Annotated in this window: 99 protein-coding genes, 1 tRNA gene and 1 other RNA gene (2 of these 101 cut by a window edge); 18 read left to right on the top strand and 83 right to left on the bottom strand. The window is 42.4% G+C overall.

Going from position 1 to position 115,343, the window contains the following annotated elements; genetic code table 11:
* The 8 genes from WKT08_RS07810 to WKT08_RS07775 form a co-directional block, all read right to left on the bottom strand.
* Positions 1–1,524 carry the 5' portion of a BglG family transcription antiterminator gene (locus WKT08_RS07810; RefSeq protein WP_080639548.1) on the bottom strand. Its footprint begins 303 nt before the window's first position, so 1,524 of the gene's 1,827 nt are visible here — the first part of the coding sequence; it begins with the start codon at positions 1,522–1,524; the stop codon falls past the left edge of the window.
* A 62-nt stretch (positions 1,525–1,586) separates the two neighbouring features.
* Positions 1,587–2,387, bottom strand: a complete 801-nt coding sequence (locus WKT08_RS07805; protein WP_001000837.1) for an SDR family oxidoreductase — start codon at positions 2,385–2,387, stop codon at positions 1,587–1,589.
* A 186-nt stretch (positions 2,388–2,573) separates the two neighbouring features.
* Positions 2,574–3,923: a glucose-6-phosphate isomerase gene (locus WKT08_RS07800; protein WP_008808173.1), complete on the bottom strand. Its 1,350-nt coding sequence runs from the start codon at positions 3,921–3,923 to the stop codon at positions 2,574–2,576.
* Between the two features lie 327 nt (positions 3,924–4,250).
* Positions 4,251–4,336: signal recognition particle sRNA small type (ffs, locus tag WKT08_RS07795), an RNA gene on the bottom strand.
* Between the two features lie 41 nt (positions 4,337–4,377).
* Positions 4,378–4,887 (bottom strand): tRNA adenosine(34) deaminase TadA, encoded by a 510-nt coding sequence (tadA, locus tag WKT08_RS07790; RefSeq protein ID WP_195327022.1) that lies wholly within the window; start codon positions 4,885–4,887, stop codon positions 4,378–4,380.
* 302 nt (positions 4,888–5,189) lie between these two features.
* Entirely contained in the window at positions 5,190–6,767 is a 1,578-nt protein-coding gene (locus tag WKT08_RS07785) for an ATP-binding cassette domain-containing protein (protein WP_003016812.1), read from the bottom strand.
* A 396-nt stretch (positions 6,768–7,163) separates the two neighbouring features.
* A complete protein-coding gene (locus WKT08_RS07780) occupies positions 7,164–7,808 on the bottom strand; it encodes an HAD family hydrolase (RefSeq protein ID WP_003002091.1) in 645 nt (214 codons plus the stop codon).
* 209 nt (positions 7,809–8,017) lie between these two features.
* Complete coding sequence (locus tag WKT08_RS07775; protein WP_070587805.1) at positions 8,018–9,310, bottom strand: adenylosuccinate synthase; 1,293 nt, start codon at positions 9,308–9,310, stop codon at positions 8,018–8,020.
* A gap of 319 nt (positions 9,311–9,629) precedes the next feature.
* Here WKT08_RS07775 and hslO point away from each other — a divergent pair, with 319 nt between their 5' ends.
* Together hslO and dusB are read left to right on the top strand one after the other, a co-directional pair.
* On the top strand, positions 9,630–10,502 hold the full coding sequence (gene hslO, locus WKT08_RS07770; protein ID WP_070587802.1) for an Hsp33 family molecular chaperone HslO: 873 nt from the start codon (positions 9,630–9,632) through the stop codon (positions 10,500–10,502).
* The gene (dusB, locus tag WKT08_RS07765; protein WP_003012894.1) at positions 10,489–11,466 is read left to right on the top strand and encodes a tRNA dihydrouridine synthase DusB; all 978 of its coding nucleotides are present in this window, start codon (positions 10,489–10,491) and stop codon (positions 11,464–11,466) included. The genes hslO and dusB overlap by 14 nt, the downstream gene beginning before the upstream one ends.
* Before the next feature lie 37 nt (positions 11,467–11,503).
* Here the strand turns inward: dusB and WKT08_RS07760 are convergent, their stop codons facing one another.
* The 16 genes from WKT08_RS07760 to WKT08_RS07685 form a co-directional block, all read right to left on the bottom strand.
* Entirely contained in the window at positions 11,504–12,190 is a 687-nt protein-coding gene (locus WKT08_RS07760; RefSeq protein WP_070587799.1) for a YoaK family protein, read from the bottom strand.
* A 239-nt stretch (positions 12,191–12,429) separates the two neighbouring features.
* Positions 12,430–12,765: a hypothetical protein gene (locus WKT08_RS07755; RefSeq protein WP_045759986.1), complete on the bottom strand. Its 336-nt coding sequence runs from the start codon at positions 12,763–12,765 to the stop codon at positions 12,430–12,432.
* 10 nt (positions 12,766–12,775) lie between these two features.
* The gene (locus WKT08_RS07750; protein WP_070587796.1) at positions 12,776–13,318 is read right to left on the bottom strand and encodes a DUF6773 family protein; all 543 of its coding nucleotides are present in this window, start codon (positions 13,316–13,318) and stop codon (positions 12,776–12,778) included.
* Positions 13,319–13,335: 17 nt separating this feature from the next.
* Entirely contained in the window at positions 13,336–13,530 is a 195-nt protein-coding gene (locus tag WKT08_RS07745) for a helix-turn-helix transcriptional regulator (RefSeq protein ID WP_021154050.1), read from the bottom strand.
* Between the two features lie 315 nt (positions 13,531–13,845).
* Complete coding sequence (locus WKT08_RS07740; RefSeq protein WP_070587793.1) at positions 13,846–14,622, bottom strand: NUDIX domain-containing protein; 777 nt, start codon at positions 14,620–14,622, stop codon at positions 13,846–13,848.
* Positions 14,623–15,405, bottom strand: coding sequence for a nicotinamide riboside transporter PnuC (pnuC, locus tag WKT08_RS07735; RefSeq protein WP_070587866.1), 783 nt, complete (start codon positions 15,403–15,405; stop codon positions 14,623–14,625).
* 10 nt (positions 15,406–15,415) lie between these two features.
* Positions 15,416–16,477: an AAA family ATPase gene (locus WKT08_RS07730; RefSeq protein WP_070587790.1), complete on the bottom strand. Its 1,062-nt coding sequence runs from the start codon at positions 16,475–16,477 to the stop codon at positions 15,416–15,418.
* 164 nt (positions 16,478–16,641) lie between these two features.
* Complete coding sequence (locus WKT08_RS07725) at positions 16,642–17,376, bottom strand: hypothetical protein (protein ID WP_070587786.1); 735 nt, start codon at positions 17,374–17,376, stop codon at positions 16,642–16,644.
* 318 nt (positions 17,377–17,694) lie between these two features.
* The gene (locus WKT08_RS07720; protein WP_031576755.1) at positions 17,695–18,102 is read right to left on the bottom strand and encodes a DUF4430 domain-containing protein; all 408 of its coding nucleotides are present in this window, start codon (positions 18,100–18,102) and stop codon (positions 17,695–17,697) included.
* A complete protein-coding gene (locus tag WKT08_RS07715; RefSeq protein ID WP_049498182.1) occupies positions 18,080–18,568 on the bottom strand; it encodes a hypothetical protein in 489 nt (162 codons plus the stop codon). The genes WKT08_RS07720 and WKT08_RS07715 overlap by 23 nt, the downstream gene beginning before the upstream one ends.
* A 9-nt stretch (positions 18,569–18,577) precedes the next feature.
* On the bottom strand, positions 18,578–21,007 hold the full coding sequence (locus WKT08_RS07710; RefSeq protein WP_340281218.1) for an ATP-dependent Clp protease ATP-binding subunit: 2,430 nt from the start codon (positions 21,005–21,007) through the stop codon (positions 18,578–18,580).
* Positions 21,008–21,472, bottom strand: coding sequence for a CtsR family transcriptional regulator (locus WKT08_RS07705; RefSeq protein WP_003015828.1), 465 nt, complete (start codon positions 21,470–21,472; stop codon positions 21,008–21,010).
* A gap of 216 nt (positions 21,473–21,688) precedes the next feature.
* Entirely contained in the window at positions 21,689–25,201 is a 3,513-nt protein-coding gene (locus WKT08_RS07700; RefSeq protein WP_340281216.1) for an alpha-L-fucosidase, read from the bottom strand.
* Positions 25,202–25,271: 70 nt separating this feature from the next.
* A complete protein-coding gene (locus WKT08_RS07695) occupies positions 25,272–25,400 on the bottom strand; it encodes a YSIRK-type signal peptide-containing protein (RefSeq protein ID WP_141751792.1) in 129 nt (42 codons plus the stop codon).
* A 104-nt stretch (positions 25,401–25,504) separates the two neighbouring features.
* The gene (locus WKT08_RS07690; RefSeq protein ID WP_340281213.1) at positions 25,505–32,305 is read right to left on the bottom strand and encodes an Ig-like domain-containing protein; all 6,801 of its coding nucleotides are present in this window, start codon (positions 32,303–32,305) and stop codon (positions 25,505–25,507) included.
* A 215-nt stretch (positions 32,306–32,520) separates the two neighbouring features.
* Entirely contained in the window at positions 32,521–33,042 is a 522-nt protein-coding gene (locus WKT08_RS07685) for a Dps family protein (RefSeq protein ID WP_340281211.1), read from the bottom strand.
* Positions 33,043–33,211: 169 nt separating this feature from the next.
* On the opposite strand from WKT08_RS07685, the gene WKT08_RS07680 reads away from it, so the two are divergent.
* Positions 33,212–33,682, top strand: a complete 471-nt coding sequence (locus WKT08_RS07680; RefSeq protein ID WP_003002130.1) for a COG2426 family protein — start codon at positions 33,212–33,214, stop codon at positions 33,680–33,682.
* Positions 33,683–33,809: 127 nt separating this feature from the next.
* On the opposite strand, the gene tsf is transcribed toward WKT08_RS07680, so the two are convergent.
* Positions 33,810–34,850 carry a translation elongation factor Ts gene (gene tsf, locus WKT08_RS07675; RefSeq protein ID WP_003001949.1) on the bottom strand — a complete coding sequence of 347 codons (1,041 nt, stop codon included), beginning with the start codon at positions 34,848–34,850 and terminating at the stop codon, positions 33,810–33,812.
* A gap of 82 nt (positions 34,851–34,932) precedes the next feature.
* Positions 34,933–35,715, bottom strand: coding sequence for a 30S ribosomal protein S2 (rpsB, locus tag WKT08_RS07670; protein WP_340281207.1), 783 nt, complete (start codon positions 35,713–35,715; stop codon positions 34,933–34,935).
* 263 nt (positions 35,716–35,978) lie between these two features.
* Between rpsB and WKT08_RS07665 the strand changes: the two genes are divergently transcribed.
* Both WKT08_RS07665 and WKT08_RS07660 read left to right on the top strand, forming a co-directional pair.
* A tRNA-Cys gene (locus WKT08_RS07665) sits at positions 35,979–36,049 on the top strand.
* Between the two features lie 145 nt (positions 36,050–36,194).
* The gene (locus WKT08_RS07660) at positions 36,195–36,953 is read left to right on the top strand and encodes a hypothetical protein (protein WP_340281205.1); all 759 of its coding nucleotides are present in this window, start codon (positions 36,195–36,197) and stop codon (positions 36,951–36,953) included.
* Positions 36,954–37,003: 50 nt separating this feature from the next.
* On the opposite strand, the gene nusG is transcribed toward WKT08_RS07660, so the two are convergent.
* The 3 genes from nusG to rpmG form a co-directional block, all read right to left on the bottom strand.
* On the bottom strand, positions 37,004–37,540 hold the full coding sequence (nusG, locus tag WKT08_RS07655; RefSeq protein WP_003002077.1) for a transcription termination/antitermination protein NusG: 537 nt from the start codon (positions 37,538–37,540) through the stop codon (positions 37,004–37,006).
* 187 nt (positions 37,541–37,727) lie between these two features.
* On the bottom strand, positions 37,728–37,904 hold the full coding sequence (gene secE / locus WKT08_RS07650) for a preprotein translocase subunit SecE (protein ID WP_003002261.1): 177 nt from the start codon (positions 37,902–37,904) through the stop codon (positions 37,728–37,730).
* 9 nt (positions 37,905–37,913) lie between these two features.
* Positions 37,914–38,066 carry a 50S ribosomal protein L33 gene (gene rpmG / locus WKT08_RS07645; RefSeq protein WP_003009043.1) on the bottom strand — a complete coding sequence of 51 codons (153 nt, stop codon included), beginning with the start codon at positions 38,064–38,066 and terminating at the stop codon, positions 37,914–37,916.
* A gap of 144 nt (positions 38,067–38,210) precedes the next feature.
* Here rpmG and ypfJ point away from each other — a divergent pair, with 144 nt between their 5' ends.
* Positions 38,211–39,125 (top strand): KPN_02809 family neutral zinc metallopeptidase, encoded by a 915-nt coding sequence (gene ypfJ / locus WKT08_RS07640; RefSeq protein ID WP_049472712.1) that lies wholly within the window; start codon positions 38,211–38,213, stop codon positions 39,123–39,125.
* Between the two features lie 40 nt (positions 39,126–39,165).
* Here ypfJ and pbp2a read toward each other — a convergent pair whose 3' ends face one another.
* Entirely contained in the window at positions 39,166–41,400 is a 2,235-nt protein-coding gene (gene pbp2a / locus WKT08_RS07635; protein WP_340281199.1) for a penicillin-binding protein PBP2A, read from the bottom strand.
* 103 nt (positions 41,401–41,503) lie between these two features.
* On the opposite strand from pbp2a, the gene WKT08_RS07630 reads away from it, so the two are divergent.
* Complete coding sequence (locus WKT08_RS07630) at positions 41,504–42,367, top strand: RluA family pseudouridine synthase (protein ID WP_340281197.1); 864 nt, start codon at positions 41,504–41,506, stop codon at positions 42,365–42,367.
* A 269-nt stretch (positions 42,368–42,636) separates the two neighbouring features.
* Here the strand turns inward: WKT08_RS07630 and WKT08_RS07625 are convergent, their stop codons facing one another.
* From WKT08_RS07625 to WKT08_RS07475, 31 genes are all read right to left on the bottom strand, one after another.
* On the bottom strand, positions 42,637–45,408 hold the full coding sequence (locus tag WKT08_RS07625; RefSeq protein WP_340281195.1) for a GBS Bsp-like repeat-containing protein: 2,772 nt from the start codon (positions 45,406–45,408) through the stop codon (positions 42,637–42,639).
* A 217-nt stretch (positions 45,409–45,625) separates the two neighbouring features.
* Positions 45,626–46,732 carry a glycosyltransferase family 4 protein gene (locus tag WKT08_RS07620; RefSeq protein WP_340281193.1) on the bottom strand — a complete coding sequence of 369 codons (1,107 nt, stop codon included), beginning with the start codon at positions 46,730–46,732 and terminating at the stop codon, positions 45,626–45,628.
* Between the two features lies 1 nt (position 46,733).
* The gene (locus WKT08_RS07615) at positions 46,734–48,188 is read right to left on the bottom strand and encodes a flippase (RefSeq protein ID WP_340281191.1); all 1,455 of its coding nucleotides are present in this window, start codon (positions 48,186–48,188) and stop codon (positions 46,734–46,736) included.
* Complete coding sequence (locus tag WKT08_RS07610; protein WP_340281189.1) at positions 48,181–49,422, bottom strand: hypothetical protein; 1,242 nt, start codon at positions 49,420–49,422, stop codon at positions 48,181–48,183. Before WKT08_RS07610 ends, WKT08_RS07615 begins: the two co-directional genes overlap by 8 nt.
* Positions 49,419–50,348 carry a glycosyltransferase family 2 protein gene (locus WKT08_RS07605; RefSeq protein WP_340281188.1) on the bottom strand — a complete coding sequence of 310 codons (930 nt, stop codon included), beginning with the start codon at positions 50,346–50,348 and terminating at the stop codon, positions 49,419–49,421. Before WKT08_RS07605 ends, WKT08_RS07610 begins: the two co-directional genes overlap by 4 nt.
* A 16-nt stretch (positions 50,349–50,364) precedes the next feature.
* Entirely contained in the window at positions 50,365–51,477 is a 1,113-nt protein-coding gene (locus tag WKT08_RS07600) for a glycosyltransferase (RefSeq protein ID WP_340281187.1), read from the bottom strand.
* 29 nt (positions 51,478–51,506) lie between these two features.
* Positions 51,507–52,496, bottom strand: a complete 990-nt coding sequence (locus WKT08_RS07595) for a stealth family protein (RefSeq protein WP_340281186.1) — start codon at positions 52,494–52,496, stop codon at positions 51,507–51,509.
* 190 nt (positions 52,497–52,686) lie between these two features.
* The gene (locus WKT08_RS07590; RefSeq protein WP_340281185.1) at positions 52,687–53,661 is read right to left on the bottom strand and encodes a glycosyltransferase; all 975 of its coding nucleotides are present in this window, start codon (positions 53,659–53,661) and stop codon (positions 52,687–52,689) included.
* Between the two features lie 18 nt (positions 53,662–53,679).
* The gene (locus tag WKT08_RS07585) at positions 53,680–54,318 is read right to left on the bottom strand and encodes a DUF1919 domain-containing protein (RefSeq protein WP_340281184.1); all 639 of its coding nucleotides are present in this window, start codon (positions 54,316–54,318) and stop codon (positions 53,680–53,682) included.
* Position 54,319: 1 nt separating this feature from the next.
* A complete protein-coding gene (locus tag WKT08_RS07580; protein ID WP_340281183.1) occupies positions 54,320–55,468 on the bottom strand; it encodes a glycosyltransferase family 4 protein in 1,149 nt (382 codons plus the stop codon).
* A 2-nt stretch (positions 55,469–55,470) separates the two neighbouring features.
* Positions 55,471–56,643 carry a beta 1-4 rhamnosyltransferase Cps2T gene (gene cps2T / locus WKT08_RS07575; RefSeq protein ID WP_340281182.1) on the bottom strand — a complete coding sequence of 391 codons (1,173 nt, stop codon included), beginning with the start codon at positions 56,641–56,643 and terminating at the stop codon, positions 55,471–55,473.
* 38 nt (positions 56,644–56,681) lie between these two features.
* Positions 56,682–58,058, bottom strand: a complete 1,377-nt coding sequence (locus WKT08_RS07570; protein WP_302692333.1) for a sugar transferase — start codon at positions 58,056–58,058, stop codon at positions 56,682–56,684.
* Between the two features lie 19 nt (positions 58,059–58,077).
* A complete protein-coding gene (locus WKT08_RS07565) occupies positions 58,078–58,770 on the bottom strand; it encodes a tyrosine-protein kinase (RefSeq protein ID WP_150906708.1) in 693 nt (230 codons plus the stop codon).
* A gap of 12 nt (positions 58,771–58,782) precedes the next feature.
* Complete coding sequence (locus WKT08_RS07560) at positions 58,783–59,478, bottom strand: Wzz/FepE/Etk N-terminal domain-containing protein (RefSeq protein ID WP_195529615.1); 696 nt, start codon at positions 59,476–59,478, stop codon at positions 58,783–58,785.
* Between the two features lie 44 nt (positions 59,479–59,522).
* Positions 59,523–60,254 carry a capsular polysaccharide biosynthesis protein Cps4B gene (cps4B, locus tag WKT08_RS07555; RefSeq protein ID WP_031574381.1) on the bottom strand — a complete coding sequence of 244 codons (732 nt, stop codon included), beginning with the start codon at positions 60,252–60,254 and terminating at the stop codon, positions 59,523–59,525.
* A complete protein-coding gene (gene cpsA / locus WKT08_RS07550; RefSeq protein WP_340281176.1) occupies positions 60,251–61,720 on the bottom strand; it encodes an LCP family glycopolymer transferase CpsA in 1,470 nt (489 codons plus the stop codon). The genes cps4B and cpsA overlap by 4 nt, the downstream gene beginning before the upstream one ends.
* A 465-nt stretch (positions 61,721–62,185) precedes the next feature.
* Positions 62,186–62,791 (bottom strand): anaerobic ribonucleoside-triphosphate reductase activating protein, encoded by a 606-nt coding sequence (nrdG, locus tag WKT08_RS07545; RefSeq protein WP_340281174.1) that lies wholly within the window; start codon positions 62,789–62,791, stop codon positions 62,186–62,188.
* A 4-nt stretch (positions 62,792–62,795) separates the two neighbouring features.
* Positions 62,796–63,296, bottom strand: coding sequence for a GNAT family N-acetyltransferase (locus WKT08_RS07540; protein WP_340281172.1), 501 nt, complete (start codon positions 63,294–63,296; stop codon positions 62,796–62,798).
* 39 nt (positions 63,297–63,335) lie between these two features.
* Positions 63,336–63,476, bottom strand: coding sequence for a hypothetical protein (locus WKT08_RS07535; protein WP_141754472.1), 141 nt, complete (start codon positions 63,474–63,476; stop codon positions 63,336–63,338).
* A gap of 11 nt (positions 63,477–63,487) precedes the next feature.
* On the bottom strand, positions 63,488–65,698 hold the full coding sequence (gene nrdD, locus WKT08_RS07530; protein WP_340281256.1) for an anaerobic ribonucleoside-triphosphate reductase: 2,211 nt from the start codon (positions 65,696–65,698) through the stop codon (positions 63,488–63,490).
* Between the two features lie 122 nt (positions 65,699–65,820).
* Positions 65,821–67,659 (bottom strand): MFS transporter, encoded by a 1,839-nt coding sequence (locus WKT08_RS07525; RefSeq protein ID WP_340281169.1) that lies wholly within the window; start codon positions 67,657–67,659, stop codon positions 65,821–65,823.
* Between the two features lie 171 nt (positions 67,660–67,830).
* Entirely contained in the window at positions 67,831–69,366 is a 1,536-nt protein-coding gene (gene cls, locus WKT08_RS07520) for a cardiolipin synthase (RefSeq protein ID WP_340281167.1), read from the bottom strand.
* Between the two features lie 276 nt (positions 69,367–69,642).
* Positions 69,643–70,053 carry an SP_0198 family lipoprotein gene (locus WKT08_RS07515; RefSeq protein ID WP_049515005.1) on the bottom strand — a complete coding sequence of 137 codons (411 nt, stop codon included), beginning with the start codon at positions 70,051–70,053 and terminating at the stop codon, positions 69,643–69,645.
* Positions 70,054–70,129: 76 nt separating this feature from the next.
* Positions 70,130–71,362: a bifunctional folylpolyglutamate synthase/dihydrofolate synthase gene (locus WKT08_RS07510; RefSeq protein ID WP_340281163.1), complete on the bottom strand. Its 1,233-nt coding sequence runs from the start codon at positions 71,360–71,362 to the stop codon at positions 70,130–70,132.
* A gap of 207 nt (positions 71,363–71,569) precedes the next feature.
* Positions 71,570–71,875: a DUF1292 domain-containing protein gene (locus WKT08_RS07505; protein WP_003001941.1), complete on the bottom strand. Its 306-nt coding sequence runs from the start codon at positions 71,873–71,875 to the stop codon at positions 71,570–71,572.
* Between the two features lie 22 nt (positions 71,876–71,897).
* Entirely contained in the window at positions 71,898–72,317 is a 420-nt protein-coding gene (gene ruvX, locus WKT08_RS07500) for a Holliday junction resolvase RuvX (protein ID WP_003014525.1), read from the bottom strand.
* Positions 72,317–72,583, bottom strand: a complete 267-nt coding sequence (locus tag WKT08_RS07495) for an IreB family regulatory phosphoprotein (protein ID WP_003002070.1) — start codon at positions 72,581–72,583, stop codon at positions 72,317–72,319. Before WKT08_RS07495 ends, ruvX begins: the two co-directional genes overlap by 1 nt.
* Before the next feature lie 123 nt (positions 72,584–72,706).
* Positions 72,707–73,303 (bottom strand): SP0191 family lipoprotein, encoded by a 597-nt coding sequence (locus WKT08_RS07490; protein ID WP_118396264.1) that lies wholly within the window; start codon positions 73,301–73,303, stop codon positions 72,707–72,709.
* Positions 73,304–73,438: 135 nt separating this feature from the next.
* Positions 73,439–73,837 carry a transcriptional regulator Spx gene (gene spx / locus WKT08_RS07485; RefSeq protein ID WP_003009108.1) on the bottom strand — a complete coding sequence of 133 codons (399 nt, stop codon included), beginning with the start codon at positions 73,835–73,837 and terminating at the stop codon, positions 73,439–73,441.
* An 87-nt stretch (positions 73,838–73,924) separates the two neighbouring features.
* Positions 73,925–75,070, bottom strand: coding sequence for a recombinase RecA (gene recA, locus WKT08_RS07480; protein ID WP_003002082.1), 1,146 nt, complete (start codon positions 75,068–75,070; stop codon positions 73,925–73,927).
* A gap of 120 nt (positions 75,071–75,190) precedes the next feature.
* Positions 75,191–76,459 (bottom strand): competence/damage-inducible protein A, encoded by a 1,269-nt coding sequence (locus WKT08_RS07475; RefSeq protein ID WP_049507412.1) that lies wholly within the window; start codon positions 76,457–76,459, stop codon positions 75,191–75,193.
* 373 nt (positions 76,460–76,832) lie between these two features.
* Between WKT08_RS07475 and WKT08_RS07470 the strand changes: the two genes are divergently transcribed.
* Positions 76,833–77,864, top strand: a complete 1,032-nt coding sequence (locus WKT08_RS07470; RefSeq protein ID WP_340281155.1) for a S66 family peptidase — start codon at positions 76,833–76,835, stop codon at positions 77,862–77,864.
* Positions 77,865–77,925: 61 nt separating this feature from the next.
* Here the strand turns inward: WKT08_RS07470 and WKT08_RS07465 are convergent, their stop codons facing one another.
* From WKT08_RS07465 to mutL, 3 genes are read right to left on the bottom strand one after another with little or no spacing between them, the layout of a single operon-like run.
* Positions 77,926–78,489: a DNA-3-methyladenine glycosylase I gene (locus tag WKT08_RS07465; RefSeq protein ID WP_340281153.1), complete on the bottom strand. Its 564-nt coding sequence runs from the start codon at positions 78,487–78,489 to the stop codon at positions 77,926–77,928.
* Between the two features lie 9 nt (positions 78,490–78,498).
* Positions 78,499–79,092 carry a Holliday junction branch migration protein RuvA gene (gene ruvA, locus WKT08_RS07460; protein ID WP_013904320.1) on the bottom strand — a complete coding sequence of 198 codons (594 nt, stop codon included), beginning with the start codon at positions 79,090–79,092 and terminating at the stop codon, positions 78,499–78,501.
* 20 nt (positions 79,093–79,112) lie between these two features.
* Positions 79,113–81,056, bottom strand: a complete 1,944-nt coding sequence (mutL, locus tag WKT08_RS07455) for a DNA mismatch repair endonuclease MutL (RefSeq protein ID WP_340281150.1) — start codon at positions 81,054–81,056, stop codon at positions 79,113–79,115.
* Between the two features lie 248 nt (positions 81,057–81,304).
* Between mutL and WKT08_RS07450 the strand changes: the two genes are divergently transcribed.
* Positions 81,305–81,745, top strand: a complete 441-nt coding sequence (locus WKT08_RS07450) for a LytTR family DNA-binding domain-containing protein (protein WP_151191311.1) — start codon at positions 81,305–81,307, stop codon at positions 81,743–81,745.
* Positions 81,739–82,194 carry a DUF3021 domain-containing protein gene (locus WKT08_RS07445; RefSeq protein WP_049496494.1) on the top strand — a complete coding sequence of 152 codons (456 nt, stop codon included), beginning with the start codon at positions 81,739–81,741 and terminating at the stop codon, positions 82,192–82,194. Before WKT08_RS07450 ends, WKT08_RS07445 begins: the two co-directional genes overlap by 7 nt.
* 34 nt (positions 82,195–82,228) lie before the next feature.
* Here the strand turns inward: WKT08_RS07445 and mutS are convergent, their stop codons facing one another.
* Both mutS and argR read right to left on the bottom strand, forming a co-directional pair.
* The gene (mutS, locus tag WKT08_RS07440; protein ID WP_340281146.1) at positions 82,229–84,778 is read right to left on the bottom strand and encodes a DNA mismatch repair protein MutS; all 2,550 of its coding nucleotides are present in this window, start codon (positions 84,776–84,778) and stop codon (positions 82,229–82,231) included.
* 120 nt (positions 84,779–84,898) lie between these two features.
* Complete coding sequence (gene argR, locus WKT08_RS07435) at positions 84,899–85,339, bottom strand: arginine repressor (protein WP_003009125.1); 441 nt, start codon at positions 85,337–85,339, stop codon at positions 84,899–84,901.
* 104 nt (positions 85,340–85,443) lie between these two features.
* Between argR and argS the strand changes: the two genes are divergently transcribed.
* Together argS and WKT08_RS07425 are read left to right on the top strand one after the other, a co-directional pair.
* Positions 85,444–87,132: an arginine--tRNA ligase gene (argS, locus tag WKT08_RS07430; protein ID WP_340281144.1), complete on the top strand. Its 1,689-nt coding sequence runs from the start codon at positions 85,444–85,446 to the stop codon at positions 87,130–87,132.
* Between the two features lie 153 nt (positions 87,133–87,285).
* Positions 87,286–87,531, top strand: coding sequence for a hypothetical protein (locus tag WKT08_RS07425; RefSeq protein ID WP_023919916.1), 246 nt, complete (start codon positions 87,286–87,288; stop codon positions 87,529–87,531).
* Between the two features lie 194 nt (positions 87,532–87,725).
* On the opposite strand, the gene nrdI is transcribed toward WKT08_RS07425, so the two are convergent.
* From nrdI to malQ, 6 genes are all read right to left on the bottom strand, one after another.
* Positions 87,726–88,181, bottom strand: coding sequence for a class Ib ribonucleoside-diphosphate reductase assembly flavoprotein NrdI (nrdI, locus tag WKT08_RS07420; RefSeq protein WP_049474157.1), 456 nt, complete (start codon positions 88,179–88,181; stop codon positions 87,726–87,728).
* 61 nt (positions 88,182–88,242) lie between these two features.
* Positions 88,243–88,758, bottom strand: coding sequence for an ABC transporter permease (locus WKT08_RS07415; RefSeq protein ID WP_049492674.1), 516 nt, complete (start codon positions 88,756–88,758; stop codon positions 88,243–88,245).
* Between the two features lie 426 nt (positions 88,759–89,184).
* Positions 89,185–92,013 carry a GbpC/Spa domain-containing protein gene (locus WKT08_RS07410; protein WP_340281138.1) on the bottom strand — a complete coding sequence of 943 codons (2,829 nt, stop codon included), beginning with the start codon at positions 92,011–92,013 and terminating at the stop codon, positions 89,185–89,187.
* 125 nt (positions 92,014–92,138) lie between these two features.
* Positions 92,139–92,279: a hypothetical protein gene (locus WKT08_RS07405; protein ID WP_254728668.1), complete on the bottom strand. Its 141-nt coding sequence runs from the start codon at positions 92,277–92,279 to the stop codon at positions 92,139–92,141.
* A 422-nt stretch (positions 92,280–92,701) separates the two neighbouring features.
* Entirely contained in the window at positions 92,702–94,960 is a 2,259-nt protein-coding gene (gene glgP, locus WKT08_RS07400) for a glycogen/starch/alpha-glucan family phosphorylase (RefSeq protein WP_049471794.1), read from the bottom strand.
* 44 nt (positions 94,961–95,004) lie between these two features.
* The gene (malQ, locus tag WKT08_RS07395) at positions 95,005–96,534 is read right to left on the bottom strand and encodes a 4-alpha-glucanotransferase (protein WP_049516109.1); all 1,530 of its coding nucleotides are present in this window, start codon (positions 96,532–96,534) and stop codon (positions 95,005–95,007) included.
* Between the two features lie 449 nt (positions 96,535–96,983).
* Here malQ and WKT08_RS07390 point away from each other — a divergent pair, with 449 nt between their 5' ends.
* The 6 genes from WKT08_RS07390 to pulA all read left to right on the top strand — a co-directional run bounded on the left by WKT08_RS07390 (position 96,984) and on the right by pulA (position 104,539).
* Positions 96,984–98,240: an extracellular solute-binding protein gene (locus tag WKT08_RS07390; protein ID WP_049516106.1), complete on the top strand. Its 1,257-nt coding sequence runs from the start codon at positions 96,984–96,986 to the stop codon at positions 98,238–98,240.
* 127 nt (positions 98,241–98,367) lie between these two features.
* On the top strand, positions 98,368–99,663 hold the full coding sequence (locus WKT08_RS07385; protein ID WP_214259698.1) for a carbohydrate ABC transporter permease: 1,296 nt from the start codon (positions 98,368–98,370) through the stop codon (positions 99,661–99,663).
* A 1-nt stretch (position 99,664) separates the two neighbouring features.
* Positions 99,665–100,507, top strand: coding sequence for a sugar ABC transporter permease (locus WKT08_RS07380; RefSeq protein ID WP_021154117.1), 843 nt, complete (start codon positions 99,665–99,667; stop codon positions 100,505–100,507).
* Positions 100,508–100,647: 140 nt separating this feature from the next.
* On the top strand, positions 100,648–101,460 hold the full coding sequence (locus WKT08_RS07375) for a DUF1189 family protein (RefSeq protein WP_045760038.1): 813 nt from the start codon (positions 100,648–100,650) through the stop codon (positions 101,458–101,460).
* Between the two features lie 11 nt (positions 101,461–101,471).
* Positions 101,472–102,455, top strand: coding sequence for a LacI family DNA-binding transcriptional regulator (locus tag WKT08_RS07370; protein ID WP_013904333.1), 984 nt, complete (start codon positions 101,472–101,474; stop codon positions 102,453–102,455).
* A gap of 8 nt (positions 102,456–102,463) precedes the next feature.
* Positions 102,464–104,539 carry a type I pullulanase gene (pulA, locus tag WKT08_RS07365; protein WP_340281125.1) on the top strand — a complete coding sequence of 692 codons (2,076 nt, stop codon included), beginning with the start codon at positions 102,464–102,466 and terminating at the stop codon, positions 104,537–104,539.
* 29 nt (positions 104,540–104,568) lie between these two features.
* Here the strand turns inward: pulA and WKT08_RS07360 are convergent, their stop codons facing one another.
* The 11 genes from WKT08_RS07360 to WKT08_RS07310 all read right to left on the bottom strand — a co-directional run.
* A complete protein-coding gene (locus WKT08_RS07360) occupies positions 104,569–105,510 on the bottom strand; it encodes a YitT family protein (protein WP_151191113.1) in 942 nt (313 codons plus the stop codon).
* A 75-nt stretch (positions 105,511–105,585) separates the two neighbouring features.
* Positions 105,586–107,340, bottom strand: a complete 1,755-nt coding sequence (gene aspS / locus WKT08_RS07355; RefSeq protein WP_340281123.1) for an aspartate--tRNA ligase — start codon at positions 107,338–107,340, stop codon at positions 105,586–105,588.
* 97 nt (positions 107,341–107,437) lie between these two features.
* Complete coding sequence (locus tag WKT08_RS07350; protein WP_021154124.1) at positions 107,438–107,662, bottom strand: hypothetical protein; 225 nt, start codon at positions 107,660–107,662, stop codon at positions 107,438–107,440.
* 251 nt (positions 107,663–107,913) lie between these two features.
* Positions 107,914–109,182, bottom strand: a complete 1,269-nt coding sequence (gene dltD / locus WKT08_RS07345; RefSeq protein ID WP_049516102.1) for a D-alanyl-lipoteichoic acid biosynthesis protein DltD — start codon at positions 109,180–109,182, stop codon at positions 107,914–107,916.
* A complete protein-coding gene (gene dltC / locus WKT08_RS07340) occupies positions 109,175–109,414 on the bottom strand; it encodes a D-alanine--poly(phosphoribitol) ligase subunit DltC (protein ID WP_003002265.1) in 240 nt (79 codons plus the stop codon). Before dltC ends, dltD begins: the two co-directional genes overlap by 8 nt.
* A 15-nt stretch (positions 109,415–109,429) precedes the next feature.
* Entirely contained in the window at positions 109,430–110,683 is a 1,254-nt protein-coding gene (dltB, locus tag WKT08_RS07335; RefSeq protein WP_003017621.1) for a D-alanyl-lipoteichoic acid biosynthesis protein DltB, read from the bottom strand.
* Positions 110,680–112,230, bottom strand: a complete 1,551-nt coding sequence (gene dltA, locus WKT08_RS07330) for a D-alanine--poly(phosphoribitol) ligase subunit DltA (RefSeq protein ID WP_340281118.1) — start codon at positions 112,228–112,230, stop codon at positions 110,680–110,682. The genes dltB and dltA overlap by 4 nt, the downstream gene beginning before the upstream one ends.
* Positions 112,231–112,248: 18 nt before the next feature.
* A complete protein-coding gene (locus WKT08_RS07325) occupies positions 112,249–112,377 on the bottom strand; it encodes a teichoic acid D-Ala incorporation-associated protein DltX (protein WP_003002102.1) in 129 nt (42 codons plus the stop codon).
* A 169-nt stretch (positions 112,378–112,546) separates the two neighbouring features.
* Positions 112,547–113,806, bottom strand: coding sequence for a S41 family peptidase (locus WKT08_RS07320; protein WP_340281116.1), 1,260 nt, complete (start codon positions 113,804–113,806; stop codon positions 112,547–112,549).
* Between the two features lie 92 nt (positions 113,807–113,898).
* Positions 113,899–114,582: a DUF4956 domain-containing protein gene (locus tag WKT08_RS07315; RefSeq protein WP_340281114.1), complete on the bottom strand. Its 684-nt coding sequence runs from the start codon at positions 114,580–114,582 to the stop codon at positions 113,899–113,901.
* Positions 114,575–115,343 carry the 3' portion of a polyphosphate polymerase domain-containing protein gene (locus tag WKT08_RS07310; protein ID WP_201089515.1) on the bottom strand. 11 nt of this gene lie beyond the right edge of the window, so 769 of the gene's 780 nt are visible here — the last part of the coding sequence; its start codon lies beyond the right edge, outside the window — the gene reads right to left on this strand; its stop codon occupies positions 114,575–114,577. Before WKT08_RS07310 ends, WKT08_RS07315 begins: the two co-directional genes overlap by 8 nt.

Here is a 115,343-nt window from a genome sequence, read left to right as displayed (position 1 = left end):
TTTATCCCTATCAATTATCCGATTTCTAAAACCTTCATCAATCATCTGAAGTTTCTCTAACTCTGCAACCATATTTAGCAAGTATTGCTGATAGGTTTTTTGGGGAGTCAAACGAAGAAAACGTAAGCTGACTGTTTCTAGATTTTTTTGATGAAAAGCATTGGCCCTCTGCCATTCTTCCTGCAGCCATTGATCATCAAAAAGATGATTAACTTGAATGACTGGAGATTTAGAATCTTTATATTTTAGAGGAACTGTCGTAAAAATCGCGAAATAGTCCTGATTCAAATCCAGATTAAAATCCTCTTCAGAATACTGAGTAATGTCTACATCATTTCCAAGAATTCGTCTGAGTTGCTGAATAATCATCGCAGCAGTTCCTCTTCCTGTTGTGCAAACTACAGCTATCTGCTTGCGAGAACCATTTACAACAGAGTTTTGCTTTCTTAAAATCATTTCAAAATACAAAGCCAGATATCCGATTTCAGATAATTCCAATTCAGAACCAAAAATTGCAGATAGTTCTTCTCCAGCAATTTTCGCCATTTCAAAAGCAAAAGGATATTGAGTTTGAACCTCGCCATGGAATATATCATTAGCTTGCACATGGAAAATCAGTCGATTGATTAAGGAGCCTAGATGAGACTTGATTTCTTCAAATAATTCTTCATCATCAAAGTTAACCAACATTGTTTCTTTGACTTTCTTGACAATCCCTTGAAAAATGTTTGCAAGCTGTTCAGATTGATAAGACGGCTTGCTTAAAGTGTCAATAAAACGGATATTAAACGGAAAACACAAAAAGTCTATCTCAAACTGACTGAGGGAAATCTTATAAGTCATCTCAATATGATAGATTAATTTTTCAACCAAAGGTGTCTCTGTTAAATCATTCCTATAGTAAGGAATAGGGCAACTCAACACCCTAGATGCATGAATACGCTCCACCATAATTGAAATTGTCTTTCGAAGGAGTTCCTTTGTTTCTTTCGGGATTTTATACTCCTGGAGTAGCGTCTCCAGAAAAGAAGATGTTGCCTCGGTGAGTGTCTTTCCTTCAAAGTAAGGGGCCACTTGGTGAATATAGAGCAAGCGCAAATTCAGCTCGGACCCCAAGACCTCCAGCCCACGGTTGGGCTTTCCTGAAATAGTGATAGAGTAACTCTCTGCCAAAGATTTTACTTGTTTTAAATCCTTATTAAGGGTACTTCTACTAACACCTGCTTCCTCAGCCAAGTCGTCAATAAGAAGAGGGGAGGTTGACTCAATTAAACGTTTTAGTAAATAGGCAATTCTTTTACTGGAAGAATTGAAGTCACTCTCCCGTTTTAAACTACCAGATAAAATCCTTTCCAACTCAGTATAGTCATACACCTCTAACATTAACTGATCATCTTGTGAGATAATCTGGATACTCGGAGCCAAAACATCATTTAATTGTTGGATACTCTTTTGCAAGGTTTGCATACTAATATCCAGCTCTGAGCGCATATCTACCAAGGAATAAGTTGGCTGTGAGACCATTTTTTCTAAAATATTATACCATCGATTTACTATGGTCAACTCTCTTCCTCACCTTCATTTTTTTAACCGCGAGTTTTCCCTCCGGCAATATTTGTAGTGACTCCAGTTATATAGCTAGAACGGTCTGAAATATAGAATGCTACAAGGTCAGCTACTTCCCGTAGTTTACCACTTCGTCCCAAAGGAGTTGTTGAAGTTGAAGCATAACCAGCTCGAATATCTTCTACCGTCTTTCCACGGGTATAAGCAAGAGCTTCCTCATAAGAAAGAGTTCGAAGTCCCGTAGCTTCCATAATTCCTGGAGCAATTCCAACCACACGTACACCATGCTTACCCAGCTCTTTTGCCCATGAACGAGTGTAACTATAGACTGCTGCTTTTGTGGCAGCATAGGCACTTTGTCCTTCAGAACCTTCCAAGCCTGCTTCTGAAGCCATGTTCACAATTACACCTTTTCCATTTTTCACTAAAATACGTCCCACTGCCTGACTAACCAGATACAAACCTTTTTGATTAATCATCGTTACTTTTTCGAACGTCTCATCGTCCAATTCGTAAGGACCTTTAGGATTTTCTGCATCGATTAATAATCTAGGGATATTAATCCCTGCATTATTGACCACTGCATCAATATTGCCAAATCTTTCAACTATTTTGGCAACACCCTCTTCTACTTCAGAGCGAGAAGTTACATCAACTTTTACAAATAATAGATTTGGATGACGCAAATCGTTGTCGCTAAGATCGAAATTCGCTACGTTGACACCTAATTCCAGCAATTCTTCAACGATTGCCTTACCGATCCCAGATGACGCGCCAGTCACAAGAACTGTTTTGCCTTTTATGTTTAACCAATCATTCATTTTGATACCTCTCAAATTTTATTTACAAGGCAATTATACAGCGCTTTCATAAATGAATTAAGACACTCTTTTTTACACAGTTCAAAAAAATAATAAACTAATTAAGAGGCTTGTACTAAAAAATCCACAAGAAATGAACTTGTGGATCTCTTTTTATACTCTAAATGAACTCAAGGCATATAAGAATCAAAGGCGTGCATTCAACTCAGCACCCAGCTCTTCAAAGCCTGGTTTTCCAAGAAGGGCAAACATGTTTTTCTTATAAGCCTCAACTCCAGGCTGGTCAAATGGATTGATACCATTCAGGTAGCCAGAAAGAGCAATAGCCAACTCAAAGAAGTAAATAGTGTAGCCCAAAGTGAACTCATCTTGCTCAGGCAGTGTCACAAACATATTTGGAACTCCACCATCAGTGTGTGCTAACAGCACTCCATCTGTAGCTTTTTTATTGACAAAGTCAACATCTTTTCCTTGCAAGTAGCCAAGACCGTCCAAGTCTTCTGCCAATTCAGGAATCAGCACATTTTTGCGAGGTTTATCTACACGTACAACTGTTTCAAAGAGGATACGGGTACCTTCCTGGATAAATTGTCCCAGAGAGTGCAAGTCTGTTGAGAAGTTGGCTGAAGTTGGGTAAATCCCTTTTTGGTCTTTCCCTTCTGACTCACCAGCCAGTTGCTTCCACCACTCAGAGAAGTATTGTAGAGATGGTTCATAGTTAGCTAAAACTTCTGTCAGATAACCTTTACGGTACAAGATATTGCGTACAACTGCATATTGATATGCTTCATTTTCAGCCAACTTATCAGAAGCATAAGCCTTGCGAGCAGCATTTGCTCCTTCCATTAACTTGCTGATATCAGCCCCTGCAGCTGCGATTGGCAAGAGTCCCACTGCTGTCAATACTGTAAAACGACCACCTACACTATCAGGCACTACAAAAGTATCCCAGCCATTAGCATCTGCTTCAACCTTAACTGCACCTTTAGCGCGGTCTGTAGTTGCATAAATCCGTTTATTTGCTTCTTCCTGACCATACTTCTTAACCAAGAGTTCTTTGAAGACACGGAAAGCAATAGCAGGCTCTGTAGTCGTTCCTGACTTAGAAATAACGTTGACAGAGAAATCTTTGTCTGATACATAGTCTACCAAATCAGCCAAATAGCTTGAAGAAATAGAATTTCCAGCATAGAGGATTTGAGGTGCCTTGCGTTCTTCCTTGCTTTGTAGATTTACAAAAGAATTATTCAAGAAATCAATAGCTGCACGAGCTCCTAAATAGGAACCACCAATACCGATTACGATCAATACCTCACTATCAGATTGGATTTTAGCAGCAGCCTTTTGAATACGAGCAAATTCATCTTTGTCATATTCTTCAGGCAAGTTCAACCAGCCAGTCATTTCTGCCCCAGGACCTGTACCATTTCGCAGAGCAGAATCTGCAGCAGTCACTTGAGGCTGCATATAATCTAGTTCATGTGGTGCTACAAATTTATCTAACACCTTTGAGTAGTCAAATTTAATATGTGACATGTTTATCCTCCAATTGTTCTTTTCTTTTATGATAACGCTTTAAGAAAAAATAAGCAAGTGCTTTCGCTATTTTAAAACGTTTACATTTGTATTCTATACTATTTTTCTAAATAAGCTAACCTTAGGACATAACCGAGAGCAATCGTTTGCGTAAGTCAACAAATTTTAGGCCTATTTAGGCCTATTGAGAAGAACAATTTTGATTGACAAGAAAACAAATATGCTTCTTAAGATTGGATGTCAGCTGAATTCATTTCAGGTCCGTTCAAACTAGATTCGCTGCTCCAATATTCATCTGCACCTTTTAGGCTTGACTCATCAAGAGCAATAGAAAAAGAGCACACAGCTCACTTCGCTTAGGGCTGCTGGATTCCTCCCCTGACCCGCTTCACGCAGAACTGTTGCTCCGATAGGTATTATATCATAAATTGTGGATTTTGCAAAGGTCTGGTTTTTATTCTTGTGTTTCGGCCTTAGCTGCGAGCTTGGCTTGTTTTTTTCGTTCTCGACCTTGGCGGAAGAAGGTCTGCATGATGGCTGCACATTCTGCTTCCAAGATTCCTGTTTCCACTTCCACCCGGTGATTGAGGCGCTCATCTGTCAAAATGTCGTAGAGACTTCCTGCTCCGCCAAACTTCTGATTGGTCGCCCCGTAAATCACCTGGGGAATCCGAGCTAGACCAATGGCACCACTACACATGACACAGGGTTCAATGGTCACAAACAGAGTCGTATCCAGCAAACGCCAGCTCTCTTCATGCTGATTGGCTTCCTCGATCGCCATGATTTCCGCATGCATGACCGCCCGCTGCAGCTCCTCACGCGCATTATGTCCACGCCCGATAATCTGACCATCCTTGACCAAGACACAGCCAATCGGTATTTCATCATTGGCGAGGGCAATCTCCGCCTCCTTCAGGGCTTCCCTCATAAACATCGCTTTTTCCTCTATCGTGTAGTCCATCTCTTCCTTCTTCCTTTTAGTTTCTTTGTTCATTATACCATAGGCAGCTTACGACTCACAAAAAAAGCCGCCGATTGGGCGACTCTTATGGGAGATTATTATGAAAAAGTTTAGGAGGTTTAAACAAAGTTAGGAGGTCTTTGTTTATGCTTCTAGTATAGCTGGCCTATCTTAAATAAAGCTTAAGTTCTCTGAGTATTGATGATTTTGGAAATATCACCACTTAGAATCTCAAAAATATCTGACAAATTGCTGGCTTACTACTATCCGCTTTGTCGCAGAACCAACTATTGTGGCATCGCTCATCCTTTACGTAACTCAAGGATTTGGTCATAGCGCTCTTCTTCATCAATATGATGGGCTATTTCTAGTACCGTGATCGGCAAAGAAAAGATTAGGTCTCTAACCAGACGACTATTTTTTTCGTCCAAAGCTGATGTCACTTCGTCCGCTAATAAAATATCCTTCTCGCGTAAGAGAAAACGAGCCAACTCTAATCTGACACGCTGACCTCCTGAAATGTTTTCACCATTATTATGAATTTCTACATTCAAAATATCCTGAAATTCATCTATTAAGCCAACTCGGTCCAATACCTCCAATAATTCATGGTCCTGAAAAGGCTGACCAAAAGTTAGATTATAGCGGATAGTATCGTTAAACAGGAAGGGATGCTGGCTAATTAAACCGATATTCCCTTGGAAATGACTCGTTATTTGATTTCCATCATACTGAACGAAAATGTCACCCTCATCACATACTTCTTCTCCTAAAATCAAGCGAAAAAGAGTCGTCTTTCCAGACCCGCTCGGTCCTTTGATTAAGACCTTCTGACCTACTGAAATCGTCGCCGTCAAATCAGAAAAAAGCTGACGTTCAGCAAAACTTTTTGAAATATGATTTAAGCGCAACGATTCGAGATTTTCAACAAATTGATCCTTTGTCTCTTCGAAATCAGGTTCTTCCTCGATAATCTTAAACAGGCGGTTCGCAGTCGGCAAGGCACCTTGGAGATTGGCTGCACTGTACATCAGAGTTTGGATCGGTTCTACCAGCATCCCCGCAGCAACATACATAGAGATGAGGCTTGTAATAGAAATAGAATTTCCCTGTAAACTCAAATAAAAGCCTAAAGCAAGAGGAACAACCTGACTAAAAAAGACCATAAATCCATTAAAGAAAAAAATAATATTATGTGTGAAACAAAATCTTTGGATGGCTTTTTGATATTCTCCGTTTAAATCATTCACGCGCTCTTCATTCAGCCTCATGGCCTGATTAATCCGTAAGGTTTGGCTGCCTTGCATACTATCCGAGACAAGCCCATGTAATTTCGTTCTAAGCTTGGACCAGCTGTCTCCCGAATCTTGTAAACGACGATTCATGATGAACTGAGGAATAGGTCTCATAATCGTAAAAATGACAAAAATAAGTCCTAAGAGAAAATTTTGTGAAACAATATAAATGGCTGTAACAAGGGCGACAAATCCCCAACTCACCATAACATTTATATTTTCCAAATAATTATCGCCCACATATTCCATATCTTGAGTTAGCAGACTAACTTTTTCATCATTGGAAAATTTAGGATTCAATATGACTTTCTTAAATAAAAGGGCACGGACACTTTTGTTGATTTCTCTTCGGAATATATTGTGCGAATAGTTTGAAAACAGCATCAGACTATAAATAACAAGATAGACAGACAAACCAAATAAAACAAAATTGAGAATTTTTCCATAAGAAAGGCCGTCTTGATCTAACTTCAAGGCCTTCGTTAAAATCAGAGGTTGCGCCAACACCAAACCACTATTCACAATACGACCTAAAAAAATAGGAAAAAGATACTTCTTATCAATGTACTTATAAATATTTCTCATAATTATCATCCATCAAAATAGAGGGCTAGCACAACCCTCTTCTCTAATTTATTTAAAATCGTGATTATTTACAATCACAATTATAGTTAAATACTCTAGGTTTAGCATTCATTTTGTCATCGAATTTGTTATTCACTTTAACCTTCATGATATCTTCCTTTCTAGTCCACATCTAAAATGTCATTATTCGTAAGAAAAAATGAATGATTGGTTTTAGTATTAAAATACAACGTACCATCATCAGTACTATATTTTAATATATATCGTGACAAATTCATATTATCACCTCTTAATCTGTGTGACTTAACCTACAGTAAGTGTACACCGATAGAAATATTAAATCAAGCAATATTCAGCAGATTAGAAAAGTTCCAACTTTTAATATTTTGGAAAAGGTTATCCTATAAAAGCTGCAATTTCGCCAACTTCTTGAGCAATATAGGTGGCGCCGGCTTCTTCCAATTCTTCCCTGCTTCCAAAGCCATAAAGGACACCGATAGAATCAAGCTTTTGCGCTTGAGCGCCAAGCACATCGTGCTCCCTGTCTCCAATCATGATGGTATGCGCCAAATCTGTAATCCCATTTTGCTCCAAGGCATACTGGATAACATCGCTTTTTTTACTACGTTTTCTATCCATGGTCGCACCAGCGACAAAGTCAAAATAATCATACAAACCAAAGTGTTTGAGAATTTGAATGGAAAATTCTTCAGGCTTTGACGTAGCTACAATCAACTGTTTGCCAGCCTGCTTGAGAGAAGCCAGCAAGTCAGGAACGCCTAGATAGACCTCATTTTCATAAAGGCCTTTTTCGGAAAAATACTCATGATAGTAGTCAATGGCCTTTAAACATTCTTCCTTAGAAAATCCATAAAAGCGCTCAAAAGACTCCTGCAAGGGCGGACCGATGAAAACTCTCAATGCTTTCTTGTCTGGCACTTGAATCCCATATTTTCCTAAGGCATAGGCCACCGAGTTGGTAATCCCTAGTTCTGAATTGGTCAAGGTGCCGTCTAGGTCAAATAAAATCGTTTGATACATTTTTTCCTCTTTCTGCTTTCAAAAAGAGGCTGGGACAAAAGTCCTAGCCTCTCAATTGTCTTTGGATTGTCGAGCAAGACGCAGTGGTTGAGTGGGCTCTACTACGCTGATTTCATCAGCTTTTACAGCCCTACTCAACTGTGCGGAGGTGGGACGATGAAATCGAATTCTAACGAATGACCGATTTCTGTCTCACTCTCTTTTTTAAATTATTTACTTGACCAGACACTTTCAAGGATATTGGTTTGGTCACGATCTGGTCCGACTGAGAAGGTTGAAATGCGCACACCAACCAATTCACCGATCCGGCGGACATAGTTGCGGGCATTTTCTGGAAGCTCATCCAAGTGGCGCACACCGGTGATGTCTTCTGACCAACCTGGCAATTCTTCATAGATTGGTTTGCAACGTTTGAGTTGCTCCAAGCTGGCTGGATAGTGATCAATGCGTTCGCCATCTAAGTCGTAGGCCACACAGATTTTCACTGTATCCAAGCCTGATAGAACGTCGATCGAGTTCAAGCTTAGGTTAGTAATTCCTGAAACACGACGGCTATGGCGCATGACAACTGAGTCAAACCAACCGACACGACGTGGACGACCTGTTGTTGTCCCATACTCATGACCGACTTCACGGATCCGATCCCCCACTTCATCAAAAAGCTCCGTAGGGAATGGTCCATCACCAACACGGCTGGTATAGGCTTTACATACACCGACAACCTTGTCGATCTTACTTGGGCCGACACCTGATCCGATGGTCACCCCACCTGCAACAGGGTTTGATGAAGTAACAAATGGATAAGTTCCTTGGTCGATATCCAACATAACCCCTTGGGCTCCTTCAAAGAGCACGCGCTTGCCGTTATCCAAAGCATCGTTCAAGATGACAGAAGTATCGGTTACATATTGTTTGATTTGTTGACCATATTCATAGTATTCTTCGAAGATATCGTCAAATGAAAGAGCCTCTGCATCATAGAGTTTGGTAAATTGACGGTTCTTTTCTTCCAAGTTGATACGAAGTCGTTCTGCAAAGACGTCACGGTCCAAAAGGTCCGCAATCCGGATTCCCACACGCGCTGCCTTGTCCATGTAGGCTGGGCCAATCCCTTTAATCGTCGTTCCGATCTTGTTGTCTCCTTTAGATTCTTCTTGGAGACGGTCCAATTCGATATGGTAAGGAAGGATAACATGGGCGCGGTCTGAAATGCGCAAACTGTCCGTTGTCACACCTTCTTCATGAAGATAAGCCAACTCTTTGACCAATGATTTAGGGTTGACCACCACGCCGTTTCCGATGACAGAGATCTTTTCAGGGAAGAAGATACCAGAAGGAATCAAGTGCAACTTGAACTTTTTGCCGTCGATTACGATGGTGTGCCCGGCATTGTCCCCACCTTGATAGCGAGCAATGACTTCTGCATTGGCTGATAGGAAGTCTGTAATCTTCCCTTTTCCTTCATCACCCCATTGGGTTCCTACTACAACAACTGATGTCATAATTCTTTTTCATATACCATAGATAGTTGCCTATCTATGCCTTTCTTCAAACTAAGGGCAGGAGTCTCACCTGCAAGTTTGTCTTACACTCTATTATAAGCAATTTTTAATGTTTTTTCAAGATCCACTCAGCTATCGTTTATTTTTCTCCTTCCTTTTTAAACCAACTTCTCTATGAAACTCGTCTTTTACTTGGAAATTGCTTCTTTCTAAAAATAACGTTCGGAATTTTCTTTTCTTCCTGTCCTTCTTCTGAAACGACTGATTTTCGGAATTCTCCTTGTCCCCACTTTGCTTGATTTGTGCTAAAATAGTAGGTATGGACAAAATTATTAAAACTATCTCAGAAAGCGGCGCTTTTCGTGCCTATGTACTAGACAGTACAGAAACTGTACGAACAGCCCAAGAAAAACATCATACACAAGCTAGCTCCACGGTCGCACTTGGCCGTACCCTCATTGCCAGTCAAATCTTGGCAGCAAACGAGAAAGGAGATACTAAAATTACGGTCAAAGTCCTTGGGACTAGCTCACTCGGAGCCATCATCACCGTGGCAGACACCAAGGGAAATGTTAAAGGCTACGTACAAAATCCTGGAGTGGATATCAAGAAGACAGCAACTGGTGAAGTCCTGGTGGGACCATTTGTCGGAAACGGAGAATTCCTGGTCATCACTGACTATGGTACGGGCAATCCTTATAACTCCATGACCCCTCTTGTCACAGGTGAAATCGGAGAAGACCTGGCCTTTTATCTGACGGAAAGCCAACAAACACCTTCTGCAGTTGGACTCAATGTTCTGTTGGATGACGAAGACAAGGTCAAGGTGGCTGGTGGTTTCTTGCTTCAGGTCTTGCCAAATGCCAAGGAAGAAGAAATCGCGCGCTTTGAAAAACGCATCCAAGAAATGCCTGCTATTTCAACACTTTTGGAATCTGAAGATCATATTGAAGCTCTTCTTTCTGCTATCTATGGGGATGAACCTTTCAAACGCCTCTCTGAAGAAGAACTTCGCTTCCAGTGCGACTGCAACCGTGAGCGCTTTTTGAACGCTTTAGCAAGTCTGCCAGCTAGTGATCTAGAAGAGATGAAAGATGAAGATCACGGTGCAGAGATTACCTGCCAATTCTGCCAAACACACTACCACTTTGACGAAAATGACTTGGAGGAACTCATTCGTGACAAATCTTAATACGCCATTTATGATCGGGGATGTCGAAATCCCTAACCGTACCGTCCTAGCCCCAATGGCCGGAGTGACCAACTCAGCTTTCCGGACCATTGCCAAAGAACTGGGGGCAGGGCTCGTTGTGATGGAAATGGTCTCTGACAAGGGAATCCAGTACAACAATGAAAAGACGCTTCACATGCTCCATATCGATGAAGGAGAAAACCCTGTATCGATCCAACTCTTTGGAAGTGACGAAGATAGCCTGGCACGCGCAGCTGAATTTATCCAAGAAAATACCAAGACCGATATCGTCGATATCAACATGGGTTGCCCGGTGAATAAAATCGTCAAGAACGAGGCTGGTGCGATGTGGCTCAAGGACCCAGACAAGATCTACTCCATCATCAATAAGGTTCAATCCGTCCTCGATATCCCCCTCACTGTTAAAATGCGGACGGGTTGGTCGGATCCTTCCCTAGCAGTTGAAAATGCCCTTGCTGCTGAAGCCGCAGGTGTCTCTGCCCTCGCCATGCATGGACGGACTCGAGAGCAAATGTATACGGGTCATGCGGACCTTGAGACCCTTCACAAGGTTGCACAGGCCCTAACTAAGATTCCATTTATCGCGAACGGAGATATCCGTACGGTTCAAGATGCCAAACAACGGATCGAAGAAGTCGGTGCTGATGCGGTCATGATTGGTCGCGCTGCTATGGGCAATCCTTATCTCTTCAACCAAATCAATCACTACTTTGAAACAGGAGAAATTCTGCCTGATTTGACTTTTGAAGACAAGATGAAGATCGCTTACGAACACTTGAAACGCTTGATCGATCTCAAAGGTGAGCACATTGCCGTTCGTGAATTCCGCGGACTTGCCCCTCACTACCTTCGTGGAACCTCTGGCGCAGCCAAACTCCGCGGAGCCATCTCGCAAGCTAGCACTCTAGCAGAGATTGAAGAACTTCTTCAATTAAAAGCATAGGAACACAAAAAACAGGACCTCGCATGAGGTCCTGTTTTTATAGATTATCTGTTTGCAGGCCGAGTTGTTTGACTCTGGCGGTGTAGTAGGTCATGATCAAAAAGAGGTTCACTGTGATCAGCCAGATGGCCCATTGGTGAATGAAATGCATGAGGATGGCGACACTAATAGCTCCCGCAACAAAGCTTCCAACAACAATCCCGTAATTCATCGCCTGTCTGCGATACTCGACCAAATTCCCCTCACCTCGAGCGATTCGGTACAAGGCTGTCAACATCTTGCGGTAATTACCGGAAGTCATAAAGATCACATAAGGGTGGTTTTCAATCAAGCTCCCTGTAAAGGTCAACATCATCATCCCTGTTCCAAAAGCAATAAAGGGGACTTCGATGGGCGGTATAACAGATACCAAGGGAATTAGAAGCGTCACCACAAATAAAGGAAGCAACATCTTGGTCCGCCAAAAGGCTGTCTTGCGATATTCTTTGATATGGAGGGCAACCAGAAAGCCGATCGAGAAAAATATAATAGATGAAAAACGCATGATGGTATTTTCAACACGAGGATCGTGCCAATCAGCGATAAGGAGTAAGAGGTTCCCAGTTTGTGTTGCGACCAAACTCCGGTAGTGCATGTGGCAAAAGACATCGAGACCTCCTCCGATAAAACCAAGCAGAGCCCCCATCAGTCGTGTATTTTGTGGTAAAATTATTTTTTCTTCCATAGTCTTGTCCCTTGTGGTTTCAATTATTTTTATTATACCACTTTGCACCATAGCTGAGTATTGAAAATCAATCACAACCACTCATCAAACAAGTGGTTTACATCAAGATCATCAATAATTAGAGTTTTCCTATCACAGTATAGTGCTAAGAGAATCCTAATTCATAACTTTCGTAGTTCGTGAAAGAAAGTTCAAAATAAGTCCGTTGTCCTATCTTCTTTTTTCATGGTAGTGACCTCTTAAAAACATTGTTTGCCTTCTTTAAAGAGTTGATAGAGAGTATAGATATAAATGAGACTAAAAATAATACAGATGGTTAGAAATAGGAGATATCTCCAATCCATAGAATTCGTTATCAGTTGTGGGAGAGATACGAGGATAAAGCAGAGAGATGCGTTCAAGAAGCGTATTTTTTTTGATGTGATTTTCTGAAATCTTTGTCCCTTATTCAAGACTGGAAGAACTAAAAGGAAAATGATCAGAAAAGGACGCGTAACTTGGCCATAGACTAGGAAAAAGGTAACAAAGATGCTAACTAAAATATGACTGAAGATTAAAGTTTGTAATGATTTCATAAGCTTCCTCCTAATCGTCGTCTTGATCATTTTTGGCTTTTCGAATGCGAAGCCAGACGATAATTTGCATCACCAATCCGAAGAAGAAAGCTGCGAAAAGGATTGATATAAAATGACCTAGATTGAAAAGATAGGTAAAATAGTTCTTGCTATTATCCGTTAAGACATTGAGAAGTGGTATTCCAAAGAACATAAAAACTCCATAGAGCAGACCAGCTTTAAGACCAGGGTAGCGCAATTGTTTGCTTTCTTTTTGGCTCAACATATCAGGATCAATAGCAGTAATACCTGTTTTTTTAGTTTGAGTGCTGACATAGATAGCACAAACCATAGAAACCAGAAGGATAATGATTGGATAACCAAAAGCGACAACCTGAGGATACTTATAAGCAAGGACAAAGGGAATGAGATTGCCAAATATCATCAGGTAAAAGAGGACCATAAAGACCTTATTTCCAATGCGATCTGCCTCGCGTCGTTTGTGTTCATCAAGTGGTCCAGAAATGCCATATGTGCGTTTAATCAGTTTTTCAGTAAAAGTTTCTTGTTTCATTTTCTTTTTCCTTTTTGTTAAAAATCATCTTCCCAAAAGAGACTATTAAGGTCTGTTTGGAGGGTACGAGCGAGATTGAGACAGAGTTCCAGGGTCGGATTGTACTTGTCGTTTTCAATCATGTTGATGGTTTGCCTTGAGACACCGATATCCTTAGCAAGTTCGAGTTGAGACATGCCCAATTCCTTGCGGAATTCTTTCACACGGTTCATGTTTCCTCCTATTCAATGAATGTCGCATATATTTGACTATAGTATAGTATTCTGAATATAAAATGTCAACTATTTTTGACATATTTTTAAATATTTCTTACTAGAACAAAAAAATGAGGCTGGGACAAAAGTCCTAGCCTCTCAATTATTTTTGGATTGTTGAGCAAGACGCAGTGGTTGAGTGGGCTCTACTACGCTGATTTCATCAGCTTTTACAGACCCACTCAACTGTGCGGAGGTGGGACGACGAAATCGAATTCTAACGAATTACCGATTTCTGTCCCACTCTCATTTCCGGAAAGAACGCGACTCTACCTACTGTTTTAAGCGATAGGTCTTGCGCGGTTTTTTCTTAGGTACCCGCTTGACACCCACTTCTTCCACGAATTCTCCGAATTTTACGAGGAAGTTATTGCTAACGATGGGGCGTCCTGGATTGATCAGGTTAACCAACTCCGTCGCTTCATAGACGGTGAAGGGCTCCTCTAACAGATAGAGGAAGGTTGGATTCCAATCCAGACGCCCCTGAATCCGCTTGATCGATTCTTGAATAATCTGGTAGTGGTCAAAGGCAAAATCAGAAGCAGCTAAGGGTTCTCCATCAAGCAAACACTGTGACTGTTTGAAATCGACATCGAGAAAAACGACTTCCTTGGCATCGTCCCCTGCGTGGGCTAAGTCTACTGCTTCTGCTGGCAGATAGACCAGATGGGCAATGGTAATGACCCAGCCTCTGGGGTCCCGCCCAGGGGTGGAAACGGTCATGAGCTGCTCCACCTTATTCACTGGCAGATCGAGCCCAACTTCTTCTCTGACTTCTCGGATGCAGGCATGGGTCGCATCTTCATCCTTGTTCACAAAGCCCCCCACCAAGGCGAGGCGGTGTTGATAAGGGTGGGCCTTGCGGCGAATGGCTAAGAGCTTGAGCTTGCCTTCAACAAAACAGTAAGCTACCATGTCCGCTGTGACACTTGGAGTTTCATAAGTCGGCAGGTCTTGCTCCTTGTACCACTTGAGAAAGTCTGCTTCACTAGCGGCCGTCTCAAAATACTCTTTCTCCGTCATTCCTGCTGGAATTGAGAGACTTGCCATCTAAGCCACCTCCTTCTTGAGGGCTTTGGTCCATTGGTACCAGCCCACTAGACTATTGAGGGTGTAAACCCAGTACATCCCTTGAATGTGAAGACTCTGATCCCACCAGAGATAGATACTAAAGACGTTGGTCGCAATCCAGAAGATCCATTGCTCCCGGTAAAGGCGGGTCATTAGGAGCTGGCCGACCCCATTGGTCGCATCGGTGATACTATCACGGAAAGGGCGAGCGCTATGGATACTCTGATACGCGAAGCCCATACCAATCCAAATCACAGCACACAAGGCCAAGTAGCGCATCCACTCAATCAAGTTCAATTTCTTGGCTTCAAAGTGAGATTCTTCGACCTTACCTTGATCATTGATCCGATTAGAGAGCCAAACATAAAGGCCGATTGGTTGCATGATGAAGAAATAAAGAGTTGTCAGAACTTCCCCGTAGAAGTTCTTATTGAGGGCTAAAACGAGGTAGATCGCTGAATTCACTGCTCCAAAAAGGTAGTTACTCGCACGTCCTTCGGCAACCAGGATAACACAAACAATGCCTGTCCAAGAGGCAAACAGTCCCAGCCAATCATGCTGTCCTGTCCGATTGGTCCATTCTAAGAAGAAGGGAACACTGGAAAGAAGCAGGAGATAGATCCATTGAAAGGCTGTGCGTCCTACAAAAAGGTCCTTCCACAGGAGTTTCATAATATTGACAAAGCCTTGCTTTTTCGCTTCTTGGTGAACATTTCTAAAGTCTTGGCTAAAAGTTGCGAATTTTTCAGATAGGTTTTTCATAAGCTGCTCCTTAGTCGGCTTGGTAGATGGCATCGATCACCTTCTTGGCTTCTTCGTAGTTGCCGAGGTAGTCTGATGCGAGGAAAGTAGTCGGAATGTTTCCTAGGTATTGCTGGCGCAATTGGTCCAGGTAATTTGAAAAGCTGGTGCGGATCTTTTCATCAGCCATGGTCATATCTCGGAAACCATCATTGACATAAGAGCCGATCGGCTGTACAAAGAGGATCAAATCCCATTTTTCTTTGGACAAAATACTAACAAAGAGGTTGTCAAAGGTATCGGTCATGCTGGTATCCTGGCCTTCGACTTCCATGTAGTAGTCGTAGTAACCCTTGGTCACCAGGGAATTGGTATCTGCGATGACTAGGCCTCGATTGGCACTACTATCGATGAGCTTAGAGGTTTGATCATACTGTCCTAAGAGTAGGTAATAGTAATCTTTTGGCGTGAGCTCATCATCTCGAACATTGTTCTTGATCTGGTATTCACGTGCATACTCAAGACTAACAGGTGCATCGTAAAAGCGAGCCAAGTCCTTTGCAAGGGTCGTTTTCCCGTTGCTGGCGCTCCCCATGATCAAGACTTTTTTCGTGAACTGGCGACGGAAGGGCTGGGCAATGTATTTCCAGTATTTGCTTGGATTTTCCCGGATCATGGTAGCAGAGATCCCAAAGCGACGCTCTTCTAAGTGAACTTCAAACCCTCTAGCTTCCAACTCTTCCTTATAGGCTTTCTCCCCTACATAAAAGATCAACTCTTCTGTCTCTGTTTGATACTGGATGGTGTCAAGGGCTGTTTGTAACCAAGGCTCCCAGCCCAAAGGATAACGAGGAAGTTCTGTCTCATCTAGCTTATAGACTTGGGTCAACTCATCATTAGAGAAGGCTTCGCGGATATAACGGAAGCGTTTTTGTAAAGTCAACCCGACTTCTTCGCCACGATCCCCTTCATAACCAGATACGATGACACGAACGCGATCACACTGACGCTTGGCCCGCTGGATCAGGTCAATATGCCCTTGATGAAGAGGCGCAAAGGTTCCAAAAACCAGGGCAATTCTTTCTTTTTTCATATGAACTCCTTTTTATAATTTTTTATAAATAGATTTTCTTTATGTTTTTATTATAAACTATATTTTCCATCTGTCAATAGTTTTTTATAAAAACATATATTTTTCTTCAAACCAACAAAAAAAGATCTGAAAAGAGAAGCTTATCCTTTCAGATCTTTCGAATTTTATTCACGAGTGAGGGAGTGGCTGACACCGTCTTTCAAAACCGTCACACTAGATACAGAGCCATCTTTTCCAACTACGATATCTAGAGTAGCCGCAGACCCATCGCCTGCTGAGAGATTAGCATGGTAATGGCCATCATCCAAGGTATAGTTATAAGCACTGATACCATAGGCTACGGGTTGGCCCCCAGGAAGTTGGATGGTCACTTGACCACCTTGGCCAATAGTGACTCCAGTGTCGCGTTTGTCAGACCAATTCCCAGCTGCTGCAGAGAAATCCCCTGCTGCTACAGAATAGACTCCCTTGTATTGGGCATTCTCCGTAGCAGAAGCTTGCTTCTTAGCATGGGCATGACCGTCTTCTAGACTTGGCAATTTTGCTTTCGCTGGTGTTGCTGGAGTGGCTACTTCTTTTGTTTCTTTTGTTTCTTTTGTTACGGGTGCTGCTGGTGTTGCTTCTTTGGCTGGAGCAGGTGTTTGACTAGCTGCAGCTTGGTTATTTTTGCTACCAACAGTATGACTTTCTTCTGATTTGCTATCAGAGGATGAAGAGGCAATCGGATCTTTACTAGTGATCACTTTTTTCTTAGAAGAAGAACTTGTTTGTTTAACCAGACTGGTCTTTGAACTACTTGCTTCTGTTGTCTTTTCTTCTTTATTCCCGCCACAAGCTCCTAGGAAAAGACTAGCTGTCAAAGCTAGGGCTGCTAGGGAAATGATTTTTTTGTTTTTCATAACAGAACCTCTTTTTGTAACATTTGTAATATTTTGTAACATTATTGTAACACTGTTATATGAGGCTGTCAATAGTTTCTCAAATATTTTTCTAATTTGAAAGAAGTTTTAAGTAAGTTCTAAACTTTAGCAAAAAAGAGGCTGGGACAAAAGTCCTAGCCTCTCAATTATTTTTGGATTGTCGAGCAAGACGCAGTGGTTGAGTGGGCTCTACTACGCTGATTTCATCAGCTTTTACAGCCCTACTCAACTGTGCGGAGGTGGGACGACGAAATCGAATTCTAACGAATTACCGATTTCTGTCCCACTCTCTCCTCATTATTTATACACTTCTTGATAGAATTCGATCTTATCCCCTTTTTTAACGGTGGTTTCAGCAGCACCTTTTGGAGCCATTTCGCCATTGATCTTGTACATCCAGTAAAGACCTTTTGCTTCATCTTGGCTGTGACCGTCAATCGAGGTGATCATGCCATTTTTTTCTTCAATCTTGTAGTTGGCTTTGAGCACTTTCATAAGGTTGCTCTCTTCTGCTACTTTCAAGGTTTTCGATTGCGCTTTTTGACCTTCTGGCGTCACGCTAATCGTAATCGAAATTTCGTTTTTCTTGGCAACTTCTGCGCTAGAAGCAGTTGTTTGATTGTTTGTACTATGAGACGGAGCGCAACTCGCTAAAAGAAGAGCTGCAAGTAAGGTCATCAAGCTAGAAATAGTTTTTTTCAACATAAAATCTCCTAAAGATTTGATAGATAATGGGATAGAAAATGATCGTCGACAGAGCATGGGCAAGGTTAAAACTAAAACCATTGACCAAAGCATAGGTCCACCAAGGAATATGGTATATCAAGGCATAAACACTATCGATCAAGACCCCATAAGCAAAGGACAGTAGGCCCACAAAAAGTATCTGAAGGACAAAGGGCAACCACTTGTAACTGATGCGCCAAATGAGCATCAAACAGCCAAAGGCGACAATCTGAAAGAACACAATCAAGCTCATCCCCAGGAAAAAGGCGGAGACAAACATGGTGATCATCATCACAAGAAAAGCAAAGCTATACCCTTCAAATATCACCAAGAGAAAAAAGATAGCAGAAATCGGTTGGACATTTGGGAAAGGGGCAAAAGCCTGACGTAGAGCGACACAAAGGGCCGCCAAAAGCGAAATACGGGTTAATCGCTGAAGCGTCATGACGTCCTCCTAGACAATCTCGAACTTGATCGTTCCGGCTGTCGTTCCAACCTTGATGGTTTGCCCTTCTTGGGCTTGACCTTTCAGCAATAGCTCTGCTAACTGATCTTCCACTTCGGTCTGCAAGACACGACGCAGTGGGCGAGCTCCCATTTCTGGATTATACCCTTTGGTTGCTAGCAGCTTGAGCGCTGAAGGCTGGAATTTGAGGGTTATGCCTTGTTCTGCCAAGGTCGCAATGAGCGGTTTGACCATGACTTTCACTACCTGTTGCATGTCCTCGCTTGAGAGGCTATGGAAGACCACCTTTTCATCAATCCGGTTGATAAACTCTGGACGATAGGTCTTCTTCAACTCTTCAAATATGCGTTTTTCCATATTGGCTTGGTCAAAGCGGATATCTTTAGCACCAAAGCCAACTGTCTTATCATCCCGAAGGGCTGTAGCTCCCAGGTTTGAGGTCATGATGATAATGGTATTGGAGAAGTCAATCTTCCGGCCTTTACTATCGGTTAAGACTCCGTCATCCAAGACTTGCAAAAGGACATTGAAAATATCTGGATGGGCTTTTTCCACCTCATCAAATAAGAGAACTGAATATGGTTTGTTGCGGACTTTCTCGGTCAACTCGCCTCCTTCTTCGTAGCCCACATAGCCTGGAGGAGCTCCGTTGAGGCGACTCGCCGCGAATTTTTCCATGTACTCACTCATATCAAAACGGATGAGGGCCGATTCATCATCAAACAGAACTTCTGCCAAAGCTTTGGCTAGCTCTGTTTTTCCGACACCGGTAGGTCCTAGGAACATGAAAGAACCGATCGGACGCTTGTTGCTACGGATACCTGATTGATTGCGTCGAATAGCCCGACTGATACTCGAAACGGCTTGGTCTTGACCAATCACGCGCTTGTGCAATTCTGTTTCTAAGTTGAGGTACTTCTTGGCATCGGTTTGGGTCAGTTTTTGAGTTGGAATACCAGATAATTGGCTCAAAGTCACCAAGACATCTTGGTCAGTGACTTCTTTTTTGTAGACAACGGGAGCAGCCTCTACTTCTAGGAGTTGGGCTGCTTTCTTCCACTTGCCATCCATCAAGGCCCGATCCAAGGCGGTCAACTCTTCTTTTACGTGACCGTTGGAATCGCGGTTTTGTACGGTAGCTGCCGCTTCATCCAAGAGATCAATGGCTGAATCTGGCAATTGACGGCTAGTCAAATAGCGGTGGGCATATTTGACAGCTGTTTCGATCGCTTCATCGGTAATGGTCACATGATGGTGGTCCTGGTAGGTTTCTTTCAAGCCTTGGAGAATTTGGATGCTATCTGCAACACTTGGCTCTTCAATGGTGACTTTCGCAAAACGCCGAGAAAGGGCTGCATCTTTTTCGATATGCTTTTGGTACTCATCTTGAGTCGTTGCTCCAACTGTACGCAAGGTTCCCCGTGCCAGGGCTGGTTTTAGAATATTGGCTGCGTCTAAGGTCGAATCAATACCGGATCCTGACCCCATAATAGTATGCAGTTCATCGATAAAGAGAATCACGTGACCGTCTTCTTCGATGTCCTGGATGATATTGTTCATCCGCTCTTCGAAGTCCCCACGGAAGCGCGTCCCTGCAACGACATTCATGAGATCCAATTCTAAGACACGCATTTGCGCGATTTCAGCTGGAACATTGCCACTAGCGACCCGCTGGGCCAGACCTAATGCAAGAGCGGTTTTTCCGACCCCTGCTTCTCCCACCAATACAGGATTGTTCTTGGTCTTGCGGCTGAGGATTTGGATCATGCGTGAAATCTCTACATCCCGACCAATCACAGGCTCAAGCTGGCCTGCACGCGCCATTTCTGTCAAATCACGAGTATAATCTTCAAGACCTCCACTGGTGCTTGGTGGCATGCCCATCATATTTCCCATGGTTTGGCGGTTAGGGTTTTGAGCCCGATAAAGACTCCGAATGGCTTTGATATCATTCTTGTCCCAGCCTGCCTTGTCCTCAAGATTCTTGCGAAGGGAGGCAATAGGAACTCCCTTGTCTTGCTCTGTAAAGGCAAAGCCGGCAAACTCCATGACTTGGCTCGCCAAGGTTCCACGGTCTGCTAGAAGAGAGAGGAGCACATGCTCTGTTCCCAAGGTCTTGGCATGAAGAACCTGGGCAATCTCTCTTGCGTGCTTCATAATGGCTTCCATCCGATAAGAAAATGGGAAGATTTCATACCGATTGTCGCTTTGAAAAGCTTGGCCTGTAATATGCTCCGCTGCATCCTGAAACTCATCGATCTGCATAGGATAATCGTTCAGTACAGAACCTGCCACGCTATAGGGATTATTGGCCATAGCCGTCAGGAGATGCCAAGTATCTAAGGTATGCCCCTGATAGTGGCCTGCTAGTATTTGGGCCGCTTCTATACTTTCTAACAGTGCTGTTGAATAGTTCATCTAGTCGGTATTTCCTTTTCTATCTACTTGTTGAATGATTTTTTTCAGCATCGTTGCTCGTAGGATGAGAGCATCTCGACCTAGGACCTCATCGGAGGTTGTCGCAAGCAAGAGCTGAGTCTCACGTTGTGTCAATAATTTTTCTTCATAGAGCATCTGGAGGATATCATTAAAGACCTGCTGGCTGATGGTCTCTCCAATATTGGCTGCCAAGTCTTGGAGCATCTGATGGTGATCTGAAAACTGGACCTTGCCAATGCGGATATAGCCACCACCACCGCGCTTGCTCTCTACAATATAGCCTCGGCTCTCGGTAAAGCGGGTCTTAATGACATAGTTAATCTGACTGGGTACGACCTGAAAGACATCGGCTAACTCACTTCTTTTGAGCTCCGCCATGCCAGCTTGAGCCAGCAAGGCCTTGATATAAGCTTCAATGCTATCAGATGTGTTCTTATTTGCCATGATGTTCCTTTCTGGCTTGTTTATTTCTAGATGGATGCTCTGTTCTTGGCCCATAAAAAATGGCCTTGGAGTGTTCCTTCTCATCATTGACCTTATTTGACTATTATACAATTTTTACGGCTGTAAATAAAGCAAAGACTCCATGGAAATAGGAATCTCTTAAGAAGGCAAAACAAAAGAGGCTAGTGAGAACTAACCTCTTATGCGAAGAAGGAGCTACTCTTTGCGACGAGCGAATTTGGCGCCTCCACCCAAGAAACCTAGACCAAGAAGGCCTAACCAAGCAAAGAAACCACCTTCTTTTGTACCGGTTTGAGGAAGTTTTCCTTCCGATGGTAGAGAAGGACTTTCAACACCTTCTTTTTCCGGATGGTCTGAAGTCAAAACAGAAACTGCTTCTGAGGTTTTCGGTTGAAAGAGAACTGGTCTTTCTTTTTCTTTTTTGTCTTCAGCTTGAGAAAGAGTCGCAACTTCTGGTTGCACCTTACTTGTAGTTACAGGAGTGGTTGGAGTCGGCATATCAGCTATCAACGGACTTTCTTCCGCTTCCTTCGTTCCGACTTCTGTGATCTGGTCCTGAGCCTCCACTTCGACAAAGGCATCGACTTCTGTCCGAATTTCTTTGCCTTCTTTTTGTCGAACCTCGATCAATTTCAGCCGGCGTCCGACCTTCCCTGCTTGAAGGATCCGGCTCTCGCCCTTGGCCAAATCCTTGTTTTCACGCGTTTGACTCTCAAATGGAATCTCCTCTGCTTCGATGAGAAGTTCTGGCTTTTCAAGAATCAGATCCCGAACACCTTGATCTGGTCGTGTCTGCGTCAGGGGTTCATAATTGTGAGCATCTTCTAAGATGGTTTCAAGGGCTTCCACTTGATTAGCTATAGCAACCAGATCTGGTCTCTCTGGATCCAACAACTGCGTCAAGTCCGTCAATTTTCCTTGAACCGTCGGTTTGAGGTCTGCTTTCAAGCGTTCGAGAGAAGTAGCCTTGATCTTTTCTACTCCTTCTCTGATGATCTGTTGCAGCTCTTCTTGACTGAGCAACTGGCTATCTTTCCCTGAGAGGATAAATCGGTCTACCTGGATGGCTCTGGATGACTGAGGATCATTGAGAGCTGGATCCAGATGCAAGCGTAGCTGGTGGTAGCCTTTTGCTAGACCTTGCAGATTGACCAAACTCTGGTCGAGCTTGCGTTGGTATCCATAGCCACTGAAGTAATGATCGCCGTCGATTTCATAATCATGGCCACGACCTTCTTCGAAGGCCATTTCTTTTCCATCTAGGGTGACGCTGTAGAGACCATGACTTGGGTCGACTACTCCTCGAACCTCCACACCCGTGCCCTTAAAGGTAATGGTCACATCAATGTGTTTCTTGCCTTCCTCATCGGTCACTTGGTTAAAGCTCGACCAAGATTCTGTGCCATTTGAGAAGTTTGGATTGTCTGTCTCGTGGTGCCAACCCTCACTGTAGTGCAGCTTTGGATCTTGGTCATCTACTTCTTTGCGATTTTCTGGAAGCAAGTCCTCGTTCATCACTTGGACTGTCAGTTCTGGAATAAAGCCGACCAAGCTTCCTTGATCCGGATGGAGCAATTTGACCTTAAAGTCATAGACATCGGTCGCTTTTCCTGCAAAATCAAGAGTTGGAACTTGGACTGTTTTTTCCGTCTCTCCATCTGCGAACTCAAGGGTGACGTTGGTATCTTTGTAGACCTTGCCATGAACTCCTGTTCCTGGTTCTGTGATTAATTTCAGACTGGCACTTCCTTTAGAGCCACCTTTTCTCTTGACGACGACTTGCGCTGGGTCGCCTTTCTTAACAGCTAGGGTTGGCTGAGCAAACTCAAAGAGCCCCTTTTCTTGGTTGTTAAGGGCATAAATCCCTTCCGTTGCGATCGCATCTCCCTTGCTATTGACCAAGGTCAAGGTGTGAGATCCTGCTGCCAAATCCGGTGTTTCATAGACCTTTTGGCTGCGTTTGCGGCTTGGACTTTGGGTATTGACGGTCGCTAGCTTTTGGCCATCGACATAGACATCCATTTCCCCATGACCAGGGTCGACAGTTGCGACGACATAGGCCTTGGTGCCTTCAAATTGATAGGTCACCGAAGCTCCCTTTTCTTTGGTCCACATAGAGGTGCCTCGGACGCCTTCTCCCTCTTCATTCCATTGGCCATTGGCCCGCTCAGCAGTCCGGTCAGAATGATAAGTCAAACCAAGCGGATAGCCATCGGTTTCTTCAATGCTGGCTGGCGTCTTATAGACAGAGACTCCGTTCAAGATTGGAGTAGCTTGGGCATCGGTGATGGACACCCGGATATAGCGACTATCAACTGGTTGCCCTTTGATTAATCGGCGGTATCCTACAGTTGAGCCAGCCCCATATGGAACCCATTGGCCATTCACTGCCACATCAATGGTGAAACCAGAAATCCGTTGGCCTTTCTCGATGGTTTCTTTGAGCTCTACCACATCAAAATGCTGTTCTTTTCCAAGATCCAGGACAAAAGAGCCGGTCTTGGCATCATCTGCAGGTGCCCAACTGGTCTTTTCATCGCCATCTGTCAAATGACTGGCCTTGTAGAGAGAGTTGCGTCGTGTCGAGTCAGCTTCTACCAAAGCTCCTGCCGCATAGTTCACACTATAGAGTTGATCCAAGGTCTGACGGAATTCTTTCAAACGGGCCACATCGGCCTCCGCAAATTTCCCATCTTGATTGGGTGGAATATTAAGCAGAAGCGGGGTTCCACGGCCGACCGATTTGAAGTAAATGTCCATCAATTCGCGCAAGGACTTAGGCTCTTGGTTGTCATGGTAGAACCAGCCGGAGCGAATAGAGACATCGGCTTCTCCCACTGAGTATTGCTTCCCTTCCGGATCCCCGTGATTGAGGTAGCTATTCGATGGATTGTTGCGGATCTTATCTGGATTGACCTTTTGCCAAACCGGATCTCCAGCGATTCCCTTTTCATTTCCGATCCAACGAACATTGGTGGGCTCAGCTGAGAAGATGGCAATGTCCCCTTGGGCCTTGCGAATGGCTTCAAACCACTTGTCAAAGGTATAGGTGACCTTTTGAGCTCCATCGCCACGCGCACCATCCATCCAGACTTCTACGAACTTACCCTTGTTCCCATATTTTGGATCTTCAAGGATTTCCTTAAGCTGGTTGAGATAGTATTCATTGTATTGGTCCTCTGTATCCACATGGTAGAGCGGGCTGTGGGCATCCCAAGGAGAGAGATAGACCCCCATGTCCATATCATACTTGCTGGCAGAAGCAGAAACCTCGGCTAGGACATCGCCTTTTCCTTCCTTCCAACCACTTTTGGCAATGGTATGGTCGGTGTATTTGGAAGGGTACAAGAGAAAGCCATCGTGGTGCTTGACGACCATGATCGTCCGTTTAAAGCCAGCATCTTTCAGGGTTTTGATCCACTGATCGGTATCCAGATGCTCTGGATAGAAATAATAAGGATCTTCTTGCCCATCTCCCCACTCACGATCGTAGTAAGTATTCATCCCAAAGTGGATGAAAGCTGCTAGTTCTTCGCGGTGGTATTGCATCTGAGCCTTGCTTGGAAGTGGTCCGTAATCCGCAATCTCAGTCTCCTCGTCTAGAGAAGTGGCAGGTTGAGTGGCTTCTGTCCCTTGGCTGACTGTGCGATTTTCTTTCTCACTAGTAGCTGGTGAGGGCTGTTCTGATTCTTCTTGGTGCTCGTTCACAGTTTTTTCCTCCTTTCCTTGGTGATCGACATCGCTCGTTTCAACCCGTTCTTCACGTGGTTCACTCCTCTCAGCTTGTTCCTCTGCGTAACTGGTAGTAGCTCCTAAAAAAACAAGTCGCTACGACTACCGAGCAGACGCCCACTGAGAGTTTACGAATGCCAAATCGATTTCTCTGATCAACTAATCTTTTTCCCATATTCTATTCCTTTATGTCACCAGGTAAAGAGGGTGGGGCTTCCCCATCCTCCTTCTTTTTACCTGTGAACTTTTCACCGTATTTTGCTAGTTTCTCTAGCTGTTTTACTTGGCCTTATTGGCTCTTTTTTTCTGATCGTCCAGCACAGCACTGGCAAGGCCTGCCGCTAAGATTCCAGCAACGAGGCTTGCGACGCTTTCTTCCGTTCCTGTATTTGGTAATCTTCCTTCGGAAACTGGAGCAGCTGAAACTGCTGGTGTTTGAGCTGTTTTCTCGACTTCCTCTCCTGCTGCATCTGTCCCTTCCTGGCGCACCGCTTTGACCTCAAGAGATGCTTGAGGAGTTGCGGTAGCTACTGGTCCTTCTGAGACATGAGAAGTCTCTGGGTTCGGAAGCGGTTGTGGCTCTGGCTGCGGTTGTGGTTCTGGTTGTGGAGTGTCTGGAAGCACTTCTTTCGTGCCCACCTCTGTGATTTCTGCCACTGGATCTAGCTCTACAAAGGCATCCAGTTCCTTCCGGCTTTCCACACCATTTTCTTGAGAAACTTCCACCAAGCGCAATTTGCGGCCTTTTTGACCTTCTTGAACCACACGTTTCTCACCTTTTGGAAGATCCGCATTTGGACGTTCTAGGCGTTCAAAGCCCATCTCTTCTGGCTCAATCACCAACTCTGGTTTGGTGTGGACCAGATTCTTAACCCCTTCTTCGGGAATGGCTGAGCCTGTAGGTGCTTTTGCGGATAGAGAAAGTTGATATACTTTTTCGAGCTTGCCATCTTCTGAGACAACCTTGACAAGAACCGGAGCATTGGCACTTTTAGCATCGATGACCGTAACGGCTGTTCCATTCTTGCCTTGTGCTGAAACGATTGGACGGTCTCCTTCATACTCTATATGATAATCTGTCACATCTGGTTGAAAGCCTTCTAGGTCTTTGCCATTCACTTGGATGGTGACATCAGTTGTTGCCTGAGCCTCTTCTGTTGGGGCATAGGCGCTCAATTCAATGATTCCGATTCCTTTTAGATGTTCATCACGGACCATTCTTAAACGGATGGCTTTAGTTCTGGTTTCGTTGAAGCTGAGATTAGAGATATAACCAGGTTCAAAGGCATAATCCAAGCTATACGGGATTTCTTCCCAGTTAGAGGCCTGGTTAAATGGATGATCTGGAAGATTCTTCAGATTGCCATAATCATCCGGAACATCAAAGTCTGGACCAATATAGCGTTCAAGAACCGTTTTCGTTGGCAGGCCTGTTTCCTGATCTGCAAAGAAGTCGACTGCTACTTTATTGACCAAACGCTCTGTTACTTGACCATTTTTCTTGAAGATGAGACCAGCAAACACTTCAGTTTGATCAGGCTCTCTCTTCCAGTTGGTCCAACGGTAGTACTCATTGTAGCCACCATCATTGATGTAATCGATATAGTCGATTTGATTTGGATCGAGATCGTTTGTTTCACTAGCAAATGCTCTGGTATCCTCTGCATTGTAGTCACGGTTCACAGAGAGGATTTCTCCTGTCTTTTCTGACACCCGGACGGTCAGCTGAGCTGTCAGATCATAGCCAATGACTTTTCCTTCCAGCGTGAAGCTACCTTCGTGAGAAAGTGCATCAGCTGGTAGAGGCTGCCAGTCCACCGTAAGTTCCTTGCGTTCATAGCCTGTGTCCCCTTGGAAATAAACGCCTACGGTAGATGGTAGAACCAGATCTTGACCGACTTTCACAAAACGTCTGCCTGCTTCTACTGCTACTGGAGCAGCTTGTTTCAGTTTTTCTGCATCACTTGTGAGATGGAGGCGGTATTCTTGTAAGATAGTACCATCTTCTGCTTTATGGATGACACGGATTGGCTCACCTTCATGGACGCTTGGCACAACCGTTGCAAGGCCGTGATGGCTGGCTGTCGCTTCCACTTGTGGATAAGCACGATCACGCGCATCGATGTAGTAATCGGTCACACTTGGGTTGACACCTGGCAATACATCGCCATTGACGCGAATGGTCAACTGGCTCTTTTCTTCTGCCGCCACCTTATTGGCAAAGATCTGAATCTCTGAAATAGAGCTTCCACGCTTGCCTTCTGGCGTCTTCATACGGATCCGAACGGCATAAGTGTCGACCTTATCAAAACTGAAATGATTCATCTTACCAGCTGCTACCGGTTCTTCAACGGTTAGGTTGCTGACTTCTTTCCAGTTAGCTGTATTGTTAAATGGATGGTCTGTTTCGTCTTTGACACGATTTGGATTGCTTGGAACTGTTGGGATTTGTTCCCCTGTATAGTACTCAATCACATATTCACTTGGAGCTCCAACGCCGTGGTCTTCGTGGAAACCAACATGGAGGTTGTCCACTGCTCGCTTGGTCAAGATACCAGAATCCCCAAACAAGATACCGACAGAATCTTCCGCATTGTTACGACCCCAGTTGGTCCAACGGTTAGCTGGAGCATCGGTAAAGGAGATGACTTTATCATTGACCTTAGCAACTGGATCTGCATCGTTAGAGTCACTTGCAAAAGCGAGTGGCAAGACTGAGCCTGTCCATTGTTCTGCTACGTTGGCCCCCTTGACTGTATTTGCAGAAACACGAATATGAAGACGGGTTGGAAGATCCGTTCCTTCTACACGACCGGCTAGGACAACTTCTCCTTCTTTGGCCAAGAGCTGCGGATCGACCGCATCCCAGGCCACCTTAGCAGTATAGGTCTTGCCATTAGAGTGATAGGTCCGTACGCTTTCTGGAAGGGCTGGTTTTTCACCGACTGGCGTTGTCGTGCTGACTTCTTCTACAGCGATAATGCCTTCAACCGTCACTTGGGCTTGAGCTTCTTTCTCCACACCCTCTACATGACCGGTGACTGTAAAGCTATGGTAATCCTTGACTTGGTCTGCTGTCACGGCATCCCAGGTCACGCGTTTTTCTTTAGGGAATCCCTTGTCATACTCGACCAAGACGGTCTCTGGAAGAGCTGGCAAAACGTTTCGATCCGTACTAATCCGTACAGGACGCACCTTGACAACTGTCTTTTCTTCTGGATTTGGCGTGATAGTAAAGCTGACTTCTCCCGTTTGTCCTTGGAAGTTGGCTTCTAAATGAACCAATCCTGCTTCTCGCAATTCCAAACCTTTATTGGTTGCGACGGCTTTTCCTTGGCTACCAGCTCTTGTTTTCACATCGATTTGATCTGCTTTGAGACTTGCCTGGCTACCATCTTGGTAATGGGCAATGACTTCAAGTGGTACCGTCTGGTCTTCCTTGAGTTCCTGTCCTTCTGGCAGACGCAATTCTAGGCGCTCAATCTGTGGACTTTCTTCTTGGAATTGAACCACATAGGTCTGGACAGCTCCCGTATCCTTAGCAGTCACAAAGATTTGGGCTTTCAAACCATTTTCACGGTTAGCTTGTAGAACTGTCACTTGGGCATTTTCTGCACTAGCTGTGACTTGACCTGGCTCTTGACCATAAGCGAGGGAACGGAAAATGGTATGGTTGCCACTACCAAATTTTGGAAGAGCTACTCCATCTAGCTGAACCGTTGGTTTCTTAGCCTTGGCTACATCTCCTCCTGCAACCACTAGCGTCGCTTGGACCGTTTCCCCATTGCCTAGGAGACCTGTCGCCTTCAAGCGAGCACCTGGTGTGGACAACTGATCTTCTTGACCAGCTTCCAAGGTCCATTGATCAACTTCATAGTGAGCAGTGGTCCCATCGGTGAAGACTAATTGCACAGCTTTATCCACTGTCGCTAGATCTGCTCCCTGTGGGATTTGTTTGATGACTGGAAGGACTTGTTCCACGCCGATCACATCGACCAGAGCTTCGACCGTGCGTCCTTGAACATGTCCTGTCACACGGACTTGGCCAGCACGACTATAGTCTGCCGCATCCCATTCAACGGTTTCTTCTTGGGCCTTGCCATCACTATAGACCACATTGACCTTACTTGGTAAGGTTGGTTTTTCTCCTAGATAAGCACTTTGTCGAACAGGTTCCACACCTAATACAGTGCGTTCTGCTTGGTCCTTCTTACCTGTAAAGAGGCTGACTTGGTCTGATTGCAAGCGATCTGAGTCTGCATACAGGGTAAAGGCACCCGCCTGCTCAGTTGATTTGACAATGACCACCCCTTTGCCGTTGAAGGCTTTGCGTTGCCATGAGCCATCTTCCTGCGCTTTGTAGCGTTCACGGCTGGCTTGTTCCCCATTATCGACACCGACAATTTGGCCTTGTCCATGCAAATGGAAATGCACCAAATTATTGGCAGTTGGCACGACACGGCCTTCTTCATCGACGATCTCATAGGTAATATAGGTCAAATCCTTACCGTCCGCTGCGATCGCGTGTTCTTCTTTCAACAAACGAACACCCGCAGGCTTGCCGGCTGTTTCGACTTGATCTTTCGCGATCACTTCTCCTGCTTCGTTGCGCGCAATAGCTTCTACTTTACCTGGTACATAAGGGACCAACCACTCTAGATAGAGTTCATCTGGATTTGCCCCTTCTTGGTAGGTCCGGCCATCAGCTGTGGTCTTCTTGGTAAAGGTCTTCACTCCTTGTGATTCCCCATTGACAATCAATTCCACACTGTGGGCATTGGAGAAGGTCCGAACAGGGATCCGTCCTTCTTCATCCATGACTCGATTGGCTAATTCTGGATTGTCCCAGTTCCAGTGTGGCAAGAGATGGACCATCGGATGTTTCTCGGCCGATACCCATTGACTTTGGTAAAGATAAAAATCATTCTTTGGAAGGCCAGCAGTATCGACAATACCGAAATAAGAACTTTTCACAGGTGTGTCATTTTGGTTGTGCCATGGGGTTGGCTCACCGATATAGTCCGTACCAGTCCAAATAAATTGTCCTGCATAGCCGGCATGATCGCGGTCAAAGGTCCAAGAGGCGGTCGCTGTCCGACCCCAACCAACCCGGTCATTGCCGTAGTCTGATTGTTCATAGTGGCGGTCTTCTTGGTTGCTACCGACCCACTCTCTTTCAGGGTGATAGTAAGAGCCCCGTGTCCGCGTTGCAGAAGAGGTTTCAGAACCATAAATGAGCCAGTTTGGATGTTTAGCGCGTAGGCTTTCATAGTTAGCCTCTGAATAGTTAAATCCAACTGCATCGAGCTCTGCCGCTACCTTTTCATGCCCTCCTGATCCATCACCAAAGCGGAATTTATCAGCTCCCATGGTGACATAACGGGTTGCATCCACTTCCTTGATGGTCTTGACCAACCGACGAACAGTTGCGACAGATTTGTCTGAACCATCTGCTTCACCGACTTCGTTACCGATCGACCACATGACAATGGCTGGATTGTTCTTGCCCCGCTCTACCATGGTCCGTAGATCGTAATCTGACCAAGTATCCCCCTTACGAGCTTCTGGGTGAGTGGCATCCTTTTCAAAGAAACGACCGTAATCGTATTGCTTCTTGCCACCATACCAGGTATCAAAAGCTTCTTCTTGGACCATCAAGCCCAACTCAGCCGCAATGTTTAAGGTTTGTTCACTCGCTGGGTTGTGAGTCGTCCGGATCGCATTGACTCCCATGTCCTTCATCTGTTTGAGACGACGGTATTCAGCCTTGTAATTTTCCTCAGCTCCAAGAGCCCCGTGGTCATGGTGAAGAGATACCCCATGGAATTTCGTCGCCACCCCATTGAGGAAGAAGCCACCTTCTGGCGTCCAGTTCAGATAGCGATAACCAAAGCGTTCCTTTTGAACATCTACTAACTGCGAATCCCGATAAACCCGCGTATACAAGGTATAGAGAGCTGGATGATCCGTTTTCACATCCCAGAGGGTTGGTTTTTCAACATGCAAGGTTTGAGATAGGTTGATCTCTTGACCTGCTAGAACAGCCTGTGTTTCACTGCGCGTTTTTTCGCTCACCACTTGGCCATTTTGATCGACAATTTCATATTCCGCATACACACTATGGGCTTGATCATCCCGGTTGACAATGCGGCTCTTCACCACTGTATCCACTGCCCCATTTTGCTGTTTTTCCAACTGAGGGGTCGTAATCGTAGTCCCATACTGCGCTAAATGAACCTTGTCCGTTACACTCAGCTTAACATCCCGGTAAATCCCACTACCAGAATACCAACGGCTACTTGGTTGTTGATTGACCACATGAACGGCGATGGTATTCTCGCTTCCATCCGCATTCAAATAAGGAGTAATATCATAAGAAAAGGCATTGTAGCCATTTGGATAATGACCAACGAATTGTCCGTTTACATAGACTTTGGAATCCATATAAACCCCGCCAAATTCCAAGCGGACCTTCTTATCTAGATCCTTGTCGTCCAAACGGAAGGTCTTACGATACCAAGCATCCCCACCGTTTAATTGCCCCCCTTCATTTTGAGCAGGAGAGTTGTGATCGAAATCAAAGAAAATAGACCAGTCATGAGGAAGATCTAATTTTTTCCAATCCTTGACATCCACTTGACGCCCTTCTGCACCAGGAGCCGCATTTAATTTAAAATACCAATCTTTATTAAAATCACGTTCTCGATCTTGCACAATATCCTCCGCCACACGATTTTGATTTGGAGCAGCAGTTTCCTCCGTTCCTGTAGCACGCTCAGATGAAGCAGAAACGGGCTGGCCTTCGCCTTGAGGCGCTGGCTTTTCCTCAGCTCTGGTAGGGGTGATGACAGCTGGAGCTTCTGAAACCCTTGCACCAGCTTCAGGAACTTCCGCTTCTGATTTTTCCGTCACAACACTTGGTGTCTCCATCGAAGTCGGTTCACTTTCGAGGCCTGGCTTTTCTTCCGCATAGACCCTTGAAAGACCCAAGGCAGAAATCCCAATCACAACAGAACAAGCTCCAACTGAGAGCTTACGAATACTAAAAACAGGACGCTTTTCAAAAAAAGACTTTCCCATAAAAACCTCCTCTTAGGATTAACAATTTAATTTGTAAGCGCTTTCTTATACCTGCGAACGCTTACAGAAAATCACATATTAACTATACCAAAAAAATAGGAGCGATAGGCCTCGATTTCGCTCCAACTATAGTTAGATTAAGAATTCCTTTAATTAGTGGAAATCTCCTACAAACCAAAAAAATAGAAGCCAACGGCTTCTATTTTTTTATGATCTTATAATCCTGGTTCTTGACCAAGTTCAGCAGCCACCATCCAAATGTTCTTTTCAAGTTCTGCTTTAGCCCCAACAAAGATATCGTTGGTTACATCGTCGCCTTCAGCATCTGTAACATCCAAAGCTTTTTGGTAAAGGCCATCAAGGTAATGGAAGATTTCAAGAATACGTGTCAAGCTTTCTTCTACATTTTTCGTAAATGTTCCACGGCGTTCTTCAATATTGCTGTGTTCCAAAAATTCAGTCATGCTAGAATAAGGAGCTCCACCAAGAGTGATCAAGCGTTCGCTCACTTCATCCAAGGTTGCATCCAAGCTGTCCATGTATTCATCCATTTTTGGATGCCAAACCATAAAGCCACGTCCACGCATATACCAGTGTACTTGGTGAAGGGCAATGTGAGCGACGTAGAGATCTGCTACGACTTGGTTCAAGAGGGCTTTTGTTTCTGGAAGAGTTTCTTTATTAGAAGGTGCAAAAGTTGCTACATCAGTAGCTGCTTCATGTTTCATAGTTGTCATATCGTTTCTCCTTTTTTATAATGATTCTAATTAACTATGTCTTTATTATATGCTTCCTCATTCAGAAAGTCAAGATAAAAGATTTAAAAAGTTCATTCCAAAGCTGGAATAGTTGTCAATTGAAGGAAGATACGATAGAATGAAGAAGACTAATCGAAAGGCTTGACTAATGAAATATATCTTTACCTTCCTGATCTCCATGGTGCCCCTTGTTGAATTGCGCGGGGCCATCCCTTTTGCCATTGCAAATGGTATTCCCTTATGGACAGCGCTCCTGATCGGCGTGATCGGAAATCTTCTCCCTGTCCCTCTGATCTTCTTCTTCGCCCGCCATATTCTTACTTGGGGGGCAAAAAAACCAATTATCGGAGGCTTTTTTAGCTGGTGTCTCAATAAGGGCCATAGAGGCGGACAGAAATTAGAAAAAGCTGCAGGAGACAAGGGAATCTTCTGGGCCTTATTGCTCTTTGTGGGAATTCCTCTTCCGGGAACTGGTGCCTGGACTGGTGCCCTTGCAGCTTCTATCCTTGACTGGGACTTCAAACGCAGTAGCCTCGCAGTCATGCTCGGAGTGATCCTAGCCGGCCTCATCATGGGAACCCTGTCCCTGCTTCTAGGAATCGATACCTTCGCACATTAAGCAAATGAATGACCCCATAATATCAATTCACATAATATTTTCTCTGAATCTTTCCTTAAGTGAGTTATTTAGATGAATTTATATTACAAAAAAGAGGTTTCCTTCGAAACCTCTTATTTTTTTATTCTTAGTTGTTAAGAGCTGCTGCCATTGTAGCTGCAACTTCTGCTTCAAAGTCATTTGAAGCTTTTTCAATACCTTCACCAACTTCAAAACGAACGAATTCGATAACTGAAGCATTTACTGATTCAAGGTAAGCTTCCACTGTCTTGCTGTCATCCATGATGTAGACTTGTGCAAGAAGAGTGTAGGCTTGGTCAACTTTTGTGTTGTCCAAGAAGAAGCGATCCATTTTACCTGGGATGATTTTATCCCAGATTTTTTCTGGTTTACCTTCAGCTGCCAATTCAGCTTTGATATCTTCTTCAGCTTGAGCAACCACTTCGTCAGTCAATTGTGCTTTTGAACCGAATTTCAAGTGTGGAAGAGCTGGTTTACCAACCATTGCACGGCTTTCGTTATCTTGGTCGATGACGTGGTTCAATTGTGCCAATTCATCTTTCACGAATTGTTCATCCAATTCTTTGTATGAAAGAACAGTTGGTTTCATTGCAGCGATGTGCATTGAGATTTGTTTAGCAAGCGCTTCGTCTCCACCTTCGATCACAGAGATAACACCGATACGTCCACCGTTGTGTTGGTAAGCACCGAAGTGTTGTGCATCTGTTTTTTCAAGCAAAGCAAAACGACGGAATGAAATCTTTTCACCGATTGTAGCTGTTGCAGATACGTATGCAGCTTCAAGAGTTTCACCTGAAGGCATTGTCAAAGCAAGAGCTTCTTCGTTGTTAGCTGGTTTACCTTCAGCGATCACTTTCGCTGTTGCGTTTACCAATTCAACGAATTGAGCGTTTTTCGCAACGAAGTCAGTTTCAGCGTTTACTTCAACTACTGCTGCAACGTTACCATTGACATAAACACCAGTCAAACCTTCAGCGGCAACACGGTCAGCTTTCTTAGCTGCTTTAGCCATACCTTTTTCGCGAAGCAATTCGATCGCTTTTTCGATATCACCTTCAACTTCAACCAATGCCTTTTTAGCGTCCATGACACCGGCACCAGATTTTTCACGCAATTCTTTTACAAGCTTAGCTGTAATTTCTGCCATTTTTGTTCTCCTATATTTTTTAATAAAATAAGAGGGTCGGGCCGAGCCCTGCCCTCTTAGGTTCGTTACTTATTGAATGAAATTAAGCGTTGTCGCCTTCTACAACTTCAACGATTTCTTCGATTGAATCAGCTTGACCTTCAGTAGCTACCAATTCAGCTTCTACTGTAGCAACACTGTCTTCACCTTGACGTCCTTCGATAACAGCGTCAGCCATTTTCGCAGTGATCAATTTAACAGCACGGATAGCGTCATCGTTCGCTGGGATGATAACATCGATATCATCTGGGTCAGTGTTTGTGTCGACCATCGCTACAACTGGGATACCCAATTTCTTAGCTTCTTTAACAGCGATTTGTTCTTTATGTGGATCCACAACGTACATTACGTCTGGGATACGAGGCATGTCTTCGATACCGCCCAAGAATTTTTCAAGACGAGCGCGTTGTTTGTTCAACAATGCAACTTCTTTCTTAGGAAGAACTTCAAAAGTTCCATCTTCTTCCATGCGTTTGATTTCTTTCAAACGAGCGATACGTTTTTGGATTGTTCCCCAGTTAGTAAGAGTTCCACCCAACCAACGGTGGTTGATAAAGTATTGACCTGCACGAACAGCTTCTTCTGCAACAGCATCAGCAGCTTGTTTCTTAGTACCTACGAACAAGATAACTGCATCGTTTGCAGCTGCATCACGCATGAAGTCGTATGCTTGGTCTGCATATTTTACAGTTTGTTGCAAGTCGATAACGTGGATTCCGTTACGTTCTGTGAAGATGTACTTAGCCATCTTAGGGTTCCAGCGACGAGTTTGGTGACCGAAGTGTACACCAGCCTCAAGAAGTTGTTTCATTGAAATTACTGCCATGAGTAGTTTCTCCTTTTTTGTTTTTTCTCCTCTCTCAGACGTCAACTTGCAGCACGACCACAAGGGCAACGGTGCCACAATGGATCCGAGATGAGTATTTGCTGTCTTAGACAACTCTATAAGTATAGCAGAAATCACTAGAATTCGCAAGCTATTTGAGAGATTTTTTCAATCCCTACGATGAAATGGTTTTCTAAAGTTGTTTGACGTAAAAAGTTTTTCTTGACCTATCTTGTTTTTTAGGTTACAATATTATATGTTATGGCGGTATAGCCAAGTGGTAAGGCACGGCTCTGCAAAAGCTTGATCGTCGGTTCAAATCCGTCTACCGCCTTGATAATAAAATTTTTTATCATCTTTTATCTTTTAAAAATTCCCCTAGCAATAGGGGGTTTTTTTTGTTGCCATTTGCCCCATTCCTTGATTATTGATATAATAAAACCTCGCCTGATCAGCGAAGCACATTAGAAAGGGTATTTATGAAAAACATTCGTTTCTTTACGATCGGTCTTCTTTCACTAGTGACACTAGCCGCTTGCTCACCCGCCAATTCTGCGCAACCAGCAAAAACAGCTTCTAGCTCCAGAAAACCGATCAAACAATCTTCTACCAAAGCATCATCTAGTAAATCGTCGAGCACTTCTTCAGACAGTAGTAGCTCAGATGATTTTTCAGGCCGCTTCAGTTTGGATCCAGATGATGGCGCATCTCTCCAATATGTGCCAGGAGCTGCATCCATTCCTGAGATCGAAAAGCTCAAGAACCTCCACCCTACCACCGGTTTTGTATTAAGAACCGAAGATGGACAAGAGGTTGGTGGGCCAAAAGAAAGAAGCAGTTACGATGACGTAGTTGCAGCCTTTGGTCACCCCGTAAGTAGTACAGACAGTGCGAATCCTGGCGATGGAGTCAATGTATGGGCAACAGACAATGGCGATATCATGGCTTTCTTCCGCAATAATGTGTTAACAGATATCACCTTCCGACTAAGAGGGGGCGATGCCAACCACCAGTCTACTAGCAGCATTTCCAAATCCGATACACCAAAAACGGCCCTCGAACGTCTCGGAAAACCCTATGCCATTATGCGTTCAGAAAATGGGACCAGCTATGTCTATAAAGATAGCAACGGAGATGAATCTAGCTTTTCTACACAAGGAAATAAGATCTTCAATGTTACGTCTGCTGCAGAAACCAAGCAGTTAAAAAAGATCACAGGCCTGGATAAAAATCAATAACGATCCATACAAAGAACCCTCCAAGTTTTTCTTGGAGGGTTCTATTTTTTTTACAATTCAGCAATTTGGTTCAAATTCACTTCTGCAACCGTATCGTTACCGAACATAGAAATGACCATTTTCACCTTGTTGTTATCAATTTCAGTGATCTTACCAGTATAGTCTGTGAAAGCACCGTCGATGATGCGAACTGTGTCGCCCACCTTGACATCCAAATCAAACTCTTGAACGGTTTGACCCATAGAGAGCAAGATGCTGCGGATTTCTTCTTCCAACAATGGAGTTGGTTTTGAACGGTTCCCGTGGGATCCAACGAAACCAGTAACGTTCGGTGTATTCCGAACGACAAACCAAGCTTCATCTGTCATGACCATTTCTACCAAGACATAACCTGGGAAGCGATTTTCTTCGATTTCTTTTGTTTTACCGTTTTTCTCAACTTGTACGGTTTGAGTCGGAATCTCTACGCGCAAGATGTTTTCTAACATATTGTAAGTTTGCGCACGTTGCAAAAGATTCTCTTTTACCTTGTTTTCATATCCTGAGTAGGTTTGTAGTACAAACCAGCCTTTATCAAAACTGTCCATTTGGGCATCCTTTCTTTCTGTTTAGCCTGCTCGAGCTTTTGTGAACATACTAAAAAAAGCCTCTTGGCTTTCCTTTTCCTAGCTTCATTATACCACATTTTGCAGGAATGCAAAGAGGTTTGCTGATTTATTTTTAAGAAAAAACCGCAAAAAGTGGGACCCTGGGGATCCCACCTGGCTTCTTTTCTTAAAAGAAATTGATCATGTGCAATAGGCCACGTGCAATGACTTTGTCGAACAAATAAATCAATGCAACAAAGAAAGCGGTGTACTCAATCACTGAGATAAAGTTTTTCCATCTTTCCTTGCGATTTGGCCAAGTTGTATCTTTTAGTAAGACGAAAATATCTTTAATGAATTTCACAACTCTCTCCTATCGTGTTTCTTTATGGATGGTATACTTGCTGCAATGCTTGCAGAATTTATTGACTTCTAGACGTGTTGGTTTTGGCGTCCCACTCAACTTAATGGAGTAATTGCGTGACCCACAAACCGTACACGCTAGACTTGCTTTTTTTAATGCCATAACGCCTCCGTTCACCCCATTATAGCAAGTTTTCCACGTTTTGACAAGAACAGAAAATCTCCTGTCAAGAAAAAAGCAAATCTAAAGCGTTATCACTCTGGTTTTCTCCTCATTTTTGGTAAAATAAAACAAAAGGAGACGAATATGAAAAGTGATCATCTAAAAGAAAGTAGAAATATCGAAGACCGCCGAGGGCAAAGCTACTCCCAGTCTTCAGGCAATAGTAATCTTGGCGGAGGCATTTTACAGATCTTACTATCGCCGGGGAGCTTCAAAAGTAAGATCGTCCTCATCCTTCTTCTGGTTCTTCTAGGAGGTGGTGGCGCTAGCCTTGGGGGTCTCTTTGGAAATGGGACTTCTTCTCAACCTTACCAATCCACCCAAGTCACGCGCACCAACAAGACCCATGTCGACGATGCAGATGCCGAGTTCGTCAGCAAGGTCCTTGGAACAACAGAAGATCATTGGCACAAGGTCTTTCAAGCTGAAGGACGTACTTACCATGAGCCCAAACTAGTCTTCTATACCGGACGGACACAGACAGGCTGTGGGGTTGGGCAAGCATCGGCTGGTCCTTTCTACTGTCCAACCGACAAAAAGATTTATTTGGATATGAGCTTCTACAAGGAATTAACAACCAAATACAAGGCTAGCGGTGACTTCGCCATGGCCTACGTGATCGCTCACGAAGTCGGCCACCACGTGCAAAATGAGCTGGGAATCCTTGGCAAATACCATCGGATGCAACAAGGCCTTTCTGAAAAGGAACGAAATGCTATCAGTGTCCGCATCGAGCTACAAGCCGATTACCTAGCCGGTGTCTGGGCCCGCTCCATTCAAGACCGAAACCTTTTGGATATCGGCGATATCGAAGAAGCCATGAATGCAGCTCATGCGGTCGGTGACGACACACTCCAGGAGCAAGCCTACGGCTACTCGGTGCCAGATAGCTTTACCCACGGAACCTCCGAGCAACGCATGCGCTGGTTCAAACGGGGCTACCAGTACGGAGATCTCCAACACGGCGATACCTTTAGCTTGTCAGATAGTGAACTTTAAACAAAAAACGATTCAGAAGAATTTCTGAATCGTTTTTTGATTAGAAACCAAGCCAGCCTTTGAAGGTATCCCAAGCGTTTTTCGCTTTTCCTGGGATATCGGCCTCGTCGATTGCTTTTTTCGCATTATCAACCATATTCGACGCCTTTTCTTTGACATCCTCAAAGAAACCTTTGTCTTCTTTGCTATCTGTTTCTGTCGTTTCTTCTCCGACTGGTGCAATACCGTTTTCAGCATAAGAGTTCTTCACCGAGTCAAACTGGGTACCGTCTGTATAAGGCAGAACACTGTTGGCAACATTGCGGAAGATCTCGGATGCCGTTCCAGCACTACTGTCCGTCAGGTAGTGATTTTCATCGGTCGTTGGGAAACCAAGCCACTGACTGATGACCACATCTGGCGTGTAGCCGATCACCCACTGGTCTCCAGAGAGGTCCTTGTTAAAGCTGGTCTCTGTCGTACCGGTTTTCCCTGCCATGGTATAACCATAAGGCGCAGCGTTCACCCCTGTACCATTACTAAAGGTTCCCAACATCATATTGGTCATCTTATCTGTCGTTGAACCACTGAGCACTCGGGTTGATTTCTGGCTGTGGCTCTTGACCACTTGGCCACTTGCATTTTCAATCTTGGTAATGAGGTGGGCATCATTCATGACACCACCATTGGCAAAGGTTCCATAGGCTTGGGCCATCTGCATCGGATTGGTTGTCACACCAGCTCCCAAGGCAACGGCAAGCGACTTGTCCACCTTGTCCATGTTGAGCCCGAATTTTTTCCCGTACTCAAAGACCGTATCAAGACCCAAATCATTAGCGGTCGCTACGGCTGGAAGGTTAAGGGACTCTGCCAAGGCCTGGTACATCGGTACCGTTGGGCTAGACTGGATTCCCGCGTAGTTATTGACCTCATAGCTTCCATATTGGGTGGTACTATTGTCCAATTCCTTATTGGTCGACCAACCTTCAGCAACAGCTGGGCTATAGACAACCAAAGGTTTGATGGTTGATCCTGGACTTCGAGCAGCCTGGGTCGCATAGTTATAGCTACGGAATCCTGGATTTTGATCGCTTCCGACACGCCCTACGAGAGCCCGAACCCCTCCGGTCTTAGGATCAAGGGCGACACTACCAGATTCCGCGCGCGTGCCGTCTTCCGCTACTGGGAAGAGGGCCGTATTGTCATAGATCACCTGCATGCTTGCTTGGTAATTCTGATCCAGCTCGGTGTAGATCCGGTAGCCATTTTTGACAATGTCTTCTTCGGTCAGGCCGTATTCATTGACCGCCTCATTGATGACCGCATCAAAATAGGATGGGTAGCGGTAATCCTCTGACTTGCCTTCATAGGCATCGACCAGCTGGCCATGGATATCGACAGCAGCAGACTGATCAGCCGTTGCCTGGTCAATATAACCAGCCGCCACCATATTTTGGAGGACCGTATTGCGGCGATTGGTCGCATTCTCTACCGAATAGAGCGGGTTATAGATCTCAGGTCCCTTGAGCATACCGGCGAGAACAGCAGACTGATCCAGGCTTAATTGACTGGCTGAAACCCCAAAATACTTCTTGGAAGCATCCTCAATTCCCCAAACCCCATTTCCAAAATAGGCATTGTTGAGGTACATGGTGAGGATTTCTTTTTTACTGTATTTCTTATTGATTTCAAGCGCTAGGAAGAATTCTTTAGCCTTACGCTCCACCGTCTGGTCCTGAGACAGGTAAGCATTCTTGGCTAACTGCTGGGTGATGGTTGACCCACCACCTGAGCGACCCAGGGTCAAAATCGCTAAGAAGAAGCGACCATAGTTGATCCCGCTATTCTTGTAAAAGCTCCGGTCCTCTGTTGCGACCACGGCATTTTGCAGATTCTCACTAATGGCATCGAGTTCGACATAGGTTCCTTTTTGCCCGGTCAAACTTCCCGCCTGGTCCCCATTCTTATCATAGATAATGGTAGTCGCCTTCAGTGCATTCTGCAAATCCTTGACGTTGGTCGTCTTAGCAAGGTAGAAAAGATAGCCCCCTGTCAAGAGGCTAAAGCCTAGCCCAATGATCAGGAGAATCTTGGTCAAATGGAATCTGCGCCAAAAACGACGGAAGGGATGCTGAGAGAGAGGCTTGCTTCTGTGCTTGCCTGAGCGACTATAGATCGGCTCTACTGTCTCTTCCGGTAGTTCCGTGTCTGGCACTTCTTCTGCCACCGCTTTGGGTGGATGATCCTTTCTAAAAAAAGTGATCAGGTTTTCAAATAATTCTTTTATTCTATTCATACCTGTTATTGTAACACCTTATCCTTGTCCTAGCAAGAAAAGATAGCTCATCCCCTTCTCCCATTTAGTTTTCTTTAAGCTTAGATTTTGCTACAATAGGGTCATGAACTATCAATTTACCATTCCACAATCCTTTCCCCAGATGACTGTGAAAGAGTTGCTTGAGGACTACTTCCTCATTCCCCGTAAGATCCGGCATTTTTTACGAACCAAGAAACACGTCTTGGTCAATGGCGAGACCATCAACTGGCAGAGCCCCGTTCAAAAAGGAGACCAGATCCAGCTGATCTTTGACGCGGACGATTACCCTGAAAAAGAGCTCCCAGCCGGAGACCCGAGTCTGGTCGAAGAACTCTATCAGGATGAGCATGTCATCATCGTCAATAAGCCCGAAGGTATGAAAACCCATGCCAATGAGCCGACAGAAATTGCTCTTCTCAACCATGTTTCCAGCTATGTTGGATCTACCTGCTACGTCGTGCATCGGTTAGACAAGGAAACCAGCGGAGCGATTTTATTTGCCAAAAATCCTTTTATCCTGCCCATTCTCAACCGCATTTTGGAAGATAAAAACATCCAACGCGAGTACTGGGCCTTGATCCAAGGCAGCTTAGCACAAAAGACCATCGTCTACAAGGATAAAATCGGACGCGATCGCCACGATCGGCGCAAGCGCCTGGTCGATCCACGAAAAGGTCAGTACGCAGAAACTCAGGTGACGCAACTGAAAAAAATCGGGCGAAACAGCCTGGTCAAATGCCAGCTCAAGACGGGGCGTACCCATCAGATCCGGGTGCATCTCTCCCATCATGGGCACCCGATTGTCGGGGATCCTCTCTATAACCCTGCACGCGGAGAGCGACTCATGCTCCATGCTCACCGCTTGACCTTCACCAATCCATTAAACCTTGAAACCATCCAAGTCGAGGCCCCTTCCAAGAGTTTCGAAGAAGGGTTGAGAGACTAAAAAAAGAAGCCACAAAAAATAGGCTGGACAAAAACTGTTCAGCCTTTTATATTTGATAGAAATAACTGTATGACGCAGTGGTTGATTGGCATCTTTGTTCTCTTTTTAAGCTCCAAAGATGACCTAATGAGGGAAACAAAGTTTCCTTTATCCACAACCTTCAACAGTCTCCCAGACCGTTGAAGCTATGCAGGGGTGGGAAGATTGAAAAGATTTGGGGAACCTTTTCAACCTTTTTTATATTGGAGTTCTTTCCCACTCCCTTTTTATTATTGATAGCGTGGGGTTGCAAATCCACGGATATTGCCATGTCCGATTCGGTAGGTATTGCGACGGACTTGGTTGTTGGAGTTTCCTTCAATGGTATGAATGATTCCGTTTGAGACGCTTTCGACAATTCCGATGTGATCCGCAAAGCCATTGTTTTGTTGGCTATTTTGATCCCAGTTAAAGGTGATGATGTCCCCTGCTTTTGGTGTAGTGGTACCATCCTCATTCCAAATACCCAAGCGTTTGAAAATCTGGATGTGACGTTCGACTCCACATTCACGGCCAATCAAACCGCTCAAACCTTCCCGCTGGAAGACTGTTGTGACAAAGATATCACACCAGTCATCGGTCGTCTTCACTGCATAACCAACTGGAAGTGGTTTAACACTGTTATAATCATTGATCAATTGTTGGTGAGCTGCAGTGCCGCCACGAACGCCCACTAGACTAGCTGCTGCCCGTAAGACACGGTCCCGTTGTCCATTCGTTACACGAGGACTAAAAGCAGTTTGATCTACTGTCGCACGGGGATGAAGGGCTGTTTGACCAAGGTTAAAGCCTTCAACGCCACCATCGACATAATCCACATAGACGTGAGTGGTATAGTTACCTGATTGGTACTGGTGATTTGCTGCAGAGACCTGCACTTCGGTATGCATACCAGAAGGTGCTGTTGAATACCAGTAGAGATTTTCTTGATGGGCTTGAGACCAAGCAGCAACACGGATATTCTTAATCTGACGACCTTGAGGCGCTTGATCCACCGTTACTGTATAGGTTCCAGCACCAGAATTGACGTTCTTAATAGAAGCTTGCGTCTTGGTCATGGCATTTCGGAACTCCACTTCTGTAGTCGTAGTACCAACACCTACACGAGAACCATCATTTTGGATATAGTAAAGGTGAACATGGTACTTACCAGTAGAATTCTTATGATCGCTCGCTTTGACCGAGACCTTGTAATCTCCGTTCGCTTGACGAGTCGCTTCATACCAGCGGATGTCGTCTTGGCCGTCCTTATCAGACCAAGTAGGAACTTGCACAGTCCGCACACCTTTAGGGCTATAGACATCCTTGATGATGACATCAAAGGTACCCGCATCCTTGTTGTTGTTTTGGATTAAGATTGTACCAGAACGACGGGCTTGACGCACTTCTGTCGTAGTTTCTGTAATATAGTTTCGTTGGTTATTTTGATCTACATAATAAACATGGATATTGTATTTACCATCTTCATTTTTATGGTCTGAGGCTTTGATGGTAGCACGGTAGCTTCCGTCACTTTGACGGACTGCTTTATGCCATACTAGATCATCAGGCCCGTTCGAATCTGACCATGTTGGGATTAGAACTTCTTTCAATCCGTTTGGAGCTACTACATCGCGAACAACTGCTTCAAACGTACCTGTTACAGTATTGTTGTTCTCAATTGTAACAGTACCACTTGGTTTGACTTGTTGAACTTCTGTAATTGTCTCTGTAATGTAGTTTTTCTTATTATTTTGATCTACGTAGTAAATGTGGACATTAAATTTACCTGTGTCATTCTTATGATCAGATGCTTTGATGGTTGCACGGTAGCTTCCATCACTTTGACGTTCAGCCTTATGCCAAACTAAATCGTCCTGACCGTTTTTGTTAGACCAAGTAGGGACTAGGACCTCTTTCAAGCCATATGGTGCGACTACATTGCGAATAACAGCATCAAACGTACCTTTTTCAGTATTGTTATTCTCAATCGTTACTGTGCCACTTGGTTTGACCTGATGAACCTCAACTACTTTTTCAGTCAGATAAAAACGATTATTTGAATCATCTACAATGTAGGCGTCAGCACGATAATTCCCAGTAGAATTCTTATGATCACTCGCTTTAATAGTCACACGATAAGAACCATCCGCTTGACGTGTTGCCTTGTGCCATACTAGGTCATCCTGTCCATTTTCAAGACTCCATGATGGAACTAATACTTCTTTTAGACCAGTTGGGGCAACAATATTGCTTACAACAGCATCAAAGGTACCTGCTACTGGGTTATTGTTTTCAATCTTCAGAACACCACTTGGTCGAACGTAATCAACCGAAACTACTTGTTCCGCGATATAGTGCCGTTCCCCAGAGTTGTCAACGATGTAGGCATCAGCGCGATAGTTTCCTTTATTGCCTTTATGTTCACTTGCCTTAATGGTTACACGATAGCTCCCATCCGTTTGTTTCGTCGCCTTATGCCAAATAAGGTCGTCTTGACCCTTTTCTAAACTCCACGATGGAACTAAAACTTCCTTAACACCACCTGGAGATGTGATATTACTAACAACTGCATCAAATGCACCTGTAGTTTGATCATTGTTTTCAATTGTTAAAGTACCACTTGGCTTCTCTACTTTCTCAACCGGCAAACTATTATCTTCTGATTCTACCACTCGTGCGCGTGCGCCGTATGGAGCGCGACTAGCTACCACGGCAGGTGCTGGTTGCTCTGATACAACCTTGTCACTAGTGCCCTTGTCAGAAGGCTGGTTATTGCTAAGAGTCGGTGTGACAGGTGCTGCCTCTGTTGCAACGGTATTTTCTGTCTGAATACCTTTCTCAACTCCCACTCCTTCGCTTACAGTATTCTGCGCTTCTGATGAAGTTTTTGTTGCAATGATAGCTGATGTATTTTCTGGTGTTTGATCGGACGCATGTTGCTCATCGGCTTTGACTTGTTGTGTCGAAAAAGCTAACAAAACGGCTGTTCCAGCATAAAAAATAAGATCTTTCTTTTTCATGTATCTTCCCTTTATACAAATTTTATACTTTAATCATTTTACCACACGGTTTCAGCAATGAAAAGTTTTATAAGGCATATTTTTAAAATTAGTGATATTTTTAAAAAAACTAAAAAAGAAGTCTTTTTGACTTCTTTTGCTATTAAACTGTTTTTCATATCCCAAATAAATTATTTACTATGATCGGCAGTTGTCAAAAATTTAATTAGAAAAAGAATTACACCTGATCTAAATCCTGTTTCATCACTGAAATCATTCTTTTTGCAACTGTGTCCCACGAATATTCTGCTTTATAATAATCTTGTTTCATCTGAACATTTCTAAAGAAGCTTTCATCTTTTATTAGATTATACATTTTATCAGCTAAAACCTGTGGGTTTTCCTCTTCAGCAGGTATTAATAATCCTGTTTCATTATTTTGAATTAGATTTGGCATTTCCATTAAATTACGTCCAATACATGGTAAACCATAGCAAAGAGCTTCAACAAATACAATTCCAAATGCTTCAAATCGAGAAGGTAAAACAAATACATCACAAAGATTATAATAATATTGCACCTTATCAGCTGGTAGATTCCCTAAAAAATAAACATTCGGATTGTTAAATTCCATCGGAGCATCTGAGGGACCTATAATGTACAACTCTGCCTCTGGCATGAGATTATTTTGCAAATAAACAAAAGCATTATAAACAAGATCTCCACCTTTACGCAAAAAATCTTTGCCAATAAATAAAAATTTATTTCGTCCCTTATGTGAGTGCTCAAGTAATAGGTTGTCCATATTTGTTCCCGCTCCCACGTAATGAACTTTTTCAACTGGAAGCCCTTGTTGAGCTATTAGGTAATCTGAAAACCATTTACTCATAGTAAATATTCCAGTGGCTTGATTATAAAATGTTTCCTGTTTTCTCATTCGACTATCTAGAATATCTGCCGAGACGTTTTGAAAACCACTATATTTGAATGATTGACTATTGCTTTGAGAACTCTCTATCAAATAATGAAGATTCAAGTCTTGATAGATATACACTGGATTATCAGGAAAAGATAAAGGGAACTCATCAAATGTAAGACAAACATCCTTTGGAGAGAGATGAACTTGATTTTCAGCATATTTAATATACGTCATGTTCATATCAGATTTTCTAATACCTAAACGAACAAGCAATTTGTGCACATTCATTCTAAAAGTATAGAAAATATTCTGTTCCTCAACAATTTCGTATTTTGCTAAATACTTTTTAATATTAGTTATTGTACCAGACCAATCCCAGGTCAATTGTTCTTTGTTATGAATAATTCTTGGAATTACAATCTTCAAACTAACCCCTCCTAAATTTATATTTAGCTATATCTAAAATATGATCTAACAATGGATTTTTTAAAAGTTTGAGCTCTAATAAATAGATGATTAAGCTTACTAAAGTAATGCTAAAAATTAAAAGAAGTGAATTAGTTACGAATAACTTAAACCCAAAACCAATGACTATTATTGAAAAGAAACCTAGTAAAGCTTGAACTAAGTTCTGTCTCCAGAGTGCAAAATTAATGTACTTCCCGCTTTCTCTTACAACCAGAAAGTTATATAAAACAATAAAAAATTCTGATGCAATCGTTGCCACTGCAGCACCATTCTGATAAAATACTGGAATTAAAAGAAGACTAATTCCGATATTTACAACAATTCCATATAGAGCTCCTGTTAAGTTTACAGTTTCACGTCCGATAGGTATATTAAGCCCATACGTTAATATCCCACCAAATATGGCTCCAATTAAACTAATTGCTAGTAACTGTAATGTTAAAGTGGCATCGATAAATTTTATTCCACCTAAAAATAAAATAATTTCCCTAGATAGGACAATAAGACCTGCACTCATTGGAATTAAGATTAGAGTTACCACTGAAAGTATTTGAGTATAACTTTTTTTAAATTCGTCAATTTTCTGTTCTCCAAACAAATGTGACAACCTAGGTATTGTGACAGAATAGATTGAAGCTAATAAATTTTTTAATATTGTGTATACTCTGGCTGCAACAGCATACAATCCAACGTAATATGCTCCTTTGAACCACTCTAATATTAGCATATCAGAATTAGCATAGATACTAATTACTAGACCACCAGAAAACAAGACGATAATTGGCTTAAAATGCTTTACTAGATCAAGTCTCCAAACAAGAGAGAGTTTTAAATACTTTCTACAATAGATTAAATTTAAAATACAAGATATCCCTGAACCAATTACTGAGATAAATGTATATAGATATAAATCGCTAGCTGTTTTAACAAGAACAAACATCAATATCAACGATAAGATTTGTATAATGATACTTCTAATCGTAATATAAAGGAAATCCTCAAAAAGAACGTTTATCCAGTCCACTCCGAGTGTTGTAAAAACAATTGTCAAACTTTGAATAAAAATCAGAATTTGATATTCTCTATTCGGAATAAATAAACATACAACTAATACTAACAACAGATAGGATACTATCGTCGATAAAATATTTATAGTGAAAATTTGATTACCTAAATGACTTAATTTCTTAGAATCAGATCTAATACGCCCCCCTTCCCTAATAGCATAAGTAGAGATCCCAAGAGCAGCAACTAAAGAAAAGTAACCTACAATAGAAGCTGTATAATTAATTTTTCCTAAGTTCTCCACACCTAATATTCTACTGATATAGGGATAAGTGATTAAAGGGAATATAATTGAAAGTGCTGTTTTAAATAAATTTAAAGCCGCATTCACTCCCATTTTTTTAGTCATCTATTAACTCTCCATCTCTGTTTAATTTTGCAGATTCATTATTGATAATTACTAGCGTCAATGTCAACGCAATAATCCGGGGTCTGTCAATATATGACATGATTGGAAGGCTCATCAGAAAACTAATCAATAGGCCTGTTATTAATATGTTGGAACTAAGTTTCTTTATCCACGTCATAATTAATTTTATAGTCAAAAGGATATACCACACAAACCCTGGTACCCCTAAAGAACCTAATGTTCCAAATATCCCGATATCATCATAATTAAAGTAACCATCAGGCCCTTTTATAAAATAATATAAAGAAGTGCCCTTTTCCGGAGTATGCAATCCTAAACCAAATGGATAAGTAAAAATTTTATTAAAATAATATTCTATTGCACCTGTTCGAGCAAAAGAGGAGCCGGTGTTATCCGAAATACTATCAGATATTGAACCAAATCTATTTGAAATAATGAATAAACCCGCCGTCCCTAAAATAAGAGTCCATAATAATGAGGATAGAGTTAGTCTACGCTTATTGTATATGAAATACATTGAAAGAATAACTATTAGCACAGTCACCAAATAGTATCTCGACTGATCGACATAAAAAATAGCAACTAACATCAATAATAAACTAACTATATCAAAAAATGATTTTTTAAAATGATTTGCAATAATTTTCCATGCCACTAAAATAACAAATACCCGAACAAGTCCCTCAAAAACACTATAAATACGTAAAGGTACTGTTAAATTATAAAGATAACTTATAGGAATAATCTCTTCAATTTTCAAAAACAATGTTTGCAAGCCATGATATCTGTACACTTGCATAACAAATAATATCGATACTATTGAAATAGTTATCTGACCGATTTTAACAAAAAGCTTATAGTTACTTTCTGTCTTAAATATCTCGCAGAGAGGAAAATAAAGGAGTAAAATTGAATAAGGAAGAACATCCCACAATACTTGCGTAATCGAGTAGTCAAATAAATACATTGATACAAGTGAATTAAAGAACAGAATTAGAAAAAAGATTAGGATATAATTTCCAAAAATACCTAGTTTAAGTTTCCCTTTATTATAGATAAAGTATGCCAAAAATAATATTAAAGAATAGAATGCAACTCCTAATTTATTACTGGCAGCCCCTCCCAGTAAATTCGGCCAACTTACTAAATAAAAACCTCTGAATTCAATCAAGAAAAATAGTAAAAATAGAAAAAGATATTTATTAAATTTCAATGTTTTTTCTCCTTGAAATACGTACCATCCAATATTTTTTTCAATCGATATATCTTTTTACATAAGAAGTAGGACATATCAGATATTTTCAAAGAAAGTTTAGATGCTCCTCTATATTCTCTGTAATAGTATTTTTTTGATACACGGCCAATTCTCTCTGACTCAGGATTATGCGCTCCTCTATGATAATGATAAATTGTCCATTCAGGATAGAAATAAGTCATATATCCCTTATTCCTCATTCTTTCACTTAAAATCATTTCTTCACAATAAAGAAAAATATTTTCATCAAATCCTGATACTGCTTCAAAAGCATTTCTAGAAACAAACATAAAGCTACCACTAACCCATCCAGTCTCACCCTCAGGAGCAGTATAGTCAATATCAATCCATTTATGTATCTTACTATTAAACCACTGCCTATTATAATCCTGAAGGATCATCTCTTCTACAAAATTCATCCGCTTACGAGGACTTTGAATATCTCCTTGAGGAGTGAGAATCTTAGGACCAACTATACCTATTGGATGATCGCTCGTTTCAACGATAGTTTTACACTCATTCAGCTGTATACCATTAGGAAACTCTAAATCATTGTTTGAAAAAACTAGATAGGGTGTATTAAAGTTCTGAATTGCAAATTTTGCACCTAAATTATTGCCTTTAGAGTATCCACCGTTTTCATTAGAATCAATTATATAAATTTTCCTTTGTGATATTTCAAAAGAATAAACTTTTTTCCCATTAAAAGTAGAGGAAGTAAATTCAACTTTAGAATCTTGTAAGAATTGTTTCCCCAATTCTTCCGCACTATTATCTACGATAATGTAATGTACATCATTTCCAACATATATATCAATAAACTTTTTTATATAATCTACTGTATCACTCATTGATTTGTAATCAGTAATAATTAATGAGTACATAGAATCTCCTTTTGTTTTACTTCGCTAATTCCTGATAGATTATTCGTAATTTTTTAGCGCTATCCTCTATATCAAATCCAGCTTCTTTTATTTTTTCTCTAGAACCATATGGAAGGCGTTCATAACTCATAGAGGTGATAAAATCTGACCACTTTTCAACACCATCAGATAATGATAATCTATAAAAGTTTGAATTAACCGATGCTGATTCTGGAACAGCAGAACTTACCACACAAGGTAGACCAGATGCTTGTGCTTCAATATTCACGATTCCAAATCCTTCATAGAAAGAAGGTAACAAAAAAACATCCATTGCTTGTAAATATTGTGCTGGTTGTTCTTGTTTTCCAAGTAATAAAACCCTTCCTAATTTTATTTCTTCGTCTAGCAGCGTTTCTATATTAGCTCGTTCTTCACCATCACCAATCCATATAAAATAAAAATTAGGTACCTTTAGAACAAAAGTATGTATTAGGTCAACTATAAATTCAGGATTTTTTTCATATGACATTCTCCCGACAGTACCTAAAACAATAGCCTCCACTGGAATATTTAGATTCTCTCGTACCTTTTGCCTTAACTCTTCATTATATAAAAAGTCATTGATTACAATACCATTTTTCAGAATCGCCACATCAGACAAATCAGTATCGCCATACAAATAATTCGCTGCTTCAAGTGAACAGGCCAACTTATAATCAACAAGAAACTTAATTATTTTTCTTGCCGTTAACATTTTTAATCTGCCAACAAAACCCTTACCACGACTAGATGAAGTAGTGTGAGCATGAAGTACTATTTTTGCACCTACAAGTTTTGACAGAATAATATTAAATAACCCCTCGATAGCATCATCTGCGTTAATATGAACAATATCGTACTTTTCTTTTTTTAAAATAGAGTAGATATTTCTTATCCTTTTTATTTTACTTGATGCTTCCTTAACATGTTGAACCTGTCCTCCGTTTTCTTCAATTATTCGATGAAAACTAGGGTTCTTCAATTTTCCAATTGCCAAAAAGTCAACTTGAAAGTCGTCTGTTAAGGGACGAGTCAAGTTGTAGGCTATTACAGACCTACCTCCTGCTCCGAAATTGTCTGCCCCCATTTGTAAAATTTTAGTTTTCATCTATCTACTCCAGTAACTAATACGTTGAATCACAATTCAAATTGAGACTTGTCAGGATAACGATTAGACAATATCTTAGAAAATTTCTCCAAGTCATTTTCTGTCATCGCCATATCATCATTAACACAAAGTAATTTTGTCTTTTTTTTCGATAATAATTTAGGAAGCTGATCAACAGCAGTAATTGAAATTGATTTTCCAAAATTCTTACTAGAAGGTTGAAAATCATTACTTTCAATTTGCCAGTAACATAATAGATAATGATTTATATCCGTATTATAGTCTCTAAATTTATGTTTAGATGTTTGAACAAAAATGTCTTCTTCAACATTCCATAAATGAATTAGTGTACTCTTTTTTATTGGAACTGGTGTATGCTGATTATAGTATCCAGTTATCCCCCATGGAAATAACAAGATATTTTTTAAAACCAATTGACCATATTTAAAATTGAAAAACTTAAACGGCGACTGTTTCAAGGCTTTTTTATTTGAAAAATGTCTATATAAAACTTCTACATTATTAAAATAAACTTTTGAAAAAGATGACCACGGAACCAAGGCTTCATAAACAGCCAATAGCCTTGGTTGTCCGTTGACAAAAAAATCATCAGGCTTAACATCTTGAATCAAATACATGTCATCGTTAAAAAAAACAAAGTTCTCTGATAAACCTTCAATGCGGTGTAAATTCAACTCAATTGCAGCCGAATTAAATGTTGGTAAATATTCCTCAGGCATAAAATCACTATGCCGAACCCATTTTAGTTTAGGATGATTTAAATCTAACCATTCCGGTTTTTGACCATTAGTTATAAGATAAATATTATTTACCCACGGCGCATGCTTCTCCACCATCCGGAACCAATAATTGAATGTTCCATAATCTCTATAACGGTGCAGATTATCTCCATCATTACCAACCTGCAAACTATTAGACGTATATTTATTTTTTTCTCTAATGAAGTCAGGATCATTTCCATCAACCCAAAGTACAACAAAATCAATTTTTTCTTCCATGTTAAATCACCCATAAAATAATTGTTTAGCCGGTCTAACTATATAAAACTTTTAGTTAAAAATACATCATTCAGATATAAGAAAAAAGAAAAAGGACCGAAAATATTATGTAATTTTTCTTTATAAAATAGTCCAAACTTCAATTGCTAAACCTTTGGCTGATGAATTCAGAATGTTTTCCAAAATAACATCAAAAAACGTTTTGTATACTGAAGGCTAGCTTTAACACTTTAAATCTAAACAGCACATATTTTAACTTATTTGGTTGGTCTTTCATTTGAGAAATAGAAACACTATTTTTAAGTAATTCCTGTTTCACTTCATTAGTAATGTCTATATATTCTTTATCTAATTTAGATTTATACAAACTTGCTAATAGATGAATCAAACCATTTACATAATACAGTTGTGAGATGCGCAACTCGTCTTGATTTAATTGCGAACGTACAAAATCTGAATAAAACATTTCTTTATAGAACCCAAACATATCTCTAAACTTTTTCTCATTCCAAGACTGTGTAATAGAATCTGGGTTATCGATCAAGTAATGATAGTACTTTTGATTGGTTGCATACACTTTCTTAGCTGAAAGAAACAGTTTGTAATTAGTGCCAAGATCCTCATAGTATTTGCCAATTGGAAACTGGATGTTATGATCAGTAAATAAGGATTTCCGATAGACTTTGTCATTAGCGAAACCAGTAATATAAGTATACTTCAGCATTTGAAGGAAAGCATCTTTACCTTCAAACACTTGAATCACTTCTGGTTCTGAAACTATAGCATCTTCTTTACCCTTCACAAACTCACGGTTAAAAGAAATAATATCAAATTTTCTGGATTCTAGCGCTTCTGCTAGGGCTATAAAGGTATTTGGTTCAATCCAATCATCTGAATCCGGAAAATAAACATATTCTCCCTTAGCATTAGAAATCCCCGTATTACGAGCATCAGAAAGCCCACCATTCTCCTTATGAATGACTGAGATAAAGTCATACGCTCTCACATAGTCATCACAGATTTGAGGAGAACGATCAATACTTCCGTCATCAACAAGTAAGATGTCGTAGTTCTTCCACTCTTGAACGAGTATACTCTCAATACAACGTTTTAAATATTTTTCGACATTATAAACTGGAATAACAACAGTTAAAAGTGGTTCCATAGATTGTTTACCTAATTTTTATGCTAAGTCCTCTCCACCTTTATTCAACCAAGTAACGGCATTAAAATAACGGTGGTACGTTTTCAAATCGATGCCAACGTGTCCTTGCTTTTCAGCTGATTTGAAATGAACTAAGGAAGGCAAATCGCTATAATTCTTCGAAGAGAAGATAACCTTACCTTTGTATGGAAGCTCTTCAAACTCTTTCATCAACTCATAAGTGCAAGCATCATTATCATTGAACTTAAAATACAGATTGTCCCAATGAATTCTTTCTAAACGACGTTGCCATTTTTGAGTCGCTTCTTCTTCATCTGCATAATGCAAAAAATGAAGTTCAATATCGTCAAGAAGTGCAAGAGGATAGGCATTATCGAAATCTTTGATATATTTCGATTCCTTAACGAATTTCAAGGGGATATCTCCACTCAAATAATGTTTTAGATTCTTGAGCATTTTGATGTAATCAGGTGAAAAGACAAACATTCCAACAAACGGTGTTTGATAAGGTAGTCCCAACTCCTGATAAACTTTCCCAGCCCAACAATTATCACAAATGATCGTGAAATTTTTATTCTTGAGTCTACGTCTAGGGATAAAATTGATAATTGGATAAATGATTGGTTTTAATTTATTCTTAATTGTTTCAATATTCATCTTAGTATTTCTTATACAACTCCGAAAAATTCCGAATATAACTTTGTAATGAAAAGAGTTCTTTTTGGCGTTCGACAGAGGCCTTACCAAATTGCTCTCTCTTCTCGGTATTATCAGCCAATTCTTGGATGGCTTTAGACAATTCTGCGGGCTGATTTGGTGTAGCAAGAAGGCCATTTTCACCTTCTTTAACCATTTCACAGACACCACCATGACGGTAACCTACTACAGGTTTGCCACAGGCCATTGATTCCAGAACTACAGTAGGTAGGGGATCTGGATTGGTACTTGGCAAGACAAAGATATCGAACATATTATAGAGCTCTGTCGTCTTGCTATAATAGTCAATTCGCTTGATTTGTCCTGCTACTGGTAAGTCTGAAATAGCTTTTTCCAACTCATCCACGCGCCATTCTTCACCTTCAAAAGCACTTCCTGCTAGAAAGGCTACTGCTTTTGGATTAGTCTTTAAGATTGGAGTCACAACTTCTAAAAAGTCGCCTTGACCTTTCCATGCATTTACTCGCCCAACCATTCCAATAATCAAAGCATCCTGTGCAATACCAAACTGATCACGGACCACACTAGCATCCATCACCTGATAGACGGCATTGTCAACACCATTATAGATGACTTGAACTTGGTCATTTTTTACAAAGCGAGACTGCTTTACGTGGTTGGCTACAGCATTTGAAACGGTCACAATGGTATCCGCATAACGCCCCATCAAAAAGTTGATGAAATCAGAAATTGCTTTTGGTTTGACGATAATTTCATGCACATGCCAAATCAAAGGTAATTTCAACTTACGTTTGAGATAAATCCCCTCAAGTACCGCGGTCGTATTGTTGTGAATGAGAGTAATGCCATTATCCTTAGCATATTTAGCAATTTGCTTTGAATAACGATTATAAGAACCAAAATACTCAAGAATTCCCTTAGGATTAAAATATTTACGGCGCAAAATTGGATAATCGATAACTTTTACCTTAGCTCCAACCTTTTCCAATGCACTCACTAAGACACCATCGTTAGGCAAGATGACATGAGCCTCAAAGGCATCTTTATCCAAACCTTTAATAAGCTCCAATAAAACCTTGTCAGCACCATACATTTCGGCACCAGCGTGAAGATATAAAATTTTCTGCATTTCTATCCTTTAAATACTTTCTCGTAGTCTGTAACAATTTTTTCCCAAGTAAAGGCTTCTGCAATCCGTTGACTTGATTTTTGATTGAGATCTTCGATAGCTTGTTCATCCAATTGCTCAGCTTGATCGATGACACTTGCCAATTGGTCTTTCTTCCAATAGAGCGCCCCATCTTCACCGACTTCACGGTTAAAGCCAACATCCAACAAGAGATTGAGCTTAGTAGACTCAAGAGCCTCAAGAAGAGATGGATTAGTCCCCCCCACCTCATGACCATGGAAGTAAGCAAAGGCATTCTCACGGATGTATTTGAGCAATTCTTGATCATAGACCGTCCCGACAAACTTCACTCGAGGATCTTGATCAAATCCAGTATCTTTACGCAACTGTTCATAGAACTTATTTTGTTCTACATTGGTAATCAGGACAAAATCTTTTTGTGAATTTGACTTCATAAAGCCACGAATCATGGCCTCATAGTTATTCTCCGGTACAAAACGTCCCACGACAAGGTAGTAATTTCCTTCAGATACTTGCTTATCCGCAAACCAAGTCCGTACTTTCTCGTCTTCTTTACTCAGGATGGATTTACTTGTATCCGTTCCATAAGCAATATAGGTCGTCTGAGGCTGATACTTGGCATAATCCTTCTGGATATAGGCTTCGATGTTCTTGCTATCACAAATCAACAGGTCGGCGCGTTTGACCATGAGTTGTTCAGAAAACTTCCAGTATTTGCGGACTGGAAGACTCCACTTCGCGCGAAGCCACTCATGACCATCCGGATTGACCATCAGAGTCCCTCCGATAGCCTTGATTTTCTTTTTAATTTTTGAGATAAAAGGACCAATCCGGCAAGCCAAGACATAGAAGATCGGAGCCTGGTCTTTGTTTTCTTTTGCGATTTCAACGGCCTTGTTGAGGGCTGCAATATCATAAGCAATAGCACGCGCAGGACCGATATTAGGGACATCAATGTTGTAACAGATCGCGCCATTATGTTCGAAAGCATCTGCAGTAATTCCTGATTTTGCTGAATTCTCCCGCATACAAGCTACATAATACTGGATATTTTTATCTTGTTGGAATTCTGTCAACTTCTCAACAAAGGTCTCAAAACCACCATATTTTGCTGGAATACCTTTGGAACCAACGATATAAATTGATTGTGTCATTTTTCTCCTAACATGGAAAGGACGAAGTAGGCAGTTTCCTACTTCGCTCCTTCTTTTCTAAGTACAACCTTCACGGTCTTGAGCAGGATCTGAATATCTCTCCAGATCGTCCAACCATCCATGTATGCAACGTCGAGTTTGACCACTTCGTCAAAATCTGTAATCTCACTGCGTCCGCTCACTTGCCAAAGGCCTGTAATCCCTGGCTTGAAACTGAGTCGGCGTTTTTGGGCTGGCGTATAGTCTTGGTATTCGTCTACCGTTGGAGGACGAGTTCCGACTAGACTCATATCACCGATCAACACATTGTAAAATTGTGGCAATTCATCAAGACTGGTCTTACGGATAAAGCGTCCGATTGGTGTTACCCGTGGATCGTTTTCCATCTTAAACATCCCACCCGTCATGGTGTTTTGCGCCATCAGATCTTTTTTAATCTCTTCGGCGTCCACGCGCATGGAGCGGAATTTATAGAAGTTAAAATACCGTCCGTTCTTTCCGACCCGCTTCTGTACAAAGAAGGCAGGTCCGCCATCTTTGCGGATTAGAGGGACCAAAACGATACTCACTAGTCCACAAATCAAGAGTCCAAAGAGGGCTCCCGCAATATCCAAGAGACGTTTGGCAAATACGTGGCTCGGTTTGTAGAAATTGGTTGAGAAAGTGACGACACTTAGTCCCCCGACTTCTCGAACCCGTTTATTGCCCAAGGAAGCGAAGTTAAAGGCATTGAGATTGACCGATACATCGATCCCCATACTCTCAAACTCCGAGACGAAATCACTAATATTGTAGTCCTCACTTGGCAGATTGATAAACACTTCATCCACCACTTCCTTGGTCACAAAGTTCATCATTTGATCCGGCTGCACCACCCGTACACCCGAATGGGTAAAATCCGTATCATCCATGACAGTGACACCGATCAATTCCCCATGATAGAGGCTAGGCGAATGCAGAATATCAAATACCTTTTCCATCCGACTGGTCGCTGTGATCAGGAAAATCTTTCGCGAACTTTTCCGTCGTGGCGAAACAGACTTCCGGTATCTCTTGAGCAAGAGATCCATGATATAGACGGAAAACGTATTGAAAAGAAAGAAGTAAATCATCCCCCGACGAGAGATGGAAAAGACCCCATCGAGCATAAAAGAGGTAAAGGTGATCCCAACAGCGAAAAATACGTTGTATTTCAAGACCTGAAAGAGCTCATCTAGATAGCCTCTGCTATAAAAACGATAGGCAATATTGCTGATGTAGAAGGATACAAAATGCAAGAGATAGAGAATCGCAATTGTCTGCGATGTGTATTCTGCATCCTTGAAAAGACTCACAATGTAAGCTGAAAATAGGACAGCCAAACTTTGAAAGAGAACAATATTTAGTTTTTCCAGTTCGATTCTTTCTTCTCCCATTTTCCCTCAATCCTATTCTTTACTTTTTCCCGTACTCTCCATAAGATCCATATCCACCATATGAACCATACTCAGCAGCTTTAATGTTAAATTTATTGAGCACTACTCCTAAGAAAGGTGTGCCTGTTTGTTCTAATTGGTCCTTGGCTTTTTGGACAGCCTTGCGTCCATTGGCACCAGATTCTGTGATCAAGACAGTTCCATCACAACGTTGGGCGATAATGGCCGCATCGATCACGACCCCGATTGGAGGCGTATCGACAATGATGTAGTCAAAATGCTCACGAAGTGCATCCATCATCACAGTGAAGTTCTTGCTTTGTAAGAGACCTGTTGGGTTTGGCGCGACCTGCCCAGACTCGATGATATCCAAGTTTGGAAAATCAGTCGCATACAAGATTTGGTCCAATTGGCTACGGCCAGATAAGAAGTCGGTCAAGCCTTGGATCTTAGTACGGCTACGGAAAATCCCTGTCATGACAGAGTTCCGGATATCACAGTCTACCAAAAGGGTCTTGTAACCCGCACGCGCAAAGGCAACGGCCAGGTTGGTTGAAGTGGTTGATTTCCCTTCATTTTCTTGAACAGATGAGATAGCGATGACTTTTAAGTCTACCCCACTCAATTGGATATTCGTCGCAAGGGCATTGAAGTACTCTTCTGCCTTCCGAATTTCTTGTAATTTGTTTTTTGAAATTTCTAACGTATTCATGCGATCCCCAGTCTACAGTTTCTTAATATCTGGCACAATACCAAGCAAGGTTAAGCCCATCAACTCTTCGATATCTTCTGGTCTCTTGACACGATCGTCCAAGACTTCTACTACGACCATGAGAACCACCATCAAACCAGCTCCAGCAATAAAGCCAAGAAGGACATTGCGTCGGATATTTGGTGAAGAAGGTGATTGAGGCACTTCTGCTTCATCCAAGGTCGTAACATCTGACACCTTGGTCACAGCAATGATCTTTTCAGCTGCTACATTCCGAAGGCCATTGGCAATACGAGCTGCTTCTTTTGGATCTCCGTCCTTAGCCGTGATCGAAAGGATACGAGTATCTGTCGGAACAGACACACTGATCTTTTTCGACAACTCACCAGGTGTCATATCGAGTTTCAATTCTTCGATAGCTTGGCTCAAGACATTTTGAGAAAGAATGATCTCACGGTAGTCCTTAACCAAGTAAGAACCAGCCTGCAAATCAGAGTTTGTCAAGGCATTGTTGTCTTGGTTTTGACGACTGACCACATAGATCCGGCTAGTACTTTGGTATTCTTTCTTGGCTAAAAAGGCACTGTAGCCAAATGCTGCAATGGCAAAGACAAGAGCGACCAAAACGATCGAAAACTTGCGTTTCCATAGGGTCTTCAGCATAGCGAAAACATCAATTTCCACTGCTTGATTTTCTTGATTGTTCATTTCCTAATTACTCCTTCGTGTGGATCTCTCCACCTGTTTCCTGGTTAGATTAATTCATCCGCTAACAAGAGTTCTTGATTGCTGACAAAGAGAGCTTGTGCTCGTTGTTCTCCGTATTCTTCCTTGATCAAGCGATAGGCTTCTGCCATATAAGGCGGTCGTTTATCCACATTGTGCATATCACTGGCCACAAAGTGTACCAAGTCTTTTTCTAAGAAGTACCGAGCTCGTTTTTTCAGTTGTTTTTGCTCATCCCCAAAGAGGCGAGGCTTGAGAACACTGGAACTATTGATCTGCATGTAGCAGCCCATGTCAATCATCTCTTGCACGCGCTCCTCATTTTTCTCCAAGCACTTGTAGCGCTCGATATGGGCCACCACCGGTGTCACACCTAGATGGAGCAAACGGTCCAAGGCCGTATGAATCTCCTTGTAAGGTGTTCCCATGCTGAATTCAATCAGCGCAAAGCGCGTATCTGCCAAACGTGGAATGATCTTTTCTTCCAGTTTTTTCAAGACATCATTGGTAAAGTAGATCTCTGCCCCGTAATGAATCGTTAAATCTGGCGCGACCTCTGCCGCAATTTTTTTCACTTCTTGAAAATTTTCAGAAATCTTTTCTTCGGGAGTTTCAAACATCCCCTTGCGACGATGAGAAGTGGAGATAATGGTCCGCACCCCTTGGCGATAGCTTTCTTCCAATAAGGCGCGAGTATCTTCTCTTGTCTTTGGTCCATCATCCACATCAAAGACGATGTGCGAGTGGATATCAATCATTTTTCTTTTCCTTCCATTACTTTTTGAATGGTTTCCTTGGCCTTGGTTAAGCTAGCTTGATCCAACTCCATGACATAGAGGTTGTAACCAGGCATAGCATAAGACGGCAAGTCATTTCGTCCTTGACCAGTAATCGCTTGAGAAGTCACCTCATAAGAACCACCTGTTTCTAACTGGGTATTGATCAAGTTCATCATAGTCGGCAACTGCATATTGGTTTGGACAGAATCTTGGAGGTTTCCGATAATCTCATTGTAGTTGCTTAAGACCTTGGTAGAGGTCAACTTTTTGATAATGGCCGCAATGACTTTTTCTTGGTTTTTCCCACGATCATTGTCGCCACCTTGGAGAGAGTAGCGTTCTCGGACAAAACCGAGTGCTTGCTCTGAATTCAAATGAACCTTCCCAACTGGGAAATGGAACTTGCCATGCAGACTCGTGAATTCTTGGTCATTTTCCACATCGATTCCCCCTAGAAGGTCAATCAACTTGAGGAAGGAGGTGAAATTGAGACGAACATAATAGTTGAGCTTGATATCATAGAGATTCTCAAGAGTATGGATCGAAGCATCCACTCCGTAGATCCCCGCGTGGGTCAACTTATCATTTTGGTTGTTACCACCATCTGCAATCGGTACATAGGCATCCCGTGGTGTCGTTGTCAATAGGACTTGCTTGGTCTTCCGATTGACCGTCATGATGATATTGACATCTGAACGAGAAACCGAGGTTACCGGACCATAGGTATCGATCCCGCTGACATAGATGTTAAAGACATCCGCATTGGCAGACACCTTGCTCGTCGCTGCCACTTCTTTTCGGATCTTGTAGGAATAGATTTTCTTCAACTTCTTCGCATAGTCCGCATCTTCTGCGGCAATGGTATCCTCAAAGGTACTGTTCAATACCATGGCAGTAGCATTACCCTCTTGCAGGCTCTTATAAGCATCTAGATAAGTCGGTGCATCCACTACAGAAATTTCCTGACCCTTGGTCTTTTTGATATTGTCCAAGAGGGCCGTGAGATTGGCTTCATTATTGTTGCCCTTTGGTGCCACCACTTCCTTGATTTCTTTGATGTCTTTGATGTCACTGTCTTTCTTGACATAGACAGCCATCTCAAACTCTGTATAGTTAGAGTGGCCATTGACATTACTCGTCAGATTTAGCAGCTGTTGACTAGCGAACAAAACTCCTGAACTCGCCAATAAGCCGACAAGAAGCAGAACCAAAGTTGTCTTTTTGACCTGATTTTTGATCACAAACCAAGCTGACAAGAGCAAGAGAACAGCTAGTAGTACCATCACGAGAACATTAACATAGCGAAAAGCCAAGATGTTATTGGCCAACATGGTATAGGTCGCCCAACTCGCGGTCATAAGCAAAAAAATAAGCAATACGGAATTAACGATTCGCAATTGCCCCCACTTATGCTCTGAACGACGACTCCGTCTCCTTTGTGACATAAATACCTCCAATTAGTCCTAATCATATTTATTGTAACATATTTTTAGCAAAAAATGCATTAATTATCACTTTTTTGTCCATTATGGACATTCGGAAAGTAAGCGCTTTCTAAAATAAGCAAAATCCCTTGTATACTTATGCAGAGAATCCAAAAAAACCGGGTGAAACACCCGGTTTGAGAATGTAGACAAGCTGTTTTTTACATCAAACAAGTTAATGAATGCCTAACAAATTAAAATGAGATACTTTTTAGTCTTATTCAATCATCTACTGAAACTTTCCGCCGTGATAAAAGCGCTAGATACACTATTGTTTCTAGCGCTCGGGAGTTTTGAAACTTTAGGTTCAAAACTAAGTCATGGAACTTCTTCGAAGTTCGCTGACGTCCGTACTCACCTAAGGGAAGTTTCTAAGATGACTTTGTCTTCAATCTGAACCGAGTGAAAAATCCGGTTTGTGAAGATCTACAAAAGATCATCTCGTTTGACCTGCTCAAAACTTTCCTTGCCATCATTGAGCTTGTCCCAGATGACGACCTTTCCTTCTTTAAGGGATTTTTGAACATCAATAATCCGCTGGTTGGAAGAACCACGGAACTGCAGCATGAGGTTGCGTTTGCTTTTATCATACCGTCCATCGACCAGGATATCAATCAGCGACAAGAGCTCCAGTTTATCAGGCGTTTCTAACATCATTTCTTCCCAGGTGTAGCCGGTCCAAGACCAGATATCTTTGTCAGGCAATTCTCTTTTCACGCGCTTGACCAAGGGCAGCAGGATACCAGTGTTGAGAAAAGGTTCGCCCCCAAGCAGGGTCAAGCCCTGAACATAGGGTTGGGCCAAATCGGCCATGATCTGTTCTTCTAACTCTTTGGTATAGGGAATGCCAGCGTTGAAAGACCAAGTTGCTGCATTATAGCAGCCTTCACAGTGAAACATACAGCCACTGACATAGAGGGAGTTGCGAACGCCTTCGCCATCCACAAAGTTAAAGGCCTTATAGTCAATGATTCGCCCCTTACTCAGCTCCTCACTTTTCCATTCGCCTGGTTTAGGTGTATTCCATGTCATCCTTCTACTCCACCTCTATCCAATAACGCTCCGTTCCATTTCGAACATCTTCAAATTGACCGCCATTAGCTAGAATCACCGCTCGGCTGGCAGGATTTTCCGTGCTACAAGTCACCAGAGCACGATGGATGTTCTTTTCTTTAGCTACTTGCAGACCTTGACGGAGAACCTCCTTGGCATAACCCTTGCCTCTTTCAGAAGGACGGATGGAATAGCCAATATGACCAGCATAATTCAGCAATCCCTCATTTAGTCTCAACCGTAAATTTAAAAAACCTAAAGCATGACCTGATTCATCAAACAATACGAACTGAATTGATGGAACGCGATTTTCAGGCAAGTTTATTCCCATTTCTTTATTAAGGTTAGTTTCTAGCCACTCCTCATAATCAAAGTTCTCAGCATCCCAAAAGCCGCCGTCGTGGGCCGACTGGGTCTCTTCGAACTCTGCCATCATGTTTAGAATGGTTTCTTTATCTGCTAAAGTTGGTCTACGTAGTTCCATCTTTACCTCCCCCCATAAGAGAAAAGCGAGAGCGGACTCTCACTTTTTCTTGTTCTTGTTTAAAAATTGCTCTCTTAGGCTTGCTACTCGGTCTTTTTTATTGACTCCACCTGTTGAATGCTTCTCGTGGAATCGTTGCACCTGAGCCTTGCCCTTATCATCTAATTGGTATTTTCCCATAATGTCCTTTTCTAATCTGTCACTTGGTGTCCAGATGATTTGATAGTGGATCCATTCATGTGTTTGACACGCGCAGCGATTTCCTTGTGACGGCCATTGACCATGGGGCGAGCTTGAGGGTTCCCTAGATAACCACAGGTCCGTTTGACAACATCGACCGTTTTCGGATCGCTATTGCCACAGTTTGGACAAGCAAATCCGCGCTCAGTCGGCGTGAAATCTCCTTCAAAATCACACTTGTAACAACGGTCAATCGGCGTATTGGTTCCGAGATAACCGACCCGGTCATAGGCATAATCCCAAACCGCCTCAAGGGCTTTTGGATTTTGTTGGAGCACAGGGTATTCACAATAGTGGATAAAGCCACCAGAAGCCCCAGCTTCAGGATAAACTTTTTCAAAATCCAACTTTTCAAATGGCGTTGGGTTCTTACGAACATCGTAGTGGAAACTATTGGTGTAGTATTCCTTGTCTGTGATATCTGGGACCTTCCCAAATTTCTCCGTATCTAGGCGACAGAAGCGGTCTGTCAAGCTTTCTGACGGTGTCGAATAGATGGAGAAGTGGTAATCATACTGGTCAGACCATTCTTCCACGCGCGCTTTCATATCCTTGATGATATCGATCGTGAATTGTTTGGCTTCTGGATTGTGTTCCCAATTTGGACCATAAAAGACGGTTGCGACTTCATAGAGTCCGATATAGCCAAGAGAAACGGTCGCTCTGCGATGACGGAAGAGCTGATCTACCTGGTCATACTTGCCCAAGCGTTTCCCGAAAGCCCCATATTGGTAGAGAATCGGCGCATTGGCTGGTGTCGCTTCTTTGGTACGTTCCACGCGGTAAACCAAGGCATCTTCAGCAATGTTCATCCGTTCATTAAAGATTTGCCAGAACTTCTCCTTGTCTCCGCCTGATTCCAAGGCAATCCGAGGCAAATTGACTGTCACAACCCCAAGATTCATCCGGCCAGAATTGACTTCTACGCCATTCTCATCCTTCCAACCTTGAAGGAAAGAACGACATCCCATCGGCACCTTGAAAGAGCCTGTCAACTCGACAATCTTGTCATAAGACAAAACGTCTGGGTACATGCGCTTCGTTGCACATTCCAAGGCCAATTGTTTGATATCATAGTTAGGAGTTCCAGGTTCTAGGTTGAGCCCCCGCTTGAGGGTAAAGATCAGCTTTGGAAAGATAGCGGTCCGATGTTCCGATCCAAGTCCCTTGATTCTAATTTCCAAAATCGCCTTTTGGATTTCCCGCTCGAAGCGATTGGTTCCAAGACCAAAGCCAAGCGAAGTAAAGGGAGTTTGTCCGTTTGAAGTAAAGAGGGTATTGATCTCATATTCTAGCGATTGCATGGCATCATAGATGTCTTTTTGAGTCTTACTCCAAGCATAGTCCTCTTGCTTTTCAGGAAGCACCCACTCTTTGGCATCTGCCAAGTGTTTTTGGTAGTTCTTTTCTGCATAAGGGGCCAAGACTTCATCGATCCGGTCTGCTGAACAGCCACCATACTGACTAGAGGCCACATTGGCAATAATCTGCGAGATTTGTGCCGTTGCAGTTTGGATAGACTTAGGGCTTTCGACTTCTGCATTCCCAATCTTAAAGCCATTTCTGAGCATGCCTTCAAAATCGATCAAACAGCAGTTGGTCATCGGTGTATAAGGGCTATAGTCCAAATCATGGTAGTGGATGTCCCCTTTTTGGTGAGCATTGGCTACGTGTTTGGGCAACATTTTAAGACCAATAGACTTACCAACGATCCCTGCCGTCAAGTCCCGTTGCGTGTTAAAGACATCACTGTCCTTATTGGCGTTTTCATTGACGACGGCTTGGTCCTTATTGAGGAGTTTACCAATCGTAAAGTTGATATCCGTCGCTTTTGAGCGCTCAAAATCCCGCTGGGTGCGATAAGTAATGTAGCTCTCTGCAATCGCATATTCATTAGCTTGAAGCAATTCATGCTCGACGACATTTTGAATCTCATAGATCTTCACGCCTTTTGGAAAACGTTCCAAAATCTCTGCGATCACACGATCGACAATGGCTTCTAGTTTGGCTTCCATCACGGGAGTGAGAGAAGTCACTTCTTCTGTCGCCTTCAACAAGGCTTTATAAATTTTTTCAACATCGAATGGAACACGACGGCCATCTCGTTTTTCAACAAAAATATCCGGGGCCATTCTCAGTTTTTCTTCTCTCAAGGTGATCATACCAAACATGCCTCTCTTCATTTATTTACATACAAGTTGTATTATACCACTCCAAAAATAAAAATCAATATCTTGTGGAAAATTTTATAAAAAACTTTCTAAAGCACAAGATATTGATTTTCTTAAGAGCGTTGATAGAGTTTGAAATGACGGTATTTCTTCTCAACGAGACGATAATTTTCTTTGAGCAAGTCCTTCATTTTGGAGGTCAATTCTACCTGATTGTTGACCACAATATACTTGGGTTCAGACCGATCGATTTGTTGGGTTACATTTGTCCGGTTTTCATTAATCCCCAGATAAGAAGTCGGGGTCAATAAGGCAGAAGCTGCCAAACGATCACTTTCTTGATAGAGAATAGCTGTCGTATCCCAAGCATAGATGGTATCTTTCGACTTGGTGTGATTTTTAATGTAGCTGGCAATAGCACTCCGTTCACTCGATTGACCAGACTGAAGCACGACATCTTGAACCACTGGATTCGCCAAGAGATAGACGAGGGCTACTAGCGGTAAGAAAACTTGGCTCGTAAAGTAAGCGGCCCAAACTTCCTTGTTTTTCTTCTTCCGACCACGACGTTCGATCCCATCGTTTTCTTCCCCATCTCGTGAGAACCAGATCGCAAACAAAGGAAGAACAAATGGCAACATCGGTAACAATTGGTAAGCTCCCTGTTCAGGAAGACCAATCGACACGACGAGGACTACCAGGCTACCTGCCCATCCCATAAAGCGGAAGATCCGGCGAGCACTGCTATTTTGCTTCGTAAAGGACATCAAAAAGGCAGAGACCAGACCAAAGGCCAGCGCCAATAGTCCATAATAAATGGCATTACTGAAGGTCTGTCCATTGCTAAAATTCAAGGCATTAAAGACATAGGTCACTTGGTTAATGGCATAACCAAAAGTCTGATTCAAAACGGTGATATAGCCAATTGGATAAAAGACGAGTGAAAAACCAAGGAGAGCTGCCAGCAGTTGATAAAAGCCACGCGCCCATCTCTTTTGCTTGATATTAAAGGCTGTTAATCCAAGGAAGGCCAACAAATAAAACAGGGCACTGGTCATCGGATCAATCAAGAAAGCCACAGCTGCAATCGCACCATAAAGGATAAAGCCTTCATCCTTACGATGTCCAATCAAATAAGCCAAAATGAAATTCATGCTGGCAAATAGGATTGGAAGGCTAAAGAGAGTCACATAAGTCCCTCCAAAACCAAGGCCTAACACCAAGAAATAAAAGAGTAACTGGACATTCTTCGCTGTATCTTTATCAGACACCAGCAAGCGCACAACCCGATAGAGATAGGTACCCGCAAAGAAGAGGGCAATCGCTTGGAGAATCATCAAGATCCAATGTCCACCAGCCAAGCTTCCCAACCAGTTGATTGCATAATAGAGCAGACCATTGGTTCCGTAAAAATCACCAAACGGTACTTGACCCTTGGTCATTGCCCAGCCAGCATACAAGTTTTGCGATTGTTGATTGGTGGCAAAACGGGTTAAAAATGGCACCCCGACATGCAGCAAACTAATCAAGAGACTCAACACAAAAGGAATCGCTAGGGGCACTGGACGCTTGGATTGACGACGGATCGGCTCAACTGCCACATCTGCTTCTAGCTCTTCCGTATTCTCTTCTACCTTAGATGCTTCCGCTTTTGCCGCTTCAACTCCCGCCTTACGCGAACGACGACTCATCCGACTGAGCGGTTGCTCCGCTTCCTGTTCAGATTCTTGTGTAGGTTCTGCTACTGCTTCTGGCTTGGCATCACGAATTTCCTCTGATGCCTCCATTGCAACCGGCTCCTCCAAGACTTCTGCCTGTTGGCTATGAGTCGGCTCTTCTTCACGAAAGACTGACTTATCTAGCACTTCGCGAATTTCACGTGTATCCTGAAAGCTATCTCCCACGTGAAGCCCTAACTTTTTCGAAGTCATTTCTTGCTCTTTTTCGCTCATTCTTTTTCCTTTTCTTCGCTATTCCTCTGCTCTTTCCTTTTAGAAAAAAGCCCATTATTTTCTCTAGTATACCAAATTCTGCCGACCATGTCAGCCTCTTGCCACATAGTCCTATGGAAAAAGAGTCAGATCTCTCAGCTTCTGACTCTTTCTTCTGTATTCCCACACCTATTACAACATCGGTGCGAACAATTGCATAATTTCCTTGATTAAGCTTTGGTGCCATGTAAAGCGGAAGGTATCTTCCGTGATTTCTTGGGATACTTCAAAGATGTGGTCAAAATCCGCCCGAATCTCTTTCAGAGCAGGCGTCCGATACATCCAAACCGCATTTTCATAGTGATGGACCAGACTGCGGTAATCAAAGTTAATCGACCCTACAACCGCCATTTCATCATCGGCAAGAACTTGCTTACTGTGGACAAAACCAGGCGTGTACTCATAGATTTTCACACCAGCATCCATCAGATCCAAGTAAGCCCCACGCGTAACAATTTGGATCAATTTTTTATCCGGAATATGCGGGGTCACGATGCGAACATCCACCCCACGAAGGGCCGCATTGCGGATATCTTCTGTCAAATCATAATCGATGATCAAGTAAGGAGTCGTGATATAGACGTAATCCGTCGCCTGGTTAATCATATTTTGATAGACTGTCTTTCCAACCTGCGACTTGTAAATCGGTTTTGGTCCACTCCCATAGGGAATGTAGAGCCCTTCTCCTTCGACCGCCTTATTTTCAATATGGTAGCGGTCAAAATCCTCGATTTCCCCACGGTTGATGTACCAGTTCATGAGGAAGAGTCGCGTTAAGGCCTTAACAGCTCGTCCATCTAAACGAATGGCACTGTCCTTCCAGTGACCAAACCGCTCAATGTGGTTGATGTACTCGTCTGCCAAATTGACACCACCCGTATAGCCGATCTGGCCATCAATGACCAAGATCTTACGGTGGTCTCGGTTGTTATAAGCCACTGTTAGACGGGGGATCACCTTGTTAAACTTATGGGCATCAATCCCCATCTTTCGCAATCGTTTGGTATAGTTCCCAGCCAAGGTTGCCATACAGCCGATGTCGTCATAAAGGAGTTTGACTTCGACCCCCTCTTTCACTTTCTGCTCTAAAATCTCTAGGATACTGTTCCACATCAAGCCCTCATCAATGATGTAAAACTCGATGAAGATAAATTTTTTCGCCGCTCTCAGATCCTCTAGTAGTTGCTCATACATCTCCTCCCCTAGAGGGTAAAAGGTTGATGCCGTCCCATTGTAGAGATCCGCATTGTGATCCATGGATAAAATCGACTTGACCAAGCCATAAACCGCCTTGCTTTCTTGCTTGAGCTCCTTACGCAACTGATGACTATTGTCCTCTCGAAACTTCATGGACTCCATATTTTTCAGCTGGATCATTTCCTTTTTGGACAAACGTCGCTCTCCAAACATGAGGTATAAAAGCGATCCAAAGACAGGAATGACGGCAATCAAGAGCCAGGTCACCTTATTTTCAGGCGGGGTATTTCGATTAACAATAGCTAAGATTGTCGACACATATAAGAGCCCAATGACTGCAACAGATAGCCAATGAGGGAACCATCTATTGAGCCAGAAGAAGGCCGCAAAGGATGCCCATAGTTCAAAGCCCATAAACAAAATACTAAATCCATATTTGGACATTAATAGACGTAATTTTCGAAAGGTCACAGCATCCTCCTTTTTTCTTTCTACTAGTATACCAATTCTTTTTACCCGTTGCAACGACCAACCAAGCCCCTTCTAGACAAACAAAAAGAGAGTGGGACAAAAGTCCTAGCCTCTCAATTATTTTTGGATTGTCGAGCAAGACGCAGTGGTTGAGCGGGCTCTACTACGCTGATTTCGTCAGCTTTTTCAACCCTACTCAACTTTGCGGAGGTAGGACGACGAAATCGAATTCTAACGAATTACCGATTTCTGTCCCACTCTCTCTTGTCTCGTCCCTTATTGCTTGGTCAGGACAATAATCCCTTGATCATCCTCTGCTTGTTCCAAGTCTTCTAGCGACAACTGATTTCCTTCGATCCGATAGCGATAAGGCTCATCTCCGATACGCATGGATTGATTGACCGGATCAATACTAACCTCTTTGGCCTCTTCTTCTCCATCAGCATCTTGCACCGTAAACGTGCCTTTTCGACCCGTCACCACCAAGAGGATCGTATTTTCCTCGTCCTGTCCACGATAACTGCCATCTATGGACACCCCTTCTTTCTGTTCTTCACTCGCTGACGTCACAGTCTGTGATGAAGCAGACGTCTGTTTGCTCGAAGTCTGTGTCGCTTTTTCTTGCTGGCTACAAGCAGTCAGGAAAAGGGCTACTGCCAAGGTCATTATAGACATGATTTTTTTCATTAAGATCGACTCCTTTCGCCATAACCGTATACCATCTACCACCAGTATACGCTAAGAAAGTCTCTAGGTCAATTGTTTACCCCTCTAATAAAAATGCCCTTACTTCCGCAATAAAATACAAGGATCCTGTCACAAATAAGACTTCATCTGAAGGACTCTGATCCATAAATTCTTTGATATAGGCCTTGTAGTCCGCTACATAGGGCAGGTCTTGTCGGTCGCCTTGTGCCACCACTTCCCCGTAATGGAAGGTCGTCAAAATCAATTCAGCTTCCGGCAATCCCGCTTGAAGCGTTTGGAGCATCCCGCTATAATCTTTTCGCTTGAGGGCTCCAAATAAAATCTTCACGCGCTTTCCTGCTAAGCTATTGGCAAACTCGATCAAGCGCAACATAGCATGAGGATTATGGGCGCCATCCAGATACACCTGGTCGCCAAACAACTCTAGACGTCCCGGCCACCGCGTCTCTTGTAAGGCCAGCTTGACCTGATCCATATCCACTTCTTGATCTTGGCCTTCCATATAGAGGAAAAAGGCTTCTAGAGCTACTGCAGCATTTTCCCGTTGGTAATCACCCTTCAAACCCAGAGACGGCAAGACAAGTTCCACGCTTTCATTCCAAAAACGGTCCTGCTCTAACCCAAAATCTTTCTGGAAGGCGTGGAGAGCCACAGCCAATTGCTCCGCTTTTTCTTGACAAACAGCTATAGCATCATCCGACAAGGGACCCACAACAGCTGTCTTGCCCTTCTTAAAGATTCCTGCCTTTTGCTGGGCGATTTCCGCAATCGTCCCTCCCAGTGTTTCCTGGTGATCCAGGCCAACCGAAGTGATCACTGCGATCTCTCCCGTCACTACATTGGTCGTATCTAGAAGCCCTCCGATACCAACTTCCAGCAGGACCACGTCTACTCCTTGTTCCTTAAAATACAAGAGGGCCATGAGGCAGATAATCTCAAAATAAGAGAGTTGATCCTGAGTTTGGAGTAGGGTCTGCTCCATCTGCTGCACCTCTTGACCGATCCGAGTAAAATCTTCATCCAAAATTGGCTGATCCCCAATACAAATCCGATCATGGATACTGATCATATGAGGAGAAGTAAAGGTTCCAACTTTCTTCCCATGAGCCATCAACAATTGGCGCAGAAAGGCGATCGTCGATCCCTTCCCATTGGTTCCTGTCACATGAAGGATCGGGTAAGCCTTATCCGGCCTCCCTAAAAGGCTCACTGCCTGCTCCATACGATCCAGTCCCGATCGAAAATTCAGACCGATCCGACTATTCATCCATTGCTCAATCTTATTCACATCTTCCTCCTAAAAGAAAAAAGCGACAAAACCTCTTCTGACGTTTGCGCTCCTTTCTTTTGTAGTTATTTCTTTCTCATTTTTACAGCAGGTCCATCGGACTTCCTGCTTTTTCTTGCTTCTTAAAGCAGGGCTAAAAACATCCACCGGATGTTTCAACTCTTTCTAGTTTCTAGGAGTTGGGCTAAAAACGTCCCCCGGACGTTTTTACTCCTCCATAAAGCTGTTGAAGACTTCTTCGATCATATCCCATTCTGCATCTGAGTCTTCTGGGATTGGTTGAAGGTCGCCTTCTGTTCCGTCTTCGTTTTCTGTAAATGAATAAGCTTGGATTTCAACTTCGCCGTTTTCATCTTCTTCTGCATTTGCAGGGATCAAAAGGACATAGTTCTTTCCAAATTCTTCTTTGCCATCAATGGTCAAAAGAATTTCAAACAAGGTTTCATTTCCTTGTTCATCCACCAATGTAATTAATTCACGTTCTTCATGGTCGTGGTTATGATCATGCGCCATACTATTCTTCCTCGTTTTCTTTCTAAAAATTGCGATCTAAATAATTTTGTAAAATAAGCTGCGCTGCTAACTTATCAATAACTTTTTTACGTTTGCTACGGCTAATATCTGCTTGCTCAATCAACATCCGCTCTGCAGCAACTGTTGTCAACCGTTCATCTTGGTAGTCGACTGGCAAGCCAAACTTTTCAGCAATCATCGTGCCGTAAGCCTGACTGGCTTCCACACGTGGTCCGCTGGTATTGTTCATGTTTTTCGGCAAGCCCACAACAAAACGGTCCACCTTGTATTGAGCTACTAATTCGGCCAAGCGCTCCAAACCGAATTCTTTTTTGTCTTCATCGATTTGGATGATTTCAAGACCCTGAGCTGTAAAACCGAGAGGATCACTCACAGCAACCCCGACGGTCTTTGAGCCAACATCCAATCCCATAATTCTCATTAGAGGTCTATTCCTTGCCCTTTCAAATAATAACGTACCAATTCTTCCACGATCTCATCTCGTTCATATTTACGAATTTGGTTCCGTGCATTATTATAACGAGGTACATAGGCAGGATCACCACTGAGTACGTATCCTACGATTTGATTAATTGGATTGTAGCCTTTTTCATCCAGTGACAAGTAAACATCTTTCAAGGTCTCGCTAATTTCCTTACGATTTGAATCATCAAGATTAAAACGTACTGTTTCATCTGTAAATCCCACAAAAACACCCTCTTTCCTTAGAATATTACTATTATACCATAATCAAGAGTTTTCCACAACGGTCAAGCCCTTGATTTTACAGCTTTTTCAAGCATTTTTGAGCTATTTTAGCTAAACTGTTTTTTATTTTTGCTCACTTGCTCCAGCATTGATAAGATTGTCCGCAAATTGACTCGGTGTCAACTTCAACAACTCTGGTAAGTGATTATTTTTGAAGTAGGTCATACCTTCGGCCTTCTTCACATCCATCGCTTCAAAGTCATAGGTGATCGTCACCTTATATTCATTCTCATTTTCCAAGGTCAAATCAGCTGTGAAACCTGGTACTGTCAAAGCTTCCTTAAAGGCATCATCCTTGTTAAAGGATTCTCTCAACTGCTTTTGTGCTTCCTCTACTCCAACCTGTTGGATCCCTTTTTTCATCTCCTCATCGGTTGCCGTCACATTGATGGTCTCCAATTTTTTAAAGGTATTCCCCACATAGGTGACGATTTGCGTCTGTTGTGTCCCCTTGTCATCTTTTGGAAAGACAAAGGTTCTAGTGATGACTTTATTTTCTTCAGCTTTTTGCAGGATACTCTTATTATCCTTTTGCAGTTGCTCTGCTTTTGCTTGGATTGCCTTTTGTTCACTTGAATTTGGCGTTTTCGCTTGTTTTTTTTGACCACATCCCGTCAAACACAAGGTAAGCGCACCCAATAAGAAGATTTTCCTTTTCATTTTCCATTCCTTACTAGTTATTGTTTTCTAAAATATTGTATCATAGATTTGGTAAAATGGCGCAGTAAACTGCTTTTCATTCCGATTTTTAACAAGAAAAAATCAGAAACAAATTGTTTCTGATTTTCAATCACTTTAAAGAGCTGCACGCATCCGCGCTTCTGCATTTTCTACATTTCGAACTGATCGTGGCAAGAAGGCACGAATATCGTCTTCTTTGTAGCCCACTTGGAGACGTTTGTCATCTACCAAGATCGGACTTTTAAGAATACGAGGTGTTTCCATGATGATGTCAATGACTTCATTGACACTCAAGTCTTCGATGTCCACTCCTAGATTTTTAGCGTATCGATTTTTTGAAGAGACAATACTTGCCACTCCATTTTCAGTCTTTGTAAGGATATCCAATAATTCTTCTTTGGTGATCCCTTCCTTACCGAGGTTTTGTTCTTTATAAGTTAGCTGGTGAGCGTTGAGCCAAGTCTTTGCTTTTTTACAGCTGGTGCAACTTGACACTGTATAAATTTTAATCATGCATGCACTCCTTTCGCCACACGATAATACTATCGTATTAAATTATAACACAAAAACCATCAGTCTAGCGACCTATTTTGAAAAAAATTAATCTTCAATTTCAATCGCATCATCTAAATCTAGAGTTACTTCTTCTACGACAGGAGCTGCTTCTTCAGTTTTATCAAGGGTTTTCACTGCTTCGTCTTCTTCGATCAAACCAAAATGAACCCGAACCTTATGGTCGATTTCGTCAAAAATTTCTGGGTGGTCAGCCAAGAATTTCTTAGCATTTTCAGATCCTTGACCAATTTTTTCGCCGTTATATGAGTACCACGCACCCGCTTTTTGGATGATATCCAAATCTGTTGCAATCTTCACCAATTCACCTGTACGTGAAATTCCTTCTCCGTACATGATTTCAACCATGGCTTCTTTGAACGGTGGAGCTACCTTGTTCTTCACAACCTTGATCTTGGTTTCCTTACCAACGTTGGTATCTTTTTGGTCCCCAGTCCCCTTGATTTGAGTATTTCCACGAACATCTAGACGGACAGAAGCGTAGAATTTCAGGGCACGACCACCAGGTGTGGTTTCAGGGTTCCCAAACATGACCCCAACTTTTTCACGCAATTGGTTGATAAAGATAGCAATGGTCTTGGTCTTGTTAATAGAAGCTCCAAGCTTACGCATCGCTTGGCTCATCATCCGAGCTTGCAAACCAACGTGGCTATCCCCGATATCTCCATCGATTTCCGCACGAGGTACCAAGGCCGCAACAGAGTCGACAACCACCAAATCAACCGCACCAGAGTCGATCAATTTACCAGCAATTTCAAGTCCTTGTTCCCCTGAGTCTGGTTGAGACAAGAGAAGTTCGTCGATATTGACTCCGAGAGCTGCTGCATAAGATGGATCCAAGGCATGCTCCGCATCGATAAAGGCAGCAATGCCTCCTTCTTTCTGTGCTTGCGCTACTGCATGGAGGGCAACGGTTGTTTTACCAGATGATTCTGGACCATAGATTTCGATGATCCGACCTTTTGGATAACCACCAGCACCCAAGGCAATATCAAGCGCCAAGGAACCAGAGCTCATGACTTGTACTTTTTGCTCTGCACGTTCGCCCAAACGCATGATCGATCCCTTACCAAAGTCTTTTTCGATCAATTTCAGGGCATCATTGAGCGCTTTTTCACGCTCATCTCCAAATTTCTTAGAGATATCATCTAATTTTTTCTGTTTTTTCGCCATTCTTTTCTCCTATGTTTTTACTATACAGGAAATGCATGCAACTCACCGACGTTTTCCGTCATTTGAAAGGCACATTTCCCATCCATTTTTAGAATTATTCTTCATTTGGCACAAGCTTCATTATACCAAATTTTCACCATTTAATACAGCCAAGCGCACCAAATTAAAGGCATGAAGGACTGCAATTTCGCGGACATCCGCCCGGCTACGTCCAGCGATATTGACTTGGACACTATCCACTCCATTTGGAGTCGCAAGTCCGATAAAGACTGTCCCTGCTGGATGCCCTTCTAGACTATCTGGCCCCGCAACTCCGGTTAGGCTAACACCATAATCGGATCCTGTTAACTTACGGGCCTGTGAAGCCATGGCTTGAGCTGTAAAGTGAGACACCACTCCATGTTGCTCTAACTCTTGAGCTGGAATAGACAACATCTTGCTTTTTTCTTCCAGACTATAGGTGACAAAACCACCTGCAAAGATGCTGGACGCCCCTGAAAAATCTGCCAGAGTCGCTTGGAAAAGGCCAGCCGTCAGGCTTTCTGCAGCTGTAATGGTCTTACCAGTCCGTTTCAAGAGATCAAAGGCCACCTTGGCCATCGAATTATCATCCCCATAACCATAAAACAACTTATGCAAGGGTTGATGGTCCAGGGTATGGCGTGATAAGATTTCCTTTTCTAAGACATCGAGCTTAGCATCCGCTGAGGCTTGATCCTTCGCCTTTGTAGACAGACGCAAGGTTACTTCTCCCGTCTTGGCATAAGGAGCCACCGTCGGATCACTCTGCTTTTCAATGATATCGGCTAGGATCGTAACCAGCTGGCTTTCCCCAATCCCAAAGAAGCGCAAGACTCTTGAAAAGAGCTCTTCCCCTGTCGTCAAATGAGGCACCAATTGTTCATTGACCATGGGTTTTAACTCACTTGGTGGGCCAGGTAGAACGACATAGGTCACACCATCAACTTCAATCAAACCTCCAACCGCGAGACCTGTACGGTTTTGAAGGGGGATTGATCCGGCAATCAATTGTGCTTGTCGCTCATTATTGGGCGTCCGGACATAATCAGGGCGACTAGCAAAGAAAGTGTCGAGTTTAGCAAGCGCTGTTGGATCAAAAACCAGTTCTTTCCCTAAGAACTTAGCAAGGGTTTGCTTGGTCAAATCATCCTCTGTTGGCCCAAGTCCACCACATAAAATCACCAAATCACTGCGTTTTGAAGCTGTCTCAATGGTCGAGAAGAGACGACCTTCATTGTCTCCTACCGCCACATGATAATAGACATCAATTCCTAAACTAGCCAATTTTTCAGACAAGAATTGAGCATTGGTGTTCACAATTTGTCCTGTTAGAATTTCTGTTCCAACTGCAATAATTTCCGCCTTCATGGTGCCTCCTACTTATACTATTCGTAATTTTCATTTCATTTTAACACAATTTCCTAAATTATTTAAAAAACAGATTGAAGATAAAGTCCATTTTGGACAACTTTCTTCAATCTTTTTCTTTTTATAAAGTAAAAAATTCTTAGAAACACTATTACATCAGCATATCTAAGAGTTTTAACTATGTGGCAATCAACTTCTAAAGGGCTATTTTCTATTGTTGATAGAGCTAATCTATATTCTGAAGCAACCACATCGAGTGGTTGCTTTCTTACTACTTTCTTGATCTAAAAGCCTTTTTCTGATTCTAATTCTTGTTGTTTCCCCTCTTCTTTTGTGATACAATAGCATCAATTTATTTCTAGGAGGATGAGATATGATTTCTACTATTGGTATTGTTAGTTTGTCTAGTGGCATTATCGGAGAAGACTTTGTCAAACACGAAGTGGACTTGGGTATTCAACGTCTCAAGGATCTAGGACTCAATCCTATCTTTTTACCCCATTCGCTAAAAGGCTTAGATTTTATCAAAGAACATCCTGAAGCACGTGCAGAGGATTTGATTCAGGCCTTTTCTGATGATAGCATCGACATGATCCTATGCGCCATCGGTGGAGACGATACCTATCGTTTGTTGCCCTACCTTTTTGAAAATGACCAACTAGAAAAAGTTATCAAACAAAAGATTTTTCTTGGTTTCTCGGATACAACCATGAACCATCTCATGTTGCATAAACTAGGTGTTAAAACTTTTTATGGTCAATCCTTTTTAGCAGACATTTGTGAATTAGACAAAGAAATGTTAGCCTATAGCCTTCACTACTTTAAAGAATTGATTGAGACGGGAAGAATCTCAGAAATCCGCCCTAGTGACGTTTGGTATGAGGAACGAACTGACTTCAGTCCCAAGGCTCTGGGAACACCTCGTGTTAATCATGAAAATACAGGTTTTGACTTGTTACAAGGAAATGCCCAGTTCGAGGGAGAAATCCTCGGTGGTTGCCTCGAATCTCTCTACGATATCTTTGACAACTCTCGATACGCAGACAGCACGGAGCTCTGCCAAAAATACAAACTTTTCCCTGACTTGTCAGACTGGGAAGGAAAGATCCTCTTGCTAGAGACAAGCGAAGAAAAGCCTGAGCCAGAATATTTCAAAAAGATGTTGCAGACTTTAAAGGAAACTGGGATATTCGAGGTCATCAGCGGACTCTTGGTCGGGAAACCTATGGATGAAACTTTCTATGACGACTATAAAGAGGCACTATTGGATATCATTGACAGCAATATCCCGATTGTCTATAATCTAAATGTTGGTCATGCAACTCCAAGAGCTATTGTCCCCTTTGGAGTCCACGCCCATGTAGATGCAACGGAGCAAGTCATTCGCTTTGACTATAACAAATAAAGCTGAGAAAAATTTCTCAGCTTTTTTCTATATTCTCATATACTCTAGTTACCTATACTAACTAACCACCGTTTTTCCATTCACAATCATTCTCATGGTCATTGACCAGGCCTGCTGCTTGTAGGTAGGACAGGACCGCAACGGGTCCTGTGAACTTAAAACCACGTTTTTTGAGATCCTTGGCTAACTTCTCAGAAAGAGCTGTCTTGGCAGGAGCCTGTCGGTAATCCGGGACATCATTGACGATGGTTTTCCCATTGACAAAAGACCAAAGATAAGCATCAAACGATCCAAATTCCTCCTGGACTTGTAGAAAGGCTTGAGCATTGGCCCGTGTCGCAAAGATCTTGGCACGATTTCGGATGATAGCTGGATTGTCTAACAAGGATTCCAGTTCTTCATCCGTCATCTCTGCGACGCGTTGAAGATGGTAACCATGAAAAGATTCTCGGAAAGTCTGCCGTTTATTGAGGACCGTTTCCCAAGACAAACCAGCCTGATAGGTCTCCATACAAAGCAACTCAAAAAGCGTCTGGTCATCATGCAGGGGTCGTCCCCATTCTTCATCATGATAGGCCACATAGAGCGGGTTGGTCATTTTGACCCAGCCACAACGTTTTGGCATAGGAATCTCCTATTTCACCAACATCTTCAGGGCAGACTTGATGTAGTTTTCAGCAGTATCAGAAGTTCCTTCAAAGAATTTCTTGATTTTCTTAAGTTCCGTTGCCTTGTAGCCCAATGCCAACATGGCTTCCATAGCTTCTTCAAGGGCTTGGTTTTCTTCTGCAACTTTAGCTTTGGACTGAGCCGGTGCATCTTCTAGATCAAGATTGATCTTACCTTCCAAGTCCAGCACCATCTGTTGGGCTGTTTTCTTGCCGATCTTCGGAAACTTGGTCAAGTAAGTGATGTTCTTGCTTTCGATGGCTTGGACAAGGCCTGCATTGTCATCCGCAGCAATGATAGCCAGAGCTGAGACAGGTCCAATCCCAGAGACTGAGATCAAGTTTAAAAAGAGCTGTTTCTCTTCCTCTGTCGCAAAGCCATAGAGAAGGTGAGCGTCTTCCCGGACCACTTGGTGCAGATAGACTTGCACCTCTTGATTCATTTTGCCAGAGTAGGCATAAGGATTGGCCACATGCAAGAGATAGCCTATTCCAGCTGTTTCTACCACGATGTATTTGGCGGTAATTTTCGTTAAGATTCCTTTAATGTATTCGTACATAATCTTCCTTTATTGTTTGTTTAATACTTGCCCAATTCCCGTAGACTGGTGTGATTTTCTTGAATGCGTCGGAACATCTTTTCCATATCTGACTTGGTAAAGTTAACCAAAACCGGACGGCCATGAGGGCAGTTATAAGGGTTGTCACATTGGGACAGTTGATAGATGAGATCCCGTGCGGAGTAATCATCCAGTGTATGATTGGCCTTGATGGAGCGTTTGCAGGACATCATGATGGCCAACTCAGCCCGGTATTTCTTGATGGACACTTCCTTGGTCAAGAGGAGCATGTCACACATTTCATAGATACCCGACTCGATCTCTTCCTCCTTCATCCAGATCGGATGCTCCCGTAAGATCAACTGGTTGGCTCCGTACTCTTCTAAGTAGACGCCTACTTCTTCTAGAAGGTGCTTGCGCTGTTGCAGGCGGATCAGATCGTCTGCAGGGAACTCAAAGATATAGGGCACCAGCAGTTGTTGCTGACTGCCGTCTACGTCCCCGATGCTCTCCCGGTATTCTTCGTATTTGACCCGCTCTTGGGCCGCGTGCTGGTCAATGATATAAAGGCCCCCATTGCCTTGGGCAAAGAGATAGGTTCCATGCATCTGACCAAAATATTCCAACTCTGGGAAGGTCGAATGTTCTTCCCCATCCAACTTATCATAGACCTTGTCTAGACTAGCCAGATCCAACTCTGGATGATCCAGTTCATCATAAACCACAGCCTTTCTTTCCGCAAACTTGATCGCGCTTGTTGGTTTTTCTACTGGGTTTTCTTGGATTCTAGCTTCAGTAGCAGTCTCATCTGCTAGAGGCCGTTGAGGATCTGCCACTTCTGGTCGAAACTTGAAATCTTGGCTTTCTCGATCATAATAGAGACGGTTTTCTTTTAAAGGCAGGGTTGTCTGTACTGGCTTTTCTGTTCGGCGAATGGTCGACTTGGCTAGATTTTCTAGAGCATCTGGAATCAGGTCCTGCTCTTTCAAAGCATTCGCAATCGCCTGGGAGATCAAGGCCATCAGTTCTCGTTCTTTGGAGATACGAACCTCTTGCTTGGTCGGGTGAACATTGACATCCGCTAAGTAAGGGTCTATCTGGATATTAATGATCGCGAGCGGAAAGCGCCCCACCATGAGTTTACTGCCGTAGCCGTCTAAAATAGCTCGATTGAGCAAGAAATTCTTGATGTAACGGCCGTTGATAAAGAGACTGATGTAATTGCGATTGGCACGAGTCAATTCAGGCAAAGACACAAAGCCCGTCACTTCAAAATCTAGGTCACGATTTTCAATGGCCACCATCTTCTTAGCAGACGCAAGGCCATAGACACCCGCAATCGCTTGCCGGAGATTGCCAGTCCCCGCTGTTTTGGTCATTTCTTTTCCATCATTGATCAAGGTAAAGGCAATCTCAGGATGGGCCAAACTCAAGCGGTTGAGAATATCTACGATATGGGACAGCTCTGCCTGCTGGCTCTTTAAATACTTGAGACGAGCAGGGGTATTAAAAAAGAGATCTTCCACTGTGATCTTGGTCCCAACAGGGCTTGTCGCTGGCTCCACTTCCTCGATTTCGCCACCCTTTGCGACCAATTTGGTCCCGTGGGCAGCTCCTTCTTGCGCCGTTAGAAGGGTTAGAATACTGACAGAAGCAATGGAAGGCATGGCCTCACCACGAAAACCAAGCGTTCGAATACGAAAAAGATCCGCTTGACTCTTGATCTTACTGGTCGCATGTCGACGGAGGGCCAAAGCGACCTCATCGTGCGCAATTCCTTCCCCATTATCTGTAATCCGAATCGACTTCAATCCTGCTTCTTCGATTTCAACAACGATCTGGCTAGCCCCAGCATCGATCGAGTTTTCAACCAATTCCTTGACCACACTAGCAGGTCGTTCAATCACTTCACCTGCCGCAATCTGATTTGCTAGGACCTCTGGCAATTCAATAATCTGTGACATGTCTGCTCCTTTACCTATTTTTTCACCGATACATGTAGCTCTATTATACCACAGATCCACAAGACTCCCTTTCTTAAAAAATAGAGGCTGGCCCCATCTTCTTCCTTAAAAACCGCATAGGCAAAGAAAACGACCACATAAACAAATCCCCTTGTCTTCCCTTTGGAAAAAGTGTTTAATAGTAGTGTAAAGAAGGAGCCGGGCTAGCAGGCCAACCGACTTTACCCAAAGGAGGGAGAAACGATCTTATGAAAGTTGAAGTACACATTGATTCCCACTTCCAAGAAGAAGCGGTGATGATCACAGCACCTGCACTGTCTGCGCGTGTAGAGAAAATCCGTGACTTTGTGGAAGAATTGGATCAAAAAGGGCGCTTACGTGCTAAAAAGGATGGGGAAGCTTATCTGATCGAAAGCCAGCTATTCCAACGTTTTTACATTGAAAATCGGCAAGTAATTGGTGAGACCATGACAGATCAATTTATTCTGACTGGGCCACTCTATCAGTTATCTGAAGACTTACCGACCTGCTTTCTCAAAATTTCCCAATCTGAAATTATCAACACCCAATCTATCGACCACCTGCACTTTACCAGTGGAGGATCGGTGCAAATCTATCTTAAAAACGGGAGTCTGACCTACTCCTCCCGTCGTTACTTGAAAGCCATTAAGGAGAAATTATCATGCTAAAACAATCTTTTTCTGACGCCCTGAAAGGCATTCTCATCGGGCTCATCTTATCCATCTTCTTTTCCTACCTCTTCTCACCTGAGTTGTACCTTCCCTTAAGTCCCAACTCTGCAGTCGGCCGCTGGATGTTCTTGCATCATGTTCACGGCTCACTGGTCATGCTCTATTGTGCTCTCGTTTGGGGTGCAATTGGAGTCCTCTTTAGCTTCGGAAGTCTCCTCTTTCAAAAAGACTGGAGCCTCTTACGGGCTACTCTGAGCCATTACCTACTCATGTTGCTTGGCTTTATTCCCCTAGCTACGTTAGCCGGCTGGTTTCCAGCACGACTCGGATTTTACCTCTCGCTCATTGTCGAATTCACCCTCGTTTACGTGATCATCTGGTTGGTCTCCCATCATTTTTATAAAAAACAAGTCCAAGAAATCAACCAAAGCATTGCTAACCACTAAGCAAAAAGATCCTCAGTGCTACGAGGATCTTCTTTTACAATTTCTTTTTCAATTCGGCGACTGCCATCATGACTTCCATGGGAGTCATATTGTAGAGATCCAGATTCTTCAATTCTGTAATCACTGTATTTTCTGTCTCTTCCTCAAAGAGGGACATTTGTTCAGCAACCTGCGAAGACCCTTCCTTTTTAGGAGTTACATCCGCAAGCGGTACTTGCTGGGCTTGTCCTTCGAGCTTGGTCAAAATCGCATCCGCCCGCTTCAGCAATTCTTCTGGTAAACCAGCGATCTTGGCCACGTGAATCCCATAGGACTTATCCGCTGGGCCGGGTTCAATCTTGTGCAAGAAGGTAACCTGACCATCTCGCTCCAAGGTCGCAACATGAACATTTTCCAAACGGGACAAGGTCTCTGAGAGAGCCGTCAACTCATGGTAATGGGTTGCAAACAAGGTTTTGGCACCCGTGCGATCGTGAATGTATTCGATGATGGATTGGGCGAGAGCCATCCCATCATAGGTCGCCGTTCCCCGTCCCAACTCATCAAACAAAATCAAGGACTGGGGTGTTGCCTTGCGAATGGCGTGATTGGCCTCCATCATTTCTACCATGAAGGTAGACTGACCCGATACCAGGTCATCAGCAGCTCCGATTCGGGTATAAATCGCATCAAAGATTGGCAACTCGGCCTTTTGCGCTGGAACATAGGAGCCAATCTGGGCAAGAATCACAATGATCGCCAATTGGCGCATATAGGTAGACTTCCCGCTCATATTTGGCCCCGTAATCAGCTGAATATCACGTTCTTCATCCATAAAGATGCTATTAGGAATATAGGACTGGGCTCCCATCACTTTCTCAACAACCGGATGACGACCTTTGCCGATCGCGATTCGCCGTTCTTCATGAAAGAGGGGACGATTCAACTGTTGTGACTCAGCGACACTGGCTAAACTTTGTAAAACATCAACCGTCGCAATCGCCTGAGCTAATTGTTGTAGACGTTGGATATACTTGCCAACTTCTTCCCGAATCCGCATAAAAATCGTATATTCCAGATTAGCAGACTTCTCACGCGCCTCTAGCATATCTCCTTCGATGCGTGCCAATTCCTCCGTACCAAAGCGTTCTGAATTTTTCAAGGTCGCCTTGCGGAAAAAGTGAGCAGGAACGTGACTCAATTGAGAATTGGTGACATGGAAATAGTAGCCATCCTTCTTGTTGTAATCGATCTTTAGACCTGTAATGCCACTGGCTTCGCGCTCCTTGGCTTCAATCTCAGCAATCCAACCAGTACCATCCCGAAGAACGACACGGTACTGGTCCAATTGCTCGTCAAAACCTGTTCGGATGATATTTCCCTCTGTAATAATAGCAGACGCTTCCGGAGCAATAGCCGAGGTAATCAAGCGGTGCAACTCGGGAAGTTCATCCAAGCGTGCAATTAAGACATCTAAGACTGGATCACCAATCCCCAGTAGAATCGCCTTGATCGTCGGCACATGACCCAGAGTATCTCCTAGCTGCAAGAGATCCTTAGGATTGATCTTGCCAAAGGAAACCCGACTCGCTAAGCGTTCAATGTCATAGACCCCTTTGAGGCTGTCGGTCAAATCGCTCCGTTCAAAGAAATGATCCATAAAGACCTGAATGATGTCCTGGCGCTCTCGAATCCGTTTCAAATCGACTAAGGGTTTCTGAATCCAGGACCGCAACAAACGACCGCCCATGGCCGTCTTGGTTTCATCCAAATACCAATACAAGCTACCATGTTTCTTCCCAGTTCGCGCATTCTCTGTCAAATCAAGACTAGCCTTGGTCGCAAAGTCCATCTGCAAGAAATCGCAAATCTCATAATGATGGGCTTTTTTGAGGTGGCTCAATTCCCGCATTTGTGTCTGGTAGACATACTGGAGAAGTTTTCCAGCCGTTTTCTTTTCGAGCTCACTCAACTGATCCCCTAAGAGTTGAACATCGTCAAGCGCCGTATCTACATGTGACAGCAAAAGATTCATCTGGCTAACAAACACACGCTCTTCCTGTTCTGGCAACTCATAACCCAGGACCACCTCACGCGCACGTAAATTGCGGATTTCTCCACAAACCATGCTAAAGTCATTGAGGGTCGTCACCTGAAACTCCCCTGTCACCAGATCCATATAGGCTAGCCCATAATCATTTCCTGAACGATCCAAAGCAACCAGGAAGTTATTCTCACTATCTGGCTTGGTCGAATCCACCACTGTACCCGGTGTAATCACCTGTACGACTTCACGCTTAACGACCCCCTTGGCTTCTTTGGGGTCTTCCATTTGTTCTGCAATCGCGACCTTATAGCCCTGTTCGATGAGAACATCGATGTACTGCTGGGCCGAGTGGTAGGGAACACCCGCCATGGGGATCGGATTCTCTGCATTTTTATTCCGTGAGGTTAAGGAAATCTCTAAAATTTGAGCTGCATTCACTGCATCTTCATAAAATAATTCGTAAAAATCTCCCATTCGAAACAGCAAAAAGGCATCCGGATAATCTTTTTTGATATCTAGATACTGCTGCATTCCAGGGGATATTTTTTCTACTGTCATACTTCTTTATTCCTTACTGTTGCGTCGTTTCCTGACACAAGCTCCTTAGATGAAAACAGGAGTAGATAGCTCACTATCTTCCTCCTTTTGACATCTCTCTTTCTCTCCAACGGGGCTTGACTACTGCATCATCCCTAAAATTTCATTTTGAATTTCAATGGCTGCATCTTGGTCTCGACAAACAATCAAGAGGGTATTGGCCCCTGCTACTGTTCCCAAAATACGCTCATCTGACATCTCATCTACACCATTGGCCAAGAGAGCTGCTTCTCCTAGCTCTGTCCGCAAGACCAAGGTGAATTCTGCTCGTGAGACAGACTTGGCATGGCTGGACAACATAATATAAATCTCTGCCACCTCAGGCTCATTTGGCAAAATATAATACAACTGGTCTTTTCGTTTCACCTTGACTAGACCCAGATCTCGCAAATCTCGTGACAGAGTTGTTTGCGTTACAGCAATGCCTTTTGCTTCTAATCGATCCTGAATCTCTTTTTGAGTCGACAATTTTTCATTTCGAATCATTTGTTGAATCAAAAGGTGACGTTCTGTCTTTTTCATTGGACCTCCACTTTTGAATAAATATACTTTAAATTATACCAAAAAAATTGAAAATTCGCTCAGAATTGTGTTAAAATAATAGTTAAAAGGACTAAGGAGCTAATATGAACAATAAAGAACTCATTGCTAGTGAATTGGCCAAAGTGATTGACTCTCTTGACCAAGATGCTATTTTAAATTTGCTTGAACAACCAAAATCATCTGATCTTGGTGACATTGCTTTTCCAGCCTTCTCACTTGCAAAAGTGGAACGCAAGGCTCCTCAAGCAATCGCTGCAGACATTGCTGAAAAGATTGACCAAAGCGCCTTCGAAAAAGTCGTTGCAACTGGACCTTACGTGAACTTCTTCTTAGACAAATCTAAGATCTCTGATCAAGTAATCAAATCCGTCATCGAAGTAGGTGCAGACTACGGTCAACAAGACGAAGGTCATGGCCAAAACATTACCATCGACCTTTCAAGTCCAAATATCGCAAAACCATTCTCAGTTGGTCACTTGCGTTCAACCGTTATTGGGGATGCTCTTTCAAACATCTTCCGCAAAATGGGCTACAACACGATTAAAATCAACCACTTGGGTGACTGGGGTAAACAGTTCGGTCTCTTGATGGTGGCCTACAAAAAATGGGGTAGCAAGGAAGCTGTCGAAGCCAACCCAATCGATGAATTGCTAAAACTTTACGTTCGGATCAACGCTGAAATCGAAAACGATCCTGAGCTTGATGATGAAGGACGTCTCTGGTTCAAGAAACTGGAAGATGGGGATCCAGAAGCGACTGAGTTGTGGCAATGGTTCCGTGACGAAAGCTTGGTAGAATTCAACCGTATCTACAAACTCCTCGGTGTTGAATTTGACAGCTTAAACGGAGAAGCTTTCTACAATGACAAGATGGATGAAGCTGTCCAAATCCTTGAAGACAAAGGCTTGTTGAAAGAGTCTAAGGGTGCTAGCATCGTTGAGTTGGATGATGTCAACCTTCCACCAGCTATGATTAAGAAATCAGACGGTGCCACTCTTTACATCACGCGTGATATCGCAACCGCTATCTACCGTGCACGGACTTACAACTTTGTGAAAAACATCTATGCTGTAGGTCAAGAACAATCCAACCACTTCCGTCAGTTGAAAGCTGTTCTGAAGAAAATGGGATTTGACTGGAGCGACGATATGGTTCACGTTGACTTTGGTTTGGTGACAAAAAACCGCCAAAAATTGTCAACTCGTAAAGGAAATATCATCCTGCTCGAACCAACCCTTCAAGAAGCTATCTCTCGTGCCAAAGCGCAGATCGAAGAAAAGAATCCTGAATTGGAAAACAAGGAAGAAGTGGCACATGCAGTCGGTGTTGGTGCGGTTAAATTCTACGACTTGAAGACAGACCGTCGCAACGGTTATGACTTCGACCTCGAAGCCATGGTATCCTTCGAAGGAGAAACTGGACCTTACGTTCAATACGCTTACGCTCGTATCCAATCGATCCTTCGCAAAGCCAACTTCACACCATCTACAGATGCGACATACAGCTTGAGCGATCCTGAAAGCTGGGAAATCATCAAGCTGCTCCAAGACTTCTCTCGTGTTGTTAAACGTGCCGCTGAAAACTATGATCCATCCTTGATCGCAAAATATGCGATCAACTTGGCTCAAGCCTTCAACAAATACTATGCACACACTCGTATCTTGGATGAAAGCCCAGAACGCGAAAGCCGTCTTGCTCTTAGCTACTCAACAGCAGTAGTCTTAAAAGAAGCTCTTCGCTTACTTGGTGTCGATGCCCCTGAGAAAATGTAATTTCTTATCTAATGATTGATAAGTAGAACATCTCTTATGGGAGTGAGAGGAGAAACTAAATGCGATTCAATTTAGTTCTTTCTCACTCCTTTTCTCATGTCCAATGCCCTTCATTCTCTACATTTTCAGATCCTTTATATACAGGAGTAATCTATGAATCAAACCGTTTACATCTTAATCCTCATCAGTTTAGTGGTCCTCTTTTTATTTAACAAGTACGAAAGAGAAAAACTACAACGGCTCTTACAAGAGCAACTCTTGAAAGATCAAGCTTTCAAAGATAGCATCAAGGAAAAAATCCAAGAGACCGACAATATCAACGATGTCATCCATGCCATCAACAAAGACTATCGATTGGGACTCCTACTTGCTAAAGAAATCACAGAAAAATTAAAATAAAGCGTAAAAGAGAGAGTGGGACAGAAATCGGTAATTCGTTAGAATGCGATTTCGTCGTCCCACCTCCGCACAGTTGAGTAGGGCTGTAAAAGCTGATGAAATCAGCGTAGTAGAGCCCACTCAACCACTGCGTCTTGCTCGACAATCCAAAAACAATTAAGAGGCTAGGACTTTTGTCCCAGCCTCTCTTTATTTTAAAGATGGTACAACTCTTCTACAATGGCGGCTACTTTTTTAATATCTCCCAACATCCCCCGCATTTCAAAATCGGCTAACATAGGGAAACCAAAGCGTTGGCTGTATTGCTTAGCGGTTAAACAATATTGATTGTTAAAATTCCGATTGCCTGATCCAACCACTCCTAAGCACTTGCTGGCGTTGTCTCCGTAAGCAATAAAATCTGCGACATCTGTCGTCAAAATTTCCACATCGCCATTGTCAACACCATTTCCACCCTCCAAATAGGTTGGCAAAAAAGTAATAAAAGGATTGGTCATTTCAAAGAAGGGCTGGCCCTCTTTGACCAGGTCTTTCACATGCACTTTCTCGATTTCAAGTCCGGGATGGGCTTCCAGCAAATAGTCACTTAAGCGGCGGACAAAACTCTCTGTATTCCCACTCAGACTAATATAAACAAAGGATACTTTCATCTTTTTTCTCCAATCAAGAAGCTCTCTTATCCTCTAAGAGAGCTCCATTCAAACTTATCTATTATGCCGTAGCTTGAGCTTTTCTCAAACGCAAGGTTTTATACAAAACAATCCCAAGGAAGAGAAGAGATAAAGCAGTCAAGAGTAACAAAGCAATGGACGAAGATGCCAGATATCGTTGGCGAAGGGACGGGTTTGAAAAACTAGCTAATAGTGGACGCCCTGCAAAATAATTATAGCAAGAGAAGGATTGACTTAATAAAATCTGCCCCATGTAAGTATAATGGGCTGTTAACAGATCCTGCTTCATAAAGAGGAAATAGAAAGTTGCCAGTAAGGCAATCAGAATCAGGGAAACAAATAAAAAGGTTAGTGGAGACTGATTGAGTTGGGCTGATTTCTCATAATATGTCACGTAGTCAGCCTTGTCTTGAGCCGTTGTTAAACCAAGTTGTTTCGCAAAATCATCTGTCAGCTCAAAACTCTTTGAAGCTCCAAAGGTTGAGACAGCTGAAGTCAGGGTTCCAACCGTAGAGAAAAATAACAGGATGTAAAGATAGATAGGTTTCTTTTTCATACAAACTCCTTTTCATTTCTTACACCCTATTATATCGCGATACAGATAGAAAGGCAAGCGCCTCAAAACCGTGGAAGCACTTGCCTGATCACTGATACGTTCAAATGAAATTCATTTGGAAAAGTAATGTGTGCAAAAGATGAAAAGCCATCGCAACTGTATCATTGGAATGATTAGAGATATAACGGAGTCCTATAAACTTTCATTCGAACACCACCAGTATACCTCATTCTCTTCTTCTTGTGTCATCCATTTCTATTCTGCTTCATTTCGACACGATTTGGTCTATAAAAGCCATTTCCTCTCCTCATCCAAAAACTATTCTGTTCTATTTCTCAACTATTTGGTCATCACTCCATCAAAAAAGCCAGAAGAACTTGCCTTCTGACTTTCTTTATTTAGATGAATGAACGAAAGAAACAAGAATTAATCTTCTTTTTTCTTGCGTGCAAGACCCAATCCAAGCAATCCAGCCATCGCACCTGCAAGAACAGCTGCAGTTGAGCTTTCTGTACCTGTATTTGGAAGCGCAGGTGTTTGTGGTTGCGCAGGTTGTACAGGCTGTTCCGGAACTTCAGGAGTTGGTTCGGTTGGAACCTCTGGAGTTGGTGGAACGATTGGTGTAGGTGGAACAATTGGTGTTGGTGGGTTGTATGGAGTTGGTGGAGTTGGAGGAACTGGTGTTGGTGGGGTTGGAATATCTGTTTCCGTTACCACTTTATTCTTATGCCATTTCACTTCAGCTTCCGGTTTCACCGGTTTCGTATTTGGAACGACTTCAGGAGTCGGTGGGGTTGGAGCTTTTGGTGGAGTTGGAGCTTTTGGTTCCTCCACATCGACCGTAATCACAGTGTAGTTAGGTGCTGTTGGCGGAGTTGGTGATTTAGGTTCTTCTGGTTTCGTTGGCTCTGCAGGTAGATTTTCCACTGTAATCGTTGGTGGAGTTGGAGCCTTTGGTTCTGTTGGTTTTGTTGGCTCTTTCGGTTCTTCTCCTGGCTCTTTAGGAAGACCTACATTTGAGTTGATGGCAAACCAGTAAACCGTTGGTTGACCAGCCGCATTGGCACCATTAGCCGTAAAGACTAAGTGTCCATCTGACATCTTCAAGCCTGCTCCACCATAATAGAGGTATGGAGAAGATGGATTATCCCAACCTTCAAGAGTTGTTGAAGATTCACCGTTAAAGACAGAGCCATGTTCAATATATTGGTTATCTTTAGAGGAGGTTACTTCTTTAGTAGCAGCATTATAAGAAACACTTGAGTTTGGAATTGGAATAAATTTATTATTTCCAATATTTACAGACTCTTGGTGTTCCACGTTTTCAAATTTCTTCTTAGGTGTGAACGTAATTTGACCTGTAGTTGCATCTACTTTGTATGTTCCGATAACATCATCCTTACCTTCAAAGGTAAATTCTTCTGTACCAATAGAATGAACACTTCCTGAACCCGAAGCATTTACAGTTAACGCATCCGTTACTTCTTCCTTCTCAGGGGTCGTACCAGGAACCCATTTATCTGTCTCAACTTCTACATAACCATATTTCTGAGTCACAATTTTGAGAGGGTTGTCTGCTGAAATGGAAACAGTTGCAGTACCAAAGTCTGCTTTTCCTGTTTTAACCTTCACTTCATTGTTTTCAATGCTCATGGATGAACCATCTGCATATGGATCCCAAGTTCCACGAACAGTGTTGCCATCTTTATCTTTGGCTTCTACTGTAAGGGCACGAGGTTTATCTCCACTATCTACATAGGATGCACCTGTCCAGTGGTTGAGGGAGTTCAAAGCGACAATCGCATTGTGCTGTGTCAAATCAAACTTATTGCCATCACCATCATAGAATTCAACATCGACAGCAACTTTAACAGGTTTGTTTTTATCTGTTGAAGCTCCGACTGTCATAGTAACAGTTGGGTCCGCACTGACTGCTGCAATCCCTTTACTATCATTTGATGGAAGACTCAAAATCTCATAGCGATAAATCACGCGTTTGATTGGATGCATATCCGTATTTTCACGCATGCTAGACTGATTCAAGTTATCATAAGTAACGACAAATTTATCGCCTTCCTTCACTTGAATGTACTCAGTTTCATTATTGGCCCAAGGACTAGTCGCTACAATATCTGAAGCTTCCAATTTATTGGAATCATATTGGTGTACATTGCTTGTATTTAAACGAGCTTGAGCATCACGAGTAAGATAAGTGCTGATGCCGTCAATGGTGTGAGTTGCACCACCTTCACGTTGGAAGGTCAAATCTTGAACAGTTGAAACATTTTTAAGGTCAGCATACGCATTGTCTGTCATATATTTGTCGTATGCTTGTTTCGCGTCCGTATATTGTTTCTTGGCAATTTCGTATTCAGCTAATTTCTTTTGATAAGCAATATAATCATTTTCGTACTGTGCTTTTTCAACATTGTACTTTTTAAGATCAGCTTCGTATTGAGCCTTGGCAGCATCTTCTTCTGCCTTCTTCGCTACCAATTGATCATAAGCTGCTTTATCTTTATCGTATTGCGCTTTCTTAGTTTGGTATTCTTGTAAATCTTTATCGTATTGCGCTTTAGCTGTATTGTAAACAGCCATTTCTGCATCATACTTAGCTTTAGCTTCTGCATTGGCCTTATCTGCTGCTGCTTTTTCTGCTACTTTGGCATCATAAACTGCCTTTTTAGCATTGTACTCTTCTAAAGCTTTATCATAAGCTGCCTTTTGCTGATTGTACTCTGCTACTTTCTTTTGATAATCTGCTTCTGCTTCCGCATTTCTCTTTTCAATCAATGTGATTTCTTGAGATTTTGCTTCATACTCAGCTTTGGCCTTTTTGTAGTTTTCAACGACTGTATTGATTTCAGCTGTTTGAGCTTTGTTATCTGCTTCTGCTGCTGCGATAGATGGTTGGACTTTTTCAGCTTCTTCTGTAACTGTCACACCTTCTGTAGCTGCATCAGCTTTTGCTTTTTCAAGTTCTGGTGATTCTACATAAGTAGTCGTAACTGTTTTATTTCCTTCTGTAACAGTTGTAGATGTCAACTTAGAACTTGTTGCAACAGCTGCATCGCTTGTTGCTGTATCCGTAGTAGTTGCTTCAGTTGCAGGCGCTGTTGCCTCATCCGCTTTCACTTCTGCTCCATAGGTGTTGACAGTAGCTAATCCAGCGATAGCCAATGAAACAACACCGACAGATAACTTACGAATTGAAAATTTTTCTTGCTTCGAAACATGTTCACGATAGCTTTTCATTTTCAAAACTCTCCTTTTTATGTTTAAAAAAATCTCACTGTAGAGGCAAAAATATGCTACTTTCAGTTAAATCTATTGTATCACAATCAACCATTTTAAAATATTTGTTGATTTAATTTTTTATTTTACTTTAAAGATATAACAACTTGAAACGCCAAACTTTCAAGTTCTTCTTCATCTTTTGGTTGAAAATATATGTAAACAGGTTTGAAAAAACCTTTATTTTCAAAGGTTTTCAAGCCGCTTTCTCTTTTTGTAAATTTCACCGGAAGGCTTTTTTAGGGGAAGTATTTTTTTATACCAATAGATTAGATTTGAAGGTTGAAATGAAAAATTATGTAACATTTTCCCTTTTTAGGTCCGTAAAATTCAAAAAAACAACAAATTTTAAGGAATCAGCCATTGCTTGAAACCCCTTACCTAGACCTTAGTTAGAGCTATTTTTTGGGGGCGGTTATTCCCTTTTATTTCGAAAAACGGGCACATCGTTTTTTCTTTTTCGATGTCTCCTTCACTTTATTTCAGAAAGAAACATGAAAATCAAGGGCAAATTGAAAGAAAATCTCCTCCCACACTCATGCACCATCTGTAGCTACGCTCCTCCCAATCTCTAGTCCTTTCCAATTTCCTCCCCCAATTCTATAAAAAAAGACCAAGGTCCTAAGAACCTTGGTCTAATAACTAGTGATTAGTTTAAGTGCCAGATATCTTCGTTGTACTGAGCGATCGTACGGTCAGATGAGAAGAATCCTGCTTTCGCAATGTTAACGATGACTTGATCCAACCATGCATCACGGTCTTCGTAGTCAGCCAACATACGTTCTTTGGTGACAATGTAGTCTTCCAAGTCAAGAAGAGTCATGAACCAGTCTTTGTTGATCAATTCCTTGTGAAGACGAGTCAAGCGTTCCTTGTTACCAACTGCAAGAACGGCATCGCTGATAATGAAGTCTACCAATGGTTTGATAGCTTCACGTTCATAGAAGTCCGCTGATTTGTATGCTGATTTCTCATATAGATCGATTACAGTTTCTGAATCTTCACCGAAGATGTAGATGTTGTCACGTCCAACCAATTCAGCGATTTCCACGTTGGCTCCATCCATCGTACCAAGTGTCAATGCACCATTCAACATGAATTTCATGTTACCAGTACCTGAAGCTTCTTTCGAAGCAAGAGAGATTTGCTCAGAAATATCGCTAGCTGGGATCAAGTAGCTTGCAGCAGTTACGTTGTAGTTTTCAACCATCACCACTTGCAAGTGTGGAGCTACTGCTGGATCGTTTGCAATCACTTCAGACAAGCAAAGGATCAAGTGGATGATATCTTGTGCAATGGTGTAGGCAGGAGCTGCTTTACCACCAAAGAGAACAGTGATTGGGCGAGCAGGGATATTTCCAGCTTTGATGTCCAAGTATTTGTGGATCACATACAAAGCGTTCATTTGTTGACGTTTGTATTCGTGGAGACGTTTGATTTGGGTATCAAAGATAGAGTTAGGATTGATTTCCACACCTTGATGGTCTTTCAAGAAACGAGCCAATTTCCGTTTGTTGTGAGACTTGATGTTTTCCAATTTTGCTTTGACTGCATCTTTATCTTCATAAGAAAGAAGGTCTTCCAATTTAGATGCGTCATGGTGCCAGTCACGTCCGAGGATATCATCCAAGTAGTGTGACAAGGTTGGGTTGGCATGCATGAGCCAACGACGGAATGTGATACCGTTTGTTTTGTTGTTGAATTTTTCAGGGTAAATGTCGTAGAAGGCTTTCAACTCAGAATTCTTCAAGATTTCTGTGTGAAGTGCTGCTACCCCGTTTACGCTAAATCCATAGTGGATATCCATGTGCGCCATGTGTACGCGATCATTCTCATCGATGATTTGAACAGCTGGATCTTTGTATTCAGCGCGAACACGGCGGTCCAATTCTTCAATGATTGGAACCAAGTGAGGAACCACTTCTTGCAAGAATTCAAGTGGCCATTTTTCAAGGGCTTCTGCAAGGATTGTGTGGTTAGTGTAAGCCGTCATGCTACGAACGATAGAGATGGCTTCATCCATTCCAATACCACGTTCTGTCAAAAGACGGATCAATTCAGGGATGACCATTGATGGGTGAGTATCGTTGATTTGGACAACAGCATAGTCAGCAAGGTCATGCAAGTTGCTTCCTTTTTCGATGGCTTCGTCGATGATCAATTGTGCACCGTTTGATACCATGAAGTATTGTTGGAAGATACGGAGCAATTCCCCTTGACGGTTACTATCATCTGGGTACAAGAAGAGGGTCAAGTTGCGAGCGATATCTGTCTTGTCAAAGTTAATACCATCTTCAATAATAGATGAATCAACTGAATCCAAGTCGAACAAACGCAAACGGTTCTTGGTTTCAATCTTGTAACCAGGGACATCGATATCATAAAGGGTAGAAGTCAATGTGAAGTGTGCAAATGGCACTTGGTAGCTACGGCTTGAACGAACGAGCCAGCTTTGGTCAGTCAACCATGCATTTGGAATCGTTTCTTGTTGGTTGTTTTTAAGGACTTGTTGGAACAAACCAAAGTGGTAGTTCAAACCAACCCCATCCCCTGTCAAACCAAGGCTTGAGATAGAGTCGATAAAGCAGGCTGCCAAACGTCCCAAACCACCGTTACCAAGTGATGGTTCCAATTCCACTTCTTCGACTTCGATCAAGTCTTTACCAGCATCTGACAATTCTTTTTTAACATCGTCGTAAAGACCCAAGTTGATCAAGTTGTTAGACAAGAGTTTACCGATCAAGAACTCAGCTGAGATGTAGTAAACTTTTTTCTTACCAGTATTTAATTTCTTTTGAGCGCTTGCTTGCTTCGTGTAATTTAGCAAGGCAATGTACAATTCTTCATTTGAACATTCAGCAATTGTTTTTTGATGATGATCAATCACATATTTTTGTAATGATTCCATGTTGGGAGTCTCCTTTGTTTCAACAATTTTAATAGGGGGAAAGATTATTTTTTTGCTTTCTTAACTTCTTTTTTCAAGTCTTTGTTTTCACGACGATAGATCGTAGTGAAATCAAGCAATTCTTGCTCGACAGCTGGAGTCAATTGATCCGCTGTCATTCGCCATGACCAGTTACCACCGAGAGTAGATGGGAAGTTCATCCGAGCTGAGCCATCTAACTCAAGCAAGTCTTGCATCGTAGCAATCGCCATGAAGCTGACGGAAGCAAAGACGGTACGAAGCATCGCATGCGGTACAGATTCGTACTCTTTCCGGTTAGTATAACGAGCAAGGTACTCACGAGTTGGATCGTCGATTTCATTGCGGTACCATCCAAGAACTGTGTTGTTATCATGTGTTCCTGTATACATCACAGAATTGTTTGGTGCCAAGTGAGGGCTATCGATACTTTCATCGTCCGGATTGAAGGCAAATTGAAGAATCTTCATTCCTGGGAAGCCAGTGCTTTCACGAAGTTCGATGACTTCATCTGTCATAAAGCCAAGGTCCTCAGCGATGATGTTCAAATCACCGAGCTCTTCCTTCACAGCTGCAAAGAGTTTGTAGCCAGGACCTTTAACCCATTTACCTGGTGCTGCTGTATCTGATCCAGCAGGGATTTCCCAGTAAGACTCAAAACCACGGAAGTGGTCGATCCGCACGATGTCGTAGATCTTGAAGCTTTCACGCAAGCGTTCAATCCACCATTGGTAGCCATCTTTGTCCATTGCTTCCCAGTCATAGATTGGGTTCCCCCAAAGTTGACCAGTTGCTGAGAATTCATCTGGCGGGCATCCTGCGATGCAAGTCGCTTTCCCGTTTTTATCTGTTTTGAAGAGATGAGGGTTCGCCCACATGTCACTTGAATCTTCCGCTACATAGATTGGCATGTCTCCGACGATTTCAATGTGATGGTCATTGGCATAAGCTTTCAAGGCCAACCATTGTTGGAAGAAGAAGAATTGAGTCACACGATGGTAAGTCAATTGATCCGCCAATTCTTCACGGTATTGAGCCAAAGCTTTTGGTTCACGTGCACGAATAGCTGCATCTGGCCATTCTGTCCAGGCTTTTAAATCAAAGTGTTCTTTGATAGCCATGTATTCTGCAAATAGTTCCAACCAAGAAGCATTGGCTTCGCAAAAGGCTTGGAATTCTTTTTGATCACCTGATTTCAAGAAGTTCGCAACTGCTTTTTCAAGCAAGGGACGACGTTGTTCGAAAACCTTTGCATAATCCACTTGAGTAGGATCTTGACCAAAGTCCACTCCTTTAAGATCTGCTTCTGTCAACAAACCTCGTTCAATCAAAAGATCGAAATCAATAAAATGAGTGTTCCCAGCAAAAGCTGAGAAAGATTGGTATGGAGAATCTCCATAACTAGTTGTACCAAGCGGCAAGATTTGCCAGTAACGTTGCTTGGTCCGAACGAGGAAATCAACAAAATCATATGCTGATTGACCGAATGATCCGATCCCGTATTGTCCAGGAAGGGAAGAAATGTGCATCAAAACACCACTTTGACGTTTTTTCATGGGTTACCACCTTTTTTTATTTCTTTGAAGCCTGCGATTCGGTGCACGGTATGGGTATCGTTGCAGAGTCGTATCCAGCTCTCAAGCGGCTCTACTCTTTGTTAAAAATCGAACAGGCGCAACTCAGTTTACGCAATTTTTGCGAAAACGTTTGCGTACCATGTTATTATAAACTTTTTCCCTATTTTCTGCAAGGGATTTCTTAAAAACTTTTTTAACTTTTTTCAGAATGTCCTCACCCCCTTAGTGTATTCTTTCCTTTGGCTAATGTCAACAAATTTGATGCATTTTATAGAAGAAAGTTCGGAATTAAAATATTTTTAAAAAAATTGTTTAAAACTACTTGCAAACGTTTTCGCCTTGTGATATACTTAAGACGTTTTAGGAAAACGTTTGTCTAAAACGGTTTCTAATTATTATCTTTTTTTATTCTTTAGGAGGAATAAATCATGAAACGTACAATTTTACGTAGTGCTGCTGTACTTGGTACAGTTGGTTTTGCCGGCTTCTTACTTGCTGCTTGTAGCAATAGCTCATCAGGTTCTTCTGAGGCAAGTAAAGAAATCAACGTCTATGTAGACAAAGGCTACAAATCTTATGTTGAAGAAGCTGCAAAAGCTTTTGAAAAAGAAAATGGCGTAAAAGTTAACATCAAGACTGGTGATGCTCTTGGTGGATTGGATAACCTTTCTCTTGATAACCAATCTAAAAAAGCTCCAGACGTAATGATGGCTCCATACGACCGTGTAGGTGGTCTTGGTAGCGATGGTCAATTGGCTGAAGTGACATTAAACAAAGATAGCCATACAGATAAAACAACTGAAGCTCTTGTAACAAACGGTGGTAAAGTTTACGGTGCACCTGCTGTCATCGAAACATTGGTTCTCTACTATAACAAAGATCTTTTAAGCGAAGCTCCAAAAACATTTGGTGATCTTGACAATCTTGCAAAAGATAGCAAGTACGACTTCGCTAGCGAACCTGGTAAAACAACTGCCTTCTTAGCTGACTGGACAAACTTCTACTACACTTACGGTTTACTTTCAGGTAACGGCGGTTATGTGTTTGGTAAAGACGGTACAGATCCTAAAGATATTGGATTGAACAACCAAGGTTCTATCGATGGTATCGAATATGCAAAAACTTGGTATGCTAAATGGCCAAAAGGTTTGCAAGATACAAAAGGTGCTGCTAACTTCATCCAAACACAATTCCAAGAAGGTAAAACAGCTGCTATCATCGATGGTCCTTGGAAAGCTGCTTCATTGAAAGAAGCTAAAGTAAACTACGGTGTCGCAACGATTCCAACTCTTCCAAACGGAAAACAATACTCTGCCTTTGGTGGTGGTAAAGCTTGGGTTATCCCTGCAGGTGCGAAAAACCTTGATGGCGCTCAAAAATTCATTGACTTCTTGACAAGTACTGATCAACAAAAAGCTTTGTTTGACAAGACCAATGAAGTTCCTGCCAACACAGAAGCTCGTAAATATGCGGTTAGCAAAAACGATGAATTGACAACTGCCGTTGTTGATCAATTCAAGAATGCTCAACCAATGCCAAATATCTCAGAAATGAGTGCTGTTTGGGATCCAGCTGCTACTATGCTTTTCGATGCTGTAAGTGGTAAAAAATCTGCAAAAGCATCTGCTGACGATGCAGTGAAATTGATTAAAGAAACCATCGAACAAAAATTCGGTAGCAAATAAGACAGTTTTTAGGTGTGAGTAAGAGGTTGGAGACAAGGTCCCAACCTCTTATGTTCAATTTTCAAGCACAACTTACTGTCTGACTTGTCTTCTTGCTCTCTAGCAAGGACATTATAAGGAGATTTGAATGACTACAGAACAAAACCCTAAAAAGGCTATGTGGCTCTCTTTGATCCCGGGTCTTGGGCAAATTTATAATAAACAAAAAACCAAAGGCTATATTTTTCTTGCCGTAACTGTTCTCTTTCTCGCCTATTTCCTAGGAATTGGAGTTGGAGAATTATCGAAATTGGTTACACTTGGAACCGTCCGTGGACAAGATAATTCTCTCTTTATCTTGATTCGTGGCGCCTTCCACTTGATCATTACCATTGTTTACTTCCTATTTTATGCCTTAAATATTAAGGATGCTGGAACCGTTGCAAAACGTATCAACAATGGCATCGCTGTTCCAAAAACTGGAAAAGAAATGGTTCAAGCCATCTATGAAAATGGCTTCCCATATTTATTGATCATTCCTTCATACATTGCTATGACATTTGCGATTATCTTCCCAGTTTTAGTAACTTTGATGATCGCCTTTACCAACTACGACTTCAAACATACCGCTCCAACAACCTTGCTTGATTGGATCGGGTTCCAAAACTTCACTAATATGTGGACCTTGAGTACCTTCCGCTCAGCCTTTACATCGGTTCTTGGCTGGACCTTGATTTGGGCCCTCGCAGCTTCTACTCTTCAAATCGTACTCGGTATCTTGACCGCTATTGTTGCAAACCAACCATTCGTAAAAGGAAAACGAATCTTTGGGGTTATCTTCTTGCTTCCTTGGGCTGTTCCAGCCTTCATCACTATCCTAACTTTCTCAAATATGTTTAACGATAGTGTCGGTGCTATCAATGCACAAGTTATCCCATTGTTTGCGAAGATCTTCCCATTCTTAGATGGCGTTTTGATTCCTTGGAAAACAGATCCTACCTGGACAAAAATTGCTTTGATTATGATGCAAGGTTGGCTCGGCTTCCCTTACATCTACGTCTTGACTTTAGGGATTCTTCAATCTATTCCAAACGATCTTTACGAAGCTGCTTATATTGATGGTGCCAACGGTTGGCAAAAATTCCGCAGCATCACTTTCCCAATGATTATGGCTGTTGCAGCTCCAACTTTGATCAGTCAATATACCTTCAACTTTAATAACTTCTCCATCATTTACTTGTTTAACGATGGGGGACCTGGTTCTGTCGGAGGAAACGCCGGATCTACAGATATCTTGATCTCATGGATCTACAAGTTGACAACCAATTCTTCTCCTCAATATTCAATGGCTGCAGCGGTAACCTTGATTATCTCTGTGATTGTGATCTCAATCTCTATGGTTGCCTTCAAGAAACTACATGCATTTGATATGGAGGATGTATAAAATGAAAAATTCAGTTCAATTTAAACGCCGCCTCAATCATTTCTTGACTTACCTGTACATGGTGGTTCTTTCAATCGTTATCATTTATCCATTGTTGATTACGGTTCTATCAGCCTTCAAATCAGGGAATGTCAGTGCCTTTACACTTGATTTTAGTGGCAATCTTAGTTTTGATAACTTCTCAAAACTTTTCTCTGAAACCCATTATGGCACTTGGTATATGAACACCTTGGTTATCGCCATTATCACCATGATTGTACAAACAAGTATCGTTACCTTCGCAGGTTACGCATACAGCCGTTACAATTTCTTGGCGCGTAAACAAAGTTTGGTCTTCTTCTTGATTATTCAAATGGTCCCAACCATGGCAGCCCTCACAGCCTTCTTCGTTATGGCTTTGATGCTGAATGCCTTGAACCAACCTTGGTTCTTGATCTTCCTTTATGTTGGTGGTGGTATTCCAATGAATGCCTGGTTGATGAAGGGATACTTTGATACTGTTCCAATTTCCCTCGATGAATCTGCGAAATTGGATGGAGCTGGACACTTCCGTCGCTTCTGGCAAATCGTCCTTCCTCTTGTTCGTCCAATGATTGCCGTTCAAGCACTTTGGGCTTTCATGGGGCCTTTCGGAGACTATATCTTGTCTAAATTCTTGCTTCGTGACGAAGTGAACTATACGGTAGCCGTTGGTCTTCAAACCTTTATCAGTGACCAAAAAAATCAAAAAATCGCCTTCTTTGCAGCCGGTGCTATTTTGATCGCGGTTCCAATCTGTATCTTATTCTTCTTCCTACAAAAGAACTTTGTTTCAGGCTTGACAGCTGGTGGAGATAAAGGATAAAATAGAATCTTATTTCAAGCACATTTTATTTTTAAGTTAAGGGTAGTATGGTGGATGCTTTACTACCCTTCGTTAAGAATAAAATCAATGCAAAGAGATTTCTCTTTGCATTTCTGATATATGTTTAGAAAGGTCATCTTATGCCCTATCCTTTTAATTATTTCGCAAGTATCTTCAATTTCCGCTCTTCTTTTGCAAACCGCAAAAAACTGAGCTGGTTCCAAATGATTTTTACTTCTTTCTTTCTAATCTCTATCACACTATTACCTGTGGCTCTGCAAAATGCTCAACTCAAAACCTATCCTTTGACAACCTTTGTCAGCGATGTGTTTGATCCTTTATCAACAGACGTTATGAAAGATATCCAAGAACACGTCGTGATCAAAGACCAAGAGCTCACCTATACAGGGACTAACCCTGTACACAAGACTTCAAAAGGACAGGTTATCTTAGGCCAAGAGGCAAAGGCTAGTGAAGGCAAGGAGTTAACACTCCATTTTGATCGCAAACAATTGATTATCTCAAAAGAGAATAAAGAACTCGCTACAGTCTCATACCAGGCTATTAATCAAGAGAGCCTTCGGGATAAAAAAAGCTTCACTCAAGCTATCTCTAGCGATTGGTTTCGCGACAATCGACTCCCTGTCAGTCTCTTTCTCGTGATTTTCTCTGGCTTCTTATCGACAGTCAATTATTTGATTCTCATCCTAGGGGCATCTTTCTTCCTCTACTTGACACGAAAATCTCGACTCTTTTCACTACAAACTTTCAAGGAATGTTTCAATTGTATTCTGAATTGCTTGGGACTCCCTATTTTACTGAGTGTCTTCATCAGTTTACTATTCCATCAAGTATTTACTACGACGATCATGATCCAAAATGTCTTATTTGTACTCTATCTTGCTATGGTATTTTATAAGACCCACTTCCGTGATCCAGACTATCACCGCTAGGAGGTTTTCTCATGCGTGTTACCATCAAAGATGTGGCGAAACTCGCTGGCGTCGCGCCTTCAACTGTCACGCGCGTCATCCAAAACAAATCCACGATTAGTGATGAAACAAAAAAACGTGTCCGTGAGGCCATGGTCGAATTGGACTACCATCCCAATCTTAATGCTCGCAGCCTTGTCAGCCAATCTAGTCAAGTCATTGCTTTGGTCCTACCAATCGACAGTGACGTCTTCTACCAGAATCCTTTCTTCCCAACTGTTTTAAGAGGGATTACCCAGATCGCGTCAGACAATGATTATGCCATCCAAATCTGTACGGGGCAAAATGAAGAACGGCGGCTCGACAACCTCAAACAACTCATCTACGGAAATCGTGTAGATGGTTTGATTTTCCTTTATTCCAACCCGAATGATCCCCTCGTTGAATTTGCGATCAAAGACAAGTTCCCCTTCCTCATTCTCGGAAAGGCAGCTTCACCTTTTGTATCGCTAGTGGATAATGATAATATCAAGGCTGCATTTGATGCGACGGATTATTTCATTCAACAAAACTACCGAAAAATTGCTTTTATCGGGGGAAACAAAGAACTGTTCGTATCTCAAGACCGCTACGAAGGTTATAAAGAAGCCCTCCAAAAAGCAGGGATTCCTCTCGATGAAAAACTGGTTCATTTCTCATTTGGTTTTATGTTGGAAGACAATTCTTATCAAATGATGGAGAGCCTTCCCCTAGCAGAGTTAGATGCCATCATGACAACCGATATTCTCGTTGCTGAAGGGGTGCGCCAATACCTATTAGAACACCAGCTGACAATCCCGATTATTTCCTTTGATTCGATTAAGCCACGACTCGATATTGAAGCCTATATTGACATCAATGCAGTGGAACTCGGACGTGAGTCTGTTCGGACAATTCTACAAATTATCAAGGATCACAAAGAAGGAAAAACCGTTTGCTACCGTCAATTGATTGACCATACCATTACGAAACTCTAGGAGTCTTTATGTCTACATTTACTGCTTATTTAGATGACCAAGACCTCATTCGTATCCAAAAGGGAGAGGAGCATATCCTTCCTTTTTATTTGAAAACGAACCAAGGTCATCTTGCCTTAATCCCTGTCAAAACGTCAAGTGCAGCGACTGACACAGGAGACTATTTCTTAAGCCCTATTCCACTTGAACTCGGAGAAGAGTACACCATCTACGATGCTACTGGAAATTCTTCTATACTCCACTATCGAAACATCGTTCGCAAACCCATTTTCGATCAAACCTTCACCTATAGTGGAGAGGATCTAGGAAGTTTTTACACACCAAATCAGACGCAATTTAAATTCTGGGCACCGATTTCGCAAGATGTGAGTCTCCATATCGAAGATCAGATCTATCCGATGACACGTACAGAAAACGGTGTCTGGAAACTCTTGCTCAAAGGGGATTGGGAAGGAGCTGCCTACCACTATGAATTTCGTGTCAATGGCCTAGAACGTCGGATTCACGATCCCTATGCTCTATCCTCTTTGGCCAACTCTGGAGACAGCTTGGTCATCGACCGGAAGAAGATTACACGTCCTATCACACGTGCTGCTCGTCAATTAGACCCAACAGAAGCAATCATCTACGAGATGAGCGTTCGGGACTTCTCTGTCCAAAAAGAGGCCGGCTTTAAACACCCTGGTAAGTTTAAAGGGTTGACAGAATCGCCTCAACTCAATGGTCAGATCCTTGGATTTGATTACCTTCAAAAACTTGGCATTACCCATGTACAGTTACTTCCTGTCTATGATTTCGGTAGTGTTGATGAAGAGAATCAATGGAAAGCCTACAACTGGGGTTATGATCCTGTCCAATACAATGTTCCAGAAGGTAGTTATGCCAGTGACCCCAACGATCCTTATGCACGGATTTGGGAACTCCAAGATGCTATTGCAACCTATCACCAATCTAATCTTAGTGTTATCATGGATGTGGTCTACAATCACGTCTACCAGGCCGATGAGTATGCATTTGAACAAATCGTACCCGGTTATTTCTACCGCTATAATGCAGAAGGAGAGCGGACCAATGGAACCTTCTGTGGAAATGACGTAGCAAGTGAACGCTCCATGGTGAGACACTATATCAAGCAATCCCTCAAACAATGGGTTTCCCTCTACGGCTTTGATGGTTTCCGCTTTGACTTGATGGGAATCCTAGACATTCAAACCATGACAGAGATTGCAGAAGAACTCCGTGAAATCTATCCTAACATCTATCTCTATGGGGAAGGGTGGAAGATGGATACAGGCCTCTCTGAAGATCAGCTCGCTCACCAGTATAACGCGAAACGATTACCAGCCTTTGGCTTTTTCAGTGATAACTTCCGGGATACGATCAAGAGAACACTCCTAGCCGGTCACCGTCGTGAGAGTCAACATCCCGCAAATGATTTTGCTAATATCCTGACTGCAAATGTCGGAAAGCTAGGGCCTACTCATTTCACCCAACCTCAACAAGCCATTCAGTACGTCGAATGCCACGACAATGCAACTGTTTTTGATTATTTCCAATTTGAAAAGGAAGAGATTCGTCTAGAAGATCGAAAAGCTCTCTCACGATTAGCTCTTCATTTAGTGTTACTAGCTCAAGGAGTGCCGTTTATCCATGCTGGTCAAGAATTTTATCGCACAAAAGGGCTCGAAGACAACACCTATAACTTGCCAGATAGTCTCAACCAATTGGACTGGACATCCCTTCCAAAATGCCAAGAAGAAATTGCTTTTCTTGAAGAATTGATTGCTTATCGGAAATCACAGCCACTCCTTCGTTTGAAAAAAGGGCAAGAGATTCGCGACTACTGTGATGTCAAATGGTTGTCTGATCATCATTTAATCTACACGATTGAGAAAGATCGTGAAAAAATAACGATTCTTGTCAATATCGGTGATCAAGAACAGACCTATCAACATCCGAGCGATAGTCAGCTGTTATTTGCCTATCCTCATGCCAACCTCCAAGCGCCTATTCCTAAAGGAAAGGAACTTTCTATTCCTGCCCATAGTTGGCTCCTTCTCCATGAAACTGAATCAACAAAATAAAGGTCACCACAATGTGGTGACCTTTATTTTTATTCTTCTGTTTCCACAAAGCGTCCAATGATATGAACGTTTTCTGAAATGGTGATAAAAGCCTGAGGATCAGCTTTTTTCATAATATATTTGAATTCATTAAACTCTGCACGCGTAATAACTGTCAACAGAACCGCTTTTTCCTGATGGTTATAGGTTCCTTCTGCATTGTGGATAATGGTTGCCCCACGATGCAATTTTTTATGAATCTTTTCAATAATGGCATCTGGCTGGCTCGTTACGATCATTGCCTGCATCCGTTTTTGCTTGGTAAAGACAGCATCCGTTACTCGACTCGATACGAAGATGGTAATCATAGAGTAAAGAGCATACTTCCAACCAAAGGTCAGACCAGCGATCAACATAATGGTCCCATTGACCAAAAAGGAGATACTGCCGACATTCTTTCCTGTCCGTTTTCGAATCGTCAAACTGACAATATCCGTTCCTCCACTGGAAATGTTGTTCCGAAGAGCAAAACCAATCCCTGTTCCCATGACAACCCCACCAAATAGGGCATTCATGATCGGATCGTTGGTCAACGTAATCACTGGCACGAACTGAATAAAGAGGGAACTCATCGAAACCGTAATAAAGGTAAAGATGGTAAATTTATGGCCAATTTGATACCAAGCCACAATCATCAAAGGGATATTGATGGCATAAAAGGTTAAGGAAACGGGAATCGTAAAGCCAATAAAGCGATGACTCAGAACAGATAAAATCTGAGCTAGACCTGTTGCACCGCTGGAGTATACATGTCCTGGTTGAAAGAAGAAGTTAACAGCAATTGCTGATAGAAAACCATACAGCAAGGAAGCTGACACTTTTTCATCGTATTTCTCACGGGAGATGCTCTTCAGCACGCGCAATAATTTAATGTTATAAGCTAGTCGCCGCACATGATAGCGAAATAGCTTATGAAAGCGAATTTTTTTCATTTTCAATCCATCGATTAGAAGAAAAGGAAAATCTTAGAGCAACTGATTCCTAGACTTTCCCTTTTCTCTCTTGTCCTATTCTTGCTCTGCTACTTCTACTTGAAGATTTAACTCATCCAACTGCTTTTCAGAAACGACAGAAGGAGCTTGTGTCATTGGATCTGTCGCCTTGTTATTCTTCGGAAAGGCAATGACTTCCCGAATATTATCTTCCCCTGCAAGAAGCATCACGAAGCGGTCCAACCCAATCGCCAATCCTCCATGTGGTGGGAAACCATAATCCATTGCTTCCAACAAGAAACCAAATTGTTCATTGGCAGCTTCTTTTGTAAATCCAAGTGCCTTAAACATCCGTTCTTGTAAGTCTTTATGATTAATCCGTAGGCTTCCTCCACCTAATTCATAGCCATTTAAGACGATATCATAGGCAATTGCTCGAACTTTTGAAAGATCACCTTCCAATTCATGTTCTGTTTCAGCTTGTGGGAGTGTAAATGGATGGTGAGCAGACATATAACGGCCTTCTTCTTCAGACCATTCAAACATTGGCCAATCCACTACCCAAAGGAAGTTGTATTGATTATTGTCAATCAAGTCAAGCTCTTTCGCAAGACGAACACGCAAAGCACCAAGCGTTGCATTGGCTACTTCAAGAGTATCTGCTACAAAGAGAACTAGATCTTTGTCTTCTAATTGTAAAGCAACTGTCAAGTCGCTTGTCAATTCTGTCAAGAACTTCGCAACAGGACCGTTCAAGGCTCCTTCAGCATATTTGACCCAAGCAAGACCTTTCGCACCGTATTGCTTCGCAACTTCTGTCAATTTATCGATGTCTTTACGAGAGTAATGATCCGCTGCACCTTTGACAACGATCGCCTTAACTGCTGGAGCTTCTGAAAAGACTTTGAAGTCTACACCCTTGACAAGCTCTGTCAAGTCTTGAAGCAACATTTCAAAACGTGTATCTGGTTTATCTGAACCATACAAGGCCATGGCATCATCATAATTCATCCGTGGGAATGGGAGTGTTACCTCAATTCCCTTGGTTTCTTTCATGACACGTGCAATCAAGCCTTCTGTGATATCTTGGATTTCTTGATCACTCAAGAAAGAGGTTTCCAAGTCGACCTGTGTAAATTCAGGTTGACGGTCTCCCCGTAAATCTTCATCTCGGAAACACTTCACGATTTGATAATAGCGGTCAAATCCAGCATTCATCAACAATTGTTTTGTAATCTGAGGACTTTGTGGAAGGGCATAGAAATGGCCTTTGTTGACACGGGAAGGAACCAAGTAGTCACGTGCTCCTTCTGGAGTTGACTTAGAAAGGAACGGTGTTTCCACATCAATAAACTCTAATTCATCTAAATAATTTCGGATTGAATGAGTTACTTTTGCACGGAGTTTGAGGTTTTCCAACATCTCAGGACGACGAAGGTCTAAGTAGCGGTAACGAAGACGAGTATCATCATTGGCTTCAATTCCGTCCTTGATTTCAAATGGCGTTGTTTTGGCAGTATTAAGAACCGTAATAGCCTCTACCTTGAGTTCTACTGCTCCAGTTGGCAAGTTCGGATTCGCTTGTTCACGAGCTTCCACAAGACCTGTCACTTCTACAACATATTCACTGCGAATGCTTTCAGCTGTGGCCATCACTTCTGCACTAACTGTTTCTGGATTGATCACCAATTGCATGATTCCTTCGCGGTCGCGTAAATCAATAAAGATCAAACCACCCAAGTCACGACGACGGCTAACCCATCCTTTCAAGGTAATACGAGTTCCAATGTGTTCTTCACGAACACGTCCAGCATACATTGAACGTTTCATTTCTAATTAATCTCCAAACTAATATTCTTCCTTCTATTTTACCATAAAGACCAGCAGAAAGTGGCCTTTAGCTCAACTTTTTCAGTCACCAACTTCTTTAATTATCGTGGCTCTCTTCTTTCTTTTTGGGATCATCGTAGAGAGTGGGTGCTAGCACCTTCATTAAAGTCGCCGTCCCAAATCGCAAGACAGCTGCTGCTAGTCCAAAAATAGGGGATAGGTAGCGGAAAAAGAAATCTCCCCTAAGCACATAGGTCATGCCACCCACAATAAAAAAGATCACAATTCCCTGAACGATTGCGTAAAACCAAATTTTTTTCACACTATTCTCCTTTTCACAAACCAGCTGACTTATCCACTGTTTTTTATCACTTATCCACAAAAATGTGGATAACTTTCACTTTTTGCCCCCTCAAAAGAGGAAGCGTCAGAAGCATCAGGACTTGCTTTCATCCATTTACAAGCAAGTTTCCCACAGCCTGTGGATAACTCTCTTGCTTATTTGTGACTTTCTCGTCACTTTCCTCACAAATCAAGGAGCCAGGATTTGATCCTGCCCCCTTTGATCAAGCATTATTTAAATTCGTCTGGTGTCCCTTTATATTGGGCCCAGTCTTTGCTGAAGAAGCGATCATTTAGATGGTAAGTTGGTGCTTTTTCAGCCTTTGTGACAAAGGGATTGACCGCTTTATCAAAGGCTAGCCAACCATTCCATCCCATATGAATCGTATCTTCCATAAAGTAAGGCTGATCACCATCTTTAGAAAAGTCTGCAATATTGGTGAATCCTTGACTTTCCAATTGGTAACGAATCTTTTGAACAGCCTGTTCATACTTTTCTTGGCTCAAGCCTGTGTATTTCATCCATTTGGCATTAACTGGAGGAATGACAAAGATAACATTGGTCCGAGATTTAGCAAACTGGTCTAGAACCAACTGCAAGTCATTGTACTCAGGAGATTGAACATAGGATTCGTTTTTTTGGAAACCTTTTAGTTTCTTCAACTTCATTTTTAAACGAGTATTGTAAAAATGATTGCTGATTCCAAGGTCGTTGTTATTGGTTTTGACTTTTGCTTCAGCCGTTGCAATTTCTTCCAATTTCTCATATGAGAATTGATCTGGTAAATCTTGTAGACGTTTTTTGACCTTCTTATCGTAATTCCCGTTTGTACGCGTTGCAAGATTACTAAACAAAGCATCTTCGCGCTGGACAAGGTGGGAAACAAACTGGTTCAAAGACTGATCAAATCTGGAAATTTTCTTTCCTTGAGAAATTTTTGTTACAACACTTTGAAAGGCGACATTTGGATACTGTTGTAACAGACGCTTTGCAGCATACTGGGATGCAGCATCCTGTTGGTGATTGGCAATAAAGCTATTCAACTGATCGCTATTAAAGAATTGTTGAAAGGCAGAGGAATCGTATCCCTTTTTGGTAAACCATTGCGGAGAAACTACATAAACAGCTGTATTGTCCTTGAGTTCTGGCAAAATCTGTTGCATCCCAAAATACTGGTTCAAAGAAGCCGCACCACGTTCTCCTAAAAAGTAGGGTCTATAATTGCGGTCATATTTTTCAGCCAAAACTGCTGGATGCACCACATCAAAGCGCAACCATTCACTGGAGCCGAAATAAGGGACAAAGCGATGCTGTGGATCAGAAAGCGCTTCTTGCTTCTTTGTACGGCTCTTGAATCCTTCTGCATTCAGACTAACCGCAGCTTTTTTCTCTTCGGTATAGTTGTGCTTATGATTGATTGGATAAAAGAATAATAAAGCTGTTACCATGAGGAGCGCGCAAAATACGGGCCCTAAAATCAGCCACAAACGCTTAAGCATTCTGAAGCTCCGTTACACCTTCTACGATCTTGTTCGCAGTATTCCAATCATCACGTCCAAATTCAGATACAGGAACACGGATGCCAAAGCGATTTTCCAGTTCTACAATCAATTCGACTGTTCCCATACTATCAAGGACACCCGCATCAAAGAGATCCTCATCCATCATGTCTGAGACATCTTCCATAAACAATTCGTCAATAATTTCAATTACTTGTGATTTTACATCCATTTTTCTATTCTCCTTTTATTTCAATTTTGGAAACCATTGTTGATCCAAGAATCCTGAGAAAATCAGGAAGGACAGCATCACTGTGTTAAAGGTGATAAAGATCCCTAAAGCTTTGGTCCAACGATTGTCCGGTATAGGATCCAATCCTTTTGCTTTTCTTTCTTTATTGATGGTCTTTTTCTTACGAATCCAAGCATCATTGATGACCAGTCCAAGCCCATGGAAGAGCCCATAAGCGATGTAGTACCAGGTCACCCCGTGCCAGAAGCCCATGACCAACATATTGATAATGTAGGCAACATTTGAGGTGGTAATCCTGCTCTTGAACACTTTATTGCGCATCAGTACCATTACGAGACGCATAAAGACGAAATCACGGAACCAGAAAGATAAACTCATATGCCAGCGATTCCAGAATTCCTTTAAATCACGTGATTTAAAAGGACGGTCAAAGTTGATGGGACTTTTAATCCCCATCAAATTGGAAGCTGCTAAAGCAAACATGGAATACCCTGCAAAGTCAAAGAAGAGGTCAAAGCCATAAACATACATGACTCCCAGCGTTCCGATATTGAAGAATCCACCTTGAGACAAGGCATAGGTCTGCACATGACCTAACAATAAGTGGCCAAAAATATGAGCTAGGATAAATTTGTAAAGGAAGCCATACATGATATACTTAACAGCTTGCTCCAACATATCCAATAATTCTTCACGCTCAGGAATAGCCTTATAATCCTCATTAAAACGCTTGAAACGATCAATCGGTCCACTTGAGAAGGTCGGCATAAAGAGCATAAAGCGTAAGAATTCCCAGAGTGTGAATTCTTTCAAGACACCATCTCGCATTTCGATGATCATTCCGACAGCTCGGAAGGTTAAATACGAAATCCCTAAAAATCCAAACAAGGATTGGTGCCCATTCTTGATCGCTGGCTCCACCTTAACAAAGATCAGGGGCAAGACAGACAAGAAGGAATGAAGATAGAAAATCCACTTGTTGTCCGCTTTCTGACGATAGATTTTGTAGGAATACACAATCAAGATTTGCCAGACTACGTAAAAGAGCAGGGCATAAATTTGCTTGAGATTCGAACCTGTCAGCATCAAAATGATAAAGATCAGACTCACCAGTCCTTCATAGACCGGAAATCTCTTTTTGAAAAAGAGCCCCACAAAGATCGGCAAAAAAGCTAGAATGAGGTAGATAAAATAGATCGGTGTTCCATAGTGTTCTAAATGAGGGAGCTGTTTCAAAAACTCGATCATCGGTTGTTAACCTCGCTAATCAACCCTTTGATGTCGATTTTCCCGTTTGGTGTTAATGGCAGGCTGTCACGATAGAGGAATTTTGAAGGCATCATATAAGACATCATGATGTTTTCTAAATCTTCTTTAATGGCTTTCGTGATATCAATTTCGCGCTCAAATTGTTCTTTGACACCCTCTTTTAAGATGACATAGGCTAAGAGATTTTGGACCTTGTGATCTTTATTATAACGCGGTACTGCGACTGCTGAGTCAATATACTTCGATTTATTCAAGTTTTGAGAGACATCCTCTAGCTCGATACGATAACCGTTAAACTTGATTTGGAAGTCCATCCGTCCACCATAGAGAAGGAGACCTTCATCCGTCATGGTTCCGACATCTCCCGTATGGTAGGCTGGAAGACCTTCAAATTCGAAGAAGGCTTCTGCTGTTTTCTCTGGATTATTCATATAACCTTTTGAAACGGCTGGGCCAGATACGATGATCTCCCCTTGCTCACCATTTGGCAATTTGTTGCCTTCCTCATCAATAATGAAGGTTGGAGAATCTTCTTTGGTGTAACCAATTGGCAGACGTTTCAAAGTCGCTAACATCTCATCTGTTACGGCTACAGCCGAAAGAGCTACAGTTGCTTCCGTTGGACCGTAGGCATTGATGATGCGTGCATTTGGGAAACGCTCGCGCAATTTCTGAGCGGTTTTAACGGTCAACTCTTCCCCATCAAAGTAGAAATGGGTGATCCCTGGCATCTTTTCAGCATTGAAATCTTCAGACAGCATAGCCATATCTGCAAAAGATGGCGTTGAAGTCCAGATAGCAATCGGAAGAGAAAAGATCGTCGCAAAGAGTTGTTTGAAGTCTTGAGTGATAGCTGATGGAAGAGCAAAAAGGGTTCCTCCAAGAGCCAAGGTCGGTGCCCAGTACATGACAGACAGGTCAAAGGAATAGGGCGGTTGTGCCAACATTTGAGGACGCTCTGGCGTTGCAAATTCCTTGTCCGTAATCATCCAGTTGGTAAAGCTGAGCAAGTTATCGTGCGAAATTTGCACCCCTTTTGGTTTCCCAGTTGTCCCTGAGGTAAAGATGATGTAGTAGTTATCATCCCCTTTGACTGGATGTTGCAAGTCATAGGCATGCTGAGCCGCATAAGCTTCACGCACTTGCTCCAAGGACATGATTGGAGCAGCTGGGTTTTCCAATGGAAATTCATTGATGGCAATAATCAAGCTTGGCTCTGCTACTTCAACAATGGCAGACACGCGCTCCAAGGCAGAGTGGCTATCAATTGGGATATAGGCATGGCCAGATTTTGTCAAGGCCACAAAGGTTGCTAACATTTCATATTCTTGACCACCAAAGACCACTACAGGTGACTTTTCAGGAAGTCCCATTTGGTCGATGTGGGCAGCCAAGCTATCTGAATCAGCCTTTAATTGGCCATAGGTATGCTCCTCACCAAGGACATTGTAAACCGGATAGTCTGGTTGTAGTTGCGCATAACGTTCAATTGTCTCGATCATATCAGTAATTGGTTGGTTTGACACGGCTAGGAGTCTCCTTTTCTAAAATTCGTTGTAGATAAAGCCACCCTGACCTTGACCAAGGTAACTAAAGAAATAAAGTAGGGCTAGGAAAATGGCGAAATACAAGACCGTCTGCCCGATAAATTTATAAAGTGTTTTATGTTTCATAAGTTTCACTCTTCATTTTGATTGTTACTCACTATTTTACCATTTTTTATACCAAGTAAGCAATTTTAAACATAGTGAGAATGTCGTAGAAAACGTTATCATTTCAGACATTTATCCCTTCTAACCAAAGAAATTTTCTTTAATCAGTTTTTCTGATTGAAATCCTGTTTTATTTTACATTCCCCCGATGAATTAACTCCAGACACTTGTCCAGATCCACATCTCTTTCAAAATGGTCAGGACTCCAAGGAATCTCTATATCCGGTTCAACACCTTGATCCGTCATTCCTTTGCCTTGATCCAGGCTTAGACAGCGAGAAGTAGGAAACATCAATCGATAATCACCATAATCAACGGTACAACAATTGGAATAGTCTAAAATTCCGAGAGTTGGTCTACCTACCACCGTTACCTTCTTAAATTGCTTCATCATCTGGACAAAATTATCTCCAGAAGAAGCGCAGTAGATGTCTGATAAGACAAAGATCCGTTCGGGATAGTGGCCTCCTCTAACCTCTGGGAAGAATTCCTCGCTTTCTTGCTGATACGGTACATAGCCTTTCCCCCGATGGCGGAGCAATTCCTCTTTCATCTCTTCAAGCAGTTTAACCGTTTCAGGACTAATTTCTTCCTGTTGCATCCAGTCCTCAAAGTCTTTCAAGCGCAGGTCAACATTGCGCTCCGTATAGAGAATTTCCATGCCATCATCATCCCAGTCAAGCGAATCATAACCCTGATCCTTCTCTAAACCTAGGTGTAATAGAGGGAAATATAAAGAATCTGTCCCTCCGCCGTTCTGTCGAACATCAACGAGAAGGAACTTGACCTCCGTCATCATCGGTAAGCACTCTTGATATACCCGGCTAATAGCTCCCTCATCCATAAAGTTATCCAGACGAAGGTAAAGGATCTCATCGTCTAATCGTTTCCAAAAAATCTGATCTTGGATCGGCTCTTGACTGGGCACTACTTCAATGGTCTTTTCTACCCCTTTCCGGAGAAGAGTGACCCTTCTTGACTGAGAGACCAAATCTGCCCATTCTCGGTAATGTCTTTCGGGGGTCTTACTGATAAAATAGTCCTTATGAAGAGACGCTACCTGCTCCAAATCACTTCCATCCAGACTTAGGATCTGGTCCCCTGCTTGGAGACCGGTATCTTCATTAGCTTCCTCAACATACAATTTCTGTCCATTTATTCTCAAAAGAAACCCTTTTTGACTGGCCTTTTTATCTCGAAAGGAAACATGCCCGATCACCCCAAAACTAGCTAGGTAAGCCTTAACTTGATAAAGAAAGGCATCATCCGACATATCATCTGTCATTTTTTCTCGAAAGCGATCGGGGTCGCATCCTTTTCGATCCTTGATGGTAGATGAATCATGGCTCATAATCGAGATGATATCTTCAAAAATAGCAGTCTTTTTCATAAAGGATTCCTTCAATTTTTTAGAAATAGTATACCACTTTTTCTTAAAAAGTTCTTAAAATCCTAAAAAACTATCCTAAAGTAGGATAGTAGTTATAAATTCTTTCTTTTCTTGGCTTTCTTTGTCAGAGCAACATCACAATTTTCAATCTTGTTAATCAATAGATTAGCAAGGGCAAAATCATCGATGTTCGATTTCATATTCACCTCATAGTTCAAGGTCAGTTGTTCTCCAGCTTGGGCCGTTGTTACAGAAATAAAGTCAACTTCTGAACAACTTTGGTCTAACAACTGACTGATTTGTTCTGCAACAGCATCTTGTTTTGAGACTGTAATAGTCAAATGACGGCGCCGTTGATGATCTGCCTTACTCTGTTTGTTCTCCAATACAAGCCAAACCCCTAGTAAAGAGAGGGTTGATAAAATGGCCAATAAAAGATAGCCCGATCCTGCTGCTAGTCCTATAATCATGGCTAGAAAAATCGCAATCAACTCTCTCGAACCACTCGTAGCTGACCGGAAACGAATCAAACTAAAGGTCCCTGCCACTGCAATCGAGGTTCCCAAACTTCCATTGACCAAAAAGATCACTAAGGTCATCATACAAGGAAGCAAGGTCAAACTAATGACAAACTCTCGAGTGTACAGTGTCCGGTATTTATAGGTCCAAGATAGGGCCATTCCTAGAAAGAGGCTGATCAAAAGGGCCAGCAGTAAGCGCAAGGGATCCACCGTTGCTGTGGCATTATTAAAAATAGAATCAAATAGATTAGACATAGGCAGCACCTACCGTTTCTTCCACTGGTCTTGGGGCATAATCCAATCCTTGTGATTTATGATAAGCACAGCTATATTTTGAAAATTTCTGCTTGACCAAACCATACTTCTCTAAAATATCCTTTAACCATTGAGGTTCTTGTCCGGGAGCCTTAATTTCCATGATCACGAAGTCATCCTCTAACAAAGGTTCTCCTTTCTTCCCATGAAAAAGACTAACAGCTTGATCACGAAAGACTAAGTTTTGATCGATTGTCACGCGAATTTTCTGATAAGGATAACCCTGAATGGATTTCTTTTCTTTGAGAGACAAGCGATCATAGTAAATGAACATCCGTGGTTCCAACCGATGACCATAGCGTTTGCGCAATCTCTGAATCTCTTGCACTAAGTCTGGATCTTGTATCTGATGATCTACTGTCCCATCTGTCATCAAGTTGATAATGGCTTGTGAAGTAGCGACTAGACGGAATTTATGGCCAATTCCTTCTTCATCTTTTGACTTCACCTCTAGAAATACCGGACTGTCTGCTTGAGGTGTTTCTATATAAGTCCGCATACGTATTTTTTCACGGCGGTGTTGTTTCGCAAGAGCATCTTGAATAACCTCAAAATTTTCCGTATCAAAATAAATGTTTGAAATAGTTGAAGTTGGATAATCATCTTCTACGACGTATTTTTTTAAGTCTTTGATCAAGTCTTTTACGTCATCTTTTGCGACGATATATTTTGTTTCGATTCGTTTAAAACTTGTCTCAATT

The sequence above is a fragment of the Streptococcus sp. HCA-5024 genome (assembly GCF_037890265.1).
GTDB classification, from domain to species: Bacteria; Bacillota; Bacilli; order Lactobacillales; family Streptococcaceae; genus Streptococcus; species Streptococcus lingualis.
The sequence above is the reverse complement of the archived record's forward strand: the minus strand, read 5'-3'. Positions and strand labels throughout refer to the sequence as shown.

Bases quoted from the DNA above. Each gene is read 5' to 3' on its own strand.
- WKT08_RS07805 (WP_001000837.1), bottom strand. From the start codon at position 2,387: ATGAATGATTGGTTAAACATAAAAGGCAAAACAGTTCTTGTGACTGGC.
- WKT08_RS07800 (WP_008808173.1), bottom strand. From the start codon at position 3,923: ATGTCACATATTAAATTTGACTACTCAAAGGTGTTAGATAAATTTGTA.
- tadA (WP_195327022.1), bottom strand. From the start codon at position 4,887: ATGGACTACACGATAGAGGAAAAAGCGATGTTTATGAGGGAAGCCCTG.
- WKT08_RS07785 (WP_003016812.1), bottom strand. From the start codon at position 6,767: ATGAGAAATATTTATAAGTACATTGATAAGAAGTATCTTTTTCCTATT.
- WKT08_RS07780 (WP_003002091.1), bottom strand. From the start codon at position 7,808: ATGTATCAAACGATTTTATTTGACCTAGACGGCACCTTGACCAATTCA.
- WKT08_RS07775 (WP_070587805.1), bottom strand. From the start codon at position 9,310: ATGACATCAGTTGTTGTAGTAGGAACCCAATGGGGTGATGAAGGAAAA.
- hslO (WP_070587802.1), top strand. From the start codon at position 9,630: ATGGACAAAATTATTAAAACTATCTCAGAAAGCGGCGCTTTTCGTGCC.
- WKT08_RS07760 (WP_070587799.1), bottom strand. From the start codon at position 12,190: ATGGAAGAAAAAATAATTTTACCACAAAATACACGACTGATGGGGGCT.
- WKT08_RS07755 (WP_045759986.1), bottom strand. From the start codon at position 12,765: ATGAAATCATTACAAACTTTAATCTTCAGTCATATTTTAGTTAGCATC.
- WKT08_RS07750 (WP_070587796.1), bottom strand. From the start codon at position 13,318: ATGAAACAAGAAACTTTTACTGAAAAACTGATTAAACGCACATATGGC.
- WKT08_RS07745 (WP_021154050.1), bottom strand. From the start codon at position 13,530: ATGAACCGTGTGAAAGAATTCCGCAAGGAATTGGGCATGTCTCAACTC.
- WKT08_RS07740 (WP_070587793.1), bottom strand. From the start codon at position 14,622: ATGGCAAGTCTCTCAATTCCAGCAGGAATGACGGAGAAAGAGTATTTT.
- pnuC (WP_070587866.1), bottom strand. From the start codon at position 15,405: ATGAAAAACCTATCTGAAAAATTCGCAACTTTTAGCCAAGACTTTAGA.
- WKT08_RS07730 (WP_070587790.1), bottom strand. From the start codon at position 16,477: ATGAAAAAAGAAAGAATTGCCCTGGTTTTTGGAACCTTTGCGCCTCTT.
- WKT08_RS07725 (WP_070587786.1), bottom strand. From the start codon at position 17,376: ATGAAAAACAAAAAAATCATTTCCCTAGCAGCCCTAGCTTTGACAGCT.
- WKT08_RS07720 (WP_031576755.1), bottom strand. From the start codon at position 18,102: ATGTTGAAAAAAACTATTTCTAGCTTGATGACCTTACTTGCAGCTCTT.
- WKT08_RS07715 (WP_049498182.1), bottom strand. From the start codon at position 18,568: ATGACGCTTCAGCGATTAACCCGTATTTCGCTTTTGGCGGCCCTTTGT.
- WKT08_RS07710 (WP_340281218.1), bottom strand. From the start codon at position 21,007: ATGAACTATTCAACAGCACTGTTAGAAAGTATAGAAGCGGCCCAAATA.
- WKT08_RS07705 (WP_003015828.1), bottom strand. From the start codon at position 21,472: ATGGCAAATAAGAACACATCTGATAGCATTGAAGCTTATATCAAGGCC.
- WKT08_RS07695 (WP_141751792.1), bottom strand. From the start codon at position 25,400: ATGGGAAAAAGATTAGTTGATCAGAGAAATCGATTTGGCATTCGTAAA.
- WKT08_RS07690 (WP_340281213.1), bottom strand. From the start codon at position 32,305: ATGGGAAAGTCTTTTTTTGAAAAGCGTCCTGTTTTTAGTATTCGTAAG.
- WKT08_RS07685 (WP_340281211.1), bottom strand. From the start codon at position 33,042: ATGACAACTATGAAACATGAAGCAGCTACTGATGTAGCAACTTTTGCA.
- WKT08_RS07680 (WP_003002130.1), top strand. From the start codon at position 33,212: ATGAAATATATCTTTACCTTCCTGATCTCCATGGTGCCCCTTGTTGAA.
- tsf (WP_003001949.1), bottom strand. From the start codon at position 34,850: ATGGCAGAAATTACAGCTAAGCTTGTAAAAGAATTGCGTGAAAAATCT.
- rpsB (WP_340281207.1), bottom strand. From the start codon at position 35,715: ATGGCAGTAATTTCAATGAAACAACTTCTTGAGGCTGGTGTACACTTC.
- WKT08_RS07660 (WP_340281205.1), top strand. From the start codon at position 36,195: ATGAAAAACATTCGTTTCTTTACGATCGGTCTTCTTTCACTAGTGACA.
- nusG (WP_003002077.1), bottom strand. From the start codon at position 37,540: ATGGACAGTTTTGATAAAGGCTGGTTTGTACTACAAACCTACTCAGGA.
- rpmG (WP_003009043.1), bottom strand. From the start codon at position 38,066: ATGGCATTAAAAAAAGCAAGTCTAGCGTGTACGGTTTGTGGGTCACGC.
- ypfJ (WP_049472712.1), top strand. From the start codon at position 38,211: ATGAAAAGTGATCATCTAAAAGAAAGTAGAAATATCGAAGACCGCCGA.
- pbp2a (WP_340281199.1), bottom strand. From the start codon at position 41,400: ATGAATAGAATAAAAGAATTATTTGAAAACCTGATCACTTTTTTTAGA.
- WKT08_RS07630 (WP_340281197.1), top strand. From the start codon at position 41,504: ATGAACTATCAATTTACCATTCCACAATCCTTTCCCCAGATGACTGTG.
- WKT08_RS07625 (WP_340281195.1), bottom strand. From the start codon at position 45,408: ATGAAAAAGAAAGATCTTATTTTTTATGCTGGAACAGCCGTTTTGTTA.
- WKT08_RS07615 (WP_340281191.1), bottom strand. From the start codon at position 48,188: ATGACTAAAAAAATGGGAGTGAATGCGGCTTTAAATTTATTTAAAACA.
- WKT08_RS07605 (WP_340281188.1), bottom strand. From the start codon at position 50,348: ATGTACTCATTAATTATTACTGATTACAAATCAATGAGTGATACAGTA.
- WKT08_RS07600 (WP_340281187.1), bottom strand. From the start codon at position 51,477: ATGAAAACTAAAATTTTACAAATGGGGGCAGACAATTTCGGAGCAGGA.
- WKT08_RS07595 (WP_340281186.1), bottom strand. From the start codon at position 52,496: ATGGAAGAAAAAATTGATTTTGTTGTACTTTGGGTTGATGGAAATGAT.
- WKT08_RS07590 (WP_340281185.1), bottom strand. From the start codon at position 53,661: ATGGAACCACTTTTAACTGTTGTTATTCCAGTTTATAATGTCGAAAAA.
- WKT08_RS07585 (WP_340281184.1), bottom strand. From the start codon at position 54,318: ATGAATATTGAAACAATTAAGAATAAATTAAAACCAATCATTTATCCA.
- WKT08_RS07580 (WP_340281183.1), bottom strand. From the start codon at position 55,468: ATGCAGAAAATTTTATATCTTCACGCTGGTGCCGAAATGTATGGTGCT.
- cps2T (WP_340281182.1), bottom strand. From the start codon at position 56,643: ATGACACAATCAATTTATATCGTTGGTTCCAAAGGTATTCCAGCAAAA.
- WKT08_RS07570 (WP_302692333.1), bottom strand. From the start codon at position 58,058: ATGGGAGAAGAAAGAATCGAACTGGAAAAACTAAATATTGTTCTCTTT.
- WKT08_RS07565 (WP_150906708.1), bottom strand. From the start codon at position 58,770: ATGAATACGTTAGAAATTTCAAAAAACAAATTACAAGAAATTCGGAAG.
- WKT08_RS07560 (WP_195529615.1), bottom strand. From the start codon at position 59,478: ATGAACAATCAAGAAAATCAAGCAGTGGAAATTGATGTTTTCGCTATG.
- cps4B (WP_031574381.1), bottom strand. From the start codon at position 60,254: ATGATTGATATCCACTCGCACATCGTCTTTGATGTGGATGATGGACCA.
- cpsA (WP_340281176.1), bottom strand. From the start codon at position 61,720: ATGTCACAAAGGAGACGGAGTCGTCGTTCAGAGCATAAGTGGGGGCAA.
- nrdG (WP_340281174.1), bottom strand. From the start codon at position 62,791: ATGACATGGAATACACCTAAACCAGGCGAATGGAAAAGTGAGGAGCTG.
- WKT08_RS07540 (WP_340281172.1), bottom strand. From the start codon at position 63,296: ATGGAACTACGTAGACCAACTTTAGCAGATAAAGAAACCATTCTAAAC.
- WKT08_RS07535 (WP_141754472.1), bottom strand. From the start codon at position 63,476: ATGGGAAAATACCAATTAGATGATAAGGGCAAGGCTCAGGTGCAACGA.
- nrdD (WP_340281256.1), bottom strand. From the start codon at position 65,698: ATGATCACCTTGAGAGAAGAAAAACTGAGAATGGCCCCGGATATTTTT.
- WKT08_RS07525 (WP_340281169.1), bottom strand. From the start codon at position 67,659: ATGAGCGAAAAAGAGCAAGAAATGACTTCGAAAAAGTTAGGGCTTCAC.
- WKT08_RS07515 (WP_049515005.1), bottom strand. From the start codon at position 70,053: ATGAAAAAAATCATGTCTATAATGACCTTGGCAGTAGCCCTTTTCCTG.
- WKT08_RS07505 (WP_003001941.1), bottom strand. From the start codon at position 71,875: ATGGCGCATGATCATAACCACGACCATGAAGAACGTGAATTAATTACA.
- ruvX (WP_003014525.1), bottom strand. From the start codon at position 72,317: ATGAGAATTATGGGATTGGATGTTGGCTCAAAGACCGTCGGGGTTGCT.
- WKT08_RS07490 (WP_118396264.1), bottom strand. From the start codon at position 73,303: ATGAAAAGGAAAATCTTCTTATTGGGTGCGCTTACCTTGTGTTTGACG.
- spx (WP_003009108.1), bottom strand. From the start codon at position 73,837: ATGATTAAAATTTATACAGTGTCAAGTTGCACCAGCTGTAAAAAAGCA.
- recA (WP_003002082.1), bottom strand. From the start codon at position 75,070: ATGGCGAAAAAACAGAAAAAATTAGATGATATCTCTAAGAAATTTGGA.
- WKT08_RS07475 (WP_049507412.1), bottom strand. From the start codon at position 76,459: ATGAAGGCGGAAATTATTGCAGTTGGAACAGAAATTCTAACAGGACAA.
- WKT08_RS07470 (WP_340281155.1), top strand. From the start codon at position 76,833: ATGATTTCTACTATTGGTATTGTTAGTTTGTCTAGTGGCATTATCGGA.
- WKT08_RS07465 (WP_340281153.1), bottom strand. From the start codon at position 78,489: ATGCCAAAACGTTGTGGCTGGGTCAAAATGACCAACCCGCTCTATGTG.
- ruvA (WP_013904320.1), bottom strand. From the start codon at position 79,092: ATGTACGAATACATTAAAGGAATCTTAACGAAAATTACCGCCAAATAC.
- mutL (WP_340281150.1), bottom strand. From the start codon at position 81,056: ATGTCACAGATTATTGAATTGCCAGAGGTCCTAGCAAATCAGATTGCG.
- WKT08_RS07450 (WP_151191311.1), top strand. From the start codon at position 81,305: ATGAAAGTTGAAGTACACATTGATTCCCACTTCCAAGAAGAAGCGGTG.
- WKT08_RS07445 (WP_049496494.1), top strand. From the start codon at position 81,739: ATGCTAAAACAATCTTTTTCTGACGCCCTGAAAGGCATTCTCATCGGG.
- mutS (WP_340281146.1), bottom strand. From the start codon at position 84,778: ATGACAGTAGAAAAAATATCCCCTGGAATGCAGCAGTATCTAGATATC.
- argR (WP_003009125.1), bottom strand. From the start codon at position 85,339: ATGAAAAAGACAGAACGTCACCTTTTGATTCAACAAATGATTCGAAAT.
- argS (WP_340281144.1), top strand. From the start codon at position 85,444: ATGAACAATAAAGAACTCATTGCTAGTGAATTGGCCAAAGTGATTGAC.
- WKT08_RS07425 (WP_023919916.1), top strand. From the start codon at position 87,286: ATGAATCAAACCGTTTACATCTTAATCCTCATCAGTTTAGTGGTCCTC.
- nrdI (WP_049474157.1), bottom strand. From the start codon at position 88,181: ATGAAAGTATCCTTTGTTTATATTAGTCTGAGTGGGAATACAGAGAGT.
- WKT08_RS07415 (WP_049492674.1), bottom strand. From the start codon at position 88,758: ATGAAAAAGAAACCTATCTATCTTTACATCCTGTTATTTTTCTCTACG.
- WKT08_RS07410 (WP_340281138.1), bottom strand. From the start codon at position 92,013: ATGAAAAGCTATCGTGAACATGTTTCGAAGCAAGAAAAATTTTCAATT.
- glgP (WP_049471794.1), bottom strand. From the start codon at position 94,960: ATGGAATCATTACAAAAATATGTGATTGATCATCATCAAAAAACAATT.
- malQ (WP_049516109.1), bottom strand. From the start codon at position 96,534: ATGAAAAAACGTCAAAGTGGTGTTTTGATGCACATTTCTTCCCTTCCT.
- WKT08_RS07390 (WP_049516106.1), top strand. From the start codon at position 96,984: ATGAAACGTACAATTTTACGTAGTGCTGCTGTACTTGGTACAGTTGGT.
- WKT08_RS07385 (WP_214259698.1), top strand. From the start codon at position 98,368: ATGACTACAGAACAAAACCCTAAAAAGGCTATGTGGCTCTCTTTGATC.
- WKT08_RS07380 (WP_021154117.1), top strand. From the start codon at position 99,665: ATGAAAAATTCAGTTCAATTTAAACGCCGCCTCAATCATTTCTTGACT.
- WKT08_RS07375 (WP_045760038.1), top strand. From the start codon at position 100,648: ATGCCCTATCCTTTTAATTATTTCGCAAGTATCTTCAATTTCCGCTCT.
- WKT08_RS07370 (WP_013904333.1), top strand. From the start codon at position 101,472: ATGCGTGTTACCATCAAAGATGTGGCGAAACTCGCTGGCGTCGCGCCT.
- pulA (WP_340281125.1), top strand. From the start codon at position 102,464: ATGTCTACATTTACTGCTTATTTAGATGACCAAGACCTCATTCGTATC.
- WKT08_RS07360 (WP_151191113.1), bottom strand. From the start codon at position 105,510: ATGAAAAAAATTCGCTTTCATAAGCTATTTCGCTATCATGTGCGGCGA.
- aspS (WP_340281123.1), bottom strand. From the start codon at position 107,340: ATGAAACGTTCAATGTATGCTGGACGTGTTCGTGAAGAACACATTGGA.
- dltD (WP_049516102.1), bottom strand. From the start codon at position 109,182: ATGCTTAAGCGTTTGTGGCTGATTTTAGGGCCCGTATTTTGCGCGCTC.
- dltC (WP_003002265.1), bottom strand. From the start codon at position 109,414: ATGGATGTAAAATCACAAGTAATTGAAATTATTGACGAATTGTTTATG.
- dltB (WP_003017621.1), bottom strand. From the start codon at position 110,683: ATGATCGAGTTTTTGAAACAGCTCCCTCATTTAGAACACTATGGAACA.
- WKT08_RS07325 (WP_003002102.1), bottom strand. From the start codon at position 112,377: ATGAAACATAAAACACTTTATAAATTTATCGGGCAGACGGTCTTGTAT.
- WKT08_RS07320 (WP_340281116.1), bottom strand. From the start codon at position 113,806: ATGAAAAAGACTGCTATTTTTGAAGATATCATCTCGATTATGAGCCAT.
- WKT08_RS07315 (WP_340281114.1), bottom strand. From the start codon at position 114,582: ATGTCTAATCTATTTGATTCTATTTTTAATAATGCCACAGCAACGGTG.